This is a genomic window from Pseudomonas sp. SCPG-7 (genome assembly GCF_002156405.1).
Lineage (GTDB): Bacteria > Pseudomonadota > Gammaproteobacteria > Pseudomonadales > Pseudomonadaceae > Aquipseudomonas > Aquipseudomonas parakoreensis.
The window spans coordinates 57,672-169,374 of the sequence record NZ_MVOO01000007.1 but is presented as its reverse complement, the minus strand read 5'-3'; the positions used below and the strand labels follow the sequence as shown (position 1 = coordinate 169,374).

Genomic DNA, 111,703 nt, shown 5'->3' with positions numbered 1-111,703 from the left:
ACATTAGTTTCGGCCTGTCTTTTTTTGACCTCGGCTTATTAAGAATTACGAGAAGCGCGTAAGTAGTCTATGTATTCGGATCTTGAATCGTTAATGATTTTCACGAACGTTTCGCTATGAAGATTATTGTGCGTGAACACTCTGCTGAGATAGGTCTTTATCGACATTTTGTGTTTGTAATGATTGTAGCCATTAAGTATGTTGTCCAGTGTGAACTCATAGTCGCAGGAAATGATTTTTAAAAGGACTTCATATGCTTCGATGTTCATCGAGAAAAGTGACGAACTGATGTCTTCGCCGGCTGGGTCAGTGAAGACAATGTTTTCAAGTATAAGCGGGAAGTCATTCATTGTGACCGCAAGGAACTGATAGTATTGGCTGTCAGTCAGATCCGTGTGAACTTTACGCTGAACTATTTCCCCTATGCAAGTGCGAGCTTGAATGAGGGGGCGCGCTTTGGTTTTCTCGAAAGAGTTGTCGACCGCTTGATCATCGCGCTCGGTTGAAAATACCCGGTCGAGAACCCGTGCTGACTTTATTTCGATCACGGTTACTGAGTTGTTTTCCGGGCAGGAAATCATCAAGTCAGGAGACTTGCGTTGGGGTTTGCCGAAAGGAAATTCGGGGATGATTTTGTATTGGTCTTTCTTTTCTGAAAACGCCGTGTTGGAGAGATAGACGGCATACGTTTCGAAGGCGCCTCCAAAATCATCCATGAATGGTGACTTTCCAACATAAAGATCTTTGATCTTGTAATACAGATTGTTGAATAGTAGATCTTCAACAAGCTTGCCTTCGATAGGCAGGTATCGAGTTTCGCTCAGTTTTATAAAAGGACGGTTTCGGAAAAGTGTAAAGTTGTTTGGTTCGTCTAACGTGCTTTGTGCAAATGACTGGCTTTCTTCAAGGGGGCTGGAAATGAGGCTCAGCACTTCGGTGAGCGTTTTGCGATTAACCGGAGCGCTTGTGCAAATTTGGTCAATGTCGAGGATCCATTGATCGAGCTGGGTGGGGTTGAGATAATCGATGTCGTCCTTCAAATGGTAGATGTTGACAATTAAATAAACAATATTCAAATAGTCGACAAGCTTTATATTGTAGTGGCTTTCAAAGTCGGAGATGTAAGGGGCGAGGGTTTCGTTTTCCAGGAAGATTTTTTTTGCTCGAATAAACTGAAATTCCCAGCTGTCCCTGGAAAAAGCGGTTGTCGTAGTCAAAAAATACTGTTGCGGGTGTTGTTGTTCGCCATCGGAGTCGTTTAGTTTGCAAAAGGTGCGATGTAATGTCGCTAAGCTATCCTGCAATGATTGTTGCGATGGCTTCCGATTTAAATGGGAAAGATAGTGTTTCCAGCAAGTCCAGATCTGTAATCTGCCATAAGGGGTATGTTGTTCAAGCAGTTGCTTTTGAGATTTGTTATTTGCGAGCCTGGAAACGGACCATTCTTTAAAGACTTTCGCTTGATGATGCTTGAATGAAAGAGAAGAAAGCAATGTCAGGGAGTTTTCATCTGCTTTGTTAACGAGGATCTCTTCGATGCTTTCTTGTGTTTTGTAAAAGTCCTTGTGCATTAACAAGTACTCGGCATTCGCCATGTTTTTAAAGTCCATTGGTTTGGCTGTCCTTGTGTTTGAATGATCAGGGCGCGTGATGTGCGTACTAAGTCGTAAAGGGAATGGTTTCTTAAATCAATGGGTTGTTGCTTAGATAGCGGGTTACGAAAAACATCAACACCGCACCGGTAACCATAAAGACTGGAGTGCTCAGCTTTGGTGCGTCTTTTTTGCCCTGGGCATGTTCTATTGCGTGCTTGAGATATTTGTAGGCTTTAAAGGCTGAGAGCATGGCTATCAACGCCGCTGCGATCTTTATAAATATCGGCTGTTCTCTCAAGTAGATCAGATAACCACTTGCGAATAGAGTAAAAGCGATGCCTGCGATTCCCGTTGCAGCAAGAATTCTTATAAAGAATTTTTTCATTGTTTACAGCTCCTTGGCGATTTGGCCTCTGGCCCCATCAGATTTTTACTTCGGATCCAATTTGTCCGCACTTTTTAGAGGTGTGACGGAGTGATGTCAAGGTGATATCTCTTTTTCCACGGATTGCCCGGCGCTTTTCACGCCAATTCCAACCAACTGTTCTCGTCACAGGGTTGAAATTTCTTTATGAAAAGATGTTTCCGGCTGTTCAAATCAGCCGTAACTGGAACAGGTAATCAAACGCAAGGAGCGGGTACATGAAAAAGCTGTTTACAATTCTGGCGCTGATTGCGCTGACGGCCGGTAGTATCGGCCTGAGTTCGGCGCGTCAGTCGCACGCCAGCAAGGTGCAAACGGAAGCGGTGGCGGGGCAGTTCGATTACTACCTGCTGACGCTGTCCTGGTCGCCGACCTTTTGCCTCACTCACAAAGATGACGTGCAATGTTCCGGCAAGGGTTATGGCTTCGTGCTGCACGGTCTGTGGCCGCAATACGCCAATGGCGGCTGGCCGGAATCCTGCCCACCCTTGACCACGCTGTCGGCGGCGGAGACGACCAAAGGTCTGACGCTGTTCCCGACCAAAAAACTGCTTGATCACGAATGGTCCAAACACGGCACTTGCAGCGGTCTGGGCGCGATGGGTTATCTGGATGAGGCGGACAAAGCGGTCGGCGCGGTGAAAATCCCGCAAGAATTGCAACCGTTCAGTTCCTCGTATTACTTCGAAGCCCAGGAAATCGCCGACCTGTTCCGCAAGGCCAACCCGGGGATCCCGGCCAATGGCATCGCGGTGATCTGCAGCGGCCCGGAGCTCTCGGAAGTGCGGGTGTGCATGGGCAAGGATCTGCAGTTCGGTGCCTGCGGCAAGGGCGTGAAGACCCAGTGCCGGGCGGGGGATATTCGGGTGCCGCCGTCGCGTTGATGTGAGTGGTTTGCACGAATGAAAAAGGCGCCTCGATCGGGTGCCTTTTTTTGCCTGGAGGTTTGAAGCAACCTGGAAATTCACGCATGCTTGCGCCCCCAAAAGGATGACCCGCAACACTGCAAGGAGCTGTTCATGAGCGGAAAACCCGCCGCCCGCGTCACCGATCCGACCGCCTGCCCACTCCCGGGACATGGCACCAATCCGATTGCCAGTGGCTCGCCGAACGTGAATTTCGACGGATTGGCGGCTGCGCGAATGACTGATAAATCCGCGTGCGGCAGCCCGATTACTGGCGGCGTTTCCTCGACGGTGTTTATCAATGGCTTGAACGCCGCGACCCTGGACAGCACCGGGGGGCACGGCAATGTGGTCATTGGTGGGTCAGGCACGGTCATCATCGGTGACACAGTAACAGCGGCGCCTTTCAGTGGTCTGCTACCAATGCCGGTGCATTTCACGGACAAGTTGAAACTGGTCAATGACGTGACCGGTGAGCCCATGATCAATCATCCCTACGTGATTCAGCGCGCAGATGGGCGACTGGAACACGGGGTGTCTGACGCTAATGGGTTCACCCACGAAGTCAGCTCGCACCTGCCTGAAACCATCAAGCTGTTTCTGGAGGAGTGAGGCATGGCGGCTGAAACAGTAACGTGCGCGAAAGGCATTAATTACAAGCTGCACAAGGAACATGCGCTGACGGACAAGAAGGATGTCAGTGACAAGCCTGTGCCGGTGGAGAGTACCAAGGCGATTGTTGTTTTCGTCGGAGGCGCCGGGGATAAGGAACGTTATTATTTTTCGGGGCCTTATGGAAACATCCAAGAGGCACGGAAGGATTTTGATGAGCGCACGACAAGCTTGGCTAAGGAGGGTAAATACAAGTCTGAGTGGCTGGGCTACAACGAAGTCAGAGGAAAACAGGATATTCAGCGTCATGTCCTGAGTCTGATTCCCTACAAGAGCTGTCCTGTCTATATCGTGGGTCATAGCCTCGGCGGTTGGAATGGTGCGCATCTGACAAAGATCATGTCGGAATGGGGTTACCGGATTCAGATGCTGATTACCCTTGATCCCGTGGGTGAAGGGGCCCTGGTCTGGTTGGGTTCTGATATTTATCGCGAGCGTCCTGATCCAATTGCTGCCGATTGGATCAATATCAAAGCAATGCCAACTAAAAGAGATTCGTCAGATGGAGTCGCTGATTTTGGTGAAAAGTGGCTTATCTCATGTGGCCCTTCATTGAACGTCAATGTAGACACTAATCATGCAAATGCATGGGGGTTGTTTACTGCCCGTATCGCAGGGAGCAAATCAGCAGCCGATATGCTTTTTGACTCAATCATGAAGGATTTTCCATGATGTACAGGTTACTACTTTGCGGCTTGCTCGCTTTCTGCTCTGGTTGTGCGAAGGATCACACAAAGCCTCCGGCAAACCTGAGCTTCGAGTCTGTGGAAAGAGAAAAGTCGCTGCTATACGTCATCCGGTATCAGTCGGACGTTGATGTGTTGGATCTTTTTGATCGCGGAGAGCGAGTTGGGGTGATTTCGGGTATGCTTCATTGCGCATTGGCGGATGATCATGATTTCTCAGTAGGCAAAGCCATACAGTTTTCCGCCACCGGTTTGATACGCTCGGAAAAAAATGAAAACAACAAGGCCAAGTTTTCCTATCTCACTCGCGCATTCTTGAGTGAAACTTCAAGCAACCGGAGTTCTGAAAGAAATCTCTCGGTGGCAGAGCTGAATCAACTCCTCGCCAACAAACAACAAATCCCCTGCAAAGTCGTCGTCACCGCGTACGGCTATAAACCCTACTATTCAAACACCATGAACCTGCCGGTCGCGGATCTGCTGCGGGAAATCAACAAACCCCGATAGCCGTCATCGGTGCCCTGCGCAGATACGCGAGGGCGATCACCTGCAAAACGACCTCTGAAAATAAATCGCGGCGCGGCGTTCATCCAAATCCCTCGCGCGCCGATACAACGGGGCGGGCGTGTGTTGGCGCGGCGGGTTTGCCGTGCGCATCCCGGTGGGCTACGCTCACAAAAAGTAAGGGTTTCGGGCTGCGGCCCCTGTCGTACCTGCCCAGGACACGTTTTTGCCAATCCCCATTCACGAACCGCATCAAACTCCCGGCACGCTTAAACGCCTGCCGTTGCGCAAGGCGGCAGCGCTGTTCATCGTTGCGGTGTGCCTGTGCCTGTCCGGCTTGCTTTATTTGCAGCTGGAGCAGACGCGGCGTCAGGATCTGGCGAACGCGCAGATCGCGTCCACCAACTTGACCCGAGCCATGGCGCAGCAGGCCGAAGACACGTTTCTGGCTGCCGATCTGGTGCTCACCAGTCTCGCCGACTGGGTCGAGGACGACGGATATGGCGCCGCGCAACGACCACGCCTGCAGCAGACCTTCGCCCGTCGGGTGCAGCAACTGGAACAGCTGCACGGCATGTTCCTGTTCGACCGCGAGGGGCAGTGGGTGATCACCTCGTTCCCGGACTTGCCTCGTGGCAACGGGGTGGCCGACCGCGAGTACTTCAAGTTTCACCAACAGAATGTTTCTACCGTGGCGCACATCGGCCCGGCGATCCGCAGTCGGGAAAATGGAGAGTGGATCATTCCGATCTCGAAGCGCATCAATGACCGCGCCGGCAACTTTCAGGGCGTGCTGATGGCCGGGATCAAGATGGCGTACTTCGACCGCTTCTTCAAAAGCTTCAGCCTCGATGATAGCGGCATCATGTTTCTCGGCCTCAAGGACGGCACTTTGCTGGCGCGGCGGCCGTTCGACGAGAGCCTGATCGGCTCGTCGCTGGCGCGGGGCAAGATCTATCAGAAGCTGCTGCCTGAAGCGCCGGCCGGTACGGCGATGATCAGATCGGTGGTCGACGGCGTGGTGCGTTTATACGGCTACCGGCAGCTGACGGCTTACCCGCTGGTGGTCGCGTCCGCCTCTTCGCGCGACACGATTCTCAAGGGTTGGTCCGAGCGGGCCTTTCAGTCCAGCGTGATTGTGGCGCTGGTGATCCTCGGCGTCGGCCTGTTCGGCTGGGTGTTCATTCATCAGGTGCGTGACGGTGAGCGTATCGAGAAAAACTTGCGCAGGGCGCAGCGCGCACTGGAGCAGATTGCGACTCATGACAGCCTGACCGGGCTGGCGAACCGGCGGCTGTTCGAGCAATCGCTGGACATCGAATTCGCCCGCGGTGCACGGCAGTCGAGTCCGGTCGGCCTGATCATGCTCGATATCGATTTCTTCAAACGCTACAACGATGCCTACGGCCATGTGGCGGGGGATCATTGCCTGACCCAGGTGGCCCAAGTGCTGAAGAACAGTTGCCAGCGCAAGGCTGACCTGGCAGTACGTTACGGCGGCGAAGAGTTCGCGGTGCTGCTGCCGGACACTGACATCAACGGCACGCTGGCGATTGCCGGGCAGATCCGCCGCAGCGTGATGGACAAGCGCATCACCCATAGCGGTTCGCCGACCGGCTACCTGACGGTGAGCCTGGGTTGCTACGCGTTTGTGCCCAGTGGAAACGACAGCCTGGAAGAATTTATCCAACGCGCCGACGCGGCGTTGTATCAGGCGAAAAATGCCGGGCGTAATCGCGCGGCGGTATTGTCGCTGGAATCGGAGGTTGCCGAGTTGATGCGTTCGGATCGCTGAAGTTTCAGCGCTCCAGCAGAGGAGAGGGAGCAAACTCCCTCTCACAGGCCTCATCACTCACCGTAACGCCGGTTCGTTCAGCTGCCCGAGCCACCGCCCGCACCGCCGGTCCCGCCGCCCGCCGCACCGGTGCCGCCGCCAGCCCCCGAACCAGAACCCATGGCGCCGCCGTTGGTGCCGGTGCCATTGCCAGATCCGGGGCTACCCGCGCCGTTACTGCCGGCCGGTGCGCCTGGGGTGTTGTCCGGCGGTTTGGGCGTGCTTTTGTTGACGTCGGGGTTGGTGCTCGATGTACCGGAACTGTCGTTCGCCGCGAAGCTGGCAGCCGAAGTCGTAGCCAGCAGGCCGGCGAGCAACAAAGAAGTGAGTGTACGTGTAGTCATGGTACGTCTCCAGAAAGGGGCGGTTACCTGACGTTGGTCTGACACGTTTACCCGTTGGTGCCGATTGGCTGACGAGCGGTTATCGAGCTGCAGTATCGATCATCAGTCGCGGCCGGTTGATCCGATGCAACCACCGGCGCCGCCACAGGGTCACAATTTTCCCACCTTGTTCGCCGGAGCCTGGACGATGAAAAACCTGCGGATCGCCACCTTCAACGTCAACGGTTTGCGCGCGCGGTTACCGAACCTGCTGCAATGGCTCAAGCGCGAGCAACCGGACATCGCCTGCCTGCAGGAGCTCAAGTCGGTGGACAGTGCATTTCCGGCTGCCGAACTCGAAGCGGCGGGTTACGGCGCGATCTGGCACGGTCAGGCGTCATGGAACGGCGTGGCGATCCTCGCTCGCGATGCGCAGCCGTTGGAAAGCCGTCGTGGTCTGCCGGGCGATCCCGACGACAAGCACAGTCGTTATCTGGAGGCGGCGGTGCACGGCGTGCTGGTCGGCTGCCTGTACTTGCCCAACGGCAATCCGCAGCCGGGGCCGAAGTTCGATTACAAACTGGCCTGGTTCGAACGCCTGATCCGCTACGCCAAGGATCTGCAAAGCAGCGATCATCCGGTGGTGCTGGCCGGCGATTACAACGTGGTGCCCACCGATATGGACATCTATAACACCCGTTCCTGGCTCAAGGATGCGCTGCTGCAGCCCGAAAGCCGCGAGTGTTATCAACGGCTGCTCGATCAGGGCTGGACTGATTCGCTGCGTCATCTGTATCCCGAGGATCGCCTCTACACGTTCTGGGATTACTTCCGCCAGCATTGGCAAACCAACTCCGGTCTGCGCATTGATCATCTGCTGCTCAACCCGGCACTCAGCCCTTACCTGCACGAGGCCGGGGTCGATGCCTGGGTGCGCAACGAACCGCACGCCAGCGACCATGCACCGACATGGATTCGCATCGGTTCGCGCAAGCGGCGGTAGCGCTGATTGGCGAAATCAATTGTCGGAGTCGGGGCCCAATCCCGTATACCTGTCGGCCAGCGGCACAGCGAGCCGCGGCCACATGCAAAAGGACTGAGCAATGAGCGAGCCACGACTGGCTAATCCGACGTTGTACCTGCAACGCCTGGGGTTTGATGCCCCACCGGCGCCGACCCTGGAAACCCTGCGGCAGTTGCAGTTACGCCATACCGGGGTCTTCCCGTTCGAGAACCTGTCGACGATCACGGGCGCACCGGTGCTGATCGATCTGGCGTCGGTCGAACAGAAAGTTCTCCACGGAGGTCGGGGTGGTTACTGCTACGAATTGAACAATCTGTTTCTGGCGTTGCTGCAGGAATTGGGCTTCGAGGCCCGTGGTATCTCCGGGCGCGTGGTACTGGCGCAACCCGAGGGCACGTGGACGGCGCGCACCCATCGCTTGAGCCTGGTGATCATCGATGGCGAACGCTACATCACCGATGTCGGCTTTGGCGGCATGGTGCCGACTGCGCCGCTGTTGCTCGATACCGAGGCTGAACAGCCGACGCCGCACGAGTCCTATCGCATCGAGAAACAGGCCGATGGCTACATGCTGCGCGCCAATGTTGCAGGCGAGTGGCGTGCGATGTACCTGTTTGATCTGCAACGCCAGGAAGACATCGATTACACCCTCGGCAACTGGTACGTCTCGACCCATCCCGAGTCCCCATTCGCCAAACGGCTGATGGTTGCGCGCACTGGCGATGGCTGGCGGCGGACTCTGAACAACGGCAGCTTCGCGATTCATCACATGGGCGCCGACAGCGAGCGGCGCGAGGTGGCGGATGTCGATGAGTTGATCGAGGTGCTGGAGCAGGAGTTCGGCCTGCACCTGCCTGACCAGCCGCCTGTGCGCCAGTCGCTGGCGCGGATGCTCGTACCGGACTGATCTCAGGGCTTTGCCTCCGGTTCCAGTACCCGGCGGATTTCACCGACCGCCGCCGAGAGCTTTTTTTCCAGGCTCTTGAGGTCGGCGGCGGTGATGCCTTTCTTGAATTGCCCGGAGTGGGGCGGCTCGGCCTCCTGCGTTTTGCTGCCAGGCTCCAGCAGGGCATGGCGCAGGGTGTTGTTGATCACCGTCTGATAACCGAAACCTTCGTTTTCCGCCACGTTGCGGGCGGCTTCGATGACGGCGTCATCGAGCATGATGGTGATGCGGGTCTTGCCCTTGGCGGGCGCCAAGGCACCGCGTTTGCCCTGCGAGAAGTCGTATTCGTCTTTCATCGTTCAAGCCTCCAGAAAGTAAGCGCAACGCTCGCTCGGTGTGGCGACACGTGCAGAAATGATTCGTGCGACGTTGGCTTCGCGATAACTGTACGCAACCACCAGCAAACGCCCTTTGCCATCCAGGCCGAGGGTGATCCAGCGCTGTTCGTCATGGTCGTTGTCCTCGATCGTCAGCGCGCGTTCGTCGTGAAAGACCGGCTCGGTATCGGCAAGGCTGACACCCCTGTGCTTGAGTTTGTTGGCTGCGTTCTTGCTTTTGTCGTACTGAATTTCGAATGACTTCATTATGCATACTTTATATGTATAAAAAAGGGCGCCAATGCACCGCTGGTCGCCATGAACACTTCAGCCTAGTGCGATAAAAACCGGGGGCAGGAGGGGATGTGTTGCCGGATTTGTGGGAGCTAGAGGTGGCGGGATAGAAGCTTGGGTGGCTACCTATCCATTATGTGACCGATAAGTTGTATACAACTCTATGGACATTTGTCCAGAGTATTGAATACAGTGTGCGCATAACAAAAACCAGGGAACCCCCCACATGAAAACGCCCCATGTTTCACACCAACGGCCCGAGGACGAAAATCTCGGGGTCGGCGCGAATATGGCTTACGGCCTGCAACATGTTCTGACCATGTACGGCGGTATCGTTGCGGTGCCACTGATCATTGGCCAGGCGGCCGGGCTGTCGCCGGCGGACATTGGTTTGTTGATTGCTGCTTCATTGTTTGCGGGGGGGCTGGCGACACTGCTGCAAACCCTGGGTCTACCGTTTTTTGGCTGTCAGTTGCCGTTGGTGCAGGGCGTGTCGTTCTCCGGTGTGGCGACCATGGTCGCGATCGTCAGCAGTGGCGGGGAGGGCGGCTTCCAGTCGGTGCTGGGCGCGGTGATTGCCGCGTCGTTGATCGGCTTGCTGATCACCCCGGTGTTCTCGCGAATCACCAAGTTTTTCCCCCCGCTGGTCACCGGTATCGTGATCACTACCATTGGTCTGACGCTGATGCCGGTGGCGGCGCGCTGGGCCATGGGTGGCAACAGCCATGCGCCGGACTTCGGCAGCATGCAGAACATCGGGCTGGCGGCGGTCACGCTGGTGCTGGTGTTGTTGCTGAGCAAGGTCGGCAGTTCGACCATCTCGCGTCTGTCGATCCTGTTGGCCATGGTGATCGGCACGGTGCTGGCGGTGTTCCTCGGCATGGCGGATTTTTCCGGTGTCGCTCAAGGGCCGATGTTCGGCTTCCCGACACCGTTCCACTTCGGCATGCCGACTTTCCACTTCGCCGCGATCCTGTCGATGTGCATCGTGGTCATGGTGACCCTGGTGGAAACCTCGGCGGACATTCTGGCGGTCGGTGAGATCATCGGCACCAAGGTCGACTCCAAACGCCTGGGCAACGGTTTGCGCGCCGACATGCTGTCGAGCATGTTTGCGCCAATCTTCGGATCGTTCACCCAAAGCGCCTTCGCGCAGAACGTCGGGCTGGTGGCGGTGACCGGGATCAAGAGTCGTTATGTGGTGGCCACCGGCGGTATCTTCCTGGTGATCCTCGGCCTGCTGCCGTTCATGGGGCGGGTGATTGCCGCAGTGCCGACCTCAGTGCTGGGCGGTGCCGGTATCGTGCTGTTCGGTACGGTGGCGGCGAGCGGCATCCGTACGCTGTCGAAGGTCGATTACCGCAACAACGTCAACCTGATCATCGTCGCGACCTCGATCGGCTTCGGCATGATCCCGATTGCCGCGCCGAACTTCTACGATCATTTCCCGAGCTGGTTCGCGACCATTTTCCACTCGGGCATCAGTTCATCGGCGATCATGGCGATTGTGCTGAACCTGGCCTTCAACCACTTCACTGCCGGCAACTCGGATCAGCAGTCGGTGTTTGCGGCTGCGGAAGAGCGCACTCTGCGTTATCGCGACCTGGCGGCGTTGCGTGAGGGTGACTACTTCAGCGACGGCAAGCTGCACGATTGCGATGGCAAAGAAGTGCCGGTAGTCGAGCCTGATGACCACGATCATGGGCATGGGGCGCCGAAGACCCAGATGAAGAGCAGCGAACACGTTTGATCGCTGATTGAGTGAAAAAGGCCGAACTGTAGTTCGGCCTTTTCGTTTGAAGATCAAAAAATCGCAGCCTTCGGCAGCTCTTACAGGGGAACGCATTCCACATGTAGGAGCTGCCGAAGGCTGCGATCTTTTGACTTTTCGAGCGCCCACAAAAAAGCCCCTGAATCTTTCGATTCAGGGGCTTTGCTATTTGGCTCCACAACCTGGACTCGAACCAGGGACCCAATGATTAACAGTCATTTGCTCTACCAACTGAGCTATTGCGGAATTGGTGCGTATGTTACTGATTTAAAAAGACTAGTCAAGCTTTGCCGATTCTTTTTTTGCCGAACGGCTGTCAGCCGCCGAATGTAAGGGTGCCCATCAGCAGCTTTGCGTACAACGCCGTGGCCGCCAGTTGCACCAGCCACAGGGCCAGGCCGCCGAGGAAAACCCCGGCTGCCACTTGCAGCACCAGGCTTTTGTCGCGTTTGGCCGGGGCGCGGGGGATGAAGTCATCCAGGTCGTCTCGGTCAGCGCGCAGGTTGTCGTTTTTCATGTGGGTTATTCCTGGATATATACGAAACCTGTGGGAGCGAGCCTGCTCGCGAAAGCGTCGGATCAGTCGCCATGATCTTTGGCTGATACACCGATTTCGCGAGCAGGCTCGCTCCCACAGTTCAGATTTGTATGCAGTTTAGAGGGAATGTTGCATTCCTTCGGACAAATAAAAAACGGGAAGCCCCAAGGCTTCCCGTTTTTCATTGCCAGGCGAATCAGATGACCTGAACGATCGCATCCGTTACCGCTTTGATGTTGCTCTGGTTCAGTGCCGCGACGCAGATGCGGCCGGTGTCCAGGGCGTAGATGCCGAACTCGTTACGCAGGCGATGCACCTGTTCGGTGGTCAGGCCGGAGTAGGAGAACATGCCGCGCTGACGGCCGACGAAGCTGAAGTCACGCTGCGGGGCTTTCTCGGCCAGCAGGGCGACCATCTGCTCGCGCATGCCGCGAATGCGCAGGCGCATTTCTGCCAGTTCGGCTTCCCACTGGGCGCGCAGTTCCGGGCTGTTCAACACGGCGGCGACAACGCTGGCACCGTGAGTCGGCGGGTTGGAGTAGTTGGTGCGGATCACGCGCTTGACCTGCGACAGCACGCGCGCGCTTTCTTCTTTCGATTCGCTGACGATAGACAGGGCGCCAACGCGCTCGCCGTACAGCGAGAACGATTTGGAGAACGAGCTCGAAACGAAGAAAGTCAGGCCCGATTCAGCGAACAGACGCACGGCTGCGGCGTCTTCGTCGATGCCGTCGCCGAAACCCTGGTAAGCCATGTCGAGGAACGGCACGTGACCTTTGGCCTTGACCACGTCCAGCACATTCTTCCAGTCGGCCGGGGTCAGGTCGACGCCGGTCGGGTTGTGGCAGCAGGCGTGCAGCACAACGATCGAGCCGTTCGGCAGGGCATTGAGGTCGTCGAGCATGCCGGCACGGTTCACGTCGTGGGTGGCGGCGTCGTAGTAACGGTAGTTCTGCACCGGGAAGCCAGCGGTTTCGAACAGCGCACGGTGGTTTTCCCAGCTCGGGTCGCTGATCGCCACGACGGCGTTCGGCAGCAGTTGCTTGAGGAAGTCGGCACCGATTTTCAGCGCGCCGGTACCGCCGACAGCCTGAGTGGTGACGATGCGACCGGCAGCGATCAGCGGCGAGTCGTTACCGAACAGCAGCTTTTGCACGGCCTGGTCGTAGGCGGCGATGCCGTCGATCGGCAGGTAGCCACGGGAGGCGTGCTGAGCAGCGCGAATGGTTTCGGCTTCTATCACCGCGCGCAGCAGGGGAATTCGCCCCTCTTCGTTGCAGTAAACACCTACACCCAGGTTGACCTTGGTGGTCCGGGTATCGGCGTTGAATGCTTCGTTGAGGCCCAGGATTGGATCGCGGGGTGCCATTTCGACAGCGGAGAACAGGCTCATTATTACGGCGGCTCTGAATGGAGAGTGGAGGGACGTGTCGCGCTCCAGCCGAATGCACTAGAGCGGTGCACAAACGGGGAGCTAGTATAGAGGCCATTAATGAGCAATGGCGACAGGCGATTCAGCTTTTCCAGCAAGTTTTTCCGATTATTTCTTGACCGTTAGTCGATTGACTCTGTCAGAGACTTTGCCGGATGTAGGACGTTTGCCTTGAAAGGCGAGGCAATCGGCTCCACATTGAGCACAATCTTCGTTTTTCCTTGGGCGACAACGGTCGTTTGCGGTCATCCCCGCAGCTCGGCTGTTTTCTGCGCGAGCCGCGATCCCAGAGGTGTGTATGTCCGAATTCCAGCTAGTCACCCGCTTCGAGCCCGCCGGCGATCAGCCAGAAGCTATCCGCCAATTGGTCGAAGGCATCGAAGCCGGGCTGGCGCACCAGACGCTGCTCGGTGTGACCGGCTCGGGCAAGACCTTCAGCATCGCCAATGTCATCTCGCAGGTACAGCGCCCGACGCTGGTGCTGGCGCCGAACAAGACCCTCGCTGCGCAACTGTATGGCGAGTTCAAGGCGTTCTTCCCGAACAACGCCGTCGAATACTTCGTTTCCTACTACGACTACTACCAGCCCGAAGCCTATGTGCCGTCGTCCGACACCTTCATCGAGAAGGACGCGTCGATCAACGACCACATCGAGCAGATGCGTCTGTCCGCAACCAAGGCGTTGCTCGAGCGCAAGGACGCGATCATCGTCACCACGGTCTCGTGCATCTACGGTCTCGGTAGCCCGGAAACTTATTTGAAGATGGTGCTGCACGTCGATCGCGGCGACAAACTCGATCAGCGCGCTTTGCTGCGGCGTCTGGCCGACCTGCAATACACCCGCAACGACATGGATTTTGCCCGCGCGACGTTCCGTGTACGCGGCGACGTGATCGACATTTACCCGGCCGAATCCGATCTGGAAGCGATCCGCATCGAGCTGTTCGATGACGAGGTCGAGAGCATTTCCGCGTTCGACCCGCTGACCGGCGAAGTCATCCGCAAGATGCCGCGCTTCACCTTCTATCCGAAGAGTCACTACGTGACACCGCGCGAAACCCTGCTCGACGCCATCGAGGGAATCAAGGTCGAGCTGCAGGAACGTCTCGAATACCTGCGCAGCAGCAACAAACTGGTGGAAGCCCAGCGCCTGGAGCAGCGCACCCGATTCGACCTGGAAATGATCCTCGAACTGGGTTACTGCAACGGTATCGAAAACTACTCGCGCTACCTGTCCGGGCGTCCTGCCGGCGCCGCGCCGCCAACGCTCTATGACTACCTGCCGGCCGACGCCTTGCTGGTGATCGACGAATCCCACGTCAGCGTGCCGCAAGTCGGCGCGATGTATAAGGGCGACCGTTCGCGTAAAGAAACGCTGGTGGAATATGGCTTCCGCTTGCCGTCGGCACTGGACAACCGGCCGATGCGTTTTGACGAGTGGGAAGGGGTCAGCCCGCAGACGATTTTTGTCTCGGCGACGCCGGGCAACTACGAGGCCGAGCATGCCGGTCGCGTGGTCGAGCAAGTGGTGCGTCCAACCGGTCTGGTCGACCCGCAAGTCGAGGTGCGCCCGGCGCTGACCCAGGTTGACGACTTGCTCTCGGAAATCACCAAGCGTGTGGCGCTTGAAGAGCGAGTGCTGGTCACCACGCTGACCAAGCGCATGGCCGAAGACCTCACCGATTACCTCGCCGACCACGGCGTGCGCGTGCGCTATCTGCACTCGGACATCGACACCGTCGAGCGGGTCGAGATCATCCGCGATCTGCGCTTGGGCACCTTCGATGTGCTGGTGGGGATCAACCTGCTGCGTGAAGGTCTGGACATGCCGGAAGTGTCGCTGGTAGCGATTCTTGACGCCGACAAGGAAGGCTTCCTGCGTTCCGAGCGCTCACTGATTCAGACCATCGGCCGGGCCGCGCGCAACCTCAATGGCCGGGCGATTCTCTACGCCGACCGCATCACCGGTTCGATGGAGCGAGCGATTGGCGAGACCGAGCGTCGTCGCGACAAGCAGATTGCCTTCAACCTCGCCAACGGCATCACGCCCAAAGGGGTGTTCAAAGACGTCGCCGACATCATGGAAGGCGCCACCGTGCCCGGCTCGCGCAGCAAGAAGCGCAAGGGTATGGCCAAGGCTGCCGAAGAAAACGCCAAGTACGAAGCCGAACTGCGCTCGCCGAGCGAAATCACCAAACGCATTCGCGCGCTGGAAGAGAAGATGTACCAGTTGGCGCGGGATCTGGAATTTGAGGCAGCGGCGCAGATGCGCGATGAGATTGCCAAACTGCGTGAGCGGCTTTTGGCGGTTTGAACTTCATCGCCTGATCGGGCCTCTTCGCGAGCAAGCTCGCTCCCACATTGGAATTGTGTCGTTCACAAAACCCCTGTGGGAGCGAGCTTGCTCGCGAAAGGGCCGGTCCAGTCACCACAAAAATCAGTGAGCCTCCCCAGCCTTCAATCCCTGCGGCAATTTCCTGGTCAACAAAATCGCCAACATGCTGACCCCCAGCGCAATCCCGACAAAGTGAAACGCGTCGTTGTAGGCCATGATCAGCGCCTGCTGATGCACGATCTCGCTCAACTTGCCCAACGCCGCCGTGTCACTGCCAAAACGGTCGGTCATCGACGCCAGCCGCTCGGCCACTTGCGGATTGGTCGGCACCACCGCCTCACGCAAATAATCGAAGTAAGTCTTGGTGCGCGCATCCAGCAGCGTGGCGAGCAGGGCAATGCCGATTGCGCCGCCGAGGTTGCGCAGGATGTTGAACAGGCTCGACGCCGATCCCGCGTCCTGCGGCAGGATGTATGCGGTAGCGATCAGCGAAATGGTCACCATGATCAGCGGCTGGCCCAGCGCCCGGATGATCTGGATCTGATTGAACTGCGGCCCGGCGAAATCCGGGTTGAGCACCCCCGAAGAAAAACTCGCCAGCCCGAACAGCCCGAAGCCCAGGGTGCACAGCCACTTCGGTGAAACGAACTTCATCAGCTTCGGCACCAGCGGAATCAGGAACAGCTGTGGCACGCCCATCCACATGATCACTTCGCCGATTTGCAGGGCGTTGTAGTTCTGGATCTGCGCCAGGTACAGCGGCAGCAGATAAATCGAGCCATACAAGCCGACACCCATGCCCAGGCTGGAAATGCTCGACAGGCCGAAGTTGCGATTGCGCAGGATGCCAAGGTTGATCAGCGGGTTGGGTTTGGAGATCTGCACGATGACGAAGGTGATCAGGCTGAGGAGGGCGATGCTGCCGAGGGTCACGATCAGGTTCGATTCGAGCCAGTCCTTGCGGTGGCCTTCTTCGAGAAAGACTTGCAGGCAGCCGAGGCCGACACCCAGCGTGAGAATCCCGATGTAGTCGGTGCTTTTCAGCAGCTCCCAGTGCGCTTCTTTCTTCTCCAGTCCGTACATCAGCCCGGCGATCATGATCAGCCCCGGCGGGATGTTGATGTAGAAGATGTATTCCCAGCCCCAGTTTTCCGTGAGCCAGCCGCCGAGGGTCGGTCCGATGGATGGGGCGAAGGTCGCGGTCATGGCGAACATCGCCATGCCTTTGGCGCGATGGTGTTCGGGGAGTTTGATCAGGGTCAGGGTGAATGCCAGCGGGATCAGTGCACCGCCGGTGAAGCCCTGCATGGCGCGAAAGACGATCATGCTTTCGAGGCTCCAGGCCATCGAGCACAGCAACGATGACACCAGAAACCCCAGCGACACCCACACTGCCAGCCGTCGTGCCGAGAGCAACTGCACCAGCCACGCGGTCAGCGGAATCATGATGATTTCCGCCACCAGATAGGAGGTGGAAATCCACGAGCCTTCTTCCAGTGTCGCTGACAGCGCGCCCTGAATGTCCTTGAGCGAAGAGTTGGTGATCTGAATGTCGAGCACTGCCATGAAGGCGCCAAGCATCACGCTCATCACCGCGATCCAGTCCCGCCGGGTCGGTTCGCCGACCGGGCGGATCAGTTGATCACCGGCCATTGTCTGGGGCGTCTTTGATGTTCACGGTGGCGGTGACCGACATGCCCGGACGGATCTTGCCATGCAACGGATTGTCAGCCTTGAACGTCAATTTCACCGGAATCCGCTGCACGACTTTGGTGAAGTTGCCGGTGGCGTTATCCGGCGGCAACAGGCTGAACTGCGCACCCGAGGCGGCGAACAGACTGTCGACACGCGCCTCGATCGGCGTGTCGCTGTAGGCGTCGAAAGTCAGTTCGGCTTTTTGGCCGGGGACCATGTGGCCGATCTGGGTTTCCTTGAAGTTGGCCTGCACCCAGATGTCTTCGTCCGGGACTATCGACAGCAGGTACGCGCCGGCCTGCACCACTTGGCCGTTGCGCGCGGCACGCTGGCCGACCATGCCGCTGATCGGCGCGTGAATGTCGCTGCGAGTCAGGTTGAGTTCGGCTTGCGCCAGATCGGCGCGGGCGTTGGCGATCTGCGCGTCGAGGCGTTTGATCTCGGCGGTCAGTGCGTTGACCTGCTGGCGCTGGCTCTGCGCATCGGCTTGAGCCTTGGCCACTTGCGAGCGGGCGATATGGTTGTCGGCGGAGAGGGTGGTGACCCGTTCCTCGGACACAAAACCAGGCTTGCGCAGGGCTTCAGCGCGAGACAGATCTATCTGCGAGCGACCCAGCGATGCCTGGGAGGCGGCCACTTGCGCGTCGCTGGCGGCGATCAGGCTCGATTGCTGAGTCAGTTTGCTCTGCGCCTGCAAACGCTCGGCTTCGCGGGTGGCGAGGGCGGCATTGGCGCGATCGACCGCCAGGCGGAAATCATTGGGTTCGAGGCGCACCAGCAACTGGCCTTTTTCCACGTGCTGGTTGTCCTGCACCAGCACTTCGTCGATGCGCGCGCTCAACTGGCTGGAGACGCGGGTGATCTCGCCCTGGACATAGGCATTGTCGGTGCTTTCATAAAAGCGTCCCTTGAAAAACCAATGGGCGAAGAAGCCCCCGGCAATCAACAGAACCAGCAGCAGGAAAACGAACAGGCGACGCTTGAGTTGGGCAGGCATGGGCAAACTGTAGTCGAGGAATTGTAAGGAAAGTTATCAGGGGACGAATCTGGCACGAAGCCGATACACGGTAAATGCCGTCGACCGATATTCGGCCATTCGCCACGCTCTATGGGTGTTCCAGCCGCAAACTTGGCTTAAATGCCCTGCCCGCTGGAGCGGGGCGGGTGTCGCCTGTTACCATTCGCCGCTTGATTGTTTTGCTTTTCATTCTTTTCGAGACATGCCATGACCACCGTCCGCACTCGCATCGCGCCATCGCCTACCGGGGACCCCCACGTAGGTACCGCTTACATCGCATTGTTCAACTACTGCTTTGCCAAGCAGCATGGCGGTGAGTTCATCCTGCGCATCGAAGACACCGACCAGTTGCGTTCGACCCGCGAGTCCGAGCAGCAGATCTTCGACGCCCTGCGCTGGCTGGGCATCGACTGGAGCGAAGGCCCGGACGTCGGCGGCCCGCACGGTCCTTATCGGCAGAGCGAGCGTGGCGATATCTATCAGAAGTATTGCCAGCAACTGGTGGACATGGGCCACGCGTTCCCATGCTTCTGCACCGCTGAAGAACTGGACCAGATGCGCTCCGAACAAATGGCGCGCGGCGAAACCCCGCGCTACGACGGCCGCGCGCTGCTGCTGTCCAAGGAAGAAGTCGCGGCGCGTCTGGCCGCTGGCGAGCCGCACGTTATCCGCATGAAAGTGCCGACCGAAGGCGTTTGCGTAGTGCCGGACATGCTGCGTGGCGATGTCGAGATCCCGTGGGATCGCATGGACATGCAAGTGCTGATGAAGACCGACGGCCTGCCGACGTACTTTCTCGCCAACGTGGTCGACGACCACCTGATGGGCATCACTCATGTGCTGCGCGGCGAAGAATGGCTGCCATCGGCACCGAAACTGATTCTGCTGTACGAATACTTCGGCTGGGAGCAACCAGAGCTGTGCTACATGCCGCTGCTGCGTAACCCGGACAAGAGCAAGCTGTCCAAGCGCAAGAACCCGACCTCGGTGACGTTCTACGAGCGCATGGGCTTCATGCCCGAAGCGATGCTCAACTACCTCGGTCGCATGGGCTGGTCGATGCCGGACGAGCGCGAGAAGTTCTCGCTGCAGGAAATGGTCGACAACTTCGACCTCAAGCGTGTGTCCCTCGGCGGGCCGATCTTCGACATCGAGAAGCTGTCGTGGCTCAACGGCCAGTGGCTGCGTGACCTGCCGGTGGAGGAATTCGCCGCGCGCGTGCAGAAGTGGGCGTTCAACTCCGAATACATGATGAAGATCGCGCCGCACGTCCAGGGCCGCGTGGAAACCTTCAGCCAGGTTGCACCGTTGGCCGGGTTCTTCTTTGCCGGTGGTGTCAATCCGGATGCCAAGCTGTTCGAGTCGAAGAAGCTTTCGGGCGATCAGGTGCGTCAGTTGATGCAATTGATCCTGTGGAAGCTGGAAAGCCTGCGTCAGTGGGAGAAGGACAGCATCACCGCAACGATTCAGGCGGTGGTCGAATTCCTTGAGCTGAAGCTGCGTGACGCGATGCCGCTGATGTTTGCCGCGATTACCGGGCAGGCGAGTTCGGTATCGGTGCTCGATGCGATGGAAATCCTCGGCCCGGACCTGACCCGTTTCCGTCTGCGCCAGGCGATTGACCTGCTGGGTGGCGTGTCGAAGAAAGAAAACAAAGAGTGGGAAAAGCTGCTGGGCGCTATCGCCTAAGCGCTTGCGGCTTGTGTAGGAGCTGCCGAAGGCTGCGATCTTTTGCTCTTGCTTCTAAAGACCAACGGCAAAAGACCGCAGTCTGCGCCAGCTCCTAAAGGTCGGCGGTGTGCGTAAACCTCCCGGATTTTCGGGGGGAGGGCGGTAAGTGATTGTTATGCCGACAAAAAACTTTGAAATTTTTCAAAAATAAGTTTGACAGGCTTTCGATACGCCCTTAAGATTCGCCCCGTCCTCAGCGATGACATCAACGATGAGGGGCTATAGCTCAGCTGGGAGAGCGCTTGCATGGCATGCAAGAGGTCGACGGTTCGATCCCGTCTAGCTCCACCAATTTACACTTCGAAGCTTGGCCACACCGGCTTCGAAGCGATCAACACTCAGCGTTGATCAGTTGTATGGAAGGGTTTGCGTCCCCTTCGTCTAGTGGCCTAGGACACCGCCCTTTCACGGCGGTAACAGGGGTTCGAGTCCCCTAGGGGACGCCAGTTTTACAGAAGTGATGTTGCAAGATGTCGCTCCGCCGCGAGGCGAAAAATCCGGGGCTATAGCTCAGCTGGGAGAGCGCCTGCATGGCATGCAGGAGGTCAGCGGTTCGATCCCGCTTAGCTCCACCAATTTTACAGTTCAAGGTCTGGCCACACCGGCCTTGAATCAGATCAGATCTCAGCACTGATCAGCTGTATAGAAGGGTTTGTGTCCCCTTCGTCTAGTGGCCTAGGACACCGCCCTTTCACGGCGGTAACAGGGGTTCGAGTCCCCTAGGGGACGCCACGATTACCCGCTCTGCGGGATTTATAAGGGTCATTCAATTATTGAATGGCCCTTTTGTTTGTCTGGCGTTTGGCCAATTCTCCATTTTCCTTACACTGTGCTTCAGACCAGCGGTCATATCCTCGACTTGCAGAATATTATTATGCGAATAATATTCTAGTCGTAATATTCGGAGGCAACGATGAACGATAAAAAAGCTCAAACCCGCGAACGCATCCTCAAGGCTGCCAGCGCTGCGCTGATGCAACGGGGTCCGGCGGATCCCAGCGTAGGCGAAGTGATGGGCGCCGCCGGCCTGACTGTTGGTGGTTTCTACGCGCACTTCGAAAGCAAGGACGCGATGATGCTCGAAGCGTTCAAGCAACTGCTCAGCCGTCGACGCGACCTGATTGCCGACATGGACGCCGAGCTGACCGGCGAAGAGCGTCGCGCCCTGGTTGCTGCGTTCTATCTGTCGCGCAAGCATCGGGATTCCAGCGACGCTGCGTGCCCGATACCGGCTTCGATTGGTGAACTGGGGCGTCTGCCGGAATCCTTCCGCATCGCACTGAACGAACACCTGGAACTGATGATTGCGCAGTTGGCGTCCAGCCCCGAGGACACCGACAAGGCATTGGCCGATGTGGCCTTGATGGTGGGTGGTCTGGCGCTGGCGCGAGCGTTGGGCCCGGGCGATTTATCCGATCGATTGCTGCGCGCTGCCAAGTCGGCGGTGCGTTGACCTGAAGGCAATACGCCTGAGGAGAGAGCGATGAACACGTTGAAGTGCGTTCGTGGCGTTAATGGCACCTTGGGCTGGATTGCACCAAAGCAGGTAGCGAAGAAAATGCGCGCCGCGTTCATGACGCCGCGCACGTTGCCGCTGCGCGATTGGGAGCTGCCGCTGCTGGCGAGTGCCGAACGCATCACGCTGCGCTTCGGCCTGTCGGCGCTGCGTTGGGGGCAGGGACCTGCGGTGCTGCTCATGCACGGCTGGGAAGGGCGGCCCACCCAGTTTGCGGCATTGATCACGGCGCTGGTCGAGGCCGGTTACACGGTCGTTGCCCTCGATGGCCCGGCCCATGGTCGTTCGCCGGGGCGTGAAGCCAACGTTGTACTGTTCGCCCGCGCCATGCTCGAAGCGGCCGCCGAATTGCCTCCTCTTCAAGCCGTCATCGGCCACTCCATGGGCGGCGCCAGTGCCATGCTCGCGGTGCAACTGGGCCTGCGCACCGAAACCCTTGTGAGCATCGCAGCCCCCGCACGGATCCTCGGCGTACTGCGCGGTTTTGCCCGCTATGTCGGCATGCCACCGCGGGCCCGATCGGCGTTCATCCGCCAGGTCGAGCAGGACGTCGGCATGCGCGCCGCCACCCTTGATGTCGCGCACTATCAACTGGATATGCCGGGCCTGATCGTGCATGCCGAGGACGACAATTTCGTCTCGGTCAAAGAATCGCAATTGATCCACGAGTCCTGGTTCGACAGTCGCCTGCTGCGCCTGGAAAGCGGCGGTCACCAGCGCGTGCTGGCCGACCCCCGGGTGGTTGATGGCGTGTTATCACTGTTGGCGGGGCGCAGCCTTCAGGCGCGGCAATCGGCCTGACATCCGTTACACTGCCCCGGTTGAATCATCTGACCGGGAGTGGGGCATGGGCTGGGATCGGGCAACGCCGTTCACCATTGATCTTCAAGTAGGCGCCGAGGACATCGACGGGTTGGGCCACGCCAACAACGCGGTGTACGTGACCTGGCTCGAACGCTGCGCCTGGCGCCACTCGCAGCGTCTGGGGCTGGATCTGGTCGAGTACCGGCGCCTGGATCGGGCGATGGCCGTGGTGCGGCACGAAATCGATTACCTGGCGGCGGCCTACGAAGGCGACGAACTGCAACTGGCCACCTGGATCGTCGATTGGGATCAGCGTCTGAAAATGACCCGGCACTTCCAGCTGATCCGCCCCAGCGACAACGCCACCCTGTTGCGCGCCCAGACCACCTTCGTCTGCATTGAACTGTCCAGCGGCAAACCCAAGCGCATGCCGGCGGAGTTCATCGAGGGTTACGGCCCGGCGATCCAGTCCCCAGCCTGACCCAATCCCTGTAGGAGTTGCCGCAGGCTGCGATCTTTTGATTGTGATCCTTAAAAATCAAAGTCAAAAGATCGCAGCCTGCGGCAGCTCCTACAGGTGGTCGTGGGTTTAACTGGCTTAATCCAGTAAACTGCCGCACGTTTTTTCTTCCTGAGTAGTGTTTTTCCCATGCAAATTGCCTTGGCGCCCATGGAGGGGTTGGTCGACGACATCCTGCGCGACGTGCTGACCCGCGTTGGCGGCATCGACTGGTGCGTGACCGAATTCATTCGGGTCAACGATCAGCTGCTCACCCCGGCTTATTTCCACAAGTTCGGCCCGGAGCTGCTCAACGGCGCCCGCACCCGTTCCGGCGTGCCGCTGCGCGTGCAATTGTTGGGTTCCGATCCGGTGTGCCTGGCGGAAAACGCGGCGCTGGCCTGCGAACTCGGCTCGCAAGTGATCGACCTGAACTTCGGCTGCCCGGCCAAGACCGTCAACAAATCCCGGGGCGGGGCGGTGCTGCTCAAGGAGCCGGAGCTGCTGAACAGCATCGTCGAGCACGTGCGTCGTGCCGTGCCGGCGCACATCCCGGTCACCGCGAAGATGCGCCTCGGTTTCGACAGCCCTGACGGCTCGCTGGTCTGCGCGACAGCGCTGGCCGAGGGCGGCGCCGAACACATCGTGGTTCACGCCCGCACCAAGGTCGATGGCTACAAGCCGCCGGCGCATTGGGAGTGGATTCCGCGGGTGCAGGACGTGGTCAAGGTGCCGGTGTTCGCCAACGGTGATATCTGGAGCGTCGAGGACTGGCGCCGCTGCCGCGAGATCAGCGGCGTCGAAGACATCATGCTCGGACGTGGTCTGGTATCGCGCCCGGATCTTGCCAGGCAGATCGCCGCTGCGCGCGCTGGTGAAGACGTGGTCGAGATGAGCTGGGCCGAGCTGCTGCCGCTGATTCAGGACTTTTGGCTGCAAGCCAAAGCGCAGATGACCGCACGCCAATCGCCGGGTCGCTTGAAGCAGTGGCTGGCGATGCTGACGCGCAATTATCCCGAGGCGACCGAGCTGTTTACCGTGCTGCGTCGCGAGACAGAACCGGACCAGGTCTCGCGTTTGCTGGGTTTGCCGGTCGCCGCCGCAGCCTGAAAAAAATCTGCAAATACTCTCTTGAAATCATTTTGGCGGTCCCTATCTAAGGGTTACGCGATGCCGAATTCGGGTCGCGGAGTCAAAAAACCTTGCTGATTGTTTTCAGGAGATTTGAACCATGAGTACTGCATTTTCCCTGGCACCACTGTTCCGTTCCTCGGTGGGTTTCGACCGTTTCAACGACCTGTTCGAAACCGCGCTGCGCAACGAGCCAGGCAGCACCTACCCACCCTACAACGTGGAAAAACACGGTGACGATCAATACCGCATCGTCGTAGCGGCAGCCGGTTTCCAGGAAGAAGACCTGGAGCTGCAAGTCGAGAAGGGTGTGCTGACCATCAGTGGCGGCAAGCGTGATGCCAACGAAGGCGTGACCTTCCTGCATCAAGGCATTGCCCAGCGGGCTTTCAAGCTGTCCTTCCGCCTGGCCGATCACATCGAGATCAAGGCCGCCGATCTGAGCAACGGTCTGCTGAGCATCGACTTGTTGCGGGTGATCCCGGAAGAAGCGAAAGCCAAGCGCATCCCGATCAACGGAGCGCAGAAGCCGGTTCTGCAATAAGGCCGAGCAAAAAAGAAGGGCGCCACTGGCGCCCTTTTTTGTGCTCGTCATTCGAGCATCTTTTTCAACGCCTCCAACGCCACCGGCCGACTGTGCAGATAGCCCTGATACAAATGGCAGCCCAGCCCTTGCAGGAACGCCAGTTGTTCCGGCGTCTCCACGCCTTCGGCAATCACCTCCAGTTCCAGGCTGCGGGCCATGGCGACGATAGCGCGGATGATCTCGGCGTCGTTGGGGTCGGTGGTTGCGTCGCGGATGAACGACTGGTCGATTTTCAGAGTATCGACCGGCAGGCGCTTGAGGTAAGTCAGCGATGAATAGCCGGTGCCGAAATCGTCCATGGCGAAGCTCACGCCGAGTTTTTTCAGGCGACGCATTTTGCTGATGGTGTCTTCCAGGTTCTGGATGACGATGCCTTCGGTGATCTCCAGTTTCAGCAGCGAGCAGGGCAGGCCGTGGCTGCTCATGCTGTGTTCGATGCGTTCGACGAAGTCGTTCTGGCGGAATTGTCGTGGGCTGATGTTCACGCACAGGCTGAAGTTGAGCGGGTCGACCAGTTTCAGCGCGATCAATTGTTTGAACGCCTCGCAGGCCTCGTCGAGGATCCAGGTGCCGACTTCCAGAATCAGGCCGCTGTCTTCCAGCACCTTGATGAATTCGGTGGGCGATTGCGCGCCCAGTTCCGGATGGTTCCAGCGCACCAGCGCTTCGGCGCCAATGATGCGGTTGTCCTGTGCGTCGACCTGCGGTTGGTAGTGCACGTTGAATTCGCCACGGGACAGCGCCAGACGCAAGTCAGTCTCCATGCGCAGCCGTTCGCTGGCCGCTTTCTGCATGGTGTTGTGGTACATCTGCGTGGTGTTGCGCCCGGAGTCCTTGGCCCGGTACAGCGCAATGTCGGCGCGCTTGAGCAGGTCGGTCGGGGTCGAGCCGTGGTCGGGAATCAGCGCCACGCCGATACTCGGTGTCACTTGCAGGCGCTGGCCGTCGAGGAACATCGGCTCCGACAGCAGCTCGCGAATGGTGTCGGCCAGTTCTCGCACTTGCGCGCTGACCTCGTTGCGCGTGCCTTCGAGGCCGCTGAGCAGTACCACGAATTCATCGCCGCCGAGACGCGCCACCGTGTCCTCCATGCGCACGCTGGCTTCAAGCCGCGCGGTGATGATTTTCAGCACCGTATCGCCGACCGGATGACCCAGCGAGTCGTTGATGTGCTTGAAGTGATCGAGGTCGAGGAACAGCAGTGCACCGCGCAGGTTGTGGCGCTTGAGCAGGGCAATCTGCTGGCTCAGGCGATCCATCAGCAAGGCGCGGTTGGGCAGATTGGTGAGCGGGTCGTGATAGGCCAGGTGGCGGATCTGCGCCTCGGCATTTTTCAGCAGGCTGACGTCGCGCGCGGTCAGCAGCAGGCACGCGGTTTCGTTGAGGGTGATCGGTTCGATCGACACCTCCACCGTCAGCAACTCGCCGCGCTTGTTGCGTCCGAGCATTTCCTGATGATGCACGCGACCCTTGATCTGCAGTTCGGCGAGCAGCGCCGAGCGTTGTTTCTCTTCGGCCCAGATGCCGATCTGATACACGGTCTTGCCCACCACCTCGTCGGCGCGATAGCCGGTCAGGCGGCAAAAACCGTCGTTGACCTCCAGATAGCGCCCGGTGTCGCGCTCGGTGATGGTGATCGCGTCGGGGCTGGAGTGGAACGCCTTGGCGAATTTCTCTTCGCTGGCCTTGAGTGCGGCCTCGGAGCGTTGCTGTTGAGTGATGTCGCGCAGGGTGGTGACGATGCACGGCTGATTGCCGACGCTGATCTGCCGACTGGAAATCACACACGTCAGCGACTGGCCGTCCTTGTGCTGGACGATGATCGCGACATTGCTCAGGCCCTGTTCGCGGATGACGCGTTCGATGCGTTGCAGGCTCTTTGCCGAGGCGTCCCACAGGCCGATGTCCTCGGCGGTGCGCCCGATCACGTCGGCGGCGCTCCAGCCGAAGGTCTGGGTGAAGCTGTTGTTGATTTCGATGAACTCGCCGCTGTCCTGACGGGTGACGCAAATCGGGTCCGGACTGACCTGAAACAGCGTGGCGAATTTCTCTTCCGAGGCCACCAGGCGTTGCTCGCGCTCGACCTGATCGGTGATGTCCAGCAAGGTCCCGGCCATGCGCAGCGGCGCGCCGTTCTCGTCGCGGTAGAGGCGGGCGCGGCTTTCCAGATAACGTGAGCTGCCGTCGGGCAGTTGCACGCGATAAGTCAGCTGATAGTTGCCGGCCGGGCCCTCGCGCAGGCTGCGGTAGGCGTCGCGCATGCTGTCGCGCTCCTCACCGGGCACGCCTTCGAAAAACTCTTCGAATGACTCGTGAAACGGGATCGGTTCCAGCCCGTGCAACTGCGCGGCCCGCGCCGAGCCGTAGAGCATGCCGCTGGGAATGTGCCAGTCCCAGGTGCCGAGCTGCGCCGAATCCAGCGCCAGATCAAGGCGTTCCTGACTGTCTTTCAAGGCGTGTTCGGCGGCTTTGCGCTCGGTGGTGTCGAGGAACGTGCTGAGCAGATACGGCTGGCCTTCGAGCTCGACCTTCTGCGCGCTGAGAATGCCGTCATGAATCTGTCCGTTGCTGGCGCGAAACTGCACTTCCATGCTGACCAGTTCGCCTTTGGCCTTGGTCTTTTTCACCAGTTCGGCACGTTGTTCGGGGTGTACCCACAGGCCCAGCTCCAGAGTGGTGCGGCCAATGGCGCTCTGCACCGGCCAACCGAACAAGCTTTCGAAATACTGGTTGGCCTCGCTGATCAGGCCGTCTTCCTGGCGCGTCAGCAGCACCATGTTCGGGCAAAGATGAAAGAGTGTGGCGAAACGTTTCTCCGAGCTGCTCAGGGCCTGCTCGCGTTGACGCTGGTGGGTGATTTCGCGAATCACCCCGATCATTCGGGGACGGCCGTTTTTGTCCGGCAGCAGGCTGCCGCTGATTTCCAGCCAGTGCAGGCTGCCGTCGGGCCAGCGGATACGGTGGTGCATCGCCTGTTCCAGCGGCGCGCCGGCAATCACCGCGTGGAAGGCGCGCACGGTTTTCGCCCGGTCTTCGGGCGGCAGCAGGTCGAGATATTCCAGATCCTGGGGCAACGGTTGACGTGGATCGAAGCCGAACAGCGCCTGAGTGCCCCGTGACCAGCTGATCTGACCACGCTCGATGTCCCAATACCAGGCGCCGAGCCGGGCGCCGTTGAGTGCGGCGAGCAGTTGCGGCGCACTCTCCCAGCTCTGCTCGGAACGTCGCGGATCAATGGCCTGAATACGCGGCATCGGCGGAATTCGGTCAACAGATTTCGGCATTGTTAACAGGCCTTGAGCTGATGGTGGCGTTAGGCACAGGGACAGCGGCTCTATAGGAGTAGCACAAGTTAGCCGGGAGTCCCTGGCAGATCGATTTGCGCATCCAGCAAGGCCATGAAAGCCCTTGCCGCATTCGACAGCGTCCGTTCGGTGTGCACGATATAGCCTAGCTGGCGACTGAGCTGTATGCCCGGCAAAGGTATGCGCGCCACCTGTTCGTCAAGCATGGTACGGGGCAGAACACTCCAGGCCAGTCCAATGGACACCATCATCTTGATGGTTTCCAGGTAGTTGGTGCTCATGGCGATGTTCGGCGTCAGCCCTTGGGCTTCGAACAAGCGTTGGACAATGTGATGAGTAAAGGTGTTGCCGCCGGGAAAAACTGCCGGATGACCGGCAACGTCCGCCAGGCTCACGGCGCCATTGCTGATCAGCGAATGCTCCGGCGCTACCACGAAATCCAGCGGGTCGTCCCACACCGGCGTGGCTTTGACCAGCGTGTGCGGCTCCGGGGCCAGAGTGATTACCGCCAGCTCGGCGCGGCCGTGGAGAATTTCCTCGTAGGCCACTTCCGAATCGAGGAACTGAATATCCAGCGCCACTTGTGGGTAGCGGCGGGTGAATTCCCTCAAGAGTGGCGGCAAACGGTGCAAACCGATGTGGTGACTGGTGGCCAGGGTCAGGCGGCCGCTGACTTCGCCGGTCAGGTTGGTCAGGGCGCGGCGGGTATCATCCAGCACGTTGAGAATCTGGTAAGCCCGGGGCAACAGGGCGCGGCCGGCTTCGGTGAGGCCGACTTCACGACCCAGGCGGTCGAACAGTCGCACGTTCAATTGTTGTTCCAGCCCGGCGATGCGTTTGCTGATCGCCGGTTGGGTCAGATGCAGGCGTTCCCCGGCGCCGGAGAAGCTGCCGGTCTCGGCAATGGCGATAAACGCATTGAGGTTGGCCAGATCCATGGTTCGTATTCCAGTTGGTTATCCAAAGCATAAAAAATATGAATTTGAGTTATTTAATGTAACCCCATAGGATCGGCCTCACAAGCCAAAGGGTTATTGATAAGCCCAGGGCATAGAAACAAGCTGATGAGGAACCGTCTGATGGCCGGCAAAACGCTCTACGACAAGCTCTGGGATTCGCATTTGGTCAAGCAGCGCGACGATGGCTCGGCGCTGATCTACATCGACCGTCACATCATCCACGAAGTGACCTCGCCGCAAGCCTTCGAAGGCCTGCGTCTGGCCGGGCGCAAGCCGTGGCGCATCGATGCCAACATCGCGACCCCGGACCACAACGTACCGACCACACCGGAGCGCAAGGGCGGCATCGCCGCGATTGCCGACCAGGTCTCGCGTTTGCAGGTTCAGACCCTCGATGACAACTGTGATGAGTACGGCATCGTCGAGTTCAAGATGAACGACATCCGTCAGGGCATCGTCCACGTGATCAGCCCGGAGCAGGGCGCAACCTTGCCGGGCATGACCGTGGTCTGCGGCGACTCGCACACCTCGACCCACGGTGCCTTCGGTGCCTTGGCGCACGGGATCGGCACTTCCGAGGTCGAGCACGTGCTCGCCACCCAGTGCCTGGTCGCCAAGAAGATGAAAAACATGCTGGTACGCGTCGAAGGCCAGTTGCCGTTCGGCGTGACGGCCAAGGACATCGTCCTCGCGGTGATCGGCAAGATCGGCACCGCCGGCGGTAACGGCCATGCCATCGAATTCGCCGGCAGCGCGATTCGTGATCTGTCCGTCGAAGGCCGCATGACCATCTGCAACATGTCCATCGAAGCCGGCGCCCGCGTGGGTCTGGTGGCAGCGGATGAAAAGACCGTCGAGTACGTCAAGGGCCGTCCGTTCGCGCCGAAAGGTGCGCAGTGGGATCAGGCGGTTGAAGCCTGGAAAGACCTGGTCTCCGACGCTGATGCCAAGTTCGACACCGTAGTTGAACTCGACGCTGCGCAGATCAAGCCGCAAGTCAGCTGGGGCACTTCGCCTGAAATGGTGCTGGCCGTTGATCAGAACGTGCCGGATCCGGCCAAAGAGATGGATCTGGTCAAGCGCGATTCGATCGTCCGCGCCTTGAAATACATGGGTTTGAGCGCCAATCAGGCGATCACCGACATTCAGCTGGATCGCGTGTTCATCGGCTCCTGCACCAACTCGCGCATCGAAGACTTGCGCGCTGCGGCCGTGATCGCCAAGGGTCGCAAAGTCGCTTCGACGATCAAGCAGGCAATCGTCGTACCGGGCTCGGGTCTGGTGAAGGCGCAGGCGGAAGCCGAAGGTCTCGACAAGATCTTCCTCGAAGCCGGTTTTGAGTGGCGTGAGCCGGGTTGCTCGATGTGCCTGGCGATGAACCCGGACCGTTTGGAGTCCGGCGAGCATTGCGCCTCGACCTCCAACCGTAACTTCGAAGGCCGTCAGGGCGCCGGTGGTCGTACCCACCTCGTGAGCCCGGCCATGGCCGCTGCGGCGGCGGTGAACGGTCGTTTCATCGACGTTCGTGAATTGATCTGAAGGAGAGCGCAGCATGAAAGCTTTTACCCAGCACACTGGTCTTGTCGCGCCTCTGGATCGTGCCAACGTCGACACCGACCAGATCATTCCCAAGCAGTTTTTGAAGTCGATCAAGCGCACCGGTTTCGGCCCGAACCTGTTCGACGAGTGGCGTTACCTGGATGTCGGCCAGCCGTACCAGGACAACTCCAAGCGCCCGTTGAACAAGGATTTCGTGCTCAATGCCGAGCGCTATCAAGGCGCCAGCGTGTTGCTGGCCCGTGAGAACTTCGGTTGCGGCTCCAGCCGTGAACACGCCCCGTGGGCGCTGGAAGAATACGGTTTCCGCAGCATCATCGCGCCGAGCTACGCCGACATCTTCTTTAACAACAGCTTCAAGAACGGCTTGCTGCCGATCATTCTGAGCGACGCTGAAGTTGATGAACTGTTCAAGCAGGTCGAGGCCGAGCCGGGCTATCAGTTGCAGATCGATCTGCACGAGCAGACCGTGACCAGCCCGAACGGCAAGGTGTACCACTTCGAGATCGACGCGTTCCGCAAGCATTGCCTGCTCAATGGTCTGGATGATATCGGCCTGACCTTGCAGGACGGCGATGCGATTGCCGCGTTCGAGGCCAAGCATCGTGTGAGCCAGCCTTGGTTGTTCCGCGACGCATAAGATTGATGTAGTCAGGGCTGGCCCCTTCGCGAGCAAGCTCGCTCCCACATTTGAAATGCATTCCCCTGTGGGAGCGGGCTTGCTCGCGAAGAGGCCGGCCCAAACAACACAAATGCCAGGAAGTGACTATGACCAGCACCGCCCAGCACAGTCAGGTTGTACAAAAGCAATTCGGTGAACAGGCCGCCGCCTACCTGAGCAGCGCTGTTCACGCTCAAGGCACCGAGTTCGCGCTGCTACAGGCTGAACTGGCCGGGCAGGGCGAAGCCCGGCTGCTGGACCTGGGTTGCGGCGCCGGTCATGTGAGTTTTCATGTGGCGCCGCTGGTCAAGGAAGTGGTGGCCTACGACTTGTCGCAGCAAATGCTCGATGTGGTCGCCGCCGCAGCGGTTGATCGCGGTTTTGCCAACATCTCCACGGTCAACGGCGCCGCCGAGCGCCTGCCGTTTGCCGATGGCGAATTCGATTTCGTGTTCAGCCGTTATTCGGCGCACCATTGGAGCGACCTCGGCGTGGCCCTGCGTGAAGTGCGTCGGGTGCTGAAACCGGGTGGTGTGGCGGCGTTCGTTGACGTGTTGTCACCGGGCAGCCCGTTGTTCGACACCTATCTGCAGAGCGTTGAAGTGCTGCGCGACACCAGCCATGTGCGCGATTATTCTGCCGGCGAGTGGCTGCGTCAGGTCAGCGAGGCCGGGCTGCATACCCGCAGCACCACGCGTCAGCGTCTGCGTCTGGAGTACAGCAGCTGGGTCGAGCGCATGCGCACGCCCGAGGTGATGCGCGGGGCGATCCGCCAGTTGCAGCAGTCGATGGGCAACGAAGTGCGCGAATATTTTGAGATTGATGCCGACGGCTCGTTCAGTACAGATGTAATCGTATTGATGGCTGAGCGATAAGAATTTTTCCGGGCGCGCCCTGAGTGGCGCACCGACTGATGACATGAGGAAAGCATGAGCAAGCAGATTCTGATTCTCCCAGGTGACGGTATTGGTCCGGAAATCATGGCCGAAGCGGTCAAGGTGCTGGAGCTGGCCAACGACAAGTACAGCCTGGGCTTCGAGCTGAGTCATGATGTGATCGGTGGTGCCGCCATCGACAAGCACGGCGTGCCACTGGCCGACGAAACCCTCGACCGCGCCCGTGCTGCCGACGCCGTCCTGCTGGGCGCCGTGGGCGGTCCGAAATGGGACGCCATCGAGCGCGACATCCGCCCTGAGCGCGGCCTGCTGAAGATTCGTGCGCAACTGGGCCTGTTCGGCAACCTGCGTCCGGCGATCCTCTACCCGCAACTGGCCGACGCTTCGAGCCTGAAGCCGGAAATCGTGGCCGGTCTGGACATCCTGATCGTCCGTGAGCTGACCGGCGGCATCTACTTCGGCGCGCCACGCGGCACCCGCACCCTGGAAAACGGCGAGCGTCAGTCCTACGACACCCTGCCGTACAGCGAGAGCGAGATCCGCCGTATCGCCCGCGTCGGTTTCGACATGGCCATGGTTCGCGGCAAGAAGCTGTGCTCGGTGGACAAGGCCAACGTGCTGGCGTCCAGCCAACTGTGGCGTGAAGTGGTCGAGCAGGTCGCCAAGGATTACCCTGAAGTCGAACTGAGCCACATGTACGTCGACAACGCCGCCATGCAACTGGTGCGCGCACCGAAGCAGTTCGACGTGATCGTCACCGACAACATGTTCGGCGACATTCTCTCCGACGAAGCCTCGATGCTTACCGGATCGATCGGCATGCTGCCGTCGGCTTCGCTGGATTCGAACAACAAGGGCATGTACGAGCCTTGCCACGGTTCGGCGCCGGACATCGCCGGCAAAGGCATTGCCAACCCGTTGGCGACCATTCTGTCGGTGTCGATGATGCTGCGTTACAGCTTCAATCTGCACGACGCGGCCGATGCCATCGAGAAAGCCGTCAGCGTGGTGCTGGATCAAGGCTTGCGTACCGGTGACATCTATTCGGCCGGTTGTACCAAAGTCGGAACGCAGGAAATGGGTGACGCAGTAGTCGCCGCGCTGCGGAATCTGTAATCTCTCGGGCCCGCTGCGAAATTCAATACAAAGCAGCGGCCCACTTTTCAAGAAGGTGTAGTTGCGATGAAACGTGTAGGTCTGATCGGTTGGCGCGGCATGGTCGGTTCCGTGCTCATGCAGCGGATGCTGGAAGAGCAGGATTTCGATCTTATCGAGCCGGTGTTTTTCACCACTTCCAATGTCGGTGGCCAAGGCCCGTCCGTGGGCAAGGACATTGCTCCGCTCAAGGACGCTTACAGCATTGAAGAGCTGAAAACCCTCGACGTGATCCTGACCTGCCAGGGCGGCGACTACACCAGCGAAGTGTTCCCGAAGCTGCGCGAAGCCGGCTGGCAGGGTTACTGGATCGACGCGGCGTCCAGCCTGCGCATGAACGATGACGCCGTGATCATTCTCGACCCGGTCAATCGCAAGGTCATCGACCAGCAGCTGGATGCGGGCACCAAGAACTACATCGGCGGCAACTGCACCGTCAGCCTGATGCTGATGGGCCTGGGCGGTCTGTTCGAGGCCGGTCTGGTCGAGTGGATGAGCGCCATGACGTATCAGGCGGCCTCCGGTGCCGGCGCGCAGAACATGCGTGAACTGATCAAGCAGATGGGCGCGACCCACGCCGCTGTCGCCGATCAACTGGCCGACCCGGCCAGCGCGATCCTCGACATCGACCGTCGTGTGGCCGAAGCCATGCGCAGCGACGCGTACCCGACCGAGAACTTCGGCGTACCGCTGGCCGGCAGCCTGATCCCGTGGATCGACAAGGAACTGCCGAACGGCCAGAGCCGTGAAGAGTGGAAGGCCCAGGCCGAGACCAACAAGATCCTTGGCCGCTTCAAGAGCCCGATCCCGGTCGACGGTATCTGCGTGCGCATCGGCGCCATGCGTTGCCACAGCCAGGCGCTGACCATCAAGCTGAACAAAGACGTGCCGATCGCCGACATCGAAGGGCTGATCAGCCAGCACAACCCTTGGGTCAAACTGGTACCGAACAACCGCGACATCAGCATGCAGGAGCTGAGTCCGACCAAGGTCACCGGCACCCTGAACGTCCCGGTGGGTCGTCTGCGCAAGCTGAACATGGGCTCGCAATTCGTCGGTGCCTTCACCGTCGGCGACCAACTGCTGTGGGGCGCGGCCGAACCGCTGCGTCGCATGCTGCGGATCCTGCTTGAGCGTTGATCGCTTGATGTAATGAAAGAACCCGTGCCTTGTGAGAGGTGCGGGTTTTTTTATGGCATTTTAAAAGATCGCAGCCTTCGGCAGCTCCTACAGAATCGGGTTCACACGCAACTCCTGTAGGAGCTGCCGAAGGCTGCGATCTTTTGCTCTAAATTGCCGAACCGCCAGTCACCCGGTAAAGTGCCGCTCCCCCCGTTTCGCCAGAGGTAGAACCATGACCCAGACCCTTGATATTGCCGTCGTCGGCGCCACCGGTACTGTCGGCGAAACCCTCGTACAGATTCTCGAAGAGCGCGACTTTCCGGTCGGTAACCTGCACCTGCTGGCCAGCAGCGAATCCGCTGGCAGCTCGGTGCTGTTTCGCAACAAGAACGTGCGCGTGCGGGAAGTCGACGAGTTCGATTTCAGCAAGGTCAAACTGGTGTTCTTCGCCGCTGGCGCTGCCGTTTCCCTGAGCTACGCGGCGCGTGCCCACGCGGCCGGTTGCTCGCTGATCGACCTGTCCGGCGCATTGCCGGCCGAGCAGGCGCCGCAAGTGGTGCCGGAAGCCAACGCCGAGGTCATCGCCGGTCTGAGCGCGCCGTTCCAGATCAGCAGCCCAAGCCCGTCGGCGACGACGCTTGCCGTGGTGCTGGCGCCGCTGCTCGATTTGCTCGACCTGCAATACGTCAACGTCACCGCCAATCTGGCCGTATCCGCCCAAGGTCGCGAAGCTGTGACCGAGCTGGCGCGGCAGACCGCCGAGTTGCTGAACATGCGTCCGCTGGAGCCGACCTTCTTCGATCGGCAGATGGCCTTCAACCTGCTGGCCCAGGTCGGTACGCCGGACGCTCAAGGCCACACGCTGCTGGAAAAGCGCCTGGTGCGCGAGCTGCGTCAGGTGTTGGCGCAGCCTTTATTAAAGATTTCCGCTACTTGCGTTCAAGCCCCGGTGTTTTTTGGCGATAGCTATAGCGTGACCTTGCAGTCAGCGAGCGCGGTCGACCTGGAAAAGGTCAACGCCGCACTGGAAGACGCACCCGGCATCGAGCTGGTTGAAGCCGGCGATTACCCGACAGCGGTGGGTGACGCGGTGGGGCAGGACGTTGTCTATGTTGGCCGTGTGCGCGCCGGTGTCGACGACCCGGCGGAACTTAATCTGTGGCTGACGTCAGATAACGTACGCAAAGGTGCGGCCCTCAACGCTGTGCAGGTTGCTGAATTGTTGATAAAAGACCTGCTGTAAAAGATACTTGGCAACAATTTGTCGACTGATTCTAGGTGAGCGCTATGCTTGCCCGGAGCACTTGATAACGTGTCACCCTCCGGGACTTTCCGGGGCATCAAAGAAATGATCGCGCGCGGCTTGTGTCGTCGTCGCGCGCAATGCCTTACGGCAGCGGCAATCAACATCTTCTCGCTGGCCGAGGAACGTTCAAACAAAGGATGAGGCTATGGTTCAAGTTCGCAAACTGGTGTTAGCAATAGCGGCCGCCTCGGCGCTGTCCTCCGGTATGGCGCATGCCCTCGGGCTCGGGGAGCTGACCCTGAAGTCGACCCTGAACCAGCCGCTGGTGGCCGAGATCGAGTTGCTCGACGTCAAGGATCTCACCGCTGCCGAAGTGGTGCCGAGCCTGGCTTCACCCGAAGATTTCGCCAAGGCCGGTGTTGATCGCCAGGCCTTCCTCAACGACCTGACGTTCACCCCGGTGCTCAACGCCAGCGGCAAGAGCGTGCTGCGCGTGACGTCGAGCAAGCCGCTGTCGGAACCGATGGTGAAATTCCTCGTGCAGGTGATGTGGCCGAATGGCCGTCTGCTGCGCGATTACAGTGTGCTGCTGGATCCGTCGAAATTCTCGCCACAGACCGCTGACGCCGCCGCGCAACCGGCGCCGTCGCAGACCATCACCGCACCGACCACCGGCGCCACGCACCCGAATCAGTACACCACCACGCCGCGCGATACCTTGTGGGAGATCGCCGCGAAGGCGCGCACCGGCGGCTCCGTGCAGCAAACCATGCTGGCGATTCAGGCGCTGAATCCGGATGCGTTCATCGATGGCAACATCAACCGGCTGAAAACCGGTCAGGTGCTGCGCCTGCCGGACTCGGTGGAAAGCACCGCGCTGCCACAGTCCAAGGCGATTGCCGAAGTTGCCGCGCAGAACGAAGCCTGGCGTCAGGGCCGTCGCTATGTGGCCAAGCCGGGTACCGGCCAGCAGCAACTCGACGCAACCAAGCGTGGTCGCAGCAACGCCGGCACCGGCCAGAATTCCAAAGACAACTTGAGCCTGGTCTCCGCCGAAAGTGCCAAGGCGCGGGGCAAAGGCCCGGCCGGCGATGCCAAGGCCTTGAGCAACAAACTGGCGGTGACTCAGGAAAGCCTCGACACGACCCGTCGTGACAACGAAGAACTGAAAAGCCGCATGGTTGATCTGCAAAGTCAGCTGGACAAGCTGCAGCGCCTGATCGAGCTGAAAAACAATCAACTGGCGAAGATGCAGGCCGAGGGTCCGGGCACTGCGCCAGCCGCCACCGCTGCCGTACCGGCGATCACCGCCGAACTGGCCGCAACGCCGCCAGCGACGCCGGCGGAGGCCGCACCTACCCCGGAATCGGCGATTGCGCCACCGGTCGACACGCCTGCCGAGGCGCCAGTGGTTGCGCCAAAACCGGTAGTCGATGAAGACAAAACCTTCAATGAACTGCTGACCAATCCGATCCTGCTGGGGCTGATCGGCGGCGGTGCGGTGGTGCTGCTGCTTCTGCTGTTGCTGCTGGCCCGTCGCCGCAAAGCCCAGCAGGAAGCCGAGAAACACCTGCGCATGGCCCGCGCGTTGGCTGAAGAGCAGGAGTTCTCTGCCGAGCAGGATCTGCCGGAAAGCAGCTTCGAAGGTCTGGAAACACCTGCCGCCAGCGTCAAGCTCAACACCCCGGCATCTGCGCCAGCGCCTGCTGCGGTAGTGGCTCCGGTGGTGATGGCCGAGCCGATTGCCGCGCCATTGGTCGCGCCGGCCGCCGAGCGTTCCGATGACGTGCTGGACAAGGCTCAGTCGCATATCAATGCCGGTCGCTTGAATCAGGCTGCCGCGCTGCTGGAAGAGGGCGTCAGTCTTGAACCGCAACGCAGTGATCTGCGGCTGAAACTGATGGAAGTTTATGGTCAACAGGGTGACCGCGATGCGTTCGTCGGTCAGGAGCGCCAGCTGGTGGCCAATGGCGACAACTTCGCCAAGGTCGAAGAGCTGAAAAAACGCTTCCCGGCCATGGCTGTAGTCGCGGTTGCGGGTCTGGCTTCAGCGGCGGCCGCTGCCGAACTCGATGCGCAATACGTCAAGGAGCTGCTGCTTGACGAGCCAGAGGCGCCTGCACCTGAGCCTGCGGCAGACGATCTGGACAGCGCGTTCGATCTGAGTCTGGACGACCTCGACAACATCACCCCGGTTGAGCCTGCGCCTGTCGTCGCACCTGAAGCCCCGGTGGAGCTGGACGAATTCCCGGCTGACGACGATCTGAGCTTTGAGTCGGTGCTGCAACAGCAGACCGAAATCAAAGAGAACCTCGACGACTTGTCGGATTTCGACCTCGATCTGGACCTCGGTGCCGAGCCTGCGCCAGCCCCGATGGCTGACCTGGCGGACGATGACTTCCTGCTGGATCTGGACGAAGGCGTGAAAGACCTGTCGCCGGCCGAGCCTGTGGTCGCCAGCGAAGTGCCACAGGACGATCTGGAGCTGCCCGCCGATTTCGATCTGTCGCTGGCCGACGAAATGGACACCAACCCGGCCGAACCGGATGCCTTCGCGGCAGAGCTGGATGACGTCAACGCCGAGCTGGATCGTCTGTCGCAGAGCATCGCCGAGCCGACCTTCACCGAAGCCGACGCGGCCATGGGCGATGAACTGGGCGCAGACGACTTCGACTTCCTCGCCGGCACCGACGAAGCCGCCACCAAACTCGATCTGGCCCAGGCCTACATCGACATGGGCGACAATGACGGCGCGCGCGACATCCTCAACGAGGTGTTGACCGAAGGTGACGAGAAGCAGCGGGGCGAGGCCAAGGAAATGCTTTCGCACCTGGCTTGAGTCAGCGGTAAAGCAAAAACGGCAGCCCGATCAAGGCTGCCGTTTTTGTTTGCTTTTTAATATCAAAAGATCGCAGCCTTCGGCAGCTCCTACAGAGGAACGTAATCTCATGTAGGAGCTGCCGAAGGCTGCGATCTTTTGATCTTGAAACTGGCATCCCCGACCCACAGCCTTATAATGCCCGCCTTTGTACATCAGCAGGCTGTCCCACCTTGGCAAACATAGATAACCCGGCCGCCGAAATGGCACCCGAAGGCTTTTACCGCGTGGCACTGGGCGTCGAGTACAAAGGCTCGCGCTACAGCGGCTGGCAGCGTCAGTTGACCGGCGTGGCCACGGTGCAGGAAGAGCTTGAAAAAGCCTTGTCGAAAGTCGCCAATTCGCCGATTTCGCTGCAGTGCGCCGGTCGCACCGATGCCGGGGTGCATGCGTGCGGGCAGGTGGTGCACTTCGACACGCCGGTCGATCGTTCGCTGAAAGCCTGGGTGATGGGCGCCAATATCAATCTGCCCCACGACATCAGTGTCAGTTGGGCGCGGGTGATGCCGGCGCATTTTCATGCGCGGTTCAAAGCCATCGCCCGACGTTACCGCTATGTGATCTACAACGATCAGATTCGTCCGGCGCATCTCAATGAAGAGATCACCTGGAACCACCGCCCGCTCGACGTCGAGCGCATGGCGCAAGCTGCGCAATATCTGATTGGCACCCACGATTTCAGTGCGTTCCGTGCCGGCCAGTGCCAGGCCAAGTCGCCGATCAAGAAGATGCATCACCTGCGCGTGACCCGGCACGGCAAGATGATCGTGCTCGATATCCGTGCCAATGCGTTCCTGCACCACATGGTGCGCAACATCGCCGGTGTGCTGATGACCATCGGTGCCGGCGAGCGCCCGGTGGAGTGGATGAAGGAAGTGCTGGAGAGCCGGGAGCGGCGCTCCGGTGGCGTGACAGCGCATCCGTATGGGTTGTATCTGGTACAGGTCGAGTATCACGACGAGTTCCCGCTGCCCGAGCGTTTCATCGGGCCACATTTCCTTACGGGTTTCTCGGACCTTGACGGCTGACGCCTCCCGACGCTTTTGTTACCATCCGGGACTTTCCCGGTTTTTACCTTGAGGTTTTTATCGACATGTCAGCCGTTCGCAGCAAGATTTGCGGGATTACCCGCATAGAGGATGCGTTGGCAGCGGTCGAGGCCGGGGCGGATGCGATCGGTTTCGTGTTTTATGCAAAGAGTCCGCGCGCAGTGAGCGTGCAGCAGGCAAGGGCGATCATTCAGGCTTTGCCGCCCTTCGTGACGACGGTGGGCTTGTTCGTCAACGCCAGTCGCTGTGAATTGGGGGAAATCCTCGATGCCGTGCCGCTGGATCTGTTGCAGTTCCATGGCGACGAGACCGCTGAAGAGTGCGAAGGCTGGCATCGTCCGTACATCAAGGCATTGCGGGTCAAGGCCGGCGACGACATCGCGGCTGCCGTCGATGTTTATCCGAGTGCCAGCGGTGTGCTGCTCGACACCTACGTCGAAGGTGTGCCCGGCGGAACCGGTGAGGCGTTCGACTGGTCATTGATTCCGCGGCAATTGAGCAAGCCGCTGATCCTGGCGGGTGGCCTGACCCCGGAAAACGTCGCCGACGCTGTGGCCCGGGTCAAACCGTACGCCGTCGATGTCAGCGGCGGGGTAGAGGCGAGCAAGGGCATCAAGGATCCTGCGAAGATCCGCGCGTTCATCAATGCCGTACGCAGCAGCTCGCAGGGAGCGTCTACTTCGATGTGACGGCTGGCAGTCTGCCGCCGTCCATCAATGCACTTGCACAAAGCAGGCGAGGCTGAGGGTTTCTGGAGTTGCACGCAGGTCATGTTTCGCGCTGACCGCGGCGTTCCACCAACCATCGCCACACACATGAATTTAGCTGAAGGGCATACGCGGGGCTGCGAACCAGAGCGTTCGGGCCGCCGGTACTGGAGAAAGAAAGCATGAGCAACTGGTTGGTAGACAAACTGATCCCTTCGATCATGCGGTCGGAGGTCAAGAAGAGCTCGGTGCCTGAAGGTCTGTGGCACAAATGCCCGTCCTGCGAGGCTGTGCTGTATCGCCCTGAGCTGGAAAAGACCCTGGATGTTTGCCCCAAGTGCAACCACCACATGCGCATCGGCGCACGGGCGCGTATCGACATCTTCCTGGATGCCGAAGGCCGCAACGAGCTGGGCGCAGACCTGGAGCCGGTTGACCGTCTGAAATTCCGCGACGGCAAGAAGTACAAGGACCGTCTGGTCGCTGCACAGAAGCAGACCGGCGAAAAGGACGCGCTGATCTCCGTCAGCGGCACCTTGCTGGGCATGCCGGTGGTGGTCTCGGCGTTCGAATTCAACTTCATGGGCGGTTCCATGGGTGCCATCGTCGGTGAGCGCTTCGTGCGCGCCGCCAACTACGCCCTGGAAAACCGTTGCCCGATGATCTGCTTCGCCGCCTCCGGTGGTGCGCGCATGCAGGAAGCGCTGATCTCGCTGATGCAGATGGCCAAGACGTCGGCCGTACTGGCGCGTCTGCGTGAAGAAGGCATTCCGTTCATCTCTGTGCTGACCGATCCGGTCTACGGCGGTGTTTCTGCCAGTCTGGCGATGCTCGGCGACGTGATCGTCGGTGAGCCAAAAGCCCTGATCGGCTTCGCCGGTCCGCGCGTGATCGAGCAGACCGTGCGGGAAAAACTGCCGGAAGGCTTCCAGCGCAGCGAGTTCCTGCTGGAGCATGGCGCAATCGACCTGATCATCGATCGTCGTGAACTGCGTCCACGCCTGGGTAATCTGCTGGCGCAGCTGACCGGCCAGCCGACACCGACCTATGTCGCCGCTCCTGTCGAGCCAATCGTCGTTCCACCGGTGCCTGCCAACGTATGACCGAACGTACCCTTGGCGAATGGCTCGCCTACCTTGAACAGTTGCATCCATCGGCCATCGACATGGGGCTGGAGCGTTCGCAACAGGTAGCGTCCCGCATGGGACTGGGCCAGCCGGCGCCTCGGGTGATCACGGTCACCGGCACCAACGGCAAGGGTTCGACCTGCGCTTTCGTGGCTTCATTGCTACGGGCGCAGGGCCTGAGCGTGGGTGTCTACAATTCTCCGCACCTGCTGCGTTACAACGAGCGGGTGCAGCTCAATGGCGTCGAAGCCACTGACGCACAGCTGTGCGAGGCCTTCGCTGCAGTCGAGGCCGGGCGAGGCGACACTTCCCTGACTTACTTCGAAATGGGCACCCTGGCGGCGTTCTGGCTGTTTCAACAGGCAAAACTTGACGCTGTGGTGCTGGAAGTCGGTCTGGGCGGGCGTCTGGATACGGTCAATGTGGTAGATGCCGATGTCGCGCTGGTCACCAGCATTGGCGTTGATCATGCCGAATACCTGGGTAACACCCGTGAATCCGTGGCTTTCGAGAAGGCCGGGATTTTCCGTCAGGGCAAACCTGCCTTGTGTGGTGACCTGAATCCTCCGCAACCGTTGCTCGACAAGGCGCGCGAATTGGCGTGTCCGTTTTTCCTGCGTGGGCGTGATTTCGACCTGGGTGTCACTGACCAGCATTGGCAATGGCGCGGTACCGATGCGCAAGGCCTGCAGGTCGAACTGCATGATTTGCCGTTGCTCGATCTGCCGATGGAAAACGCTGCGCTGGCCTTGCAGGCGTATCTGTTGCTCGGTCTGCCTTGGGATGCGTCGCAGATCGTTGCAGCCTTGCAGGCGACTCGCGTGGTCGGGCGTCTGGATCGTCGCTCCTTTGACTTCAATAGCAAGCGCCTGAACCTGCTGCTGGATGTGGGACACAACCCGCACGCGGCGGAGTATCTGGCGCGGCGTCTGGCCAGTCGGCCTCTGGCGGGCAAACGTCTGGCGGTGTTCGGCTTGCTGGCCGACAAGGATCTGGATGGTGTTGTCGGCGAATTGAATGCTAGTGTCCAGCATTGGGCGGTCGCGCCGCTGGATTCGCCGCGTTCGCGCCCGGTCAGCGAATTGCACGCCGGGTTGCAGAACCTTGGCGCATCCGTCACGTCCTATGACAGTGTCGCGGCGGCGCTGGAAGGGCAGTGCGCAGCGGCCACCAGTGACGACGAGATTCTGTTGTTCGGATCATTTTATTGTGTCGCCGAGGCCCTTGAATGGCTGGCCCGGCGCTCCACGGAGGAAGCGGCAAATGGCTTTGCTGGATAAAGCGTACAAGCAGCGCATGGTTGGCGCCCTGGTGCTGGTGGCACTGGCGGTGATTTTCCTGCCGATGCTGTTTTCCCGCCAGGACGAGCAACGTCAAGTGACAGTCGAGGCGCCATCTGCACCGCAAGCGCCGGCTGTGCCGCAAGTGCAGCTCGAGCCGGTGGCCGTGCCTGAGCCGCAAGCGCTGCCGCAGGAGCCGGTACCGAGCGATGACGAAGTGGCCGAGCAATCGGCGCCGTCGATGCCGATTGCCGCAGCACCTGCACCGGCACCCGCGCCGACCCCGGCTCCGGCAGCCAAACCGGTTGCGCCTGCGCCCGTTGCCAAACCTGCTCCGGCACCGGCTCAGCCGATTGCTGCGGCTGCGACCAAACCTGACACCGCGCAAAGCCGGGTCGATGCGAACGGTCTGTCGGTCAGCTGGTCGGTGCAACTGGCCAGCCTGTCGAGCCGAGAGGGCGCGGAATCGCTGCAGAAAACCCTGCGCAGCCAAGGCTACAACGCTTACATCCGTTCCGCCGATGGCAAGAATCGGGTGTTCGTCGGGCCGCTGATCGAACGTGCCGAGGCTGATCGCCTGCGGGATGTGTTGAGCCGTCAGCAGAACCTCAAGGGTTTTGTCGTGCGCTTTCAGCCCGAGCGCGGCTAGGATCTATCGATTCGATTGAAATGCACTGAAAATCGCAGCTTACCGACAGCGGTGCGCTCTGCTAAAATGCGCCGCCTTATCCGTCTGTAGGCTGCACTGTGCCATTTACCCTGGTTGACTGGGCGATCGTTGCAATCATCGCCATCTCCGCTTTGATCAGTTTGAGCCGCGGCTTCGTCAAGGAAGCATTATCGCTGGTGACTTGGATCATCGCAGGAGCGGTTGCCTGGATGTTCGGTGGCTCACTGTCCGAGTACCTCGCCGGATACATCGAAACCCCATCGGCTCGCGTGATCGCGGGCTGTGCCATCATGTTTGTCGCCACACTGATCGTGGGCGCAATGATCAATTATCTTATCGGCGAGTTGGTGCGCGTGACCGGGTTGTCTGGCACCGACCGATTCCTGGGCATGGCCTTCGGCGCGGCGCGTGGCGTGTTGCTGGTGGTCGTGGCAGTCGGGCTGTTGAGCCTGGGGCCGGTACAGCAGGACGGGTGGTGGAAAGAATCACAGCTCGTGCCAAAGTTTCTATTGGTCGCCGACTGGTCCAAAAACCTGATTCTCGGGTGGAGCAGTCAGTGGCTTGCCAGCGGAATCAGCGTACCCGCTGATATTCCGTTCAAGGAGCAACTCTTGCCGTCGGCCAAAACGCCTCAGTGAGTGTTGTTCAGTTCAGATCCATTAAGTAGGGGTTGCGTCGCATGTGTGGCATCGTCGGTATCGTCGGTAAGTCGAACGTCAATCAGGCGCTGTATGACGCGCTAACCGTGCTCCAGCACCGCGGCCAGGACGCTGCCGGTATCGTGACCAGCCATGATGGCCGGTTGTTCTTGCGCAAGGACAATGGTCTGGTGCGTGACGTGTTTCACCAGCGTCACATGCAGCGCCTGGTCGGCCACATGGGGATCGGCCACGTCCGTTACCCGACTGCCGGCAGCTCGACCTCGGCCGAAGCGCAGCCGTTTTACGTCAACTCGCCTTACGGCATCACCCTGGCGCACAACGGCAACCTGACCAACGTTGAACAGTTGGCCAAGGAAATCTACGAATCCGACCTGCGACACGTCAACACCAGTTCCGACTCGGAAGTGCTGCTCAACGTGTTCGCCCATGAGCTGGCCCAGCGCGGCAAGCTGCAGCCGACCGAAGAAGACGTGTTTGCCGCCGTGACCGACGTGCACAACCGTTGCGTCGGCGGTTACGCGGTGGTAGCGATGATCACCGGTTACGGCATCGTCGGTTTCCGTGATCCGCACGGCATCCGTCCGATCGTGTTTGGCCAGCGTCACACCGACGAAGGCGTCGAGTACATGATCGCTTCCGAAAGCGTGTCGCTGGACGTGCTCGGTTTCACCCTGATCCGCGATCTGGCCCCGGGCGAAGCGGTCTACATCACTGAAGACGGCAAGCTGCACACCCGTCAGTGCGCGACCAACCCGTCCCTGACCCCGTGCATCTTCGAACACGTTTACCTGGCGCGTCCGGATTCGATTATCGACGGCGTGTCGGTTTACAAGGCGCGTCTGCGCATGGGCGAGAAACTCGCCGAGAAGATCCTGCGCGAGCGTCCGGAGCACGACATCGACGTGGTCATCCCGATTCCGGACACCAGCCGCACCGCCGCGCTGGAGCTGGCGAACCATCTGGGCGTGAAATTCCGCGAAGGTTTCGTCAAGAACCGTTACATCGGCCGGACCTTCATCATGCCGGGCCAGGCGGCGCGCAAGAAGTCGGTTCGCCAGAAGCTCAACGCCATCGAGCTGGAATTCCGCGGCAAGAACGTGATGCTGGTCGACGACTCGATCGTGCGCGGCACCACCTGCAAGCAGATCATTCAGATGGCCCGCGAAGCCGGCGCGAAAAACGTCTACTTCTGCTCGGCGGCCCCGGCCGTACGCTTCCCGAACGTTTACGGCATCGACATGCCGAGCGCTCACGAACTGATCGCACACAACCGTTCGACTCAGGACGTGGCGGATCTGATCGGCGCAGATTGGCTGATCTATCAGGACTTGCCTGACTTGATCGAAGCGGTCGGTGGCGGCAAGATCAAGATCGAAAACTTCGATTGCGCGGTGTTCGACGGCAAGTACGTCACCGGCGACGTCGACGAGGCTTACCTGGACAAGATCGAGCAGGCACGCAACGACGCCTCCAAGGTCAAGACCCAGGCGGTCAGTGCGATCATCGATCTGTACAACAACTGAGTTTCTGCCGGCCCTGAGGGGCCGGTTTTGTATCTGGCAAAAGACTTTCATTTATTCAGAACAGGGCAAGGAGTGACAGCATGAGTCAGGAATGGGATGCCGGTCGGCTGGACAGCGACCTCGAAGGCGTAGCGTTCGATACCCTGGCCGTACGTGCCGGTCAGCACCGTACGCCGGAAGGCGAACACGGTGATCCGATGTTCTTCACTTCCAGCTATGTGTTCCGCACCGCCGCCGACGCGGCCGCGCGCTTTGCCGGGGAAGTGCCGGGCAACGTTTACTCGCGTTACACCAACCCGACTGTGCGCGCGTTCGAGGAACGTATTGCTGCGCTGGAGGGCGCCGAGCAAGCGGTCGCCACTGCCACGGGCATGGCCGCGATCATGGCGGTGGTGATGAGCCTGTGCAGCGCCGGCGATCACGTGCTGGTGTCGCGCAGTGTGTTCGGTTCGACCATCAGCCTGTTCGAAAAGTACTTCAAGCGTTTCGGTGTGCAAGTCGACTATGTGCCGCTGGCCGATCTGTCAGGTTGGGATGCGGCGATCAAGCCGAACACCAAGCTGCTATTCGTCGAGTCGCCGTCCAATCCGTTGGCCGAGCTGGTGGATATCACCGCGCTGGCGGAAATCGCTCACGCCAAAGGCGCGATGCTGGTGGTCGACAACTGCTTCTGCACGCCTGCGCTGCAGCAGCCGCTGAAACTCGGTGCGGACATTGTCGTGCACTCGGCGACCAAGTTCATCGACGGCCAGGGCCGCTGCATGGGCGGTGTGGTAGCCGGTCGCAGCGAACAGATGAAAGAAGTCGTAGGCTTCCTGCGCACCGCCGGGCCGACCCTGAGCCCGTTTAACGCGTGGATCTTCCTCAAGGGTCTGGAAACCCTGAATCTACGGATGAAGGCGCACTGCGCCAACGCTCAGCAACTGGCCGAATGGCTGGAGCAGCAGGAAGGCATCGAGAAGGTGCATTACGCCGGTCTCAAGAGTCATCCGCAGCACGAACTGGCCCAGCGTCAGCAGAAGGGCTTCGGTGCGGTAGTCAGTTTCGAGGTCAAGGGCGGCAAAGAGGGCGCATGGCGCTTTATCGATGCCACCCGCTTGATCTCGATCACTGCCAACCTTGGTGACAGCAAAACCACCATCACCCATCCGAGCACCACCTCCCACGGCCGTCTGGCGCCGCAGGAGCGTGAGGCGGCGGGGATTCGTGACAGCCTGATCCGCATTGCGGTCGGTCTGGAAGACGTGGCGGACCTGCAGGCCGACCTGTCGCGCGGTCTGGCGGCGTTGTGATCGAGTTGTCGACGCCGACGGCGGGTACCCATGGCCGCGTGGCGCTGGTCACCGGCGCCGCGCGTGGCATCGGTCTGGGCATTGCGGCCTGGCTGATCAGCGAAGGCTGGCAAGTGGTGCTGACCGATCTCGATCGCGCACGCGGTTCGAAAGTGGCGAAGGTGCTGGGCGAGAATGCCTGGTTCATTGCCATGGATGTGGCGGACGAAAGTCAGGTGGCATTGGGTGTTGCTGAAGTGCTTGGGCAATTCGGTCGTCTCGATGCGTTGGTGTGCAACGCGGCGGTGGCTGATCCGCACAACATCACCCTGGAAAGTCTGGATCTGGCGTACTGGAATCGGGTGCTGGCGGTGAATCTCAGCGGGCCAATGCTGCTGGCCAAGCACTGTGCGCCGTATCTGCGCGCGCACAACGGTTCGATCGTCAATCTGGCCTCGACCCGTGCGCGGCAGTCGGAGGCAGATTCCGAGGCGTATGCGGCGAGCAAGGGCGGGTTGTTGGCGCTGACTCATGCGTTGGCGATCAGTCTTGGGCCGGAGATTCGGGTCAACGCGGTCAGTCCCGGCTGGATCGATGCTCGGGATCCTTCTGCGCGTCGAGCTGAGCCGCTGGCCGATGCCGATCATGCGCAGCATCCGGCGGGCAGGGTAGGGACGGTCGAGGATGTGGCGGCGATGGTGGCGTGGTTGCTGTCGCGCAATGCCGGGTTTGTGACCGGGCAGGAATTCGTCGTGGATGGTGGCATGACGAAAAAGATGATCTACAGCGAGTAGATCGCCTTTTTCTACTGAATTTGCGTTGAATGAACTGACGTCTTCGCGGGCAAGCCCGCTCCCACATGAGGAATGCGTTTCCCTTTGGGTGCGGGTTTGCTCGCGAATGCAGTCTTGCAGGATGGAAACAATTTCGTCTTTTTCAGAAAAACTTCAATCCTGCTATTGACTTAGGTTCGCTACCTGCGTAAATTTCGCGGCCTCGGAGATGCAAACGGGTGATTAGCTCAGCTGGGAGAGCGTCTGCCTTACAAGCAGAATGTCGGCGGTTCGATCCCGTCATCACCCACCACTCCCGAGAAACTTGCGAAAGCAAGAGGTAGGCTGAAAGTGCCTCCACCGACGCGCAGCGGTAGTTCAGTCGGTTAGAATACCGGCCTGGCACGCCGGGGGTCGCGGGTTCGAGTCCCGTCCGCTGCGCCATATTTTACGAGTCAGACATTGTCTGGTTCGCGATTGAAAAGCACCGAAGCTTTCAGTCAAAACGAGTTAATTGAGCGCAAGCTCAAAGCGATACGCAGCGGTAGTTCAGTCGGTTAGAATACCGGCCTGTCACGCCGGGGGTCGCGGGTTCGAGTCCCGTCCGCTGCGCCATATCTGTTTCAAGGACCACTGAACGCCTTGAAACACCGAAAGCAACCGCTGGTTGTTTCGGAATCGATAGCAAAGACCCTGGTCGAAAGACCGGGGTTTTTTGTGTCTGAAATTTGGCTTTCCTCTCTTCCTCCCTCCTCAATCCAGCGCAAATCCCTGTGGGAGCGAGCCTGCTCGCGAAGGCGTCGGCACGTTAAAAATCAGTATTGGCTGGAAGAACGCTTTCGCGAGCAGGCTCGCTCCCACAAGGGGTGTCGATATGCCCTGCGATCTGCTGCGGTGCCACGTCGCATTGATTTTTTGATTCTTTAGTCAAATTTTTGTAACTGGTTGTTTGCTGCGAGCGCGGAAACCTTTAAAGTTAACCTTTCGGTCAGCTTTGCACTGTCAACACGCCCTTTGTTTCGCCAAGAAGGGCTTCTGCAAGACTCGAGATTCCCAGTAGATAACCAGAAGGGCGGACACATAACCGCCCAGAGGATGATCCATGTCCAACCGTGATATATCCCGGCGCTCGTTCCTCCAGGGCGGGCTGGTGGCGGGTGTGAGCGTCACGCTCACGCCGCTCAGCAGCCAGGCGCTGGCTGCCTTGATGGAAACCAGCGTCACCGTGCCGTCCGAGAAGTGGCTCGGCAACAACGGCAAGGCGCGTCAACGTAATGATGCGCTGTCCAAAGTTTGCGGCAGCAAAGTATTTGCCCGCGACATTCGCTCCAAGGACATGCCGGGCTGGCCTGAGCAACAGGGCCACGCCATGCTGCTGAAAACCATCAAGGCCGACCGTATCTACGCTGGCTACGACCTGTCGTGGCTCGGTGCCGACTTGCAACCTGACCGCATCGTCACCGCCGCCGATCTGGACAAGGACGGCATCGTCTTCCCGGAAGAGCACGCGCCGGACCCCTTGCTGCCGGAAGGCAAAGTGCCGATGTTCATCGGTCACCCGGTAGCAATCCTGATCTGGAACGATTTCGAGCGTTTCCGCCAGGCCAAGAACAAACTCAAATTCAATGACAAGGCGATTCGTTACGGTGCACAAGTGCCGTACTACGAAGGCGACCCTTATGGCAGCTTCCGCTACGTGCGCGTGGGCGGTCCGACCTCGGCCGACGAAGACGAATTCGCCAGCCTGAAAGACTCGATCCTGTTCCCGATGCTGAAAAACCGTCGGCCGGTGTGGAATTCCCAGCCGAACCTGCACGGCAACCTGACTGAGCGCGGTCTGTTCTACGCCGATCGCATGAAAAAACAGATCGATACCCCGCCAGACAACTGGCTGGTGTTCGACGAGCGCTACAAGACCCCGTCGATCGAACCGGCCGCCATGGAGCCGGACAACGGCAACGGCTGGTACGACCCGAAAACCAAGACCCTGCACTTCGTGGTCGCCACTCAGTGCCCGCTGGAAGCGGCGACCGAGACCGCGAAAATGATCGCGCCGTCGCGCTTCGGCCTGGCCAATCTGAACATGCACCCGGGTTACACCGTGGGCTACGGTTCCAAAGACCACAACATCTTTGTCTACTACGCGGCCCTCGCGGCGCTGTACGGTGCCGGTGTGCCGATCCGTCTGGCGAATGACCGCTACGAGCAGTTCCAGAGCGGCATCAAGCGCCATCCGTTCGACATCCGCTATCAACTGGCGGTGGACAAGAACGACTACAGCTTCAAGATTTTCCGCGCTGAAATGAGCGTCGATGGTGGCGGTCGCATCAACTACAGCCCGTCGGTGGCGGCGGTGGGTGCTACGGCCGCGCAGTCGATCTACTACATGCCGCAGAATGACCTGCAGGTCACCGCTTACCATTCGCGCGGTGTTGAGGCGGGGTCGATGCGCGGTTACGGCACCCTGCAAAGCATGGCCTCGACCGAAATGATGGTCGACGAGATCGCCAATCGTCTCGGCGTTGACGCGATTGATCTGCGTCGCAAGAACGCCTTGCGTTCGGGGATGAAAAACACCCAGGGCGCGATCCCGGCGGGTGCTCTGCGCCTGCACGAAATTCTCGACAAGGCCTCGGTGCACGAAGTCTGGAAAAACCGCGACGCGATCAAGAAACAGCGCGAAGCCGCCGACCCGGACAACTGGTACGGCGTGGGTTTCGCCATTTGCCAGAAAGACTTCGGCACCGGTTCCGAAGCGCCGATGGCCAGCATCGAGTTCACCGCTGAAGGTCGCATCACCCTGCGCCACATCGGTATCGAAATCGGCACCGGCATGTCCACTTCGCAAGCGCTGGTGGTGGCCGATTTCCTTGGCAGTCCGGCGCATGAGGTGAAGACCGGCGAAACCGAATGGCAGGAAATGCAGCTGATCACCAGCGGCAACCCTTACATCATGAGTCAGGCCGAGCAGGACAACCTGCTGCGCAACCCGCGCTGGGTCGGCAAGCTGGCCTCGGCATCGTCCGCGACCAACTCGGCTTACTACTTCAGCCACGCCACCCGTGAAGCGGCGCGCGTGCTGTTCAACAACGGCTTGTGGCCGGCGGCTATGGAAATCTGGCGTCAGGGCCCTTACGGCGGTCAAGCCAACCCTTACGTGGTGCGTCGTGAAGATGCGCATTGGGTCGACGGCAAACTCACTGCCAACGGCATGCAGCCGTTGAGTTTTGAAGAGCTGGCCAAGCGCGCTCACGAGCGTGGTCTGGTCACCGGCGCCACCGTTCACGCGTTCAACCGCTGGAGCTGGGCCGAGGCCGAATACAGCATCGACGGTGTGCGCGAGCGTCTGCCGCTCGACGGTCTGGCGGTGAAGTACGGCGATGGTGCGCCGAAGGCGAAGAAGGCGCTGATGAACACGGCGGGTTTCCACCTGCTGGATCGCCAGAGCATCAACTACCCGGTGGTTCAGTTGAACAACGCCGCGGTGACTTACTACAGCCCGGTCGCGACATTGGTCGAGTTGAAGGTCAATAAAGGCTCGGCGGAAGTCGAAGTGCTCAACCACCATTCGTGGGTTGAGTGCGGTCGGGTGCTGGTCGAAGAACTGGTCAAGGGCCAGCTTGAAGGCGGGATCGCGATGGGCATCGGTCACGCATTGATGGAAGAGATGCCGCTGTACGAAGGCGGACCGGGGGAGGGTGACTGGAACTTCAACCGTTATCGCCTGCCGATGGCCCGTCACGTCGCGGTGTGGAAGCAGACTGCGGAGATTCTGCCGCCGCTGTCACCAAGCGATCCGTCCAAAGGCATCGCTGAAGTGGTGATGATCCCGGTGGTCGGTGCCATCGGTAACGCGGTGGCACACGCCATCGGTAAACGTGTTCGCGATCTGCCAATCACTGCTGCGCGCATCAAGGAGGCCCTCAATGGCTAACCGTCCGCTTCAACTGACCCTCAATGGTCAATCCGTCGGCCCGGTGGACATCCCTGATGACCTGCCGATGATCGACTATCTGCACGAATACAAGAACCTCACCGGTTCGCGTCTGGGCTGCGGCCAGGGTATCTGCCACGCCTGCGTGGTGATCGTCGACAACCCGGACGGCACCAGCGAAGAAGTGCGCACCTGCATCACCGGCGCGCATTACTTCGAAGGCAAAAAAGTCCGCACCATCGAAAGTCACGCCAAGCGTGATGAGAGCGGTCAGGTCACCGAGCTGAACCCGATCCAGCAGCGTTTCGTCGACGAATTCGCCTTCCAGTGCAGCTACTGCGCGCCGGGTTTCGTCAACGCCGCGACGGTGCTGGTGGAGAAGCTGCAGCGTCAGCCGATCGTCAAAAGCCAGCTGGAAAAAGTCATCGAGGACAGCCTCGGCCATCACGTCTGCCGTTGCACCGGGTACGTGCGTTACTACAACGCCACGCGCAACGTGCTGACCGATCTCGGCCTGGTCAAGGAGGGTTGAGCATGAAGCATCTATTGACCCGCCTGACCCTGGCGGTCGGGCTGGCTGCGCCGGTGTTGTTTGCTCACGCGGATGATCAGGTCAAGCGTGGCGAATACCTCGCCCGCGCGGCCGACTGCATGGCGTGCCACACCGCACCGGGCGGCGCGCCGTTTGCTGGCGGGCTGCCGATCGTCTCGCCATTCGGCACGATCTACGGTACCAACATCACCCCGAGCAAAGAGCACGGCATCGGCTTGTACAGCGATGACGAATTCTTCGCTGCGCTGACCGAAGGCAAGCGTCGCGACGGCGCCAATCTGTATCCGGCGATGCCCTACACCTCGTATCACTTGGTGCCGCGGGAAGACTCGGACGCGATTCATGCGTACCTGAAAACCATCGAGCCGATCGAGCGCGCCGCGCCGGTCACCAGCCTGAGTTTTCCGTTCAACGTGCGTCCGGGTCTGATCGGCTGGAACATGCTGTACGGCAAGGCCTTGAAGCTGGAATCTGCCGAAGGCAAAAGCGAAGCCTGGAAGCGCGGCCAGTACATGGTCGAAGTGCTCGGTCACTGCGGCGAATGCCACACGCCACGCGGTCTGCCGGGCGCGATGCAATTGGACAAGCGCCTGACCGGCGGCATCCTCAACGGTTATCTGGCACCGAGCCTGCTCGCCACCGATCTGGCGGCTCGCGGCTGGAATCAGCAGGACCTGAGCACGTTCCTCAAGCACGGCATGAGCGCCCAGGGCACGATGTTCAACGAGATGTTCCCGGTGTTTCACAACAGCACCCAGGGCCTGAACGATCAGGATCTGACGGCGATGGCGACGTTCCTGCTTGGCGACAAGCCGCCCGCGGCGAAAGAGCTGACTGAAGTGTCGCTGGACAAACTGAGCCCGAGCGCCCAGCGCGGCCGTCAGGAATATTTGAACGTCTGCGCCGGTTGCCATGCTGCCGGTAGCGAAGGCAAGCCGCACATCGCCGTAGCCATGCGCGGCAACACCACGCTGCGTCTGGAAGATCCGCGCAACCTGCTGCGGGTGATCGAGGACGGCATCGGCGAGCAGAAATTCGCCGGGTTCGAACACATGCAGCCAATGCCAGGTTTCGCCGACAAGCTTAGCGCTGAGCAACTGACCGATCTGCTGAACTACCTGCGTCAAGGCTGGGGCGGTCAATCGGCTGAACTTGCGGTCAGCGACGTGCAGAAGCTGCAGGCTGACGCTCCGGCCGTCGAGCACAAGGCGCACTGACATGCAGCATCTCGATCTACAGGTTGTGCGGCGGGCACTGGAGTGGTCGGTGGCGGGGCAGCGCATTTGGCTCTGTACGGTGCTGACCACTTACGGCTCGGCGCCGCGTGCGCCGGGTTCGCTGCTGGCGGTGAACGATAGCGGCCAGTGGATCGGGTCGCTGTCCGGTGGTTGCGTCGAGGAAGACTTTCTCGAGCGCGTCGCTGAGGGGGCGTTTCTCGATGCGGTCAATGTGGTGCGTTACGGCGAAGGTGATGATCCGCGCTCGCGGGTCAGCCTGCCCTGTGGCGGCATTCTCGACGTACTGGTAGAGAAATTTGACGCCGACTGCGAGGTGCAGGCGCATCTGCGTGAGCTTGAATCGGCGTTGCTCGGCCAGCGCCGTTTGATTCGCGAGGTCGATCTGGCCAGCGGTGCGCGCAGTCTGTTCGCGGATCGCGAGCAGGGCGCGCGCATCGAGCGCGAGATCGACCGGGTGCGGATTCGCATCGGTGCCGCGCAGCGCTTGCTGCTGGCGGGCTATTCCAGCGTGGCGCAAGCCTGTGCCGAGTTTGCGGTCGGTCTTGGTTTTGAAGTGATTCTTTGCGATCCGCGCGACGAAGTGCTCGAAGGCGTGGTGCTGAATGGCGTGGAGATTCGTCGGCAATTGCCGTCAGTGTTTATCGCCGATGGCGGCTGTCACCGCGATACCGCGGTGGTAGCATTGACCCATGATCCGCGTATCGACGACCTGGCAATGATGGAAGCGGTGCGCACCGAGGCGTTTTACATCGGCGTCATGGGCTCGCAGCAGACCTCGCAGAAACGTTTCGAGCGCCTGCGCAGGATTGGTGGGCTGGGGGAGATCGAACTGGCGCGGATTCATGCGCCGATCGGGCTTAACCTGGGCAGCAAGACACCGGCGGAGATCGCTTTGGCGGTGCTGGCGGATATCTTGCGGATTCGTAGCGGGATCGCCCGAGACCAGCTCTGATCTGGATTTTGCAAATATTTGTGGCGAGGGAGCAAGCTCCCTCGCCACAGTTGTTTGCCAGTCAAGAAAACTGATCAGAACCCCAGCTTGTCACGCAACCCGTAATACCACGCACCCAATGCCGCAAACGGCGTGCGCAGCAACTGCCCGCCCGGGAACGGATAGTGCGGCAGATCGGCAAACGCATCAAAACGCTCAGCCTGACCGCGCAACGCTTCAGCCAGTACCTTGCCGGCCAGATGTGTGTACGTCACGCCGTGGCCGCTGCAGCCCTGCGAGTAATAAATGTTGTCGCCAAGGCGCCCGACCTGCGGCAGGCGCGACAGGGTCAGCAGGAAATTGCCCGTCCACGCGTAATCAATCTTCACGTCTTTCAGTTGTGGAAAGGCCTTGAGCATTTTCGGGCGGATGATCGCTTCGATGTTCGCCGGGTCCCGCGCGCCATAAACCACACCGCCGCCGAAGATCAGGCGCTTGTCGCCCGTCAGGCGGTAGTAGTCGAGCAGGTAGTTGCAGTCCTCGACGCAGTAATCCTGCGGCAAGAGAGTTTTCGCCAGCTCATCGCCCAGCGGTTCGGTAGTGATCACCTGAGTGCCGCACGGCATCGATTTGGCCGCCAATTCCGGCACCAGATTACCGAGGTAGGCGTTGCCGGCGACGATGATGAACTTGGCCCTGACCTTGCCTTGTGGCGTGTGCACCACCGGGTTGGCACCGCGCTCGATGCGCACGGCCGGCGATTGCTCATAGATCGTGCCGCCGAGGGACTCCACCGCAGCGGCTTCACCGAGCGCCAGGTTCAGCGGGTGGATGTGACCACCGCTCATGTCGAGCATGCCGCCGACGTACTGATCGCAGGCGACCACTTCGCGAATGCGGCGCTGGTCGAGCAGTTCCAGTTGCGTGTGGCCGAAGCGCTCCCACAGGCGCTTCTGCGATTCCAGGTGACCCATCTGCTTGGTGGAGAGGGCGGCGAACACGCCGCCGTCCTTCAGGTCACACTGGATGTTGTACTTGGCCACGCGCTCACGAATGATCCGACCGCCTTCGAAGGCCATCTGCCCGAGCAGTTGCGCCTGCTTGGGGCCGACTGTGCGCTCGATGACGTCGATGTCGCGGCTATAGCTGTTGACGATCTGCCCGCCATTGCGCCCCGACGCACCGAAACCGACCTTCGCCGCTTCCAGTACCGTGACGCGAAAACCATTTTCCAGCAGAAACAGCGCCGAGGACAGCCCGGTGTACCCGGCGCCGATCACACAGACATCCGTCTCCACATCATCCTGCAAGGTCGGACGTGGCGGTACGGCATTGGCCGACGCAGCGTAATAAGACTCTGGGTAAGGGGTGTTCGCCATCCTGCAGCCTCTGTTTAATATATTTTACGAGTGCGCCGATCCTACCCGAGTTGAAAAACCTCCGCCAGCCACCGGAAAAATCTTATCTACCGGCCCGAAATTAAATATTTTGCATATTCATAGGGTTAGGTGAAAAAAAGGTGTTGACACCCCTCCGGAATTCCGTAGAATGCCGCCTCACAGCAGGCACGTAGCTCAGTTGGTTAGAGCACCACCTTGACATGGTGGGGGTCGTTGGTTCGAGTCCAATCGCGCCTACCAAACAAAATCCGCTCTGCTGGGCGGTCTGGAAGGGCTCACCGAAAGGTGGGCCCTTTTTTGTTGTTTTGGATTCTTGCAGAACGTTCACAAAATATAGGGTTCGTTCACGCTGGGCAATGTGAACGGTGTGAGCATCAATTCTTGGGTGAAATCTTTACCTTCGTCTATTCCCACTCTAACGAATGCTCTGATATGCGCCTGTATATTTGTACAGAGTTTCATGTCGGCGTGTCGAAAGATGATTCGATTGATGCTCTGTCCTTGGAGCTGGGGGGGGGCTCCCGTGCTTTCATAAGTCCTTAATGGCACATCGACATAATTGATTGCCAGCCGACTTTGCTAGGGGTATAAAGAACTCGCTGGGCGTACCGTCCAGGTGCTCTTTAAACATGGTCAAATTCTCTGGGCTTGCAGTTGGTGGTCGGGTAACCGATCAGCTTTGGTGTTCTTCAAAGCTACCTCTCCGCAACGACTCAGTCCCCTAGGTCGTCCTATGTGTGTGTCCTGTGCTGGATCCGCACGTAATCGAGACGTTCCGCGTTAGCGCTTGCCTTATGCGCTGGCGGAGTGTTCCTCGTTTGCGTAAAGCTTTGCGGTTAGCGCTATCGGCATGTGTTGACGGATGAATTCCTCGGTGACGAAGTTTGCGGCGGCGACGGCTTATCGATATTGATAAATCAATATCAATAAGCAGAACTGTGGTTTGTAGTGGTGTCTTGGTAGTTCCATTCGGCCCGGAATGCTTTGGCGGCGGCAATTTCGCCGGCCAGGAGCTACAACCATGTTGCGTTTTAAGAAAGCGGCTCGTCCTCGGACTATGCTGCAAAAGCACGATAACCAAGACACCCGCGTTACAGTAGATGGTCAGTCCTCCCAAGATAAGAAGGGTAAGGACGAAAAACGGAAGGCGCTGCTTAGTGATTTGCGGAGCTTCTTGATTCGTCAATTGCTAATTGAAGCTTGGAAGAACAGACAGGAATGCTGGGACTATGTTTGCGAGGTTGTGAACAAAATCCTTGAGGCATTAGGCTCATGACGCAACAAATCACATCATTCGAATTCTGAAGGGTCGATCTATGTATCGGCCCTTTTTTGTTTCAGGGACTGGGATATGGATGCTCCAACTTACCCCTTCAAGCCAATCCATAGTTTGCGGGTATTGGCCCTAGCGCTTGGCGAAAGTGAGCAATTGCTCGAAAGGCTTGCAGCCCGTGCCGATCGAATGTACCGCCATGTACCTCAAGAGAAGAAGGTCAAGCCGGGAAAACCTCCCGAGACGCGAGACACTTACGATGCTCACGAACCGCTCAAGCGGGTTCAGCGAAAAATCGTTGACAGAATACTGTGCAACGCGACATTTCCCCAATATTTGCACGGTGGCATCAGAGACCGTAAGTCTCCAAGAAGCATTCATAGCAATGCGGCCATACACGCAGGGGCAAGATTCGTCATCCTCCAAGACATCAAGAACTTCTACCCATCCATATCGATAAAACATGTGGATGCGTTGTTTCGCGGTCTATTTGGCTTCGGAGCGGGTGTTTCGGTCTTGTTGTCATCTATATGCACTCGTGAGGGATGCACGCCCCAAGGGGCTAGTACGAGCGGCTACATCGCCAACTTGGTTTTCTGGGATGTGGAGCCGAAGGTCGTGAACGATCTTTTGGGTCGAGGCTTTCGATACTCTCGATTTGCTGACGACGTCACGATCTCTAGTGGTCATGAGCCGTCATCGGATGATCTTACTAATATTATCTCGACAATAACTGGAATGCTGGCTGCCAAAGGATGTCATCAGAAGCGAACAAAGCTCCACATTCGCGTCCGTGGGCAGGGTATTGAAGCCGATGACGCCACGTTTCAGCCGATCACGGTGACGGGATTGAGCGTCTTTAATAGCTCTCCTGGCCTAACCAAGTTGGAACGCAAACGTATCCGTTCTGCGGTCAGGGAGTTAGAGGTAATGAGCGAGTCGACATCCGACTGGACTGTCCTCGAACCGAAGTATCATCGTGCGATGGGGCGGGTAGGGAGACTTCTGGCGTGCGGTCATCCAGATGGGGAGGCATTGAAGGCGCGCTTGAATGTGGCTAAACGGTCATGCCAAATCCCGTTGCTCGAACGGTATCAGCAAGCAATCTCCGAATCGTTGGCTAAAGCGGTTGAAGTGGATGTTGAGTGAGGAGTGCAGCTAGGAGTGATAGGGAAAACGTTGTGGATGGACCGTGTGTACGGCGATCTGAGAAAGCGGAAGATGAAGCAAACGAAATCGAGTTCGGTACTTGTTGTCGACTCTATTAATACTTTGGATTTTTGTGATAAGGGTTGCGCCCTTAAAATCTGCTGAAGGGTTTTTCCTGATTTAAAAACAGTGACAAACGGTTTAGCTCAGCAGGTTCGTGACCTACAAGCGAATCAGCCGTTTCGGACACAGTTTACTGACAGGGTTATCCACAGGTAGTACGTTGCAATCGCCCCTAAAAACGCAATATGCTGTATCCGGACGATAAAAAAACCCTAGATGTAGGGTTTGTCGTTAGCTGCTGACCTCGACTGAGGTACTTAGAAAAGTCTGCGAGTGGCTGTGTTCGGTCTGGACAACTGAGATCACAACCACCCGCACCAACTAAAGCTAAACAGTAGCGATTACGTTAGCCCTAGGGGGGTTGCATTGAGCCAAACATTGACGAGGTCGTCAATGGTTCTCTGCTAGCCGGTCCTCCCTAGGTCTGACAAATCCATCCTTATCTGCACAGGTAATTTGTCATGTCTAGCAATACAAAGCGATCCTCATCGAAGGCAGCCAAACTGGCTTCCGAAACCCTCCGTGCCCCGGGTAAGTCAGCGACCGCTAAGAGTTTAGCTGCCTCGGTGCTTGCCCAGACGAAAACAGGAAAGCAAACGAGCGCTGAGATGGAGGCCTTGGCGGGGCGAGTACTTCAGAGCGAGAAATACAGCGACGACACGAAAGCCTTGGCGGGCTCTGTCGTATCCCAATCCAACAAAGATCGCTGAGGATTTCGCCATGTCGTACTACGCACTCGTAACGGTTGATCTCGACAACGGGGTCAGCAAAACAGCCCGAGACAAGTTCAATGATGAACTCGCGAAGAGGCACTTCTATAAGCACAAGCTGACTACCGTTTGGACCGCCACGTATCAACCGGGGACCACCAAAGCCGCAGCTATCAGCTATGCACGCAAATGCATAGACGAAGCCGCCGCTACAGCAAGTATCACCACCTATGAGGCCTTGGTGACGGTAAGCGAAGAAAAACCGACGGAATGGACAAAAAGTGCAAACGGCTTGCTAGCTCAAGCACTTCGGCGCTAAGAAACAGTACGCGCTTCCAACCCCGCTTCGGCGGATCTAAGCCCATTCAGATTTTGGGTGGGCACGCTCAATCTCCTAAAAGGACTAGTTATCTAGGCCTACGATTGACGTAGTCGCGCCATTTGGTGATTTCCTCTATTGCCGAGTATATGGCTTGCTGGTTGTGTAGAAGCAAAGTCAGTTTGTATAGCCCGGAGTTATGCGGCATGACGAACGTCCCTCGAATGGTAGGGCGGAAATCCTAGTCAACCTCGCTGCTAACGGGTTTTCCCGATGACGAGATACCAATGGAGTAAACTCACAGTTCCAAATTCTGGACGTCCGGCATGAAGACACCTTCCGATCTGAAGGTTCTCGATATCATCTATAAACTGTACTACGAGGAGTTCGCGAACCACTCACTTGAGAAAGACGTTGAAAACGGCCGAAAGTCCAAGATTTTCGTGCCAATCGATTGCAGGATGATCGCTAGGGAATTGAACGTCGACAGTGACATAGTGTTCGGCAGGCTCTATTACCATATGGAACAAAAATACGGTTACACCAAAGCCGATGGTAGTAAGGTGGCGTTCTATACAACGATAGCAGGGGAGGAAAACCGCTGCGTTAACTTCCCTTTACTCGCTTCTGTCCTCGCGGGTCTCCAGCAAGAAAACAGCAAGTTTTTATGGGCAACTATGATGTCTGGTATTGCCTTGGCGGTGTCAATCGCCGTGCCTTTGGTTCGTTGGATTTCCACATCAGTAGGTCCATGATGACAGCCATACCGTAACGTTACCGCTGGCTAGTCTGTTAGTAAAACTCGACCAACGCTGTCACTTGTACCGGTGGAGTCGCTTCCGGCTTGACAACTGGTACTTTGCAAGGCCTCGACCTGTCTCGCCCATAATTCTGCTTCAGCTTTCGTACTGAGGTTTTCGACTGGGGGGATTTGCCCTTAACTCGTACCTGAGTATCCAGTTGCCGGATGGGAGTAAGCGAAAATTCGCCATTTTTTCACGCCTCATGATGTGAATGGGCGTTCTGAGAAATCCATGAGCAGCAGGGCTTGAGGCTTGCTCCTAGCAGACCTTGACATGGTGGGGGTCGTTGGTTCGAGTCCAATCGCGCCTACCAAACAAAATCCGCTCTGCTGGGCGGTCTGGAAGGGCTCACCGAAAGGTGGGCCCTTTTTTGTTGTCTGCGATTTGTCAAAGCCTTGCTCCAGGCGCTCGCCTCAATCCTTCCGATCTTTCGTTACCCTGACCGCTTAGCGTGTTTCGAAATAACACGACCTGCTGATATGGCGTTCTGTGCTTTTTTGGATCCGTCTAAAAAGTGTGGATATTGAAGGGGTTACCGGTATTTTTAACCGTCCGGTGATCAAAAAAATGTTGTTGCTGATCGTGAAGTTCAGTAACATCTGCCCCGCGTTCACCACCACGGTTTATGCATTTTTAAATCCCAAGCTTCCATCAGCTGCTTGGGATTTTTTTTGCCTGCGATTTGGCCAATCCCTTTCTCTGTCTCCTTGCTTCCTGCGCGAAGCTTTCCAGTCCCACTGCTGTGTGCGGGCGAAACCGGTTTTTTTCGACTACTACTGACTGGCGTTTTCCACGGCTTTCTCAAGGAGTTCGTCGATGCTGGTTCATTGGTTTCTCGCCGCTATTCATCTCTTGGCTTTTGCACTGGGCTTCTGGGCCGTGTTGACCCGTGGCACGGCGTTCAGTCGTCTGGCGGCTGGCGTCGGTGAAGCAAAGCGGGTTTTGCTTGCCGATAATCTGTGGGGGATTGCTGCGCTGGTGCTGCTGGTGACTGGTGGCATGCGCGCCTTTGGCGGCTTTGAAAAGGGTGCTGACTACTATCTGCACCAGCCGCTGTTTCATTTGAAGATGACGTTGTTCGTGCTGCTTCTGTTGATTGAGCTGGCGCCGATGATCACGCTGGTCAAATGGCGGATCGCATTGGCGCGAGGCAAGGCGTTCGATACCACGCGTGCAAAGCTGTATGCACGGATCAGTCACGTCGAGGCGCTGCTGTTGGTATTGATGGTGATTGCAGCCACCGGCATGGCGCGCGGCGTGACGTTCGGCTAACAAGGAGCAATTCCCTGTGTGCTCTCGGAAATGTCTGACAGCCAGGCTGGGCAGTCGCGGGTAGTATCGCGCTGCAGGAGAGGAAGGGAGCAAATGAAGTAGAGCGATGGGATGTGTCAGGCGCCGTGCCGAGTGGGCTGGGGAGCGGATGGCAATACGGCGCGTGTATCTCTAGCCAGTCATTATGCAAAGCAAACGAACTGGCTACTGACTGCAATGCGGTTCAGGGCGTTTGTGGCTTGTCCGGGGCGGTCAGGCCGGCCTGAATGCGCTGATAGATTTCTTCACGGTGTACGGCAACGTTTTTCGGAGCATTGATGCCGATACGGACTTGCTGACCGCTTACGCCGAGGATGGTGATCGTAATGTCATCACCAATATTTATGCTTTCACCGACTTTGCGGGTGAGTATCAGCATGGTCTTCTCCTTGATTGCTTTGTAGGGCACCTGATTCAGACAGTGCAGAGGTCGGTGGTACGTATAGATTAGTGCGAAGTCTCACGGTTTGGGTGCCTCTTTCTGACGCGCAGATGCGGCATTAATTCCCAGGGCGTAACTATACAGAGGCTGCAATCATCAATCTCGTTGTTTTGTGCCCATTTTGCGGGCCTCGCGAAGTATTTATGAATGTTAAGATCGCCGCTTTGTGATTTTCGAGGAAAGCGTTGTGCGCAAATTGGTCTGGATGTTCGCGGCACTGGCATTGGCAGGGTGTGGTGAAGGCAAGAGTGTAGACGTGCAGAAGCCGAAAACGACAGTCGCAGCCGCGCCTGTGGCGGCATCTTCTGCGCAGTGGGACCTCGAAGTGCGCGGCGAAACACCTCAGGCTGTCAGCGACCTGAGTGGCTGGTTGATCGAGCATGCGTTCGTGCCGACCGTGATCAAAGACAGTAGCGGCAAGACGCGGATCCTGATTGGTCCGTTCAACTCCCAGGCCGACGCGCAAGCGCGCAAGGTCGAGGTGGATGCAGCATTGGTGAAGGCCAAGAAGCAGAACGTCGAATCGGTGATCGTCGAGCATCCGCTCGCACCGTAAGCCGCACTTTCAGCGGAGCGGCCTAAAGGACATCGCAGTCGACTCGTCTTATACGAGTCAATCACGATTTCTCGAAGGAGCTCCGCATGGCCTCCGCCGCTCCCTATAAGCTTTTCAATGCGGTTTTGCGCCGCAAGACGCTGGTGAGTCCGCACATGATGCGGATCACGCTCGCCGACCCTTCAATAGGTGGCATGGCCACTTGGGCGCCGGACCAGCGCGTCAAACTGTTCTTCCCTGCTGAAGATGGATCACCTGCGAGCCTTGCGCAGGAGGAGGGCTGGTACGCGCGTTTTCGTTCAATGCTGGCGAGCCGTCGACCGGCAATGCGCACGTACACCATTCGTCATTTACGCGCTGATCTGGGCGAGGTCGACATCGATTTTGTCCTGCATGGCGAGACCGGTCCCGCGTCGCGCTGGGCGCTGCGTGCGCAGCCGGGAGCGTCGATGCAGATTCTTGCTCCCGGCAGCGGTTTTTCCGCGCAGGACGCCGGAGGGTTCGAATGGAAACCGCCACAGCTACTCAAACAGGTTTTGCTGGTGGCCGATGCCACGGCATTGCCGGCGGCGATGGGTATTCTTGAAGAATTGTCCGCCATGGCTGAGCCGCCCCAGACTCACGCGTACTTTGAAGTCGATAGTTTGGCAGACATGCTCTCGGTGCCAGACTGGCCCGGGCTGGCGGTGCAGTGGCTGGTTCGCGATCAGGGGCCAGAAGCAGTGGCTGGCGCGCTGATGGTCGAGGCGGTGCAGCAGGCGTTCTTGCCTGCAGAGGATTCATCGGTCGGGCAAGCAGCCGAACTCGCCGAAGTCGATATCGACAAAGACATTCTCTGGGAGATCACCAACACGGCCCCCGAAGGTTTTTATGGCTGGATTGCCGGCGAAAGTGCTGCGGTCATGCGTCTGCGCAAATACCTGATCAAGGAATGCGGTATCCCCCGTGAGTCACTCAATCTGATGGGCTACTGGCGCTACAACAAGGCTGGCAGTTAGGTACAAAAAAGGCCTCGAACATCACGTTCGAGGCCTTTTCCTTTGAGCTGGAGGGTCAGCCGCAGGCTTTCAGGTTCACCGGGCCGACAAATTCATTGCCGTGTCCCATGACGCACGCCACGCTCTGATTACGCTGGCGTTCCCAGTCTTGCACCGGGTACGTCTTGTCCCAGGCTTCGTAAAGCTGCCGATCCTGTTTCGACAGGCGCAAGCCGTACTGCTTGCTCATGTAGAAATAGGTGCGCGCGATCATGCCGCGAATCGACGGGCGAGGCATGACCTTCTTGGCCTTGAAGTCGACTTGAGTCAGGCACGAGCCATATTGACCGGATTGCACCGGCAGCCAGCCATAACTGAAATTGCTGCGATCACCGTTGACCTCGCCAATGCTCGGTACCAGGTTGTGCAGGTCGGCTTCGGCTTTCTGATAACTCGGGTCGTAGCGTGTGCAGTTCTTGCGCCCGCCCGACTGCCAGCATTGACGCTGGTGACCGAATTCCCACGCAGGGACAATGTGCTCCCATTCGATGCGCGAAGCGCGCTTGGCATTTTTGCGTGGTACATAACCGCAAGCCTTCAAGTCCACCTTGTTGCCAGTGTATTTGCATCCGCAGTAAAACTCGGTGGACTGCGGTGCGTACAGCTTCCAGGCGGCTTTCTTGGCCTCGGTAAAGGTGCGGGGAGCGCCAGCCTGGGCGCCAAAAGCGATGAACAGCAACAGTAATGCAAAACAGCGGACACTCATTGAATCAATCTTCCTTCGGCACAACCCAAAAAATCTGCACGCCGCCATCGTCGCGATAGGCGAGTGTGACGTTGTCGTTCTCGTCGATTTCCTCGAACAGTTGCTCCCATGCATCCACAGGCTCGTCCGGCAGACGGAAGATCAAGGCGGCTTTGGCTTTTTGTGCGGTAGGGGAATTGATGATTTTTTGAACGCGCATACCCATGCGTTCGTAAGCGTCAGGAGCATCAGGGGAGGTGGCCACGAGGTTATCCTTATTAAGCTGTACGTGCATACAGTATTTAACTGTAAGCATTTTCGCAACTGCTTAAAATTCAAGAAAATCCTCTGACAGCGCTTTTGCGATTTTGGTGTAAGCCGGGTCGATTATTTTGTGCGAAAAAGTCGCCCGCAGCGTAGGCGGAAGCACCACCCGCCGCGCGGGCGAGTGGTGAGCAGGTTGCCCGCTCCGGAAAGGCTCAGGCGAGGGCCAATCAATATTCCCAGAACATCCGTTGCAGCTCTTTGCTGTCGTTGGTTTTGGTCAGGGCGACCATGGCCAGGATCCGAGCTTTTTGCGGGTTCAGGTCGTGAGCGACGACCCAATCGTATTTGTCGTCAGGTTGTTCGGCGTTACGCAGAACGAAACCACCGGCGTTCACGTGGGACGAGCGGATGATCTGCACGCCGTCTTTACGCAAGGCTTGCAGGCTCGGCACTACGCGCGAAGAAACAGAACCATTACCGGTACCGGCATGGATGATGGCTTTGGCGCCGGCCTGGGCCAGTGCTTTGTAGGCGGTGTCATCAACGTTGCCGTAGGAATAGGCGATTTCTACGTCAGGCAGGCTCTTGATGTTCTTGATGTCGAATTCCGAATCCATGGTGTGGCGCTTGGCTGGCAAGCGGAACCAATAGGATTTGCCTTCGACCACCATGCCCAGCGGACCCCAAGGACTTTTGAACGCCTCGGTCTTGATGTTGATCATTTTGCTCACGTCGCGACCAGACTGGATCTCGTCATTCATGGTCACCAGCACGCCTTTGCCGTGCGCTTCTTTGCTGCTGGCGACGGCGACGGCGTTGTACAGGTTGAGCATGCCGTCTGCCGACATCGCGGTGCCCGGACGCATCGAGCCGACGACGATGATCGGCTTGTCGGTCTTCTCTACCAGGTTGAGGAAGTAGGCGGTTTCTTCCAGGGTGTCGGTGCCGTGGGTGATGACGATGCCATCGACGTCTTTGCTGTCGGCCAGTTCCGATACGCGGCGACCCAGTTGCAGCAGGTTGTCGTTGGTGATGCTTTCCGAGGCGATCTGCATGACTTGTTCGCCACGCACGTTTGCCAGTTTGCTCAACTCGGGGATACCGGCAATCAGTTGTTCAATGCCAACCTTGGCCGCCTGGTAAGTGGCGCTGTTGGCTGCGCTGGCGCCGGCACCGGCAATGGTGCCGCCAGTGGCAAGTACCACGACGTTGGCGAGTTTGGTCTGGGTTTCGACTTCTTTTGCCTGAAGGGCGGTGGGCAGGAGCAGGAGGAGGGCCAAAGCGCCCGGTACCAAAGTGTTGAAAGCAGATTTCATTATTTTTCTCTCTAGTAGTGAGACGGTGCTGATGCAGGTTCATCTAGATGCGCCCTGAGCCGATCTGAATGCTCGGGGTGTAGGCTAGGGAGCAGGATCCGTACCAGCGCTACTTTGCTTCAGAGAAATGTTTAAATTCATGATTTGCATCAGGTTTTTGTGGAATGGCCAATGGTTGGGCCGATCACCTGTCCGGGTTTCCGAATATTGGGATCTTTCATGTTCGGTTCACCGAAAAGGACTACAGCTCTTGGCGAACGAAACGGCTTGCCGGTTTCGGCTTTTCTGCTAAAGAAACCCGTCAGCAGGCCGATGGGTGTTAAAGGAAACGATTATTTAGGGAGTTCACATGTCACTGACGATCGGTTTTTCACATCCCGGCGCAGTCACCATCGGCGGTAAAACCGCAGCGACAATCAATGCAATGAACCAGGCGGAAGCAGACGCATCCGAAGAGGCGCTGGGCGTTGAAAAAGAGCAAAGCAACCAGGTCAGAACCGGTGGGCCTGCGCAAGAAGCCAGCCAGGCGAGTAATGCTGACAGCGGCGATAGCCTGAGCATCACCGTCAAAATGCTGCTCAAGCGGATGCAGGAATTGCAGAAGCAACTGCAAGAACAGCAACAGCAATTGGCGGCGGCGCAGGCGGCAAGTTATCCGACGCCCGAGGCCAAGTCACAGGCGGTCATGTCCGTTCAGGGCCAGATCGCGCAAACCAGCGGCGCGCTGATGGAAGTCGCGGCGGCACTGGTCAAGGAAATGTCCAAGGATTCAACCAGCGGCAACCTGGTCAGCACCACGGCTTAAGCAGGGAAGGGCGAATCGGACGATTCGCCCTGCAATAAAACGATGATTTCTGATTGTTGACAAATGTCAGCGGGATTCGCATAGTTCGGTCTACGCAAACGTTTGCGCGGCTTCCCCGGTACACTATTGGCCGGAAGAGAGCGCTGAAGCTTACGCCAGCGCGAGCGTTGCTCACAATAATCATAAGATCGGAGTGAACCCATGAAGCTGCCATTCGCTGGACGTCTTCTTGCTGTCGCTATGCTGGCTGCTGCAGCCGCCGCACTACCTGTCTCTTCGGCCTTCGCCGAGTCCCCGGAAAAACCCAAAGTCGCATTGGTCATGAAATCCCTGGCCAACGAATTCTTCCTGACCATGGAAGATGGCGCCAAGGCGTACCAGAAAGAACACTCCGCTGATTTCGACCTGATCTCCAACGGCATCAAGGACGAGACCGATACCGCCGGCCAGACCCGCATCGTCGAGCAGATGATTCTGGCCAAGGTCAACGCGCTGGTCATCGCACCGTCCGATTCCAAGGCCATGGTGCCGGTGATCAAGAAAGCCGTCGATGCCGGCATCACCGTGATCAACATCGACAACCAGCTCGATCCGCAAATCGTCAAAAGCAAAAATATCAGTGTGCCATTCGTAGGGCCGGACAACCGCAAGGGTGCGCGTCTGGTCGGTGAGTACCTGGCCAAGCAACTGAAGGCCGGTGACGAAGTCGGCATCATCGAAGGTGTGTCCACCACCACCAACGCCCAGCAGCGCACCGCCGGCTTCAAGGATGCGATGGACGCGGCGCAGATCAAGGTGGTCTCGTTGCAATCGGGCGACTGGGAAATCGACAAGGGCAACAAGGTTGCTGCTTCGATTCTCAGCGAATACCCGGATGTGAAAGCGCTCTTGGCGGGTAACGACAGCATGGCCGTCGGCGCTGTTTCCGCTGTGCGCGCTGCCGGCAAGGCGGGCAAGGTACAAGTGGTCGGTTACGACAATATCAACGCGATCAAGCCGATGCTCAAGGACGGTCGTGTGCTGGCGACGGCCGATCAGTTCGCTGCCAAGCAGGCTGTGTTCGGTATTGAGACCGCGCTGAAAATCCTCAAGGGCGAAAAAGTCGACAGCGGCGCCAATGGCGTGATCGAAACGCCAGTCGAGCTGGTCACCCAGTAAGTCTTCCGGCGACACAACGGCGCTCGTCCGTCCGGACGAGCGCATGGAGAGTTTTTATGTCAGTTTCCGCCCCGAACGCTGTCCTCTCGGTCAGCGGTATCGGTAAGACCTATGCGCAGCCGGTGCTCACGGGCATCGACTTGACGCTGATGCGCGGTGAAGTGCTGGCGCTGACCGGCGAGAATGGTGCCGGTAAAAGCACGCTGTCGAAGATCATTGGTGGTCTGGTTACGCCGACCACAGGCCAGATGCAGTTCCAGGGCAAAGACTACCGCCCCGGCAGCCGTACCCAGGCTGAAGAGCTGGGCGTGCGCATGGTCATGCAAGAACTCAATCTGCTGCCAACCCTGTCGGTGGCGGAAAACCTGTTTCTCGACAACCTGCCCAGCAACGGCGGCTGGATCAGTCGCAAGCAATTGCGCAAGGCCGCCATCGAAGCCATGGCGCAGGTTGGTCTTGATGCCATTGACCCGGATACCTTGGTGGGCGAACTGGGGATCGGGCATCAGCAGATGGTCGAGATCGCGCGCAACCTGATCGGCGATTGTCATGTGCTGATTCTTGATGAGCCGACGGCCATGCTCACTGCCCGTGAAGTGGAAATGCTCTTTGAGCAGATCACCCGTTTGCAGGCGCGAGGCGTTGCGATCATCTATATCTCCCACCGCCTGGAAGAGCTGGCGCGCGTCGCGCAACGCATTGCTGTGCTGCGGGACGGCAATCTGGTCTGTGTCGAACCGATGGCCAACTATAACAGTGAGCAGTTGGTGACCTTGATGGTCGGCCGTGAGCTGGGCGAACACATTGACATGGGCCCGCGCAAGATTGGCGCGCCAGCCCTGACGGTCAAGGGCCTGACCCGCTCCGACAAGGTGCGCGATGTTTCCTTTGAAGTGCGTGCTGGCGAGATTTTCGGGATTTCCGGGCTGATCGGAGCCGGGCGCACTGAATTGCTAAGGCTGATCTTCGGTGCCGACCTGGCCAACAGCGGCACGATCGCGCTGGGTTCGCCGGCGCAGGAGGTCAGTGTGCGTTCGCCGGTTGATGCAGTGAAACACGGCATCGCCCTGATCACCGAAGACCGCAAGGGTGAAGGCCTGCTGCTCAGTCAGTCGATCAGCGCCAACATTGCTTTGGGCAACATGCCGGAAATTTCCCGGGTCGGGGTCGTCAATAACAGCAACGAAATTTCCTTGGCGCAGCGTCAGATCAACGCCATGCGCATCCGCAGTTCGAGCCCGACCCAATTGGTTTCCGAGCTGTCTGGCGGCAATCAGCAGAAGGTCGTGATCGGTCGCTGGCTGGAGCGTGATTGCTCAGTGCTGTTGTTCGACGAGCCGACTCGCGGCATTGATGTGGGTGCCAAGTTCGATATCTATGCCTTGCTGGGCGAGTTGACACGTCAGGGCAAGGCGCTGGTGGTGGTATCCAGTGACCTGCGCGAGCTGATGCTGATCTGCGACCGTATCGGCGTTCTGTCGGCAGGGCGTTTGATCGACACCTTCGAGCGCGACAGCTGGACCCAGGATGATTTGCTTGCTGCCGCGTTCGCCGGCTACCAAAAACGTGATGCGCAGCTCAATGAAGCGGCGCCTAGGGAACTCCCATGAAAACTGCATCTTCTGCCGGCAAACGTGGTGGCAATTTCTACGGTCTTGGCACCTATCTGGGCCTGGCGGGTGCCTTGTTGGCGATGGTGGCGTTGTTCTCGGTCATGAGCAGCCACTTTCTGTCCTATGACACCTTCAGCACGCTGGCCAACCAGATCCCCGATCTGATGGTGCTGGCGGTGGGCATGACCTTCGTGCTGATCATCGGCGGCATCGACCTGTCGGTCGGTTCGGTGCTGGCGCTTGCCGCCTCGACAGTCAGCGTAGCGATTCTCGGCTGGGGCTGGAGCGTGTTGCCGTCCGCTCTGCTTGGAATGGCGGTGGCTGCACTGGCGGGTACGGTGACCGGTTCGATCACTGTGGCGTGGCGTATTCCGTCATTCATCGTTTCGCTCGGTGTGCTGGAAATGGCCCGTGGCCTGGCGTATCAGATGACCGGTTCGCGCACCGCCTACATCGGTGATTCGTTTGCCTGGCTATCGAACCCGATCGCCTTCGGTATCTCGCCGTCGTTCATCATTGCCTTGCTGGTGATCTTCATTGCGCAAGCGGTGTTGACCCGCACCGTGTTCGGTCGCTACCTGATCGGCATCGGCACCAACGAAGAAGCGGTGCGTCTGGCCGGGATCAATCCAAAACCGTACAAGATTCTGGTGTTCAGCCTGATGGGGCTGCTCGCGGGCATCGCCGCGCTGTTCCAGATTTCCCGTCTGGAAGCGGCGGATCCGAATGCCGGCTCCGGCCTCGAACTGCAAGTGATCGCTGCGGTGGTCATTGGTGGCACCAGTCTGATGGGGGGGCGTGGTTCGGTGATCAGCACCTTCTTCGGCGTGTTGATCATTTCGGTGCTCGCCGCCGGTCTGGCGCAGATCGGTGCGACCGAGCCGACCAAGCGCATCATCACCGGTGCGGTGATCGTCATTGCGGTGGTACTCGATACTTATCGCAGTCAACGCGCCAGTCGACGGGGCTAAGTCATGGCAACGATCAAGGATGTGGCGGCGCTCGCGGGGATTTCCTACACCACGGTTTCTCACGTGGTGAACAAGACACGCCCGGTCAGTCAGGAGGTGCGGTTGAAGGTCGAGGCGGCCATCAAAAGCCTCGATTACGTGCCAAGTGCCGTGGCGCGTTCACTGAAAGCCAAGACCACTGCGACCATTGGCTTATTGGTGCCCAACAGCCTCAACCCGTATTTTGCCGAGTTGGCTCGGGGTATCGAGGATTACTGCGAGCGTAACGGCTATTGTGTGATCCTTTGCAACTCTGACGATAACCCGGAAAAACAGCGCAGCTATTTGCGGGTGCTGCTGGAGAAGCGCATTGACGGCCTGATCGTCGCCTCCGCCGGTGGCGACATCGGGCTCGCGCAAGGGCTGGCCGGGGTGAAAACGCCGATGGTCATCGTCGACCGCGGGCTGGATGGCGTCGACGCCGATCTGGTGCGCATCGACCATGAATATGGCGCTTATCTGGCGACGCGGCACCTGCTGGAGCTGGGCCATCGCGACATCGCCACCATCGGTGGTCCGTCGAGCACCAGCGTGGCGCAAATGCGTCAGGCCGGTTTTTGTCGGGCGCTGCAGGAGGCGGGCATCACCGTGCGGCCCGAACGCATGCTGGAAAGCGATTTCACCAGTACCGGTGGCTACAACGCGGCGGCGATCCTGCTTGAAAGCAATCCGCCGAGCGCGATCTTCGCCGGAAACGACATGATCGGTATCGGTGTGCTGCGTGCGGCGGCCGAGCGCAATGTGCGCGTGCCAAGCGAGCTGTCGGTGATCGGCTTCGACGATATCCAGATGAGCCGTTATGTGTACCCGGCGCTGACCACCGTTGGTCAGTCGATCCTGCAGTTGGGCGAGATGGCTGCCGAAGTGCTGCTGCGAAGGATTGCTACCCCGAGTCTGGTCACCGATCAACGAATCGTGACCCCGAGTATTGTCTTGCGCGAATCGACTGCACCGCTGTCAGGCGTGTTCACCGAGTACCGCTGAAATCGAATTGACGAGTAGTGATGTATGCCAGCAAATGTAGTGGTAATAGGCAGCCTGAACATGGATCTGGTCACCCGGGCGCCACGGCTCCCAAAGGGTGGTGAAACGCTGATCGGTCATTCCTTTGCCACCGTTTCCGGCGGCAAGGGCGCCAATCAGGCAGTCGCTGCTGCGCGCCTGGGTGCGCAGGTGGCGATGGTCGGCTGTGTTGGCAACGATGACTACGGCGTGCAATTGCGCGACGCATTGCTGGCCGAGCAGATCGATTGTCAGGCGGTGAGCACGGTTGCCGACTCCAGTGGCGTGGCGCTGATTGTGGTCGATGACAACAGTCAGAACGCCATCGTGATCGTCGCTGGCGCCAACGGTGCAATGACCCCGGCGGTGATTGACCGTTTTGATGCGGTGCTGCAAGCGGCCGACGTGATTATCTGCCAGCTGGAGATCCCGGACGCAACGGTGGGGCATGCGCTCAAGCGTGCGCGTGAGCTGGGCAAAACCGTGATTTTAAACCCGGCGCCGGCCAGTCGTCCGTTGCCGGCAGACTGGTTTACCGCCATCGATTACCTGATTCCCAACGAAAGCGAAGCCGCTGCGTTGAGCGGGTTGCCAGTCGATTCGCTGGAGGCCGCAGAAAGCGCTGCCAGCCAGTTGATCGCCATGGGCGCGGGCAAGGTCATCGTTACCCTCGGCGCGCAAGGTTCGCTATTTGCCAATGGCAAAGATTTCGAGCATTTCCCGGCGCCCAAGGTGAAGGCGGTCGATACCACCGCCGCGGGCGATACCTTTGTGGGTGGTTTTGCCGCAGCGCTCGCCAGTGGCAAATCCGAGGCTGAGGCGATCCGTTACGGGCAAGTCGCTGCAGCGTTATCTGTGACCCGGGCCGGCGCACAGCCTTCCATTCCCACCATGTCCGACGTACAGGCGTTCAAACCCGCATGAAAAAGACTCCTTTGCTCAACGTCGCGTTGTCGCGGCTGATCGCCTCCCTGGGGCATGGCGACATGGTGGTGATCGGTGACGCCGGACTGCCGGTTCCTCCTGGCGTTGAATTGATCGATTTGGCGCTGACCCACGGCGTTCCGGATTTCGTCAGTACCCTGAAAGTCGTGCTCAGCGAGATGCAGGTGGAAAGCCATGTGCTGGCCAACGAAATCCTCGACAAGCAGCCGACCGCCCTGGTTGTGCTGGACGAGTTGCAAGAAGAGGGCGCCCTCGGTCGGCGCGATCTGCTGACGCATGAGCAATTCAAGGTCCTTAGCCGACAGGCACGGGCGATTGTTCGTACAGGCGAATGTCAGCCGTACTGCAACATCGTGCTGGTGGCCGGAGTAACGTTCTAATCGGATTTTCGACCCTTTCATTTTCATCAGCACAAGGAATGCGCCATGCACCGCTATGCTCAAAAACTCCATCAATTGCTTCGGAGTCTGCTGCTTTTGTCTTTTATTACCGCCACCAGCGCTCAGGCTGCTGAAAAGATCGACCTGATCATCGACACCGATCCGGGTGCCGACGACGTGGTCGCCTTGCTGTTCGCCCTGGCTTCGCCGGATGAACTGAACATTCGCGCACTGACCACCGTGGCCGGCAACGTACGCCTCGACAAGACGTCGCGCAACGCGCGCCTGGCTCGCGAGTGGGCAGGGCGCGAGGATGTTCCGGTTTACGCCGGCGCGCCGAAGCCGCTGATGCGTACGCCAATCTACGCCGAGAACATCCATGGCAAGGAAGGCCTGTCGGGTGTCACCGTGCATGAGCCGAAAAAAGGCCTGGCCGAAGGCAGTGCGGTCAACTACCTGATCGATACCCTGAAAAAAGCCAAGCCGCACAGCATCACCATCGCCATGCTTGGCCCGCAGACCAACCTGGCGCTGGCGCTGATCCAGGAGCCGGAGATCGTTAACGGTATCAAGGAAGTGGTGATCATGGGCGGCGCGCACTTCAATGGCGGCAACATCACCCCGGTGGCCGAATTCAACTTGTTTGCCGACCCGCAAGCGGCAGAAGTGGTACTCAAGAGCGGTGTAAAACTGACCTATCTGCCGCTGGACGTGACCCACAAGATCCTCACCAGCGACGCCCGCCTGAAGCAGATTGCCGCGCTCAACAACAATGCGAGCAAGATTGTCGGCGACATCCTCAACGAGTATATCAAGGGCGACATGGAGCACTACGGCATTCCGGGTGGCCCGGTGCATGACGCTACCGTCATTGCTTACCTGCTCAAGCCGGAGCTCTTCACTGGTCGCTCGGTGAACGTGGCCATCGACAGCCGTGAGGGGATCACGTTCGGTCAGACCGTGGTCGACTGGTACGACGGTCTGAAACAGCCGAAAAACGCATTTTGGGTCGAGAATGGCGATGCCCAAGGTTTCTTCGATCTGCTGACTGAGCGTCTGAAGCGCTTGAAGTAATGCCAGGACCCGCAGGTGCAAGCCAGCGGGTTTTTAATCCCTCTCCGTGTCCTGCGTGCTCTTGTCGTCATGCTGGTACCGCTCGAACACTTGAGCGATAAACGTTTGTGCGCCTTGGGTTCCCATCGTCTTGACCAGCAGATCGATGCTGATCAGCGCCAGCTCCTCCGAACTGCCCGGGCTATACGAACTGTGCCCCTTCGGCCAAAGAACCTTGATGTCGGCGGAGATGCTTACGGTGCTCATGAGTGCGCTCGAAAAGTCGGGAGTGTCTGAGCGCGAGTTAACCACTTTGTCGGGCGTTTGGCACTGCGACTTAGGCATGGGCGCGACGCTATGCGACACTTGGTCTTTTCCGGCTGAACCAAGGAATGTGCTGTGCAGATCGATTTGAACTCCCCCGACGGCCTCACACTCGACGCTGTGCGCCAGTTGCTCGCGTCGGCCAGCGATGATGTGCATACGCAGCTGCGTGTGACCAAGGGTGGGATTGCCTATATTTCGTCCGGTGTGACCGGCGGGCAGGATATTGATGGCCTGCTCTTTCGCCTGGAGACCTGGGCCAAGGGTTCGGGGTATGTCGGCAATGTCGCGGCCAGTGATGAAGTCTGGGTGATGCAGATTTTCAATGCGCTGAAAGACAACTGGCCGAATCCGCCGCTCGATTATATCGACGTCTATTGAGCTTCGTTAATATTCGGTGACGATTGTGTGAGGATGCGCTGCACGCTCTTCAGGCAGACTCAGCGTTTTTCCGGATCGTGGGGCAGGGTGGCAGCATTGGTTGTGAAACCAAACGCCAGATTGGCGGTCGCACGATCTCAGCTTAACCATTTGAAAGAAGGAGGCTTCATGCCTTTGAAGTTCGCGTCTCTGGGTGCACTTATGGCCGTTGCCATGTTGGCCGGTTGCAGCACGACCTCCAGCGAGTCGGCAAAGGATCCTGTGGCGACCGATGCCGGTCACAGCCGCTGTGAAGCAAAGGCAGCGGAATTTGCCATCGGTAAAAAGGCTTCGCCGGAACTGCTCGATCAGGCGCGTGCCAAATCTGGCGCGCAAAACGCCCGTTTCCTCAAGCCAACCGACATGATCACGCTGGAATACCGCTCCGATCGCTTGAATCTGAACACCGACAACAACCTGGTGGTCACCCGCGTCAGCTGCGGTTGATCGCAGAGCGCTTTTGTTGCAGGCATAAAAAACCCCGTCACATGGACGGGGTTTTTTTAGTGCGCCGGGAAATTACTCTGGGCGAACTTGTGCAGCTTGCATACCCTTTTGGCCTTTCTCAGCCACGAAAGAGACGGTCTGGCCTTCTTTCAGGCTTTTGAAACCGTCGGATTCGATAGCTTTGAAGTGTACGAACAGGTCGTCACCGCCACCTTGAGGAGTGATGAAGCCGAAGCCTTTTTCATCGTTGAACCATTTAACGGTGCCGGTTTGGCGATTAGACATGGTGTATCTCCAAGAAACATATATTTTCAGTAGTACTGTGCTGCTCAGGCCAACTGGGCACACCCGGGTATCATAGTCGAAATGTTCGCTTTGGTAGCCCCCCGGACGTGCTGTTTGCTTTCATATTGCATCGATTTCAACCTCTGAAATGTCTGCAAGCCCCGGTTTCAGTGGCTTGTGGCCGAAAGAAGAGGGTGTAAAAAAAGCTATAAAACCTGCGTAAATTATCAATTTCGGGGTCTTTTTGGCGTTTTTTGGTCTGCCGGATGCCCGAAAAAACATTCGTCAGCGCTTATTTCTGCACTCGGCAAACCGAGATTTCTTTCAGTGCGCGCTGACCCAGTTCACCACTTGGCGGGGTGTTCTTGTCCATCAGTTGCGCGATCTCTTGTGTGGTGAATTTCTTTTCCAGCACATCGGCACCGCAGGCGCAGTGTTTATTGGCTTCGGCTGGATTGACGCTCTTGCTGGCTGCGGCGGTGCAGTCGTTCATGTACTGGGCTTTGACACCGGCAGGCCAGGCCGCGTTGGCGCTCAGCGGCAGTAGCAGGGCCAGCGGGGCCGCGTAAGCAAAAAGTCGGATAAGGCGCATGTCGGAAACTCCTTGGGTTGATATCGGCGACGATTCTCAGCTTATTTGAGGCAAAGCGTATATCCCAAGTTCACTTTGCGCCGCAAAAATGCACAAATCTTCAGCACTGAAAATCCTTCGACTCGATGACCGCTCATCTGTGCTAGCATGCCGGGCTCAAGCGTTCTCAGGCTCCGGATGGCCTTCAGCCCCGAAGCGGTCAGCGTGCGAAACCCTGATTTGAATCCCAGTCACTCTGGTTCGGTTTTCCGGTTGGCCGCAAGGCTCCTGCCGCTGTAAGGCAGGCGTTCGTCATTGAATGGCCTGGATCGGATCTTGTACTGGCTCATCCCAACCCACGTGACCTTTGGTAGGGGTCACCACTAGGAGAGGAGGCGCCATGCCAACTATTACTCTTCCCGACGGCAGTCAACGTTCATTCGATCACCCGGTTTCCGTAGCCGAGGTCGCCGCATCCATTGGTGCCGGCCTGGCCAAGGCCACCGTGGCCGGCAAGGTCAACGGCAAGCTGGTCGACGCCTGCGACATCATTGACAGCGACGCGACGCTGCAAATCATCACGCCAAAGGATGAAGAGGGGCTGGAGATCATTCGCCACTCTTGCGCGCACCTGGTTGGCCATGCGGTCAAGCAGCTGTATCCGACTGCGAAAATGGTCATCGGCCCGGTTATCGACGAAGGCTTCTATTACGACATCGCCTTCGAGCGTCCTTTTACTCCGGACGACATGGCCGCCATCGAACAGCGCATGCATCAGCTGATCGACAAGGATTACGACGTCATCAAGAAAGTCACTCCGCGCGCCGAAGTGATCGAAGTGTTCAAGGCTCGCGGCGAAGACTACAAGCTGCGTCTGGTCGAAGACATGCCGAACGAGCAGGCCATGGGCCTGTACTACCACGAAGAATACGTCGACATGTGCCGCGGCCCGCACGTGCCGAACACTCGCTTCCTGAAATCTTTCAAGCTGACCAAGTTGTCCGGTGCCTACTGGCGCGGTGATGCCAAGAATGAGCAGCTGCAGCGCGTTTACGGTACTGCCTGGGCAGACAAGAAGCAGCTGGCGGCTTACATTCAGCGCATCGAAGAAGCGGAAAAGCGCGATCACCGCAAGATCGGCAAGCGCCTGGGCCTGTTCCACACCCAGGAAGAAGCACCGGGCATGGTGTTCTGGCACCCGAACGGCTGGACCCTGTATCAAGTGCTCGAGCAGTACATGCGCAAGGTGCAGCGTGACAACGGCTATCTCGAGATCAAGACGCCGCAAGTCGTTGACCGCAGCCTGTGGGAGAAATCCGGGCACTGGGCCAACTACGCCGACAACATGTTCACCACCGAGTCGGAAAGCCGCGACTACGCCATCAAGCCGATGAACTGCCCATGCCATGTGCAGGTGTTCAATCAGGGTTTGAAGAGCTACCGCGAGCTGCCGATGCGTCTGGCCGAGTTCGGTGCCTGCCACCGTAACGAGCCGTCGGGTGCCTTGCACGGCATCATGCGGGTACGTGCGTTTACTCAGGACGACGCCCACATTTTCTGCACCGAAGAGCAGATGCAGGCTGAATCCGCAGCGTTCATCAAACTGACCATGGATGTTTACCGCGACTTCGGCTTCACCGATGTCGAGATGAAACTGTCCACTCGTCCGGAAAAACGCGTAGGTTCCGACGAGCTGTGGGATCGCGCCGAAGCAGCACTGGCTGCAGCCCTTGATTCCGCAGGTCTGCCGTATGATCTGCAGCCGGGTGAAGGTGCGTTCTACGGTCCGAAAATCGAGTTCTCGCTGAAAGATTGCCTCGGTCGCGTCTGGCAGTGTGGTACCTTGCAGCTCGATTTCAACCTGCCTGTCCGTCTCGGCGCCGAATACGTCTCCGAAGACAACAGCCGCAAACACCCAGTGATGCTGCACCGGGCGATCCTCGGTTCGTTCGAGCGTTTCGTCGGGATTTTGATCGAGCATTACGAAGGTGCATTCCCTGCGTGGCTGGCGCCAACCCAGGCAGTGATCATGAATATCACTGATAAACAGGCAGATTTCGTCGCTCAGGTTGAAAAAACTCTCAACGAAAGCGGATTTCGTGCCAAGTCCGACTTGAGAAATGAAAAGATCGGCTTTAAAATCCGCGAGCATACTTTGCTCAAGGTTCCCTATCTTTTGGTTATCGGAGATAAGGAAGTCGAGATGCAGACTGTCGCTGTGCGTACTCGTGAAGGTGCTGACCTGGGCTCGATGCCCGTCGCCCAGTTCGCTGAGTTTCTCGCGCAAGCGGTTTCCCGGCGTGGTCGCCCAGATTCGGAGTAATTATTATTAAGCGTGAAATGAGACAAGATAAACGAGCTGCACCGAAAGCCCCGATCAACGAGAATATCTCGGCACGCGAGGTTCGGTTAATTGGCGCTGATGGCGAGCAGATTGGCATCGTCTCGATTGATGAAGCGCTTCGTATTGCTGAAGAAGCAAAGCTTGATCTGGTAGAAATCTCTGCTGACGCAGTCCCACCGGTTTGCCGGGTGATGGACTACGGCAAATCGATCTTCGAAAAGAAGAAGCAGATTGCAGCAGCGAAGAAAAACCAGAAGCAGATTCAGGTAAAAGAAATCAAGTTTCGTCCAGGGACGGAGGAAGGGGATTACCAGGTAAAACTGCGCAACCTGGTACGTTTCCTGAGTGACGGGGACAGGGCCAAGGTATCCTTGCGATTCCGCGGCCGTGAGATGGCCCACCAGGAGCTGGGGATGGAACTCCTCAAGCGGGTTGAAGCTGACCTGCTCGAGTACGGTTCGGTCGAACAGCATCCTAAGATGGAAGGACGCCAGCTGATCATGGTCATCGCCCCGAAAAAGAAGAAGTAATCAACAGGGCACGGCAGGCCTTCTGATTATGTTTATCAACTGAATGCGGAGTATCCGAACATGCCAAAAATGAAAACCAAAAGTGGTGCTGCTAAGCGGTTTCTGAAAACTGCTAACGGTATCAAGCACAAGCACGCTTTCAAGAGCCACATCCTGACCAAAATGTCGACCAAGCGTAAGCGTCAACTGCGCGGTAGCAGCTTGCTGCATCCGTCTGACGTGGCAAAAGTCGAGCGCATGCTGCGCCTTCGTTAATTTTAGTCAAGAATAGAGGAAGTAACTCATGGCTCGTGTAAAGCGTGGCGTCATTGCCCGTAAGCGTCACAAAAAAATTCTGAAACTTGCTAAAGGCTACTACGGCGCACGCTCCCGCGTATTCCGTGTTGCCAAGCAAGCGGTAATCAAGGCAGGCCAATACGCCTACCGTGACCGTCGTCAGAAAAAACGTCAGTTCCGCGCTCTGTGGATCGCTCGTATCAACGCTGGTGCTCGTGTTAACGGTCTGTCCTACAGCCGTTTCATTGCTGGCCTGAAAAAAGCGTCCATCGAGATCGACCGTAAGGTTCTGGCTGATCTGGCAGTGAACGAAAAAGCGGCGTTTGCTGCGATTGTCGAGAAAGCTAAAGCCACCTTGGCTTAAGTACCCCCGACAGTCACCCGGCCCCACCTCTGTGGGGTCAGGTGTTAAACGTCATAAATAGGGGAAGAGCCTTCAAGCTCTTCCCCTATTTTGTATCTGGAGTCTGTACATGGAAAACCTGGATGCGCTGGTCTCTCAAGCACTAGAGGCTGTGCAAAGCGCTGAAGATATCAATGCCCTGGAGCAAATCCGGGTTCAATACCTTGGCAAAAAAGGTGAATTGACTCAGGTGATGAAGACCCTGGGGAATTTGCCGGCAGAAGAGCGTCCGCAAGTCGGTGCCCTGATCAACGTTGCCAAGGAACGTGTCACAGGCGTTCTCAATGCGCGCATGGCTCTGTTTGAAGAAGCCGAACTGGCTGCCAAACTGTCTGCCGAATCCATTGACGTGACGTTGCCGGGCCGTGGCCAGACCTCCGGTGGTCTGCATCCGGTGACCCGGACTCTGGAACGAGTCGAGCAGTTCTTCACCCGCATCGGCTACGGCATCGCCGAAGGCCCTGAGGTCGAAGACGACTATCACAACTTCGAAGCGCTCAACATCCCAGGCCACCACCCGGCCCGGTCGATGCATGACACCTTCTATTTCAACGCGAACATGTTGCTGCGCACCCATACCTCGCCGGTACAGGTCCGCACCATGGAGTCCAAGCAACCGCCGATCCGCATCGTCTGCCCAGGCCGTGTGTATCGCAGCGACTCCGATATCACCCACTCGCCGATGTTCCACCAGGTCGAAGGCCTGCTGGTCGATCGCGATATCAATTTCGCCGATCTCAAAGGCACCATCGAAGAATTCCTGCGGGTGTTCTTCGAGAAAGAGCTGGCCGTACGTTTCCGTCCTTCTTACTTCCCGTTCACCGAGCCATCCGCTGAAGTCGATATGGAATGCGTGATGTGCAGCGGTAAAGGCTGCCGCGTCTGCAAGCAGACCGGCTGGCTGGAAGTCATGGGCTGCGGCATGGTCCACCCGAACGTGCTGCGCATGTCCGGCATCGATCCGGAAGAGTTCTCCGGTTTTGCTTTCGGTATGGGCGTCGAGCGTCTGGCCATGCTCCGTTACGGCGTGAACGACTTGCGTCTGTTCTTCGACAACGACTTGCGGTTCCTCGCGCAATTTCGCTAGTCGTAACGAATTCTTAGGAGAGCAGGATGAAATTCAGTGAACAATGGCTGCGTGGCTGGGTTAGCCCGCAGGTAAGTCGCGACGAGCTGGTTGCTCGTCTGTCGATGGCGGGTCTGGAGGTCGATAGCGTGACCCCGGCCGCCGGTGTATTCAGCGGCGTGGTCGTCGGCGAGGTGCTGAGCACCGAGCAACACCCTGATGCCGACAAGCTGCGTGTGTGCCAGGTCAGCAATGGTGCGGAAACCTTCCAGGTCGTGTGCGGTGCGCCAAACGTGCGTCCGGGCCTGAAGATTCCGTTCGCCATGATCGGTGCCGAACTGCCGGGCGACTTCAAGATCAAGAAGGCCAAACTGCGCGGCGTCGAGTCCAACGGCATGCTGTGCTCGCAAGCCGAGCTGCAGATTGGTGAAGGCAACGACGGTCTGATGGAGCTGCCGGCCGATGCGCCGGTGGGCGAAGATTTCCGTGTGTATCTGGATCTGGAAGACGCCAGCATCGAGGTCGACCTGACCCCGAACCGTGGCGACTGCCTGTCGCTGGCCGGTCTGGCCCGTGAAGTGGGTGCGCTGTACGCCGCTCCGGTTACCCGTCCGGTGGTCATGGCGATTCCGGCTGTGCACGACGAAGTACGTCCGGTAGACGTGCTGGCGCCTGCCGCTTGCCCGCGTTACCTGGGGCGTGTCATCCGTAACGTTGACCTGTCCAGGCCGACCCCGCTGTGGATGGTTGAACGACTGCGCCGCGCCGAAGTGCGCAGTATCGACGCTGCCGTCGACATCACCAATTACGTGATGCTCGAGCTGGGTCAGCCGCTGCACGCGTTCGATCTCGCCGAAATCAACGGTGGCATCCGCGTGCGTATGGCGGAAGACGGCGAGAAGCTGGTGCTGCTCGACGGTCAGGAAGTCAGCCTGCGTAGCGATACGCTGGTGATTGCCGACCATACTCGCGCTCTGGCGATTGCCGGCGTAATGGGGGGCGAACACAGCGGTGTGTCCGCGACTACGCGCGACGTTTTCCTGGAAAGTGCGTTCTTCGACCAGATCGCTGTGGCTGGCAAGGCTCGCTCCTACGGCCTGCACACCGACGCTTCGCATCGTTATGAGCGTGGTGTGGACTGGCAACTGGCCCGTGAAGCCATGGAGCGCGCCACTGGCCTGTTGCTGGAAATCGCCGGTGGTGAAGCCGGCCCGATCATCGAGACCGTCAGCGAGCAACACCTGCCGTCGATCGCGCCGATCACCCTGCGTGCACAGCGCATCACCCAGATGCTGGGGATGGAAATGGATTCGGCGCAGGTCGAGCGTCTGCTCAGCGCCCTGGGCCTGAAGATCTCCGCTGATGGAGCAGGGCAGTGGCGCGTAGAAGTGCCAAGCCATCGCTTCGACATCAGCCTGGAAGTCGATCTGATCGAAGAGCTGGCGCGTCTGTACGGCTACAACCGTCTGCCGGTTCGTTACCCGCAAGCGCGTCTGGCGCCACAAGCCAAAGCTGAAGCGCGCAGCGAGTTGCCTGAGTTGCGTCGTCTGTTGGTTGCCCGTGGTTATCAGGAAGCGATCACTTACAGCTTCATCGATCCGAAGCAGTTCGAACTGTTCAACCCGGGCGTTGAGCCGCTGCTGCTGGCCAATCCGATTTCCAATGACATGGCTGCCATGCGCTCGTCGCTGTGGCCGGGCCTGGTCAAGGCGTTGCAGCACAACCTGAACCGTCAGCAGGATCGTGTGCGTCTGTTCGAAAGCGGTCTGCGCTTCATCGGTCAGCTGGAAGGTCTGAAACAAGAGCCGATGCTTTCGGGTGTTGTTTGCGGCAGCCGCCTGCCGGAAGGTTGGGCACAGGGTCGCGACAGCATCGATTTCTTCGATGTGAAAGCTGACGTCGAAGCGGTGCTGGGTTATGCCGGTGCGTTGGGCGCCTTCACTTTCACTCCGGGCAAACATCCGGCGCTGCACCCGGGTCAAACCGCGCGCATTGAACGTGATGGGCGTGAAGTCGGCTTCATCGGTGCGATTCACCCTGAACTGTCCAAAGCCTTGGGCCTGGATCGTCCGGTATTCGTCTTCGAGCTGGTTTTGGCTGAAGTCGCTTCCGGAAAAATGCCGCAATTCCACGAGTTGTCGCGTTTTCCTGAAGTGCGTCGTGACCTTGCACTGATCGCGCACAAAGACGTCGCGGCCTCGGCTGTACTCGACGTAATTCGTGAAAATGCAGGCGAATGGCTCACGGATCTCAGGCTGTTTGACGTGTATCAGGGTAAAGGCATTGATCCTGATAGAAAAAGCCTTGCAGTTGGCTTGACCTGGCAGCATCCATCGCGCACTCTTAATGACGATGAGGTGAATTCGACGACGCAAAATATCCTCACCTCGCTCGAACAAAGGTTGAACGCCACGTTAAGGAAGTGACGTATGGGGGCTTTGACGAAAGCTGAGATGGCGGAACGTCTGTATGAAGAGCTGGGCCTGAACAAGCGGGAAGCCAAGGAATTGGTCGAGCTGTTTTTCGAGGAAATCAGGCACGCTCTTGAAGACAACGAGCAGGTCAAATTGTCCGGTTTCGGCAATTTCGACCTTCGGGACAAACGCCAGCGGCCTGGCCGCAACCCGAAAACGGGGGAAGAAATCCCTATCACGGCTCGCCGTGTGGTCACCTTTCGTCCAGGGCAGAAGTTGAAGGCCCGAGTTGAGGCTTATGCTGGAACCAAGTCATAACGACGAACTACCCGTCATCCCGGGCAAACGCTACTTCACCATTGGTGAAGTCAGCGAGCTGTGTGCGGTAAAACCACACGTGCTGCGCTACTGGGAGCAGGAGTTTCCTCAGCTCAATCCCGTCAAACGCCGCGGAAACCGCCGGTATTATCAGCGCCAGGACGTGCTGATGATCCGGCAGATCCGCGCGCTCCTTTACGATCAGGGTTTCACCATCGGCGGCGCGCGCCTGCGTTTGTCCGGCGATGAAGCCAAAGACGACACCACCCAATACAAGCAAATGATCCGCCAGATGATCGCTGAGCTTGAGGATGTACTGGTGGTGCTCAAGAAATAAAAAGCTGCGTTTGAATACTTCCAGTTTTCAAAAGCTTGCGCTATATTCTTGAGCGCTCTTCGAGGTGAAGGGCAGGTTCCAAACCAGTCGGGGCGTAGCGCAGTCCGGTAGCGCACTAGCATGGGGTGCTAGGGGTCGAGTGTTCGAATCACTCCGTCCCGACCATTATTCCTGAGTAAAATCAGGCACTTAAGCCGATCATCTAGATCGGCTTTTTTGTGCCTGCGCAAAACCCGCGCAAAACTACCCGTTGATTTCGCTGATATTCAGGTCAGGGATTGCCTCCGACCAGACGATTTCGGCATGGTCCTTCTGGTAGTTCTTCGTCATGGTTTCGCTGGCCTGGCCGGCGATCTTCTGACCGTCTTTTCCGGCCTTCTGATACAGGTGCAGCGATAGCGCTCGCACTTCGTGGAAGCCCGGCATTTCCTCTTCTTTCCATCCTTTGTAACAACCCGCCGCTTCCCGGCCCTCTTTGAAGGCTCGCGTCAAATATCGCTCTTCCACCTGAGTCCAGTGTTCCTTTGTCTGCACCTGCTTCTGCTTTTTGCGATCGGGCCGACGGTGAACCAGGTACGGTGAGACGATGTCATCCCGGCAACGGCTGATCACCGCCTGGAGTTCTTCGGTCACTTTGAACCGGATCCACGCCGCGTCGCTGGCCTTGGCCGTCTTCTGCTGAACCACATACAAAAAACCTTCCCGAACACCGTCGAACCGCATGTTCAAAATGTCCGTCCGGCGCTGTGCGGTGATCAGTGCCAGGTCGATAGCGTTCTGCAGCCAGAACGGTGACTTTTCCCGGATGGCCTTCAGGCCTTCGACGGTGTGTCGCTTGCGCTGCTTCTTCTCAATCCGGTTGATGGTGCTGGCCGCCGGGTTGTCCGGGCACAGGCCTTTGGCCACTGCGTGATTGAAGATATCGATCAGCAGGGCTCGGCATTGGTTGGCAGTGCGCAGCGTGAGGGCGTCCAGCATCTCCGCGACCATGCGGATCGTGATCTGGTCGACCGCTTTGCCTTCGAACTGTTTCCGGAAGCGGCGGAAGTGCACGGCGTACAGTGCCAAGGTTCCTTTCGCCAGCTCCCTCGGCGGCAGCACGTCGCGTTCGTATGCGTCGAGGAAGCCGGTAAACGATTCTGATGTGCTGCCCATCACGGCGCCGACCAGGTCAGCGCCGCGCATGAATTCCAGATTCAGCTGCTTCGCGGCGTCGATCGCTTTGATCCGGTCGGAGCCGAACTGGAACCACTTACCGTCGGTGGGCCGGCGGTAGCGATAGGTTGAGCGCCGCGAATCGAAATACAGGTTCTGCGGTAGGCTCTTGTTCGCCTTGTTGCGCGGCCGTGGGACCATCATGCAGCTCCTTTCAATACCATCGCGACCAGGTCGTTTCCTGCCGACTTGCTGAACGCCGTCCAGTCAACGTACCAGAGTTTTCCGATTTGCTCGCCGGGCACCTTGCCGTTGCGGATGTAGTTGCGGATCGCTTGGGGGCAGGGTGGTGTGCCGTTTTCACCCCAGCGCCGGCGCTGGAATTCACTGATCTTGATCAGTTCTTTTTTCATTGGTGATGCTCCATGCCGCGCGTGGCGGCAGAAGTTGGTTGCTATTGGATGGTTGCGCCTGGTCTACAGTTGATCGATGCGCAATTGATGCGGAGTAAACGAATGTTCAACAAGTATCCGGAGCAGAAGCAAAGCCGGACGGCGCTGGCTGTGCTCGGTGCCGCATTCCTGGCGCTGGGAATATTTCTGATCGCCGTCGATGCAGTTGGAGGTTTTATTTTTGTCGTCGCTGGAAGCGGCCTTGTCTTGCTGACGTGCGGGGCAGGCGAGCGAACATTCGCGAGAGTGTTGCGAGTCCTGAATTGGTTTTGAGTGATTAACCGCGGCTTGGCCTTACGCCGGCAGGCTTTGTGGTTAAATGAGGTGTTTTCTTAAGGAGAGGCATCTATGAAAAAGGCATTTCAAAACTCGTTGTTCTTATCCGGTCTGCCGCTGACTGTCTGTGGCGTTGCGATTACTGCCCCGGGTCTTTGGATTCCGGGGCTGGTGCTGATGGTTGCTGGCTTGGCGACGAAAAAAAGAACCTGACTTCATCGCCACGGCCCCCTGTAGATCAGGTAGGCCATGTAGAGCGGGGGCGAAGATCATGGCTGAACTCTCTTGAACTGGACGACCCAGACCCACGGGTTGGCGGCCCAGTCGCCGCCAGTCGTTTGCCACAGGTTGCCGAAGGCGTTGCGTGCCGAATCGAGGCACTGTTCGTGATTAGTCGTTTTGTCCCACATCCAGCCATTGCGCTGCTGGTGAGTGGATTCCGGCAGTTCGCAGTGAGCGGCGTCTCGGACACCTTTGCCGCCGTGAAAGCAGGCTTTGCCGTAGTCGGTGAAGAAGCAGCCTTCTGCTTGGGCCTGTTCCTCGCTGATGTCCTGCAACCGCTCGACGCGTACGTCGGTGATCTCCAGCAGGATGCGGCAGGCCCAGCGCGGCATATGGATGCTCGGGCGCCAACGAATCAGTTCCTCTTCACCTTCAAATTCTGGGATGCCGTCAGCCCGGTAGTGAATTTCGCAACTTGCCCGCTCGTTCACTGGCACGCCGGCTTCGCGATAGTCATTGATGAAGCAGGTTTCACGGACGTACAGCCGGTCGCCGGGCTTGCCGAAGGGGCAGCAATGTTTGGAGAAGTTGCGGGCGGTCTCGCGATCGTCAGATCCGCAACCGAACAGATGGTCTTTCCACGAAAAGCCCGATCCTTCGGTTAGCACTGGCTGCGGATTCACCGCCCTACGCGTGACCGTCTTCCTGCCATCCAGAATGGCGCGCACCATCGGAGCCGAGAACAGGATCGGCCGTTCTTTCGGTTTGGTTGAAATAGTCATCAGCAGTCCGTCCAGTTGAGCAGTTTGATGTAGTCGCCGCCCGAGCACAGATGCTCGTCGTTGATCGCCTCAATTTCCTTGATGTAGGCGAGAACTGCTTTCGCACGCTCAAGGGCGAGTTCAGCGTGCCCAAGCTGGTGCCGTTTGCGCGCCTTGTAGGAGGAGAGCGCTTTTTCTTTTTCTGGGTACGCGAATCGCCGCCATGAATCCTTCGATACCCGCTTCGCGTCCTTGAATGTCTTGCCTGTAGCCGTCTGCCTCGCCCGCGCCCAGCCTTCCGAGCCTTCAGGGACGATCCAGTAGCAATGCTCGCTTTCCCGGATCACAACGTATTTTCGGCAGACGATAGTTACGCCCTCCGGGTCGATGTGGTCGACGTAGCGAAAGTGGTCTGGCCCTGTTTGTTTCTTTTCTTCAGACATGACTTCGTCCTTGCCGCTATAGCGGCTGACTTTGAAGGGGAGGGAGTAGAGGTTTTGGCAGCTGCGGCTACTATCGATATGAATCGGTTATAGCGGTGGCCCAGATGCTCAACGAGTCAGATAAAGTCGGACACACGTTTAAGCGGGCGTTTTTCCGGGTAGATGGCGTGACGATGTATCTTTTTTGGGCTGTTTGGCTCGGGCTCACTGTCTGGGCGCTATTTGACCCCGCGCCTTTAAGATTCCCCGCTTGGCTTCTTTTCATGACCGGCACAGTATTTAACCCCATTTTTTACGTACTACTGGGTGTCATGCGATCACCTGGGCTGTTGACGGCGCTTATCATCATTTTCTTCAACGTTAAATTCCTCCTCATTTTCGTCTGACTTAGAAGGGGAAGGGTTATTTGTATTCGTTACTGATGCGTTCGGCGATGTCTTCGAGCTCTTCGGCCATGCCGTACATCCTGTTGTTATCGCGGCGGGAGACGACAGGTGAGCGGTGGACGTTCCGACCTTCGAGGATCTTCGCGGCCAGCAGGATCAGCTAGGCTTCGAACTTACTGCGGATGAAGCGCTCACGTCGCCACCTTCGGCGTGTAGGTCAGCGTGCCGTCGAGGATCGCTTCCTTGATGGCTTCGAACTCCCAAGCGTAGTACTGCGATTCGACGTAGACACGCATTTCGCCATAGTCGTGCTGCTTACGACGGATGAAAGCTTCGGCGGCATCCCGAGTGAAGTGGCTGTTCACGATCTCCCACCGCTTGTTCCAGCCGGTGACGGTGTGGTCATCGCACTCAGCGAGATATTCCCACTGGTCGTACTCGTCCAGATCCATAAAGCTGCATTCCCGATCGGCCATCAGCGCTTGGTCGATTTCAGCGCGCTCCTCGTCGTCGAGATCGTCCTAGTATTCTTTCGGGCTGAACCAGCGTCGATCCTCCAGACAGACAACTCGACCTTCCGCGTAGTCGATCTCGTAGCCGTAATCGATTCGCTTGGTCTGCACGGTGAAAATCGCGGCTGCAGTGTGGTGCCACTTACGCCTGCACCGTTGCAGTGATAACGGAGGCGCTCGAGGAAGTCGTTCCAGGTCGAAGCATCAAGCGCGGCGCCGGTCGCCAATGTCGGCAGCGCGTCGGCCGTTTTGTTTTCTGTGGGCATGGGGCGTCCTATGCCGGGGCATGCCCGGGCGATGGAGGGGCGGGAGGTATACAAGCGATTTTGTCGTGAAGGCACGATGGGTCATCCAACGAGCCGGAGCACTAACGAATGAAACGACTGATCGCAGAAGTGATTTATCAAGTACTCGTCGAACTGCTCAGCCATATGCTGATGCGACTTGCCGATTGGCTTTCAGCATTGCCATGGCTGTGACTACGCGGCCGCTAGGTACGCTTCGATTACGCGTCGACCAGCCAGTGGCGGAACAGCGTTCCCGGCCATGTGCACCGTCAGGCGGTGGTTTTCTGGTCGCTTCGTGTCGGCTGGGAAGGACATTGCCAGCAGGTTCTCGTCGGCGGTGAGCATTCGCATTTTGTCGCCATTCACTGATCGGCAAGGAACCTCCCGTGCAGAAGATTCGCTACCAGGTCGTGCCCAAAGGTGAAAAGGCGTACCACATCGTGGAGCTGGCAACTGACAAGGTGCGGGGCTTCCGCTTCAGCTACAAGGAGGCGGTCAATTACGCGCAGGAACTGGAATCGCGCGCCAGCGGTGTAAAGCGCATGCCGACGGGTGATCAACAATGATCGGCGTCCCACTTCCAAACCCGCGCGACCAGCTGATAGACAACCTGAACCAGCAGCTGGACGCGTTCTTCGGCGCCGGCAACAAGGTCAAGCGGGTCGACCCCGGCGCAACCGGTGTGCGGGACGCGATGTTCGGCACCTCCCACGCAGCCAGGCTGCGCGCCGAACGCGACAAACTGGCGCCGCAGTTGAAGGCGCTGGCCGACAAAGGACTGACCGTCATCGAGGCAGCAAAAGAGATGGGCATGGAAACGAAGCGCGCCCGCCTAATCGCCCGCGAGAACAGCATCAACTTTCCGGGGCCTCAGTGAAGCGAACCATCAACCGGGCGGCCACGCGCCGCCGACAGACCTGGCTGGACTTGCCGGCCAGCGGAATTGAAGAGGTAGGCCATGGCCAAGAGCAACGCGGAACGGTCAGAGAAAGCCGCGGCGAAGAGGAAGAGCCGCGGCGAAGTAGAGGTTCGGTTCCACACCCTGCCCGCTACGCGCCAAGCTCTTGCTGAGCTGATGGTCTGGAGCGGCATCGAGGAACATGGCGAGGCCATCACGCTGATGATTCACCACCTGCATGGTCTTGGCCCGGGCGGCGCGGCGAGGGCACGGCCGGTCAGATCGCCGTGCCCTGGACGATCCGCAACCGTGTTTTTGATGGAAAGACCAATTCGTGGTGGGGCGAGGGCTACGCTGGCGTCTGCCAGAAGCCGTACCAGTTCAGCTGCTGGAACAAGACCGACCCGAACTATCAGTTCCTGATCGGCGTGAAGCAGATCCTGTTCCGCGAGCTGGCGCAATGCCGGATTGCCGCAGACCAGGTGATCGACGGCAAGGTGCCGGACCCCACTGGCGGCGCCACGCATTACTACGCCACCAGCATTAAGGCGCCAGCATGGGCAGCGAAGGCAAAGCAGACGCTCAAGTTGGGCGGGCACGTCTTCTTTAAGGATGTGCCGTGATGGTCGTGCCGTGGAGAACGGTGGGCGCAGACTTGAAATTTCTCGGCGTAGATTGGCAATTTCTGCCGCCTTTTCCCTCAGTGTCGCCATGTACCAGTCACGCTGTTGGACGGCTTCAGAGTGCATCTCGACCAACTTGAATATCCGTTCCCGCTCTTCGCGGAGCTGCCGGTTCAATTCATCGAACTCATTTTCGTAGAGCCTGAGCTGTTGTCGGCAGGTTTCGAGCGGCGTCGGGGAGCCGAGCCAGTCGTCGGTTTCTTCTATATAGAGGGGATCCACGTGGGCGCCTTACTTGATACTGTTCATGCATACAGTAATTCAGGCGGGGCAGGTGGGCGAGGGTGATGCGACGAGCTGTAGGATTTTGGATTGGTGTTCGGTCGGCAGAACGCCGTGGAGAGGCAAAGCACTGTAGGAAAATACAGCGCTAAGTTGTTGATTCTTATAGGCTGTAATGGCGATTTTTTACCATGCTTGTTTTGTAATGTTTCCCTATAAAATCAGCACCTTGCATTTGTTTCATAGTCACCTTGACATGGTGGTTCTCAGCGATGAAAAGCCCCGCGCCGAGCGCGAGGCCAAGTGCACTATTTGCCGAGTTTCTTGCGGACGTCGACAACCATCGGGCCAACGGCTTTAACAGCAGCCTTCAGTTGTTCCTCAGTCACGCCAAACTCATTGCACCAGTATTTTACCTCCCAGGCTTCAGACGTGTTTACGCGAGCCCGGTCTTGCGGTCCACGGTTGCGCAGATCATCACCCATTGCAATTTCCCTTTTGGCAGACCTGGATCAGTCCAGGCAACAGCAGCATAGACCAGCAAATGACACTCGCCTTGATCTATCTCAACTGCGCAAAACCTCCTCTGAAGGCCACGTGTTTTCGTTTGCATAAGCACAAAAAAACGGATGTTTTGTTACGCTTAAAACAGGTAATTATCCTTAAAAAACAATAGCTTATGTCGATACGGTCACCAGCATGGGATGCTAGGGGTCGAGTGTTCGAATCACTCCGTCCCAACCGTATATTTCAATGACTTAGGCCAATGTTGATGACATTGGCCTTTTTCATGCGCGTGAGTTTTGCGGGACGACTATGCTGTGCGCAGCCAAAAAGCCACGCCTCAATGCAGAACCCTCCGGCTCTCACCAATCCTGATCCGGTCCAGGGCCCGGTTTAATGCATCCAGTGCATCCAGAAGCGCCTTTGCCTCTGCCTCTCGGCCATCGCCCCATAAACGTTCCGCCATTTTGTTCAGGGCCTGGATCGAGCGTTCGATGTCAGCGGCGGTCGCGGGTGCCTGGGTTTGCGCTTCTTTGCTGGGCATACTTTCATTCATCTGCAGGGGATTGGCGATACCCAGCATGATCGGCGTTCGTTGTCGGTCAATCCAGTGGTTACTGGTTTGGCTTGCGCTGAATATCTTTCGAGTCGCTGGAAGTTGCTGCGTCTTTCTCGGTTTCTTTCGATTCTGCACCCGAGTTCGAACCTGAGGCTTCTTCACCTTTCTTGTTGGCTTTTTCTTCGTTTGATTCAGATGTGTTGCTGGATGGGTTGACGCCTGGGATGGCCGTGGGTGGTGCGGCCGATCCTGCTTTCTCGGTTGCCAGTGTCAAGGCAGAGCCAGCCAGCATCAGGCTAGCAAGCATCAGGGTTGCAATCTTGTTGTCCATTTTTCTGGCCTTGGGTGAGGGGTGTACCGCATTGGAGGCACCAGGCGCACCAAGGTGCTGCTCATTGGACGAACGGCTGGCTTCGCGCGCATGCGGCAATTTGCTGGCCCCCAGGTCTGAGCTTCCCCGGCAAACTCGCCTTTTTTCAAAAGGTTAGGTTGGCTATATGCGGACGATTGTCATAACCGTTGCAACGCTTTCCCTGGCTGCCTTTGCTTCGGCCATTGAAGCGAGGGAGTTGAGCAAGAGTCATCGTTTTGCCTGTACCTGGGGCTCGGACATCGCTGCCGGGGCGCAACAGTCGAAGCTCTCGGGGATCTCGTTGTATGGCGCGCGCAAGCAGTTGCAGGTGCGCAAGTTCCAGCAACCGTGGATGCGCATGACGGCGATGGGCATTACCGAGCAGACCTACAACAGCACTTCGAAGCTCAAGCCGGCGGCAGTCAAGCAGACCTATTACGAACAATGCGTGCGGCATGAGCTGGCCCAGCGATAAACCCAAAAGCCCAACCTGAAACGGTTGGGCTTTTTCATGCCTGACGATACGTCAGCGTCACTTGTCGCTCTCGCAATTGACCATCCAGGAGACCCCAAAGCGATCGACCAGCATGCCGAAACGGGCGGCCCAGAACGTCGCCTCGAGCGGCATGTCGACGCGCCCGTCCTTGGCCAGCGCATCAAACACTCGCTCGGCTTCGGCGATGCTGTCGACGTTGAGGGAGATCGAGCAACCGCTCATGCCGCCGGTTGGGCGGTCGGGCGTGGTGTCGGAGGCCATGATCATCTGGTCGCCGACTTTCAGGCAGGTGTGGATGACCAGGTTGTGGTGCTCTTTCGGTACTTGTGCGGCGGCGGGTGTTTCGCCGAAAGTCATCATCGCTTCGAGTTTGCCCTGCAAGGCTTGTTCGTAAAAAGTGAAGGCTTCGCGGCAGTTGCCGTTGAAGATCAGATAGGGATTGATTCGCATGGTTGCGCTCCTGGCAGTAGGCGCGGAGAGAGGCGATTTTCGCCAGGTTCCGCGAAAGGCGGTTAAAAACATAGCAGAGCTTTGGACGTCGTAACGGCCGGAGTTTTTCCAGATGTTTTTCTTCTGAAAACGCTGCGCTTCAGCACGGATAAACCCTGCGGAGTACCATGACACCGTGTAAGACCTGTCGAGCTTGATCTGCCATGCCTTTGATTTCCCGCTTCAACGCCCTGTTCGATCAGACCCGGCGCGCCTTGCTATTGGTTTGGGCGACATCACGCGGGTTGTTTCTGGGGCTGGTGTTGGCGACCCTGATTGCCGGTGTGCTGCCGGCGCTGGCCGCGTGGCTGGGGCAGCGTATTGTCGATGCGGTGGTGACCGCGATGCAGTTGCACGCGCAGCAGGGCGATGCCCCGCTGTGGCCGGTGTTGCGTTATGTCCTGTTGGAAGCGGGTGTATTGGCGTTATTGTCCGGCACGCAACGGGCATTGTCGGTCCAGCAGTCGCTGCTGCGGGTGCAGTTGGGGCAGAAGGTCAACACGCTGATTCTGGAAAAAGCCCAGACCCTGTCACTGGTGCAGTTCGAGAACTCCGAGTTCTACGACAAGCTGGTGCGCGTACGCCGCGAAGCCTCGACTCGACCGCTGGCGTTGGTGATGAAGTCGCTGGGACTGACCCAGAACCTGATCATGCTGATCAGCTTTGGTGTGCTGTTGGTGCACTTTTCGCCGTGGGCACTGCTGTTGCTGGTGATCGGCGCGTTGCCGGTGTTCTTTGCCGAGGCACATTTTTCCGGCGATGCTTTCCGCTTGTTTACCCGCCGGGCCCCGGAAAGTCGGCAGCAAAATTACATCGAAACCTTGCTGTCCCACGAGGCCTATATCAAAGAGGTCAAGTTGTTCGGCTTTGCGCCGTTGCTGCTGCAGCGTTATCGGGACACGTTCGCCAAGCTCTATGCCGAGGACCGGCGGCTGACCTTGCGTCGCGATGGCTGGGGTTTTGGTCTCGGCTTGCTCGGCACCGGGGCGTTCTACCTGGCTTATGCGTGGGTGGTGATCGATGCCGTGCACGGCAATATCAGTCTCGGCCAAATGACCATGTACCTGGTGTTATTCAAGCAGGGGCAAAGCGCGGTCAGTAGCAGTCTGAGCGCAATCAGTGGCTTGTATGAAGACGGTTTGTACCTGTCGAACCTTTACGAATACCTGGCTGAACCGGTGCTGGCCGATTCCGGTCATCTCACCGTCGGCGCGCACCCGGGTGATGGCCTGCGCTTTGAAAACGTTGGTTTTCGATATCCGGGCGCTAATCGCGCGGCACTGGAAGGCATTGATCTGCACCTCGTGCCGGGCAGGAGCGTGGCGCTGGTGGGAGAGAACGGTTCAGGCAAGACCACCCTGATCAAACTGCTGACCCGCCTGTATCGGCCGGATCAAGGGCGCATCCTGCTTGATGGCAGTGACTTGCAGGATTGGGAAGAGACCACTTTGCGCCGGCGCATCGGCGTGATTTTCCAGGACTACATCCGCTATCAGTTCACCGTGGGTGAAAATATCGGCGTTGGCGATACCCTGGCGTTCAATGAAGAATCTCGCTGGAAGGCTGCGGCTACCGAAGGCATGGCCGCGCCGTTCATTGAAGGGCTCGACCGCGGCTACGCCACACAGTTGGGCCGCTGGTTTGCTGGCGGTCAGGAGTTATCGGGCGGGCAATGGCAGAAGATTGCCTTGTCCCGGGCGTACATGCGCCGCGATGCCGACATCCTGATTCTCGACGAACCGACCTCGGCCCTGGATCCGGCAGCGGAAGCGGCAGTGTTCGAGCATTTCAGCCAGCACACCGAAGGTCGCATGACCCTGCTGATTTCCCATCGTTTTTCCAGTGTGCGCAACGCCGATCAGATCATTGTGCTGGAGGCCGGACGGATATTGGAGCAGGGCGGTCACGACAGCCTGATTGCCGCCAATGGACGCTACGCCAAGCTGTTCGATCTGCAGGCTCGCGGCTATCGCTAGGAATCCTGTGCGCTGCGGGCCACTGCCGGCCCGGCCACGCGCGGCGCGGGTCTGGACTGCATCAGCGCATCGATCGCCTTGCGATAATTCTGTCCGCCCAGCGCCATGCTGTTGTTGTGGGTCGCGCCTGGCACCAGCAGCAGTCGTTTCGGTTGTCGGGCGGCGTTGAACAGTTGCTCGCTGAAGCGTGGCGGCACAAACGCGTCGGCCATGCCGTGCACCACCAACAGCGGCATGTGAATCTCGGCGATCTTGTCGATGGAGTCGAATTTCTGCGACAGCAGCCAGCGTACCGGCAGCGAAGTGTTGGCCACCGCCGCCGCCACATCGGCGAGAGAGGTGAAAGTCGACTCGATCACCAGGCCTTTGACCGGCAGCGGGGTATGGTCCCGAGCCGCGTCCTGGCCGAGTTCGGCGGCCAGATCAATTGCCACGGCACCGCCCAAGGAGTGACCGTAGATCAGGCGCTTGCTCGGGTCGGGCTGCAGCAGTTTGAAACGTTCCCACGCCACACGGGCATCTTCGTACACGCTGCTTTCCGAAGGCAGATCACCCTTGCTCTGGCCGAAACCACGATAGTCGATGGCCAGTACCGAGTAGCCGGCCGCGCGCAACTGCTCGATGCGGAACAGTTGTCCGGTGAGATTCCAGCGCACGCCATGCAGATAGAGAATGGCCGGTGCATTGGCTTTGTCCGCCGGCCACCACCAGGCATGAATATTCTCCCCGGCCCTGAAACTCCTGGGCTGCAGGTCGAGCTCCTGTACGCTGTCCGGCAGGCCGTGATACCAGCCGGCCGTGCCCGGTTCGATGCGAAACAGCAGTTTGCGCTCGGTGTGTTCGAGCACCGCACAACTCGTCGGCACGCCAATGATCAGCGCAGCCATGCAGGCGAACGCCAGACGGCGACGACGCAAACGGGTCATGAAGGACAGGAACATTAAACGGTTCACCACAGCGCAGACAAAGAAGGCTTTTTACCAGAAGGCTCGGTCTGCGCGTGACTTTTTCGACCACCGTGCGCCCTTAACGATTACAAAATGCTGCGGCTCAATTCACCCGCAGAACGATTTTGCCGATGTGGTCGCCACCCTCCATGCGCGCATGCGCCTGGGCCGCATCGTTCAGCGAATAAACCTTGTCGATGATCGGCAAGCAGCGTCCGGCGGTCAGCGCCGGCCACACGTGTTCGCGCAGTTGCTCGGCAATGTCGGCCTTTTCCTCTGCGGTGCGCGCTCGTAGCAATGAGCCAGTGATCACCGCACGCTTGGCCATGATCGCCAGCAGGTCGATGTCGTTGGCCTTGCCACCACCAAGAAAGCCCAGCATCACCAGCCGGCCATCCATCGCCAGCGCGCTGACATTTGCGTTGAGGTACGAGGCGCCCATGATGTCGAGAATCGCGTTCACCCCTTGGCCTGCAGTTTTTTCGGCGATGACCATGGCGAAATCCTGTTCGCGATAATTGATCGGCTGCCCACCCAGTTTGCTGATTGCCGCGCATTTATCGGCACTGCCGGCGGTGGCGAAGGCTTCGATGCCGAATTCACGGCACAGCATTAGTGCGGTGGTACCGATGCCGCTGGTGCCACCGTGGATCAGCACGCGCTGACCACGTTGGGCATTGCCGAGACCGAACAGGTTGGCCCACACGGTAAAGAACGTTTCGGGGATCGCGGCGGCCTGCACCCAGTCCAGACCTTCGGGGATCGGCAAGGTTTGCCCGGCCGGCACCGTGCAGTATTCAGCGTAACCGCCGCCGTTGGTCAGCGCGCAAACCTTGTCCCCCACGGCAAACTGACTGACACCGGCACCCAGCGCCACCACTTCGCCGGCCACTTCCAGACCGGGGATCGGGTTCATGCCCGGCTTCATCGGGTACTTGCCTGCCCGTTGCAGGGCGTCGGGGCGGTTGATCCCGGCGGCATGCACGCGAATCAGCACTTCACCGGCTTCGGCGACGGGCAGGGGCACACGCTTGGCTTGCAACACTTCGGGGCCACCAGGTTGAGTGATTTCGATACGGGTCATTTCGCTGGGCAAAGTCATGTCGATTCCTGTTGCTTGAGGTTCTGAAGATGGGAGCACAGCCCGCAGGCAATGATTCCCTTCAATTTTCACAGACGCGCGGTTCAGTCGCTGAGGGCAGCCATTTCAGGGCATGCTCCAACATAATCGTCACGACAATCGCCCCTGCGGCGATCACGAAGAGTATTGCGTGATGACCGCCCGTGGCATTGAACAGCGCCGAATAGGCGAATCCGGCCAGCGCCTGAAAGGTGGCAAACGAAACGGTGGCGCGGCTCCAGGCGATTTGCTGGCGATGGTGATCAGGCACCAGTTCATGCACGCGAGCCAGGGCCAGAGGCACGATGCCGGGCGGGAATGAACCGATGATCACTGCCAGTACGGCCAACGCCATGAAGGAGTGGGAAACCGCCAGCAGTCCCAGCGCAATCGCCTGTACCAGCAATACCAGCCGAATCCCCATCCGCGCGCCAAGCCGATCCGCGAGAAAGCCATAACTCACCGGGCCGACAATTGCCCCCAAGCCATACATCACCCAAACCAGTGCGCCAATTTGCGCCCCGGCAGCGAGCCCACGAGCGACGTAATCCACCAGAAAAACCATGGCCGGCACCAGACCTGCGGCCATGAATGCGTATTGGCCGAACAGCAAATAGACGGCGGAGGGGGTTGGTTCAACCGTCGCGCCTGCGTGAGTGGCGGTCGGGTGCGGGAGATCAGCAGGCCAGCCAAACCAGCTTATTGCGGTCAGCAACAGCGACAATCCGCCCAGACCCAACCAGGTCGCTTGCAGGCCCATATTCAATAAGGGCGGGACGAGGGTGCCGGAGGCGGCGATCCCCAGGCCGATGCCGAGAAAAATCGCACCACTGGCCAGCCCTTTGCTGGATGCCGGCACGTGGGGCAGAACAGTCGCCGCCACCAGCACCATAATTGCGCCGCCGGTAATCCCCGACAGCAACCGCCAGCCAAAGAACCAGCTCACCGACAACGGAAATGCACAGGCAAAAAACGCTGCGGTGACCAGCAGCATCATCAGTCGCAAGGCGTTTTTATTGCCCAGCTGCCGCGCTAGCGGCCGGCCGAGCAAGGCGCCGATCAGATAACCGATCAGATTGGCTGCGCCGAGGTACACCACGTCGTTGGCAGAAAACCACTGCGCCTGAATCAGCGAGGGAATAAGCGGTGTGTAGGCAAAACGCGCCAGACCAATGCCGACCAGGCTGGCGCAGAGTCCCGAGAAAATCGGTAACGCGGAGGTCGATGTACGCATGACAGCAATCCTGAGGGAGGTCTATGGCGCTCAGGATATCGGCTATCTTTGCTGCGGTAATGCAGCGATTTGGCTTTATAGTGATGCAAATTCGCATCGGGCGGGACAACATGAACTGGGATGATGCGCGGGTATTTCTCGCGGTATGCAGAGAGTCGACTTTACGCGGCGCAGCGCGGGTTCTGGGGGTGGATCAGGCGACCGTCGGGCGACGGATCACGGCGCTGGAAAAGTCCTTGAGCGCGACCTTGTTCCTGCGCACGTCCGACGGCTACGCACTGACCGCAGTCGGCGAAGCCGCGCTCAAAAGCGTGGAAAAAATGGAGCAGTCGGCGCTGGCGCTTGAGCGGCAGATTCAGGGCCTGGATGATCGTCTGACCGGCACCGTACGCGTCAGCACCACCGATTCACTGGCCATCGACTTCCTGATTCCGGCCATTAGCCGCCTGCACGCGCAGCACCCGGACGTGCGCGTGCAACTGGACGCTTCCACGCAGATACTTAGCCTGGCCAAGCGCGAGGCGGACATCGCTGTGCGTAATACCCGGCCTGACAATCCCGATCTGATCGCGCGGCGGATTGCGCGCTGGCCCGTGGGATTGTTCGCATCACAGACGTATATCGACGCCCATGGCATTCCGCCGCAGAGTACGGCGTTCGAAGGCCATGACCTGGTGGTCTACCAACCGTATTTGCAGACGCACAAGGACATGACACTGGTGTGCGAGCCGCTGCATCGCGGGCGTATCGTCGCCAGCCTGAGCTCCAGTCTGTTGGTCCGCCGCTCGATTGCGGCTGGTCTGGGCGTAGGAGAGATTCCGGTGTACATGGGCGAGCGCGATGGCCTGGTCAGGCTCTGGCCGGAACGCAATCGCCCGCAACCGTATGAGGTCTGGCTGGTGACCCACGCGGACTTACGTCACACCGCACGTGTCAGGGCGGTGATTGAGCAGATTGTCGAGGCGTTTGCACTGGAGAATGAGTAACGGCTCAAAGCGCTTTGGACAAGCTACATAGACTGACGAAACGCCCTACATCCAAAGCAGAACCAGCCGGCTTGTGGGCTTGGAGCGTCAGCCCTACTGTTGATGCAACTTGCAGCGCCAGGAAATCGGCGTGAGTGATGCGCCAGAACAGGTATCGGTAACCCATGGAAGGGATCGGATTGAAAACCAGGGAATTGGAGCAATATCAAAGCACTGACACATTGAACAGGGGTCGTAACACACAAGCCATGAACGCTATCAGCCGTGAAGAATTCAACGCGAGGATCGAGACCATCGAAGCAAGAATGGATGCTCGGGTAGAGCGAGTGCACGCCGATATTCGAGAGTTCCTTTGCTCCCAGGCAGAGCGAGACAAGGTGAATGAGCGCATTCAGGTCGAACGGGATAAACGCTACGACTCGATGATTCAAGGCATTGCCATCGAGTCCAAAGAGGCGCTCAAAAAGGCGGGTACCGTGAATGCCAACGTCTGGATGGCAACGGCTGTGCATTTGTTTGGTGTGGTCAGCATTGTCGTGGGTGGCTATTTCGCCAGTCAGGCCAACCTGTATGCAGCGATACAAACTACTTTGGCGGCGGTTCAGGCGGGCAAAGATGTCGGTGCTGCCAAGCCTGCCGAGTTGCCATCATCGGTGTTGCCAAAATAAAAAAACGGCCTTCAATCGAAGGCCGTTTTTGTTGGCTTTGGAAACCCTGCCTCATGGCATTTGCGGCAGCTCTTGCGGACGCAAGTCAAACACCAGGACTTCGGCATCCACGCCATTGCTCAGGGTCAACGCCTGTTCCTCGCGAACCCGCACGCCGTCACCTTCCTGCAGCGACTGGCCGTTGAGTTCAACGCTGCCACGCGCCACATGCACGTAGGCGTAACGGTTGGCGGGCAGTTCCAGCGTCGCGCTTTCCTTGCCATCGAACAACCCGGCGTAAACTCGGGCATCCTGGCGCACTGTCAGCGAACCATCGCTACCGTCCGGCGAGATGATCAGTTGCAGGCGACCGCGTTTTTTCTGCGCGCTGAAGTGCTCCTGCTGGTAGCGCGGCTTGGCACCGGCCACTTCCGGCACGATCCAGATCTGCAGAAAGTGCACTGGCCGGGTGGCCGAATGGTTGAATTCGCTGTGGGCCACGCCACTGCCGGCGCTCATCAGTTGCACGTCACCGGGGCGAATCACCGAGCCGGTGCCCAAGGTGTCCTTATGCTCCAGCGCACCTTCAAGCACGTAGGAAAAGATCTCCATGTCGCGGTGCGGGTGCTGGCCGAAACCCTTGCCGGCCGCCACGCGGTCATCGTTGATCACCAGCAAGTCGGAAAAACCCTGTTCACGCGGATCCCGGTAGCTGGCGAAGGAAAAGGTGTGGAAGGACTTCAGCCAGCCATGATTGGCGAGGCCGCGGTCGGAAGCTTTGCGAAGGGTCAGCATGATGAATTCTCCTTGCAGGACGTTGATTCGTCCGAGTGAGGAGAAGGTTACTGTTAATCGAATGAAGCAATAAGTAGATCGAAATTGAAATACTGTCCTGCTCAGGTTGACAGTTTTGTGGAGTCGATCACGCATTCTTTTCGCTGGATGTCACGCACTTGGCCATAATGCGGGTCTGTTCCTTCCCTTGATTTCAGTGATGTTCACCCATGAAAACCGTGGCAATGGTGCTGTTCCCCGACTTTCTCCTGCTCGACATGGCCGGCCCCATGGAGGTGTTTTCGGTCGCCAATCGCTACTTGAAACCTGAAGATCATTACCAACTGATCACCTTGGGCACCGAGCACGGGATGCTGCGGGCGTCCAATGGTGTGCAGGTGCAGACCGACCGCCATATTGACGACCCGGCCCAGGCCTTCGACTTGCTGCTGGTGCCGGGTGGACCGGGTGCCTATAACGAAAAACATCCGGCGCTGCTTGCCTGGTTGCAACGCTCGGTGGGGCAGTCCGGTTGCTACGGTTCGATCTGCACCGGGGCGTTTGTGCTCGGGCATGCCGGTCTGCTCGACGGTTATCGCGTGACCACTCACTGGAACTACACTGAACGTCTGATCAAGGCGTTCCCCAAGGCGCAGGTGGAAACCGACCAGATTTACACCGAAGACCGCAATCTGATTACCTCGGGAGGCGTGACCGCCGGCATCGATCTGGCATTGGCCGTGGTCGCCCGGGATCACGGGAAAAAGCTCGCTCAGGACGTGGCCAAGGTGTTGCTGGTGGTGATGAAACGTCAGGGCGGGCAAGCACAGTTCAGTCCGTTGATGGCCGCAGTGGCGCCACAGGAAACCGCGATCACCCGGGTGCAGAACCATGTGCTGGAGCATCTCGACGAAGCCTTTACCGTTGAGCGCATGGCGGCGCTGGCGAACATGAGTACCCGGCATTTTGCGCGGCTGTTTGCGCGGGATGTGAACATGACGCCGATGGAGTTTTTGCAAAACGCCCGGATCGATTGCGCGCGTAATCTGCTGGAAACCACTGAGCTGCCGTTGAAGACCGTGGCCTACAAAAGTGGTTTCGGCAGTGTGCGCCATATGCGTTTTCTGTTTGCGGAAAAGCTCGGCCTGACCCCGGCGCAATACCGCGAACAGTTCAGCTAGAGCGGTTGTGTCCGTCCGGTGCATCCGGATGTCCGTGTTGCGCCCTGTATGGAGGTTGTACCGTCACCTGCGCCTGCCAAGATAAACGGTAACGCTTGGAAGGGAGACGCGCTGAGCGCCGAGGGCATGCTGCCCGCGCGCGCTGGCGCTGGAAAACGGCATGAACAGCCACAGAGATTTACCTGCTGCATCGGTGTTGTATTTCGGGCCATACGCCTTTCATCTGCGCCAACGGCTGATCCTCGACGGGGATCGACCATTGCGTATGGGCGGCCGCGCCCTCGATATTTTGCAGGTGCTGGTCGAACACGCCGGTCGCGTCGTACGCAAGGAGCAGTTGATCGCCCGCGTGTGGCCGGACAGTGTGGTCGAAGAGATCAACCTGCGGGTGCACATCGCCGCATTGCGCCGGGCGCTGGGCGATGGCAAGAAGGGCCAGCGCTACATCGTCAACGTGCCGCAATGTGGTTACAGCTTTATCGCGCCGGTGCACGGCGACAGCGTCGCGCAGGTCGTGTTCGACACCTTGCAGACGCCGCAACAGAATCTGCCCGCCCGCTTGACTCCGGTCGTCGGCCGCGATTCGCTGGTGGGCCGTCTGGTCCGGCAAATGCCCCTGTGCCGCTTGATGACACTGACAGGCCCGGCCGGCATCGGCAAATCCACGGTGGCGCTGCGGGTGGCCGAATTGTTGTTGCAGCATTACCGCGACGGCGTCTGGTACATCGACCTGTCCATGCTTGGTGATGCGCCGTCACTGCTTGAACACCTGTTGCGCACCCTCGACCTTTCGTTCGATGCGTTAGCGTCGCGTCATGCCTTGCTGCTGCTGGATAACAGCGAGCGGTGTCGTGACTCATGCCGGGCATTGGTGGAGCGACTGCAACTGGCGGCGCCGCGGCTGGCGCTGCTGGTCACCAGTCGCGAACCGTTGCAGGCCAATCTGGAAACCCTGCAACCGATTGCGCCATTGACCTTTCCCAGGGCCTCGACACCGGCCAGTATCGATGAGCTCATGGGCTATTCGGCGGTGCAATTGCTGGTCAGCCGCGCGCGTGCCCGGCAGCACGATTTCAGCCTGCGCGAGCAGGATCTGCGAACCGTGTGCAGTCTCTGTCGTCGTCTGGACGGTTTGCCATTGGCTATTGAACTGGCGGCCGCGCAGATCGATGCGCTGGCGCTGGTAGGGCTGCAAGCGCAACTGGACAACGGCCTGCACCTTCTCAGGCATGGTCGTCGCACCGCGAAGCCACGGCATCAATCCATGAGCGCAGCGCTGGACTGGAGCTATCAGGATCTGCGGCCCTGCGAACGTCGGGTCTTGCAGCGCCTGTCGGTATTCAAGATGGCCTTCACCGAAGAGGCTGCGCTGCGGGTCATCGACGGTGGGCATCTGCAATCGGTGATCGAACGCCTGGCCGCCAAGTCATGGCTGACGGTGGAGCGCAGCGCAGACGTGGTGCGTTATCGAATGCTCAACCTCCTTCGCTGTTACGTCCGTGAACAGTCCGAAGCCAGCGTTGAACCGAGCGCTATCGCGTACCATCGTGCGCTGTACCGCAGGCCAAATCGATCAACTGCGGGTGTGCAACTGTTCATGCAACGCATCGAGCAATAAGCGCACCTTGCGCAGGTCCGGCGTGGCGTAGCCTTCGGTGAAGCGTTGATGGATCGGGGTCAGCAGCGCCAATGCTTCGCGGTGGCGTGATTGGCGCTGCCACAGTTGGGCCAATGTTGTGGCGCTGCGCAGTTCCCAGGCCAGCGCGCCCTGGGCACGGGCGATGGCGATGGCGTTTTGCAGGAGGTGTTCTGCCTGTTCGCCAAGGCGTCCCTGCGGACTATCCGCCTCATCCGCCAATAACCGCTCAGCCTCGGCCCGCAGTACCTCCGCCGTGCTCCAGCCTGCCGCGCCACTGTGTGCCCGCTCCAGCAACGCGTCATCGATATGGCGAGCATCGAGCGTGACCATCAGCTCCTTGATCAGCCCGTTATCCGCCGGCGCGTCGGGTGGGGCCAGGCGTTCATCGATCACCTGCGCATAGTGCCGTCCCCAACGATAGAACAGCAGCACCGAGTGCTTTTGCGCCTGCTCCAGCAACAGTTGCAACAATTCGCGCGCAGTCCTGGCGTCGCCGTTGTAATGCGCAATCAGGCAGCTGGCCAATGCCAGGGTGTAGCAGATCGACGTACCGTGGTTGATCTGCACGGCGATATCCAGCGCCTGCCGGGCGGTGCGCCACGCCTGTTCGGGAAACCCCTGCAGCCACAACACCCGGGCGAGAATGGTCAACGAGGCCACGCTCTGGTCGTACTGCACGCCAAAGCCGTGGGTGAAGCGGTTGCGACAACCACTGTGGGCCATACGCTGAATCACTTGCTCGGCGTTGATCCGCGCGCGCGGCTGGTCGCCGGCAAAGTGCAGCGCCAGGACGCGCAAGCGGTGAATGCTCAATGACAGCAGCGGGTCGTCGTGGCCACCGAGGCGGTCGAATTGTTCGCTTTGCTGCAATGCCGCCTGGTAATGCCCGCAGCTGAGATTGACCGCCAGGTGGCCGGAAATGGCGCGCAATTGCGCGGCGACGTCGTGGTGCTGCTGCGCCAGCGCGTGAGCCTGAGTGAACGCTTCAATGGTTTCCGGTGAACCGCCGCAGGTGTGATAACAAGCGCTGCCGAGTGCCAGTTGCAAGGCTGTCTGCAGGCGCGGACAAGGTTGTGCCGCGCTTTCGAGCAGGGTCAACGCCTGACGGACATGCGCGCCATATTCCTTGAGCAATGACAGCTCCTGCCACAACGCGGCCGACGTCGCGGTCAAACGGATGCCGAGAGGGCGCGAGCCGTTGCCGTGCAAACTCCAGTCGAGTGCAGCGCGCAGGTCTTCCAGGCCTCGGGCATAGCGCTCGATCCATTGTGTGGTCGGAGTGTGTTCCCACTCGGTCTGCGCTTGCTCCATCAGCGTCAGATAGCGTTCGGCGTGGCGTTCGCGCAGGATTTCGCGTTCGCCGCTGAGTTCGAGTTTTTCCAGGGCGTAATGGCGGGTGGTGTCGAGCAGGCGATAAAACACTTCTTCATCACCGACTTCCACGTTCAGCAGCGATTTACCCACCAGTTGCGTAACCGATGCGAGCACCTGCGTGGGATCGATGTGTTGACCGACGATCACCGCCGCGGCCGAGGCCAGACTGAAGCTGCCGCGAAACACCCCGAGGCGGCGCAGGCAAGTCTGTTCGCAAGGGGTGAGCAGATTGAAACTCCAGTCCAGTGTGGCGTGCAGCGTTTGATGCCGCGCATGGCGCTGGTGGTTGCCCGCCGCCAGCGGGTGCAAATGATCCTGCCATTGTTCCAGCAGGCCGCTCAGGCCCAGGCCTTCGACCTGCGCTGCCGCCAGTTCCAGAGCCAGCGGAATACCGTCCAGACGCCGGCAGATTTCCATCGCCAGTGGCAGCTCGGCGTCGCTCAGTTCAAAGCGTTCATGGGCGCCCATCGTTCGTTCGACGAACAGTTGCAGGGCGGCGAAAGTCATCGCCTGCTCGCGATCGAGACGGCTCGTCGCAGGCGGGCAATCGAGGGATTCCAGACGCTGCACGAACTCGCCCTCAGCGCGCAGACTTTCGCGGCTGGTGGCCAGAATGTGTACCTGCGGCGCGCCGCGCAGAAGGCTCTCGACGAGCAGCGCCACGGCATCGATGAGGTGCTCGCAGTTATCGATCACCAGCAGCATCTGCCGCTCGCGCAAATCGTTGATCACACTCGCCAGCGGCGCGCCGTCGTGTACTGCCAGATCGAGCAGGGTCGCCAGTTGTGAGGCGATCAGCGCCGGGTCGTTGAGCGGCGCCAGATCCAGCAGGCGGATGCCATCGCGATAGCGTCCGAGCAACTGCTCGGCGACGCGCAGGGCGACGGTGGTCTTGCCAATGCCGCCGGGGCCGATGAGGGTGATGCAGCGCTGTCGCGGCAGTTGCTGCATCAAGCTGTCCACCAGTGACTGGCGCCCGATCATCCGGGTACGGCGCAGCGGCAGGTTGTGACGCCCGGGCGCCGCCTCCAGTAGCCGTTGTCCGTTGGCGTGCACCGTCAGTGGGGCAACGAAACTGTAGCCGCGCTGGGCCACAGTCACGATATAGCGCTGACCGGCCTGACCGTCGCCCAGTGCCTTGCGCAGGGCGGCCATGTGCACCCGCAGATTGATGTCCTCGACGACGGTGTCCGCCCATACGCCGGCGAGCAGTTGCTGCTTGCTCACCACTTCCCCGGCATGCGCCAGCAGCATCAGCAGAATATCCATGGCGCGCCGTCCCAGCCGCAACGGCTGGTCACCTTCCATGACCAATCGTTGCCCGGTGTAAATCCGATAGGGGCCGAAGCCGATGGCCTGATTCGGGGAAAGACTCAACAGCGCACTCCTGCGGTGATGCGGCGATCCTGGCAGATGGACGCTGCGTGAAGACGCAGATCGTCGGCTACAAGGTATCGCAGCATATTCCTCAGGTTTGGCCATCAGTGCAACGCCGGGCTCCTGCGCAACGCTCAAAAGCTCAGATGCCGTGTCCGGGTGTCTTTGTCTTCACGCATGACCTGACAGCGCCAGGCAAACGGATTGATCCCTTCGCTGCGGGTGAACATGTGACAGAAATGTGCCTGATCACAGAAACCGCAATCCAGGCTGATCTGCGTCAGGCTCAGGTCGGTGTGGCGGATCAGCAGCTTGGCGCGGGCAATGCGCTGTTCGCGGATCCAGTCCTGCGGCGCGAGGCCGGTGCTGGCCTTGAACGCCCGGGAGAAATGGCTGCGCGACAATGAGCAGGCGCGTGCCAGCTCGGCCACTTCCAGGCTTTCTCCGAGGCGTTCGAGGATCAGTTGTTTGACCTGCCGCTCCCGTTGCGGGCTGAGGCCGCCGATAAGCGGCCGGGGCGTTTCGCTGGCAGGGGCGAGGGCGACGGATTGCTGTAGATGAGCCATGGCCGGTGTCCGTGTCGTGGAGGTGAAAAACAACGCTGCGCAGAGGCCTTCATTGTTAAGAAGGGACATGCCGGCTGACGAGTTAATCGTTGTTAATTCGCAGGCATGACACGGATGCAAACCACCGTTGATCGGGTAAAGTGCTCGGCACTTGCGAACGGTCTTAGAAGGAATTGCAGCCCATGAACCGTAACGATCTGCGCCGTGTCGACATGAACCTGCTGGTGATTTTCGAAGCGCTGATGTTCGAAAAGAACCTGACCCGCGTCGCCGAAAAACTGTTCATGGGCCAGCCAGCAGTCAGTGCCGCGCTGGGGCGTTTGCGTGATCTGTTCGATGATCCGCTGCTGTTGCGCAACGGCCGCAGCATGGAGCCGACGGCGCGTGCGCTGGCGATTCTGCAGGAGCTGCAACCGGCGATGGATGTGATCTCCGGCGCGGTCAGCCGGGCCAAAGAGTTCGACCCGGCCAGCAGTTGCGACGTGTTCCGCATCGGCCTGTCGGACGACGCCGAGTTCGGTCTGTTTCCACCGCTGCTGCGCAACCTTCAGCAAGAAGCACCGGGTATTGTCGTGGTCGTACGCCGCGCCAACTATCTGCTGATGCCGGCACTGCTGGCTTCCGGGGAAATCTCGGTCGGGGTCAGCTACACCACCGATCTGCCGGCCAACGCCAAGCGCAAGAAACTGCGCGACATTCCCTGTAAGGTCCTGCGTGGTGATGATCGCCCGGGCCCGCTGACCCTCGACGAATACTGCGAGCGCCCGCACGCAATGGTGTCGTTCTCGGGGGATCTGAGCGGCAACATTGACGTGGACCTGGCCAAGGTCGGCCGGCGCCGCCGAGTGGTGCTCGGCGTGCCGCAGTTCAGCGGTTTGCGCGCCTTGCTCGCCGGCACCGAAATGATTGCCACCGTGCCGGACTATGCCGCGTGTGCGCTGGTCGAAGGCTGTGCGTTGCGGGCCGAGGATCCGCCATTTCCGATTGATGCGGCGCAACTGTCGATGGCGTGGAGCGGGGTGCATGACAACGACCCGGCGGAGAAATGGCTGCGGTCGCGGATCAGCCAGTTCATGTCGGTGTCGCTGGATATTCCTGCGACCTAATTGCTCAGTTCCAAAGAAAGTGGCTAGCGGGCCGTTTTTTATCGGCGTCCTAGGGGGCTGTTTTACCGTTCGTCTTAAACCTGCACGCACCTGTAATTTCTGACAGTAGCCAACACCGCTTACAGCGCCGTTCAATGCCTCCGTCGTCCTGCCATTCGATCGGAGCTCGTGCCATGACTGTCAACAACCCCGCTGACTCATCACCGCTGGTGCTCAAGGAACTCGACGTCCCCGGTCGTACCGGCCCCGTGTCGCAAGCGCCGGATGTCTGGGGGCTCAACATCGCAGCGGTGCAGGACAACTTCCCCAAACAGGGCCTGCTGTGCCGTGCCGGGCCATGGGGGGTCATGAGCCGGGGCGACCATTTGGTGATTTCTTTGGGCGGCCAGACGGTGTTCAACAAAACCGTCGACGAGCATGAGGTCGACACGACGCTGTCGATGTTTGTGCCCGCCGCCCGTTTCAGTAACGGCTCGACCAGCCTGTCCTACGTCGTCACCCGACTGGGCGGAGCAGCCGAACCCTCCGAAGTCATGCAGGTGCGGGTCAAGCTCACTCGCCCCGGTGGCCATGACACCGATGAAGGCCCGGGCCACCCGAACCTGAAAATGACCATCCCCAGGGAGATTCTCGAGGGCGGCATCGACAAGAACAACGTTGCCGCCGGCGTGAAAATCACCATCGGCCCTTCCGACGGCGGGCCAGAGCCCTATCCCAACGCAGCGGCCGGCGACTGGATTCAGGTGACGTGGGGGGGAGAGTTTGTACTCTTCGGACCGCTGACTCAGGATGAGGCCGACGGCACAGTACCGCTTGTCGTGCACATCACAGAAGCAACCATCCGCGCCGTCGGTGACTCTGACACTGCCGGCCTCGCGGTGGCCTATGAAGTCTACGACGTTGCCGACAACCGCTCCGAAGACTGGAGTTACGCGCAGCGCATCGTGGTGGCGGTCGACGCTGACCGGCTCGACGCGCCGATCTGCAAGGAAGCGGTGAACAACGTGCTGGACGCCGACGTACTGGGCGGTACCGATGGCACGGCGCAGATTCTTGCCGTGGATAACAATAAATTCATGGTCGGTGACATCCCCATCGTTCGGCTCAAGGGCACACCGGTTGAGGGGGCGCCGATCAACATCGAAATCACTGGCCAGCCGCTGGGCAGCGTGCCCAGCATCCCCGAAATCAGAATTCCCAATGCCGAGTTGCGGCAACTGGCCAAGACCCAGATCAGCTTGTCCTTTCGCCTGAAAAAGGCCGACGGCTCCACTGACCTGCTGTCCAGGACCCAGTTCATCAATGTCATTGGCGAGGTCAAACGGTTGCAGGCTCCGGTCGCCCTCGACGCGGTACAGGGCGCCCTCGATCCGGAGCTTGTACAGGCCCGTATCGAGATTCCATTCGACAAGTCCTTTACGGCGAGACAGGCGATCAAACTGTTCTGGCTGGGCACCCGGCCTGACCTGAGCACCTATTTGCCCGACCTGCCGCTGCGCCCGATTACCAATGGCGATATCACGGCCGGCGTGCCGTTGCTGATCAACGTCCCCGGCCCTCATCTGAAACAGATCGAAGGCGGCAAGCTGGAACTGTATTACCAGTTGCTGAGCGACGACGCGGTGTTGGGAACGATGAACCGCGTCAACGCCACTCACGCCATCCGCGAGTCGATTCACGCCGAAATCCTGAACGTCGGCGAACCGAGGAAAGAGTTGCCAGAGCCGAAGGTTGACGGCGTGGTGGACGGTGTATTGCCAGCGGAAACAGCCGGTACCATGTTGATCGTGGAATACCTGAACACCGTCAAGGATGACGAGGTGTTCTGTGTGTGGCTGGGCTCGAAAGCCGGTCGTTATGAAGACTCGGTCAAGCTGTCCTCGTTTACCGCCGGTCAACCGGTGCCGTTCCCCATCAGCGCCAGCCTGATCAAGGACAATGAAGGGGGAACGGTCGAGGCGTCCTATTCCATCAAATGGGCAGATGGGCGAACGACCAGTTATTCCGATGTGAAAGTTTTTTTGGTCGGTAAACCAATCACCTTTCAGATCAATATAGTTGGTAAGCGGTCACAACTTGCTCCTCGCTATCACTCAAATGTGAGTCGATTAGTTGCGTCGTTGTCAGTCGGTGCAGAAACAAGTCTTTCAGACAGAATTATATGGACATACGACAGTACTGCCGATGGCTTCGTGGGTGATTACTTTTTCGATACGAACCCCGAAAAGCCATTAACCGTAATAATTCAGCGTGATAACGAAGTTATTGCTCGAACTGTTCTTCGACCAGTCAATATGGCTGGGATATTCAATCTCGGCGGTCGGCACAGTGGCAGTGTGGTGAAGGATGATGGAAGTGTTTTTGGGTGGGGCGACAACGATGAGATGCTTCCACCTTCGGAGTTGTCGGGTGTTCGTTGCGTTATATCGGGTGGGCGTGCATTTGCGGCATTGAAGGTTGACAAAACCGTTCATGCCTGGGGGAGTGCCCTCGACGGTGGAGTAATTACACCCGAGATACAAGCTCAACTGCGAAACGTAAAAACGATTGCGGCTACTGATGGCGCTTTCGTTGCTATGACAGACGACGGTCAACTTGTCGCATGGGGGAATCCGAAGTTTGGTGGAGTGATACCAACTGCTGCCGTTCCTCTACTTTTCCCAGCAGTCAAAGTCTTGGGTAACACGGCAGATTTCACCGTGTTGCTGCGCGACGGTCGTGTGTATGGCTGGGGGAACACCTGGCCTGATGGTCAATGGATAACGCAAGCGAACGGCGCCATTCAATTCTGTGCAAGTGACCAAGCATTTTGTGCGCTGAAAGAAGATCACACTGTATTTGCATGGGGGTCGCCTGATCATGGTGGAGTTATCCCGGAAACCGAGGCGAATGCTCTCGTAGAGGTCGAACATATCACTTCCACCAGCGGTGCTTTTGCTGCGCAGAAGTTTGACGGTTCTGTCATTGCCTGGGGCAATGAGCGATTTGGTGGTAAAGCGCCAACAAACCTGCAGACAGTAAGCCATGTGGTGGGTTCGACAACGGCGTTTTGTGCACTTGGAAGAGGTGGGGAATTGTCCGCCTGGGGAGAACCTGCAGAAGGAGGGACAGTGCCCACGGATTTGCCGCCCACTCTTTCAGTATCTTCTTCTTACGGTTCTTTCACTGCGGTGCTGAGCACCGGTCTCGCAGTTATGTGGGGAGTGAATACGTCCTCCCCCAGTCTGGCTCCAATTGCCTGTGCTTATGCTACCGGTCCCCAAGTGGTGCTACTGAGTACCGACAGCAAGTTACTTGCAGTGGGGCCTGGCGCTCCTGATCTCTCCGAACTATCCGGGTTGGTGTCGTATACCGAGTAAGCACACCTGCGCTTACGTTCCCTGTAAACGGGAACTCTATAAGGAGTTATCGCGATGAAACGTAATGTGAATGCAATTCCCACGGTAAAACAAGTTTCAATTATGGGTGAGCCCTTGGTAGGTGGAACACTCAGCGGAAGTTACATTTATGAGAACGCTGATGAAAATCCAGAGGGGGAGTCGATATTTCGCTGGTATAGCGGTGGTGTCAGTGGAAGCGTTATCGCAACTTCCGTTGATCTGACATTGAAGGCCGAACATGCGGAAAAAGATCTTGTTTTTTCGGTTAAGCCTGTCGCCGCAACCGGGGAGACGGGTGTCGAGTACACTTCTGATCCCATAAAAGTTATTCGGGATGGATTTCAGAATATATCGGACGAAGAAAGTGAAGGCAGCTTCTTGAAACAACGCGGGCAGTTCGCTTTCCATGCAAATGGCCCCAAGGATGGGGTCTTTACTTCGACCGCTGGCGCGTTCGCCCTAAAGAATAGAGTGACGCAGAATGTATCCGTCATGGGTACGCAAAGCTTTGGGGGCGTTATTCCGCCGGAGTTGGCAACATACCTACAAAACAATCCTGCCATAACGATGTTTACTACCGAGAAAAGCTTTGGGGCGCTAGTCCCTGTTGACAAGGATCATAATCAATTGCTCGTATGGGGAACCGATATGCCCGTATCGCTTCCTGACCTTCAAGATATCCAGTCGGTTTACAACAACGGTTCCTCATTGGCATTTATCTACAAGAATCGACAACCCGGAGAGAATACGATTGGTGCGGTGGGACCCGCTGCAAAAGGTGGAGTAGTTCCTGTTGAGATACAGAACAAACTAATGTTTGATCGCCCAATGGCCATATATGCAACGATAGATGCTTTCGCGGTGCGAACAGAGGGCGGGCGCGTTTACACCTGGGGCAACGCCGCAAACGGAGGTGCAATTCCAGCCGAGGTACAGACACTACTCAATAGTATGGAAGTTAATCGAATCGTTGCTTCACGTACGGCTTTTTGTGCATTGACAGCCTCCGGAGACATCATCGCATGGGGATTAAACGGCGTCATTTCCGCTGCAACTCTGGAAAAAATCTATGACGATGGTGGGGCACTCAATGTCATTGCCAACGATAGTGCTTTTATTGTTATCACTCAGGGGCGCCGGAAAGCAGCGACTTTTGGATTGGCGGCTTACGGTGGAGTGTTGTCAGAGCAGGCTGCCACTCTTGCTGCTCGTGGCAATCTGGTGCTGTGTGCTGCCACTCCATGGGCCTTCTGTTTTATCAATGAAACCGGGCAAGCCGCTGCTTCGGGATCAGTCGGTCACGGGGGAGGCGCAATTCCCGCTCAAAGTGCTGATGGCGAATCGTTCGACTTGCCATTGAATGCCCAGGCATCGCTTGAACAAGATGGAGTCGAATCTGAGATCAAGGCAATGTTCAGTGGCGCCAGATTTGCTAATGACGCTCAAAGCCGAGTCTCTTCCAATCTTGCATTGGAGGATGGGGAGACGATTGAGTTGTTGCGCAACGATGCAAGCTTCCTGCTGATCAGT

110 protein-coding genes, 10 tRNA genes and 2 pseudogenes (1 of these 122 running past the window's edge) are annotated in these 111,703 nt (G+C 58.7%); 86 read left to right on the top strand and 36 right to left on the bottom strand.

All coding sequences use genetic code 11. The annotated features are described in order from the left end of the window. Nucleotides 1–38: 38 nt before the first annotated feature. Both B1722_RS15405 and B1722_RS15400 read right to left on the bottom strand, forming a co-directional pair. The gene (locus tag B1722_RS15405; RefSeq protein ID WP_086793237.1) at nt 39–1,610 is read right to left on the bottom strand and encodes a hypothetical protein; all 1,572 of its coding nucleotides are present in this window, start codon (nt 1,608–1,610) and stop codon (nt 39–41) included. 73 nt (nt 1,611–1,683) lie between these two features. Beyond that, entirely contained in the window at nt 1,684–1,980 is a 297-nt protein-coding gene (locus tag B1722_RS15400; RefSeq protein WP_086793235.1) for a hypothetical protein, read from the bottom strand. Between the two features lie 257 nt (nt 1,981–2,237). Between B1722_RS15400 and B1722_RS15395 the strand changes: the two genes are divergently transcribed. From B1722_RS15395 to B1722_RS15375, 5 genes are all read left to right on the top strand, one after another. Next, nucleotides 2,238–2,903 (top strand): ribonuclease T2, encoded by a 666-nt coding sequence (locus B1722_RS15395; protein WP_086793233.1) that lies wholly within the window; start codon nt 2,238–2,240, stop codon nt 2,901–2,903. 135 nt (nt 2,904–3,038) lie between these two features. Beyond that, nucleotides 3,039–3,536 (top strand): PAAR domain-containing protein, encoded by a 498-nt coding sequence (locus tag B1722_RS15390; RefSeq protein ID WP_003226482.1) that lies wholly within the window; start codon nt 3,039–3,041, stop codon nt 3,534–3,536. A 3-nt stretch (nt 3,537–3,539) separates the two neighbouring features. Next, the gene (locus B1722_RS15385; protein WP_086793231.1) at nt 3,540–4,268 is read left to right on the top strand and encodes an alpha/beta hydrolase; all 729 of its coding nucleotides are present in this window, start codon (nt 3,540–3,542) and stop codon (nt 4,266–4,268) included. Next, on the top strand, nt 4,265–4,789 hold the full coding sequence (locus tag B1722_RS15380; protein ID WP_086793230.1) for a hypothetical protein: 525 nt from the start codon (nt 4,265–4,267) through the stop codon (nt 4,787–4,789). Before B1722_RS15385 ends, B1722_RS15380 begins: the two co-directional genes overlap by 4 nt. A 223-nt stretch (nt 4,790–5,012) precedes the next feature. Next, nucleotides 5,013–6,581, top strand: a complete 1,569-nt coding sequence (locus tag B1722_RS15375; RefSeq protein ID WP_041065973.1) for a sensor domain-containing diguanylate cyclase — start codon at nt 5,013–5,015, stop codon at nt 6,579–6,581. A 77-nt stretch (nt 6,582–6,658) separates the two neighbouring features. Here B1722_RS15375 and B1722_RS15370 read toward each other — a convergent pair whose 3' ends face one another. After that, nucleotides 6,659–6,964, bottom strand: coding sequence for a hypothetical protein (locus B1722_RS15370; RefSeq protein ID WP_086793229.1), 306 nt, complete (start codon nt 6,962–6,964; stop codon nt 6,659–6,661). Nucleotides 6,965–7,151: 187 nt separating this feature from the next. Between B1722_RS15370 and B1722_RS15365 the strand changes: the two genes are divergently transcribed. Then, the gene (locus B1722_RS15365; protein WP_041065979.1) at nt 7,152–7,946 is read left to right on the top strand and encodes an exodeoxyribonuclease III; all 795 of its coding nucleotides are present in this window, start codon (nt 7,152–7,154) and stop codon (nt 7,944–7,946) included. A gap of 100 nt (nt 7,947–8,046) precedes the next feature. Further along, the gene (locus B1722_RS15360; RefSeq protein ID WP_086793228.1) at nt 8,047–8,874 is read left to right on the top strand and encodes an arylamine N-acetyltransferase; all 828 of its coding nucleotides are present in this window, start codon (nt 8,047–8,049) and stop codon (nt 8,872–8,874) included. A 2-nt stretch (nt 8,875–8,876) separates the two neighbouring features. On the opposite strand, the gene B1722_RS15355 is transcribed toward B1722_RS15360, so the two are convergent. After that, complete coding sequence (locus B1722_RS15355) at nt 8,877–9,209, bottom strand: BrnA antitoxin family protein (protein WP_041065984.1); 333 nt, start codon at nt 9,207–9,209, stop codon at nt 8,877–8,879. 3 nt (nt 9,210–9,212) lie between these two features. Then, the gene (locus B1722_RS15350) at nt 9,213–9,497 is read right to left on the bottom strand and encodes a BrnT family toxin (protein WP_041065987.1); all 285 of its coding nucleotides are present in this window, start codon (nt 9,495–9,497) and stop codon (nt 9,213–9,215) included. A gap of 253 nt (nt 9,498–9,750) precedes the next feature. Between B1722_RS15350 and B1722_RS15345 the strand changes: the two genes are divergently transcribed. After that, nucleotides 9,751–11,274 (top strand): nucleobase:cation symporter-2 family protein, encoded by a 1,524-nt coding sequence (locus B1722_RS15345; RefSeq protein WP_041065990.1) that lies wholly within the window; start codon nt 9,751–9,753, stop codon nt 11,272–11,274. Between the two features lie 191 nt (nt 11,275–11,465). On the opposite strand, the gene B1722_RS15340 is transcribed toward B1722_RS15345, so the two are convergent. The 3 genes from B1722_RS15340 to B1722_RS15330 form a co-directional block, all read right to left on the bottom strand. After that, a tRNA-Asn gene (locus tag B1722_RS15340) sits at nt 11,466–11,541 on the bottom strand. A 70-nt stretch (nt 11,542–11,611) separates the two neighbouring features. Continuing rightward, on the bottom strand, nt 11,612–11,812 hold the full coding sequence (locus B1722_RS15335) for a hypothetical protein (RefSeq protein ID WP_041065993.1): 201 nt from the start codon (nt 11,810–11,812) through the stop codon (nt 11,612–11,614). A 217-nt stretch (nt 11,813–12,029) separates the two neighbouring features. Continuing rightward, nucleotides 12,030–13,226, bottom strand: coding sequence for an amino acid aminotransferase (locus B1722_RS15330; RefSeq protein ID WP_025111170.1), 1,197 nt, complete (start codon nt 13,224–13,226; stop codon nt 12,030–12,032). A gap of 337 nt (nt 13,227–13,563) precedes the next feature. On the opposite strand from B1722_RS15330, the gene uvrB reads away from it, so the two are divergent. Beyond that, the gene (uvrB, locus tag B1722_RS15325; RefSeq protein ID WP_041066000.1) at nt 13,564–15,579 is read left to right on the top strand and encodes an excinuclease ABC subunit UvrB; all 2,016 of its coding nucleotides are present in this window, start codon (nt 13,564–13,566) and stop codon (nt 15,577–15,579) included. A 123-nt stretch (nt 15,580–15,702) separates the two neighbouring features. Here the strand turns inward: uvrB and B1722_RS15320 are convergent, their stop codons facing one another. Both B1722_RS15320 and B1722_RS15315 read right to left on the bottom strand, forming a co-directional pair. Beyond that, complete coding sequence (locus B1722_RS15320; protein WP_174376744.1) at nt 15,703–17,193, bottom strand: MDR family MFS transporter; 1,491 nt, start codon at nt 17,191–17,193, stop codon at nt 15,703–15,705. A gap of 49 nt (nt 17,194–17,242) precedes the next feature. After that, the gene (locus tag B1722_RS15315) at nt 17,243–18,292 is read right to left on the bottom strand and encodes an HlyD family secretion protein (RefSeq protein ID WP_041066008.1); all 1,050 of its coding nucleotides are present in this window, start codon (nt 18,290–18,292) and stop codon (nt 17,243–17,245) included. Nucleotides 18,293–18,520: 228 nt separating this feature from the next. Here B1722_RS15315 and gltX point away from each other — a divergent pair, with 228 nt between their 5' ends. The 10 genes from gltX to B1722_RS15265 all read left to right on the top strand — a co-directional run bounded on the left by gltX (nt 18,521) and on the right by B1722_RS15265 (nt 24,538). Next, complete coding sequence (gltX, locus tag B1722_RS15310) at nt 18,521–20,002, top strand: glutamate--tRNA ligase (RefSeq protein ID WP_086793227.1); 1,482 nt, start codon at nt 18,521–18,523, stop codon at nt 20,000–20,002. 257 nt (nt 20,003–20,259) lie between these two features. Next, a tRNA-Ala gene (locus B1722_RS15305) sits at nt 20,260–20,335 on the top strand. Nucleotides 20,336–20,414: 79 nt separating this feature from the next. After that, nucleotides 20,415–20,490, top strand: a tRNA-Glu gene (locus B1722_RS15300). A 53-nt stretch (nt 20,491–20,543) separates the two neighbouring features. Continuing rightward, nucleotides 20,544–20,619 (top strand) — tRNA-Ala (locus B1722_RS15295). 81 nt (nt 20,620–20,700) lie between these two features. Next, nucleotides 20,701–20,776, top strand: a tRNA-Glu gene (locus B1722_RS15290). Between the two features lie 181 nt (nt 20,777–20,957). After that, nucleotides 20,958–21,497, top strand: coding sequence for a TetR/AcrR family transcriptional regulator (locus B1722_RS15285; protein ID WP_041066015.1), 540 nt, complete (start codon nt 20,958–20,960; stop codon nt 21,495–21,497). A 30-nt stretch (nt 21,498–21,527) separates the two neighbouring features. Beyond that, nucleotides 21,528–22,361 (top strand): alpha/beta fold hydrolase, encoded by an 834-nt coding sequence (locus B1722_RS15280; protein WP_086793225.1) that lies wholly within the window; start codon nt 21,528–21,530, stop codon nt 22,359–22,361. 46 nt (nt 22,362–22,407) lie between these two features. Further along, complete coding sequence (locus B1722_RS15275; protein WP_041066021.1) at nt 22,408–22,845, top strand: thioesterase family protein; 438 nt, start codon at nt 22,408–22,410, stop codon at nt 22,843–22,845. Between the two features lie 168 nt (nt 22,846–23,013). After that, nucleotides 23,014–23,973, top strand: a complete 960-nt coding sequence (locus B1722_RS15270; protein WP_041066025.1) for a tRNA-dihydrouridine synthase — start codon at nt 23,014–23,016, stop codon at nt 23,971–23,973. Between the two features lie 121 nt (nt 23,974–24,094). Next, the gene (locus B1722_RS15265) at nt 24,095–24,538 is read left to right on the top strand and encodes an Hsp20 family protein (RefSeq protein WP_007969230.1); all 444 of its coding nucleotides are present in this window, start codon (nt 24,095–24,097) and stop codon (nt 24,536–24,538) included. 47 nt (nt 24,539–24,585) lie between these two features. Here the strand turns inward: B1722_RS15265 and B1722_RS15260 are convergent, their stop codons facing one another. Both B1722_RS15260 and B1722_RS15255 read right to left on the bottom strand, forming a co-directional pair. Next, nucleotides 24,586–27,864: a PAS domain S-box protein gene (locus B1722_RS15260; RefSeq protein WP_041066032.1), complete on the bottom strand. Its 3,279-nt coding sequence runs from the start codon at nt 27,862–27,864 to the stop codon at nt 24,586–24,588. Between the two features lie 68 nt (nt 27,865–27,932). After that, on the bottom strand, nt 27,933–28,823 hold the full coding sequence (locus B1722_RS15255; protein ID WP_041066034.1) for a LysR family transcriptional regulator: 891 nt from the start codon (nt 28,821–28,823) through the stop codon (nt 27,933–27,935). Between the two features lie 141 nt (nt 28,824–28,964). Here B1722_RS15255 and leuC point away from each other — a divergent pair, with 141 nt between their 5' ends. The 23 genes from leuC (at nt 28,965) to B1722_RS15140 (ending at nt 54,098) form a co-directional block, all read left to right on the top strand. After that, a complete protein-coding gene (leuC, locus tag B1722_RS15250) occupies nt 28,965–30,383 on the top strand; it encodes a 3-isopropylmalate dehydratase large subunit (RefSeq protein WP_041066037.1) in 1,419 nt (472 codons plus the stop codon). Nucleotides 30,384–30,396: 13 nt separating this feature from the next. Next, entirely contained in the window at nt 30,397–31,041 is a 645-nt protein-coding gene (leuD, locus tag B1722_RS15245; RefSeq protein ID WP_041066040.1) for a 3-isopropylmalate dehydratase small subunit, read from the top strand. A 128-nt stretch (nt 31,042–31,169) separates the two neighbouring features. Next, nucleotides 31,170–31,937, top strand: a complete 768-nt coding sequence (locus tag B1722_RS15240) for a class I SAM-dependent methyltransferase (RefSeq protein ID WP_041066042.1) — start codon at nt 31,170–31,172, stop codon at nt 31,935–31,937. 54 nt (nt 31,938–31,991) lie between these two features. After that, nucleotides 31,992–33,074: a 3-isopropylmalate dehydrogenase gene (gene leuB / locus B1722_RS15235; protein ID WP_041066045.1), complete on the top strand. Its 1,083-nt coding sequence runs from the start codon at nt 31,992–31,994 to the stop codon at nt 33,072–33,074. 66 nt (nt 33,075–33,140) lie between these two features. Further along, complete coding sequence (gene asd / locus B1722_RS15230; protein WP_003226428.1) at nt 33,141–34,253, top strand: aspartate-semialdehyde dehydrogenase; 1,113 nt, start codon at nt 33,141–33,143, stop codon at nt 34,251–34,253. A gap of 214 nt (nt 34,254–34,467) precedes the next feature. Next, nucleotides 34,468–35,478 carry an aspartate-semialdehyde dehydrogenase gene (locus B1722_RS15225; protein WP_041066047.1) on the top strand — a complete coding sequence of 337 codons (1,011 nt, stop codon included), beginning with the start codon at nt 34,468–34,470 and terminating at the stop codon, nt 35,476–35,478. Nucleotides 35,479–35,686: 208 nt separating this feature from the next. Further along, nucleotides 35,687–38,320: a FimV/HubP family polar landmark protein gene (locus tag B1722_RS15220; RefSeq protein WP_086793222.1), complete on the top strand. Its 2,634-nt coding sequence runs from the start codon at nt 35,687–35,689 to the stop codon at nt 38,318–38,320. 242 nt (nt 38,321–38,562) lie between these two features. Further along, the gene (truA, locus tag B1722_RS15215; RefSeq protein ID WP_041066053.1) at nt 38,563–39,387 is read left to right on the top strand and encodes a tRNA pseudouridine(38-40) synthase TruA; all 825 of its coding nucleotides are present in this window, start codon (nt 38,563–38,565) and stop codon (nt 39,385–39,387) included. Between the two features lie 65 nt (nt 39,388–39,452). Further along, entirely contained in the window at nt 39,453–40,097 is a 645-nt protein-coding gene (locus tag B1722_RS15210) for a phosphoribosylanthranilate isomerase (protein WP_086793218.1), read from the top strand. Nucleotides 40,098–40,297: 200 nt separating this feature from the next. After that, nucleotides 40,298–41,218, top strand: a complete 921-nt coding sequence (gene accD / locus B1722_RS15205; RefSeq protein WP_041066058.1) for an acetyl-CoA carboxylase, carboxyltransferase subunit beta — start codon at nt 40,298–40,300, stop codon at nt 41,216–41,218. Beyond that, nucleotides 41,215–42,522, top strand: coding sequence for a bifunctional tetrahydrofolate synthase/dihydrofolate synthase (folC, locus tag B1722_RS15200; protein WP_041066062.1), 1,308 nt, complete (start codon nt 41,215–41,217; stop codon nt 42,520–42,522). The genes accD and folC overlap by 4 nt, the downstream gene beginning before the upstream one ends. Next, nucleotides 42,506–43,171, top strand: a complete 666-nt coding sequence (locus B1722_RS15195; protein WP_041066065.1) for an SPOR domain-containing protein — start codon at nt 42,506–42,508, stop codon at nt 43,169–43,171. Before folC ends, B1722_RS15195 begins: the two co-directional genes overlap by 17 nt. Before the next feature lie 98 nt (nt 43,172–43,269). Then, nucleotides 43,270–43,830 carry a CvpA family protein gene (locus B1722_RS15190; protein WP_007961197.1) on the top strand — a complete coding sequence of 187 codons (561 nt, stop codon included), beginning with the start codon at nt 43,270–43,272 and terminating at the stop codon, nt 43,828–43,830. Between the two features lie 41 nt (nt 43,831–43,871). Continuing rightward, nucleotides 43,872–45,377, top strand: a complete 1,506-nt coding sequence (gene purF, locus B1722_RS15185) for an amidophosphoribosyltransferase (RefSeq protein ID WP_086793216.1) — start codon at nt 43,872–43,874, stop codon at nt 45,375–45,377. An 80-nt stretch (nt 45,378–45,457) separates the two neighbouring features. Continuing rightward, complete coding sequence (locus tag B1722_RS15180; RefSeq protein WP_086793214.1) at nt 45,458–46,669, top strand: O-succinylhomoserine sulfhydrylase; 1,212 nt, start codon at nt 45,458–45,460, stop codon at nt 46,667–46,669. Then, nucleotides 46,666–47,442, top strand: a complete 777-nt coding sequence (locus tag B1722_RS15175) for an SDR family oxidoreductase (protein ID WP_041066071.1) — start codon at nt 46,666–46,668, stop codon at nt 47,440–47,442. The genes B1722_RS15180 and B1722_RS15175 overlap by 4 nt, the downstream gene beginning before the upstream one ends. 216 nt (nt 47,443–47,658) lie before the next feature. Further along, nucleotides 47,659–47,734 (top strand) — tRNA-Val (locus B1722_RS15170). A 54-nt stretch (nt 47,735–47,788) separates the two neighbouring features. Next, nucleotides 47,789–47,865: transfer RNA gene (locus tag B1722_RS15165), tRNA-Ala, on the top strand. Nucleotides 47,866–47,959: 94 nt separating this feature from the next. Beyond that, a tRNA-Asp gene (locus B1722_RS15160) sits at nt 47,960–48,036 on the top strand. A gap of 487 nt (nt 48,037–48,523) precedes the next feature. Beyond that, nucleotides 48,524–51,355, top strand: a complete 2,832-nt coding sequence (locus tag B1722_RS15155; RefSeq protein WP_086793212.1) for a xanthine dehydrogenase family protein molybdopterin-binding subunit — start codon at nt 48,524–48,526, stop codon at nt 51,353–51,355. Continuing rightward, nucleotides 51,348–51,887 (top strand): (2Fe-2S)-binding protein, encoded by a 540-nt coding sequence (locus B1722_RS15150; protein WP_086793210.1) that lies wholly within the window; start codon nt 51,348–51,350, stop codon nt 51,885–51,887. Before B1722_RS15155 ends, B1722_RS15150 begins: the two co-directional genes overlap by 8 nt. Before the next feature lie 2 nt (nt 51,888–51,889). Further along, the gene (locus B1722_RS15145) at nt 51,890–53,125 is read left to right on the top strand and encodes a cytochrome c (protein ID WP_086793208.1); all 1,236 of its coding nucleotides are present in this window, start codon (nt 51,890–51,892) and stop codon (nt 53,123–53,125) included. 1 nt (nt 53,126) lies between these two features. Then, nucleotides 53,127–54,098: an XdhC family protein gene (locus B1722_RS15140; RefSeq protein WP_086793207.1), complete on the top strand. Its 972-nt coding sequence runs from the start codon at nt 53,127–53,129 to the stop codon at nt 54,096–54,098. 74 nt (nt 54,099–54,172) lie between these two features. Here B1722_RS15140 and B1722_RS15135 read toward each other — a convergent pair whose 3' ends face one another. Next, a complete protein-coding gene (locus tag B1722_RS15135; RefSeq protein ID WP_086793205.1) occupies nt 54,173–55,456 on the bottom strand; it encodes an FAD-binding oxidoreductase in 1,284 nt (427 codons plus the stop codon). 184 nt (nt 55,457–55,640) lie between these two features. Here B1722_RS15135 and B1722_RS15130 point away from each other — a divergent pair. The 8 genes from B1722_RS15130 (at nt 55,641) to B1722_RS15100 (ending at nt 61,126) form a co-directional block, all read left to right on the top strand. Next, a tRNA-Val gene (locus B1722_RS15130) sits at nt 55,641–55,717 on the top strand. A gap of 781 nt (nt 55,718–56,498) precedes the next feature. Continuing rightward, nucleotides 56,499–56,753, top strand: a complete 255-nt coding sequence (locus B1722_RS15125; protein WP_086793203.1) for a hypothetical protein — start codon at nt 56,499–56,501, stop codon at nt 56,751–56,753. A 75-nt stretch (nt 56,754–56,828) separates the two neighbouring features. Further along, on the top strand, nt 56,829–57,899 hold the full coding sequence (locus B1722_RS15120) for a reverse transcriptase family protein (protein ID WP_086793202.1): 1,071 nt from the start codon (nt 56,829–56,831) through the stop codon (nt 57,897–57,899). Between the two features lie 584 nt (nt 57,900–58,483). Then, nucleotides 58,484–58,732, top strand: a complete 249-nt coding sequence (locus B1722_RS29880; protein WP_086793201.1) for a hypothetical protein — start codon at nt 58,484–58,486, stop codon at nt 58,730–58,732. A 10-nt stretch (nt 58,733–58,742) separates the two neighbouring features. Beyond that, complete coding sequence (locus tag B1722_RS15110; protein WP_086793199.1) at nt 58,743–59,051, top strand: hypothetical protein; 309 nt, start codon at nt 58,743–58,745, stop codon at nt 59,049–59,051. 326 nt (nt 59,052–59,377) lie between these two features. Further along, nucleotides 59,378–59,806, top strand: coding sequence for a hypothetical protein (locus B1722_RS15105; RefSeq protein WP_086793197.1), 429 nt, complete (start codon nt 59,378–59,380; stop codon nt 59,804–59,806). 537 nt (nt 59,807–60,343) lie between these two features. Then, complete coding sequence (locus tag B1722_RS29070) at nt 60,344–60,634, top strand: hypothetical protein (protein ID WP_140396021.1); 291 nt, start codon at nt 60,344–60,346, stop codon at nt 60,632–60,634. A 36-nt stretch (nt 60,635–60,670) separates the two neighbouring features. Beyond that, nucleotides 60,671–61,126, top strand: coding sequence for a DUF2214 family protein (locus B1722_RS15100; protein WP_041066092.1), 456 nt, complete (start codon nt 60,671–60,673; stop codon nt 61,124–61,126). Between the two features lie 223 nt (nt 61,127–61,349). Here the strand turns inward: B1722_RS15100 and csrA are convergent, their stop codons facing one another. Then, complete coding sequence (gene csrA / locus B1722_RS15095; RefSeq protein ID WP_003179932.1) at nt 61,350–61,544, bottom strand: carbon storage regulator CsrA; 195 nt, start codon at nt 61,542–61,544, stop codon at nt 61,350–61,352. 250 nt (nt 61,545–61,794) lie between these two features. Between csrA and B1722_RS15090 the strand changes: the two genes are divergently transcribed. Together B1722_RS15090 and B1722_RS15085 are read left to right on the top strand one after the other, a co-directional pair. Then, a complete protein-coding gene (locus B1722_RS15090) occupies nt 61,795–62,163 on the top strand; it encodes a sporulation protein (protein ID WP_041066098.1) in 369 nt (122 codons plus the stop codon). 86 nt (nt 62,164–62,249) lie between these two features. Then, entirely contained in the window at nt 62,250–63,161 is a 912-nt protein-coding gene (locus B1722_RS15085) for a siderophore-interacting protein (protein ID WP_086793195.1), read from the top strand. 55 nt (nt 63,162–63,216) lie between these two features. Here B1722_RS15085 and B1722_RS15080 read toward each other — a convergent pair whose 3' ends face one another. The 3 genes from B1722_RS15080 to B1722_RS15070 form a co-directional block, all read right to left on the bottom strand. Then, nucleotides 63,217–63,906, bottom strand: a complete 690-nt coding sequence (locus B1722_RS15080) for an endonuclease (protein ID WP_041066103.1) — start codon at nt 63,904–63,906, stop codon at nt 63,217–63,219. A 4-nt stretch (nt 63,907–63,910) separates the two neighbouring features. Further along, nucleotides 63,911–64,201 carry a DUF1654 domain-containing protein gene (locus B1722_RS15075; RefSeq protein WP_086793193.1) on the bottom strand — a complete coding sequence of 97 codons (291 nt, stop codon included), beginning with the start codon at nt 64,199–64,201 and terminating at the stop codon, nt 63,911–63,913. Between the two features lie 178 nt (nt 64,202–64,379). Beyond that, nucleotides 64,380–65,468, bottom strand: a complete 1,089-nt coding sequence (locus B1722_RS15070) for an asparaginase (RefSeq protein WP_027611548.1) — start codon at nt 65,466–65,468, stop codon at nt 64,380–64,382. Nucleotides 65,469–65,817: 349 nt separating this feature from the next. On the opposite strand from B1722_RS15070, the gene B1722_RS15065 reads away from it, so the two are divergent. The 8 genes from B1722_RS15065 (at nt 65,818) to B1722_RS15030 (ending at nt 73,455) form a co-directional block, all read left to right on the top strand. Further along, entirely contained in the window at nt 65,818–66,273 is a 456-nt protein-coding gene (locus B1722_RS15065) for a hypothetical protein (RefSeq protein WP_041066108.1), read from the top strand. Between the two features lie 201 nt (nt 66,274–66,474). Further along, the gene (locus B1722_RS15060) at nt 66,475–67,431 is read left to right on the top strand and encodes a sugar ABC transporter substrate-binding protein (protein ID WP_041066111.1); all 957 of its coding nucleotides are present in this window, start codon (nt 66,475–66,477) and stop codon (nt 67,429–67,431) included. A 56-nt stretch (nt 67,432–67,487) separates the two neighbouring features. Then, complete coding sequence (locus B1722_RS15055; protein WP_086793191.1) at nt 67,488–69,041, top strand: sugar ABC transporter ATP-binding protein; 1,554 nt, start codon at nt 67,488–67,490, stop codon at nt 69,039–69,041. Next, nucleotides 69,038–70,015, top strand: a complete 978-nt coding sequence (locus B1722_RS15050; protein ID WP_041066117.1) for an ABC transporter permease — start codon at nt 69,038–69,040, stop codon at nt 70,013–70,015. Before B1722_RS15055 ends, B1722_RS15050 begins: the two co-directional genes overlap by 4 nt. 3 nt (nt 70,016–70,018) lie before the next feature. Beyond that, nucleotides 70,019–71,038, top strand: coding sequence for a LacI family DNA-binding transcriptional regulator (locus B1722_RS15045; RefSeq protein WP_041066120.1), 1,020 nt, complete (start codon nt 70,019–70,021; stop codon nt 71,036–71,038). 24 nt (nt 71,039–71,062) lie between these two features. Beyond that, nucleotides 71,063–71,980: a ribokinase gene (gene rbsK, locus B1722_RS15040; protein ID WP_086793189.1), complete on the top strand. Its 918-nt coding sequence runs from the start codon at nt 71,063–71,065 to the stop codon at nt 71,978–71,980. Next, nucleotides 71,977–72,381 (top strand): D-ribose pyranase, encoded by a 405-nt coding sequence (rbsD, locus tag B1722_RS15035; protein WP_041066125.1) that lies wholly within the window; start codon nt 71,977–71,979, stop codon nt 72,379–72,381. Before rbsK ends, rbsD begins: the two co-directional genes overlap by 4 nt. Before the next feature lie 45 nt (nt 72,382–72,426). After that, the gene (locus B1722_RS15030) at nt 72,427–73,455 is read left to right on the top strand and encodes a nucleoside hydrolase (RefSeq protein ID WP_086793188.1); all 1,029 of its coding nucleotides are present in this window, start codon (nt 72,427–72,429) and stop codon (nt 73,453–73,455) included. Nucleotides 73,456–73,488: 33 nt separating this feature from the next. On the opposite strand, the gene B1722_RS15025 is transcribed toward B1722_RS15030, so the two are convergent. Next, nucleotides 73,489–73,701, bottom strand: coding sequence for a hypothetical protein (locus tag B1722_RS15025; protein ID WP_086793391.1), 213 nt, complete (start codon nt 73,699–73,701; stop codon nt 73,489–73,491). A gap of 132 nt (nt 73,702–73,833) precedes the next feature. On the opposite strand from B1722_RS15025, the gene B1722_RS15020 reads away from it, so the two are divergent. Then, nucleotides 73,834–74,139, top strand: coding sequence for a hypothetical protein (locus B1722_RS15020; protein WP_041066130.1), 306 nt, complete (start codon nt 73,834–73,836; stop codon nt 74,137–74,139). Nucleotides 74,140–74,307: 168 nt separating this feature from the next. Further along, entirely contained in the window at nt 74,308–74,625 is a 318-nt protein-coding gene (locus B1722_RS15015; protein WP_086793187.1) for an I78 family peptidase inhibitor, read from the top strand. A 72-nt stretch (nt 74,626–74,697) separates the two neighbouring features. Here B1722_RS15015 and B1722_RS15010 read toward each other — a convergent pair whose 3' ends face one another. Then, nucleotides 74,698–74,910 (bottom strand): cold-shock protein, encoded by a 213-nt coding sequence (locus B1722_RS15010; protein WP_003179963.1) that lies wholly within the window; start codon nt 74,908–74,910, stop codon nt 74,698–74,700. Nucleotides 74,911–75,202: 292 nt separating this feature from the next. Beyond that, entirely contained in the window at nt 75,203–75,502 is a 300-nt protein-coding gene (locus tag B1722_RS15005; RefSeq protein WP_041066136.1) for a hypothetical protein, read from the bottom strand. Between the two features lie 379 nt (nt 75,503–75,881). Here B1722_RS15005 and thrS point away from each other — a divergent pair, with 379 nt between their 5' ends. From thrS to B1722_RS14960, 9 genes are all read left to right on the top strand, one after another. Further along, the gene (gene thrS, locus B1722_RS15000) at nt 75,882–77,804 is read left to right on the top strand and encodes a threonine--tRNA ligase (protein WP_007961251.1); all 1,923 of its coding nucleotides are present in this window, start codon (nt 75,882–75,884) and stop codon (nt 77,802–77,804) included. After that, nucleotides 77,804–78,355, top strand: coding sequence for a translation initiation factor IF-3 (gene infC, locus B1722_RS14995; protein WP_170929410.1), 552 nt, complete (start codon nt 77,804–77,806; stop codon nt 78,353–78,355). The genes thrS and infC overlap by 1 nt, the downstream gene beginning before the upstream one ends. Nucleotides 78,356–78,415: 60 nt before the next feature. Beyond that, the gene (gene rpmI, locus B1722_RS14990; RefSeq protein WP_002553160.1) at nt 78,416–78,610 is read left to right on the top strand and encodes a 50S ribosomal protein L35; all 195 of its coding nucleotides are present in this window, start codon (nt 78,416–78,418) and stop codon (nt 78,608–78,610) included. Between the two features lie 28 nt (nt 78,611–78,638). Further along, nucleotides 78,639–78,995 carry a 50S ribosomal protein L20 gene (gene rplT / locus B1722_RS14985; RefSeq protein WP_002553161.1) on the top strand — a complete coding sequence of 119 codons (357 nt, stop codon included), beginning with the start codon at nt 78,639–78,641 and terminating at the stop codon, nt 78,993–78,995. 109 nt (nt 78,996–79,104) lie between these two features. After that, nucleotides 79,105–80,121 carry a phenylalanine--tRNA ligase subunit alpha gene (gene pheS / locus B1722_RS14980; RefSeq protein WP_003226365.1) on the top strand — a complete coding sequence of 339 codons (1,017 nt, stop codon included), beginning with the start codon at nt 79,105–79,107 and terminating at the stop codon, nt 80,119–80,121. 26 nt (nt 80,122–80,147) lie between these two features. After that, nucleotides 80,148–82,526, top strand: a complete 2,379-nt coding sequence (gene pheT, locus B1722_RS14975; RefSeq protein WP_041066169.1) for a phenylalanine--tRNA ligase subunit beta — start codon at nt 80,148–80,150, stop codon at nt 82,524–82,526. Between the two features lie 3 nt (nt 82,527–82,529). After that, a complete protein-coding gene (gene ihfA / locus B1722_RS14970; protein ID WP_002553164.1) occupies nt 82,530–82,832 on the top strand; it encodes an integration host factor subunit alpha in 303 nt (100 codons plus the stop codon). Beyond that, nucleotides 82,813–83,169 (top strand): MerR family transcriptional regulator, encoded by a 357-nt coding sequence (locus B1722_RS14965; protein WP_003179985.1) that lies wholly within the window; start codon nt 82,813–82,815, stop codon nt 83,167–83,169. Before ihfA ends, B1722_RS14965 begins: the two co-directional genes overlap by 20 nt. A gap of 88 nt (nt 83,170–83,257) precedes the next feature. Continuing rightward, a tRNA-Pro gene (locus tag B1722_RS14960) sits at nt 83,258–83,334 on the top strand. 78 nt (nt 83,335–83,412) lie between these two features. Here B1722_RS14960 and B1722_RS14955 read toward each other — a convergent pair. Next, nucleotides 83,413–84,525, bottom strand: a complete 1,113-nt coding sequence (locus B1722_RS14955) for a phage integrase Arm DNA-binding domain-containing protein (protein ID WP_086793186.1) — start codon at nt 84,523–84,525, stop codon at nt 83,413–83,415. Then, the gene (locus B1722_RS14950; protein ID WP_086793184.1) at nt 84,525–84,737 is read right to left on the bottom strand and encodes a hypothetical protein; all 213 of its coding nucleotides are present in this window, start codon (nt 84,735–84,737) and stop codon (nt 84,525–84,527) included. Before B1722_RS14950 ends, B1722_RS14955 begins: the two co-directional genes overlap by 1 nt. 12 nt (nt 84,738–84,749) lie before the next feature. Here B1722_RS14950 and B1722_RS14945 point away from each other — a divergent pair, with 12 nt between their 5' ends. Next, the gene (locus tag B1722_RS14945) at nt 84,750–85,049 is read left to right on the top strand and encodes a hypothetical protein (protein WP_256578855.1); all 300 of its coding nucleotides are present in this window, start codon (nt 84,750–84,752) and stop codon (nt 85,047–85,049) included. A gap of 75 nt (nt 85,050–85,124) precedes the next feature. After that, complete coding sequence (locus B1722_RS29595; RefSeq protein WP_176393377.1) at nt 85,125–85,265, top strand: hypothetical protein; 141 nt, start codon at nt 85,125–85,127, stop codon at nt 85,263–85,265. Between the two features lie 56 nt (nt 85,266–85,321). On the opposite strand, the gene B1722_RS14940 is transcribed toward B1722_RS29595, so the two are convergent. The 4 genes and pseudogenes from B1722_RS14940 to B1722_RS29870 form a co-directional block, all read right to left on the bottom strand. Beyond that, nucleotides 85,322–86,056: a hypothetical protein gene (locus B1722_RS14940; RefSeq protein ID WP_086793180.1), complete on the bottom strand. Its 735-nt coding sequence runs from the start codon at nt 86,054–86,056 to the stop codon at nt 85,322–85,324. After that, nucleotides 86,056–86,478, bottom strand: a complete 423-nt coding sequence (locus B1722_RS14935; RefSeq protein WP_086793178.1) for a hypothetical protein — start codon at nt 86,476–86,478, stop codon at nt 86,056–86,058. The genes B1722_RS14940 and B1722_RS14935 overlap by 1 nt, the downstream gene beginning before the upstream one ends. A gap of 577 nt (nt 86,479–87,055) precedes the next feature. Further along, on the bottom strand, nt 87,056–87,316 hold the full coding sequence (locus B1722_RS29875; protein ID WP_256578854.1) for a hypothetical protein: 261 nt from the start codon (nt 87,314–87,316) through the stop codon (nt 87,056–87,058). Nucleotides 87,317–87,855: 539 nt separating this feature from the next. Then, nucleotides 87,856–88,029: pseudogene (locus B1722_RS29870) on the bottom strand (DNA cytosine methyltransferase); the annotation flags it as partial. A gap of 20 nt (nt 88,030–88,049) precedes the next feature. Here B1722_RS29870 and B1722_RS14915 point away from each other — a divergent pair. The 4 genes and pseudogenes from B1722_RS14915 to B1722_RS14900 all read left to right on the top strand — a co-directional run bounded on the left by B1722_RS14915 (nt 88,050) and on the right by B1722_RS14900 (nt 89,184). Further along, a complete protein-coding gene (locus B1722_RS14915) occupies nt 88,050–88,229 on the top strand; it encodes a hypothetical protein (RefSeq protein ID WP_086793175.1) in 180 nt (59 codons plus the stop codon). Further along, complete coding sequence (locus B1722_RS14910; RefSeq protein ID WP_086793174.1) at nt 88,226–88,540, top strand: hypothetical protein; 315 nt, start codon at nt 88,226–88,228, stop codon at nt 88,538–88,540. Before B1722_RS14915 ends, B1722_RS14910 begins: the two co-directional genes overlap by 4 nt. Nucleotides 88,541–88,621: 81 nt before the next feature. Then, nucleotides 88,622–88,822, top strand: a pseudogene (locus tag B1722_RS29865) (hypothetical protein); the annotation flags it as partial. A gap of 26 nt (nt 88,823–88,848) precedes the next feature. Further along, a complete protein-coding gene (locus tag B1722_RS14900; protein ID WP_256578853.1) occupies nt 88,849–89,184 on the top strand; it encodes a cell wall hydrolase in 336 nt (111 codons plus the stop codon). Nucleotides 89,185–89,774: 590 nt separating this feature from the next. Here the strand turns inward: B1722_RS14900 and B1722_RS14890 are convergent. From B1722_RS14890 to B1722_RS14880, 3 genes are all read right to left on the bottom strand, one after another. Beyond that, nucleotides 89,775–89,951, bottom strand: coding sequence for a DUF3606 domain-containing protein (locus tag B1722_RS14890; RefSeq protein ID WP_081730194.1), 177 nt, complete (start codon nt 89,949–89,951; stop codon nt 89,775–89,777). 359 nt (nt 89,952–90,310) lie between these two features. Next, nucleotides 90,311–90,514: a hypothetical protein gene (locus tag B1722_RS14885; protein ID WP_041066334.1), complete on the bottom strand. Its 204-nt coding sequence runs from the start codon at nt 90,512–90,514 to the stop codon at nt 90,311–90,313. Nucleotides 90,515–90,584: 70 nt separating this feature from the next. After that, a complete protein-coding gene (locus B1722_RS14880; RefSeq protein ID WP_086793170.1) occupies nt 90,585–90,860 on the bottom strand; it encodes a hypothetical protein in 276 nt (91 codons plus the stop codon). A gap of 166 nt (nt 90,861–91,026) precedes the next feature. Here B1722_RS14880 and B1722_RS14875 point away from each other — a divergent pair, with 166 nt between their 5' ends. Further along, nucleotides 91,027–91,356 (top strand): hypothetical protein, encoded by a 330-nt coding sequence (locus B1722_RS14875; RefSeq protein ID WP_007961262.1) that lies wholly within the window; start codon nt 91,027–91,029, stop codon nt 91,354–91,356. A 57-nt stretch (nt 91,357–91,413) separates the two neighbouring features. Here B1722_RS14875 and B1722_RS14870 read toward each other — a convergent pair whose 3' ends face one another. Next, a complete protein-coding gene (locus B1722_RS14870) occupies nt 91,414–91,827 on the bottom strand; it encodes a VOC family protein (RefSeq protein ID WP_086793168.1) in 414 nt (137 codons plus the stop codon). Nucleotides 91,828–92,030: 203 nt separating this feature from the next. Here B1722_RS14870 and B1722_RS14865 point away from each other — a divergent pair, with 203 nt between their 5' ends. Then, entirely contained in the window at nt 92,031–93,842 is a 1,812-nt protein-coding gene (locus B1722_RS14865; RefSeq protein ID WP_041066184.1) for an ABC transporter ATP-binding protein, read from the top strand. Here the strand turns inward: B1722_RS14865 and B1722_RS14860 are convergent. The 3 genes from B1722_RS14860 to B1722_RS14850 form a co-directional block, all read right to left on the bottom strand. After that, on the bottom strand, nt 93,839–94,783 hold the full coding sequence (locus B1722_RS14860; protein WP_086793166.1) for an alpha/beta hydrolase: 945 nt from the start codon (nt 94,781–94,783) through the stop codon (nt 93,839–93,841). The two genes, B1722_RS14865 and B1722_RS14860, sit on opposite strands and share 4 nt — an antisense overlap. A 109-nt stretch (nt 94,784–94,892) precedes the next feature. Continuing rightward, entirely contained in the window at nt 94,893–95,891 is a 999-nt protein-coding gene (locus B1722_RS14855) for an NAD(P)H-quinone oxidoreductase (protein ID WP_086793165.1), read from the bottom strand. Between the two features lie 61 nt (nt 95,892–95,952). Beyond that, entirely contained in the window at nt 95,953–97,143 is a 1,191-nt protein-coding gene (locus B1722_RS14850; protein WP_086793163.1) for a YbfB/YjiJ family MFS transporter, read from the bottom strand. A 110-nt stretch (nt 97,144–97,253) separates the two neighbouring features. On the opposite strand from B1722_RS14850, the gene B1722_RS14845 reads away from it, so the two are divergent. Then, on the top strand, nt 97,254–98,129 hold the full coding sequence (locus tag B1722_RS14845; RefSeq protein ID WP_041066337.1) for a LysR family transcriptional regulator: 876 nt from the start codon (nt 97,254–97,256) through the stop codon (nt 98,127–98,129). Nucleotides 98,130–98,293: 164 nt separating this feature from the next. Further along, the gene (locus B1722_RS14840) at nt 98,294–98,797 is read left to right on the top strand and encodes a hypothetical protein (RefSeq protein WP_254616341.1); all 504 of its coding nucleotides are present in this window, start codon (nt 98,294–98,296) and stop codon (nt 98,795–98,797) included. A gap of 51 nt (nt 98,798–98,848) precedes the next feature. Here B1722_RS14840 and B1722_RS14835 read toward each other — a convergent pair whose 3' ends face one another. Then, nucleotides 98,849–99,571: a pirin family protein gene (locus B1722_RS14835; protein ID WP_086793162.1), complete on the bottom strand. Its 723-nt coding sequence runs from the start codon at nt 99,569–99,571 to the stop codon at nt 98,849–98,851. 209 nt (nt 99,572–99,780) lie between these two features. Between B1722_RS14835 and B1722_RS14830 the strand changes: the two genes are divergently transcribed. Together B1722_RS14830 and B1722_RS14825 are read left to right on the top strand one after the other, a co-directional pair. Next, the gene (locus B1722_RS14830; RefSeq protein ID WP_086793161.1) at nt 99,781–100,731 is read left to right on the top strand and encodes a GlxA family transcriptional regulator; all 951 of its coding nucleotides are present in this window, start codon (nt 99,781–99,783) and stop codon (nt 100,729–100,731) included. Between the two features lie 160 nt (nt 100,732–100,891). Then, entirely contained in the window at nt 100,892–102,349 is a 1,458-nt protein-coding gene (locus B1722_RS14825; protein WP_086793159.1) for a winged helix-turn-helix domain-containing protein, read from the top strand. Here the strand turns inward: B1722_RS14825 and B1722_RS14820 are convergent. Together B1722_RS14820 and B1722_RS14815 are read right to left on the bottom strand one after the other, a co-directional pair. After that, nucleotides 102,305–105,121, bottom strand: coding sequence for a winged helix-turn-helix domain-containing protein (locus tag B1722_RS14820; protein ID WP_086793157.1), 2,817 nt, complete (start codon nt 105,119–105,121; stop codon nt 102,305–102,307). The genes B1722_RS14825 and B1722_RS14820 overlap by 45 nt on opposite strands. A 134-nt stretch (nt 105,122–105,255) precedes the next feature. Continuing rightward, complete coding sequence (locus B1722_RS14815) at nt 105,256–105,687, bottom strand: helix-turn-helix domain-containing protein (RefSeq protein ID WP_041066207.1); 432 nt, start codon at nt 105,685–105,687, stop codon at nt 105,256–105,258. A 182-nt stretch (nt 105,688–105,869) separates the two neighbouring features. Between B1722_RS14815 and B1722_RS14810 the strand changes: the two genes are divergently transcribed. From B1722_RS14810 to B1722_RS14800, 3 genes are all read left to right on the top strand, one after another. Continuing rightward, a complete protein-coding gene (locus B1722_RS14810) occupies nt 105,870–106,793 on the top strand; it encodes a LysR family transcriptional regulator (protein ID WP_086793156.1) in 924 nt (307 codons plus the stop codon). A gap of 173 nt (nt 106,794–106,966) precedes the next feature. Further along, complete coding sequence (locus B1722_RS14805; RefSeq protein WP_086793154.1) at nt 106,967–110,152, top strand: hypothetical protein; 3,186 nt, start codon at nt 106,967–106,969, stop codon at nt 110,150–110,152. 54 nt (nt 110,153–110,206) lie between these two features. Continuing rightward, on the top strand, nt 110,207–111,703 hold the 5' portion of the coding sequence (locus B1722_RS14800; protein ID WP_086793153.1) for a hypothetical protein. 396 nt of this gene lie beyond the right edge of the window; 1,497 of the gene's 1,893 nt are visible here — the first part of the coding sequence; the start codon lies at nt 110,207–110,209; its stop codon lies off the right edge, out of view.

Bases quoted from the DNA above. Each gene is read 5' to 3' on its own strand.
- B1722_RS15405 (WP_086793237.1), bottom strand. From the start codon at position 1,610: ATGGACTTTAAAAACATGGCGAATGCCGAGTACTTGTTAATGCACAAG.
- B1722_RS15400 (WP_086793235.1), bottom strand. From the start codon at position 1,980: ATGAAAAAATTCTTTATAAGAATTCTTGCTGCAACGGGAATCGCAGGC.
- B1722_RS15395 (WP_086793233.1), top strand. From the start codon at position 2,238: ATGAAAAAGCTGTTTACAATTCTGGCGCTGATTGCGCTGACGGCCGGT.
- B1722_RS15390 (WP_003226482.1), top strand. From the start codon at position 3,039: ATGAGCGGAAAACCCGCCGCCCGCGTCACCGATCCGACCGCCTGCCCA.
- B1722_RS15385 (WP_086793231.1), top strand. From the start codon at position 3,540: ATGGCGGCTGAAACAGTAACGTGCGCGAAAGGCATTAATTACAAGCTG.
- B1722_RS15380 (WP_086793230.1), top strand. From the start codon at position 4,265: ATGATGTACAGGTTACTACTTTGCGGCTTGCTCGCTTTCTGCTCTGGT.
- B1722_RS15370 (WP_086793229.1), bottom strand. From the start codon at position 6,964: ATGACTACACGTACACTCACTTCTTTGTTGCTCGCCGGCCTGCTGGCT.
- B1722_RS15365 (WP_041065979.1), top strand. From the start codon at position 7,152: ATGAAAAACCTGCGGATCGCCACCTTCAACGTCAACGGTTTGCGCGCG.
- B1722_RS15360 (WP_086793228.1), top strand. From the start codon at position 8,047: ATGAGCGAGCCACGACTGGCTAATCCGACGTTGTACCTGCAACGCCTG.
- B1722_RS15355 (WP_041065984.1), bottom strand. From the start codon at position 9,209: ATGAAAGACGAATACGACTTCTCGCAGGGCAAACGCGGTGCCTTGGCG.
- B1722_RS15350 (WP_041065987.1), bottom strand. From the start codon at position 9,497: ATGAAGTCATTCGAAATTCAGTACGACAAAAGCAAGAACGCAGCCAAC.
- B1722_RS15345 (WP_041065990.1), top strand. From the start codon at position 9,751: ATGAAAACGCCCCATGTTTCACACCAACGGCCCGAGGACGAAAATCTC.
- B1722_RS15335 (WP_041065993.1), bottom strand. From the start codon at position 11,812: ATGAAAAACGACAACCTGCGCGCTGACCGAGACGACCTGGATGACTTC.
- B1722_RS15330 (WP_025111170.1), bottom strand. From the start codon at position 13,226: ATGAGCCTGTTCTCCGCTGTCGAAATGGCACCCCGCGATCCAATCCTG.
- uvrB (WP_041066000.1), top strand. From the start codon at position 13,564: ATGTCCGAATTCCAGCTAGTCACCCGCTTCGAGCCCGCCGGCGATCAG.
- B1722_RS15315 (WP_041066008.1), bottom strand. From the start codon at position 18,292: ATGCCTGCCCAACTCAAGCGTCGCCTGTTCGTTTTCCTGCTGCTGGTT.
- gltX (WP_086793227.1), top strand. From the start codon at position 18,521: ATGACCACCGTCCGCACTCGCATCGCGCCATCGCCTACCGGGGACCCC.
- B1722_RS15285 (WP_041066015.1), top strand. From the start codon at position 20,958: ATGAACGATAAAAAAGCTCAAACCCGCGAACGCATCCTCAAGGCTGCC.
- B1722_RS15280 (WP_086793225.1), top strand. From the start codon at position 21,528: ATGAACACGTTGAAGTGCGTTCGTGGCGTTAATGGCACCTTGGGCTGG.
- B1722_RS15275 (WP_041066021.1), top strand. From the start codon at position 22,408: ATGGGCTGGGATCGGGCAACGCCGTTCACCATTGATCTTCAAGTAGGC.
- B1722_RS15270 (WP_041066025.1), top strand. From the start codon at position 23,014: ATGCAAATTGCCTTGGCGCCCATGGAGGGGTTGGTCGACGACATCCTG.
- B1722_RS15265 (WP_007969230.1), top strand. From the start codon at position 24,095: ATGAGTACTGCATTTTCCCTGGCACCACTGTTCCGTTCCTCGGTGGGT.
- B1722_RS15260 (WP_041066032.1), bottom strand. From the start codon at position 27,864: ATGCCGAAATCTGTTGACCGAATTCCGCCGATGCCGCGTATTCAGGCC.
- B1722_RS15255 (WP_041066034.1), bottom strand. From the start codon at position 28,823: ATGGATCTGGCCAACCTCAATGCGTTTATCGCCATTGCCGAGACCGGC.
- leuC (WP_041066037.1), top strand. From the start codon at position 28,965: ATGGCCGGCAAAACGCTCTACGACAAGCTCTGGGATTCGCATTTGGTC.
- leuD (WP_041066040.1), top strand. From the start codon at position 30,397: ATGAAAGCTTTTACCCAGCACACTGGTCTTGTCGCGCCTCTGGATCGT.
- B1722_RS15240 (WP_041066042.1), top strand. From the start codon at position 31,170: ATGACCAGCACCGCCCAGCACAGTCAGGTTGTACAAAAGCAATTCGGT.
- leuB (WP_041066045.1), top strand. From the start codon at position 31,992: ATGAGCAAGCAGATTCTGATTCTCCCAGGTGACGGTATTGGTCCGGAA.
- asd (WP_003226428.1), top strand. From the start codon at position 33,141: ATGAAACGTGTAGGTCTGATCGGTTGGCGCGGCATGGTCGGTTCCGTG.
- B1722_RS15225 (WP_041066047.1), top strand. From the start codon at position 34,468: ATGACCCAGACCCTTGATATTGCCGTCGTCGGCGCCACCGGTACTGTC.
- B1722_RS15220 (WP_086793222.1), top strand. From the start codon at position 35,687: ATGGTTCAAGTTCGCAAACTGGTGTTAGCAATAGCGGCCGCCTCGGCG.
- truA (WP_041066053.1), top strand. From the start codon at position 38,563: ATGGCACCCGAAGGCTTTTACCGCGTGGCACTGGGCGTCGAGTACAAA.
- B1722_RS15210 (WP_086793218.1), top strand. From the start codon at position 39,453: ATGTCAGCCGTTCGCAGCAAGATTTGCGGGATTACCCGCATAGAGGAT.
- accD (WP_041066058.1), top strand. From the start codon at position 40,298: ATGAGCAACTGGTTGGTAGACAAACTGATCCCTTCGATCATGCGGTCG.
- folC (WP_041066062.1), top strand. From the start codon at position 41,215: ATGACCGAACGTACCCTTGGCGAATGGCTCGCCTACCTTGAACAGTTG.
- B1722_RS15195 (WP_041066065.1), top strand. From the start codon at position 42,506: ATGGCTTTGCTGGATAAAGCGTACAAGCAGCGCATGGTTGGCGCCCTG.
- purF (WP_086793216.1), top strand. From the start codon at position 43,872: ATGTGTGGCATCGTCGGTATCGTCGGTAAGTCGAACGTCAATCAGGCG.
- B1722_RS15180 (WP_086793214.1), top strand. From the start codon at position 45,458: ATGAGTCAGGAATGGGATGCCGGTCGGCTGGACAGCGACCTCGAAGGC.
- B1722_RS15155 (WP_086793212.1), top strand. From the start codon at position 48,524: ATGTCCAACCGTGATATATCCCGGCGCTCGTTCCTCCAGGGCGGGCTG.
- B1722_RS15150 (WP_086793210.1), top strand. From the start codon at position 51,348: ATGGCTAACCGTCCGCTTCAACTGACCCTCAATGGTCAATCCGTCGGC.
- B1722_RS15145 (WP_086793208.1), top strand. From the start codon at position 51,890: ATGAAGCATCTATTGACCCGCCTGACCCTGGCGGTCGGGCTGGCTGCG.
- B1722_RS15140 (WP_086793207.1), top strand. From the start codon at position 53,127: ATGCAGCATCTCGATCTACAGGTTGTGCGGCGGGCACTGGAGTGGTCG.
- B1722_RS15135 (WP_086793205.1), bottom strand. From the start codon at position 55,456: ATGGCGAACACCCCTTACCCAGAGTCTTATTACGCTGCGTCGGCCAAT.
- B1722_RS15125 (WP_086793203.1), top strand. From the start codon at position 56,499: ATGTTGCGTTTTAAGAAAGCGGCTCGTCCTCGGACTATGCTGCAAAAG.
- B1722_RS15120 (WP_086793202.1), top strand. From the start codon at position 56,829: ATGGATGCTCCAACTTACCCCTTCAAGCCAATCCATAGTTTGCGGGTA.
- B1722_RS29880 (WP_086793201.1), top strand. From the start codon at position 58,484: ATGTCTAGCAATACAAAGCGATCCTCATCGAAGGCAGCCAAACTGGCT.
- B1722_RS15110 (WP_086793199.1), top strand. From the start codon at position 58,743: ATGTCGTACTACGCACTCGTAACGGTTGATCTCGACAACGGGGTCAGC.
- B1722_RS15105 (WP_086793197.1), top strand. From the start codon at position 59,378: ATGAAGACACCTTCCGATCTGAAGGTTCTCGATATCATCTATAAACTG.
- B1722_RS15100 (WP_041066092.1), top strand. From the start codon at position 60,671: ATGCTGGTTCATTGGTTTCTCGCCGCTATTCATCTCTTGGCTTTTGCA.
- csrA (WP_003179932.1), bottom strand. From the start codon at position 61,544: ATGCTGATACTCACCCGCAAAGTCGGTGAAAGCATAAATATTGGTGAT.
- B1722_RS15085 (WP_086793195.1), top strand. From the start codon at position 62,250: ATGGCCTCCGCCGCTCCCTATAAGCTTTTCAATGCGGTTTTGCGCCGC.
- B1722_RS15080 (WP_041066103.1), bottom strand. From the start codon at position 63,906: ATGAGTGTCCGCTGTTTTGCATTACTGTTGCTGTTCATCGCTTTTGGC.
- B1722_RS15075 (WP_086793193.1), bottom strand. From the start codon at position 64,201: ATGCTTACAGTTAAATACTGTATGCACGTACAGCTTAATAAGGATAAC.
- B1722_RS15070 (WP_027611548.1), bottom strand. From the start codon at position 65,468: ATGAAATCTGCTTTCAACACTTTGGTACCGGGCGCTTTGGCCCTCCTC.
- B1722_RS15065 (WP_041066108.1), top strand. From the start codon at position 65,818: ATGTCACTGACGATCGGTTTTTCACATCCCGGCGCAGTCACCATCGGC.
- B1722_RS15060 (WP_041066111.1), top strand. From the start codon at position 66,475: ATGAAGCTGCCATTCGCTGGACGTCTTCTTGCTGTCGCTATGCTGGCT.
- B1722_RS15055 (WP_086793191.1), top strand. From the start codon at position 67,488: ATGTCAGTTTCCGCCCCGAACGCTGTCCTCTCGGTCAGCGGTATCGGT.
- B1722_RS15050 (WP_041066117.1), top strand. From the start codon at position 69,038: ATGAAAACTGCATCTTCTGCCGGCAAACGTGGTGGCAATTTCTACGGT.
- B1722_RS15045 (WP_041066120.1), top strand. From the start codon at position 70,019: ATGGCAACGATCAAGGATGTGGCGGCGCTCGCGGGGATTTCCTACACC.
- rbsK (WP_086793189.1), top strand. From the start codon at position 71,063: ATGCCAGCAAATGTAGTGGTAATAGGCAGCCTGAACATGGATCTGGTC.
- rbsD (WP_041066125.1), top strand. From the start codon at position 71,977: ATGAAAAAGACTCCTTTGCTCAACGTCGCGTTGTCGCGGCTGATCGCC.
- B1722_RS15030 (WP_086793188.1), top strand. From the start codon at position 72,427: ATGCACCGCTATGCTCAAAAACTCCATCAATTGCTTCGGAGTCTGCTG.
- B1722_RS15025 (WP_086793391.1), bottom strand. From the start codon at position 73,701: ATGAGCACCGTAAGCATCTCCGCCGACATCAAGGTTCTTTGGCCGAAG.
- B1722_RS15015 (WP_086793187.1), top strand. From the start codon at position 74,308: ATGCCTTTGAAGTTCGCGTCTCTGGGTGCACTTATGGCCGTTGCCATG.
- B1722_RS15010 (WP_003179963.1), bottom strand. From the start codon at position 74,910: ATGTCTAATCGCCAAACCGGCACCGTTAAATGGTTCAACGATGAAAAA.
- B1722_RS15005 (WP_041066136.1), bottom strand. From the start codon at position 75,502: ATGCGCCTTATCCGACTTTTTGCTTACGCGGCCCCGCTGGCCCTGCTA.
- thrS (WP_007961251.1), top strand. From the start codon at position 75,882: ATGCCAACTATTACTCTTCCCGACGGCAGTCAACGTTCATTCGATCAC.
- rpmI (WP_002553160.1), top strand. From the start codon at position 78,416: ATGCCAAAAATGAAAACCAAAAGTGGTGCTGCTAAGCGGTTTCTGAAA.
- rplT (WP_002553161.1), top strand. From the start codon at position 78,639: ATGGCTCGTGTAAAGCGTGGCGTCATTGCCCGTAAGCGTCACAAAAAA.
- pheS (WP_003226365.1), top strand. From the start codon at position 79,105: ATGGAAAACCTGGATGCGCTGGTCTCTCAAGCACTAGAGGCTGTGCAA.
- pheT (WP_041066169.1), top strand. From the start codon at position 80,148: ATGAAATTCAGTGAACAATGGCTGCGTGGCTGGGTTAGCCCGCAGGTA.
- ihfA (WP_002553164.1), top strand. From the start codon at position 82,530: ATGGGGGCTTTGACGAAAGCTGAGATGGCGGAACGTCTGTATGAAGAG.
- B1722_RS14965 (WP_003179985.1), top strand. From the start codon at position 82,813: ATGCTGGAACCAAGTCATAACGACGAACTACCCGTCATCCCGGGCAAA.
- B1722_RS14955 (WP_086793186.1), bottom strand. From the start codon at position 84,525: ATGGTCCCACGGCCGCGCAACAAGGCGAACAAGAGCCTACCGCAGAAC.
- B1722_RS14950 (WP_086793184.1), bottom strand. From the start codon at position 84,737: ATGAAAAAAGAACTGATCAAGATCAGTGAATTCCAGCGCCGGCGCTGG.
- B1722_RS14945 (WP_256578855.1), top strand. From the start codon at position 84,750: ATGCCGCGCGTGGCGGCAGAAGTTGGTTGCTATTGGATGGTTGCGCCT.
- B1722_RS29595 (WP_176393377.1), top strand. From the start codon at position 85,125: ATGAAAAAGGCATTTCAAAACTCGTTGTTCTTATCCGGTCTGCCGCTG.
- B1722_RS14940 (WP_086793180.1), bottom strand. From the start codon at position 86,056: ATGACTATTTCAACCAAACCGAAAGAACGGCCGATCCTGTTCTCGGCT.
- B1722_RS14935 (WP_086793178.1), bottom strand. From the start codon at position 86,478: ATGTCTGAAGAAAAGAAACAAACAGGGCCAGACCACTTTCGCTACGTC.
- B1722_RS29875 (WP_256578854.1), bottom strand. From the start codon at position 87,316: ATGGATCTGGACGAGTACGACCAGTGGGAATATCTCGCTGAGTGCGAT.
- B1722_RS14910 (WP_086793174.1), top strand. From the start codon at position 88,226: ATGATCGGCGTCCCACTTCCAAACCCGCGCGACCAGCTGATAGACAAC.
- B1722_RS14890 (WP_081730194.1), bottom strand. From the start codon at position 89,951: ATGGGTGATGATCTGCGCAACCGTGGACCGCAAGACCGGGCTCGCGTA.
- B1722_RS14885 (WP_041066334.1), bottom strand. From the start codon at position 90,514: ATGCCCAGCAAAGAAGCGCAAACCCAGGCACCCGCGACCGCCGCTGAC.
- B1722_RS14880 (WP_086793170.1), bottom strand. From the start codon at position 90,860: ATGGACAACAAGATTGCAACCCTGATGCTTGCTAGCCTGATGCTGGCT.
- B1722_RS14875 (WP_007961262.1), top strand. From the start codon at position 91,027: ATGCGGACGATTGTCATAACCGTTGCAACGCTTTCCCTGGCTGCCTTT.
- B1722_RS14870 (WP_086793168.1), bottom strand. From the start codon at position 91,827: ATGCGAATCAATCCCTATCTGATCTTCAACGGCAACTGCCGCGAAGCC.
- B1722_RS14865 (WP_041066184.1), top strand. From the start codon at position 92,031: ATGCCTTTGATTTCCCGCTTCAACGCCCTGTTCGATCAGACCCGGCGC.
- B1722_RS14860 (WP_086793166.1), bottom strand. From the start codon at position 94,783: ATGTTCCTGTCCTTCATGACCCGTTTGCGTCGTCGCCGTCTGGCGTTC.
- B1722_RS14855 (WP_086793165.1), bottom strand. From the start codon at position 95,891: ATGACTTTGCCCAGCGAAATGACCCGTATCGAAATCACTCAACCTGGT.
- B1722_RS14850 (WP_086793163.1), bottom strand. From the start codon at position 97,143: ATGCGTACATCGACCTCCGCGTTACCGATTTTCTCGGGACTCTGCGCC.
- B1722_RS14845 (WP_041066337.1), top strand. From the start codon at position 97,254: ATGAACTGGGATGATGCGCGGGTATTTCTCGCGGTATGCAGAGAGTCG.
- B1722_RS14840 (WP_254616341.1), top strand. From the start codon at position 98,294: ATGGAAGGGATCGGATTGAAAACCAGGGAATTGGAGCAATATCAAAGC.
- B1722_RS14835 (WP_086793162.1), bottom strand. From the start codon at position 99,571: ATGCTGACCCTTCGCAAAGCTTCCGACCGCGGCCTCGCCAATCATGGC.
- B1722_RS14830 (WP_086793161.1), top strand. From the start codon at position 99,781: ATGAAAACCGTGGCAATGGTGCTGTTCCCCGACTTTCTCCTGCTCGAC.
- B1722_RS14825 (WP_086793159.1), top strand. From the start codon at position 100,892: ATGAACAGCCACAGAGATTTACCTGCTGCATCGGTGTTGTATTTCGGG.
- B1722_RS14815 (WP_041066207.1), bottom strand. From the start codon at position 105,687: ATGGCTCATCTACAGCAATCCGTCGCCCTCGCCCCTGCCAGCGAAACG.
- B1722_RS14810 (WP_086793156.1), top strand. From the start codon at position 105,870: ATGAACCGTAACGATCTGCGCCGTGTCGACATGAACCTGCTGGTGATT.
- B1722_RS14805 (WP_086793154.1), top strand. From the start codon at position 106,967: ATGACTGTCAACAACCCCGCTGACTCATCACCGCTGGTGCTCAAGGAA.